At 58.3% G+C, this 112,511-nt stretch carries 111 protein-coding genes and 2 tRNA genes (1 of these 113 running past the window's edge); 55 read left to right on the plus strand and 58 right to left on the minus strand.

The window, feature by feature from the left end; all coding sequences use genetic code 11:
- Positions 1-192: 192 nt before the first annotated feature.
- From AC0TNJ_RS02665 to AC0TNJ_RS02690, 6 genes are all read right to left on the minus strand, one after another.
- Positions 193-996: a YbaY family lipoprotein gene (locus tag AC0TNJ_RS02665; protein ID WP_473770208.1), complete on the minus strand. Its 804-nt coding sequence runs from the start codon at positions 994-996 to the stop codon at positions 193-195.
- A 360-nt stretch (positions 997-1,356) separates the two neighbouring features.
- Entirely contained in the window at positions 1,357-1,836 is a 480-nt protein-coding gene (locus AC0TNJ_RS02670) for a molybdenum cofactor biosynthesis protein MoaE (RefSeq protein ID WP_473770150.1), read from the minus strand.
- A gap of 1 nt (position 1,837) precedes the next feature.
- The gene (gene moaD, locus AC0TNJ_RS02675) at positions 1,838-2,095 is read right to left on the minus strand and encodes a molybdopterin converting factor subunit 1 (protein WP_473770151.1); all 258 of its coding nucleotides are present in this window, start codon (positions 2,093-2,095) and stop codon (positions 1,838-1,840) included.
- Between the two features lie 4 nt (positions 2,096-2,099).
- A complete protein-coding gene (gene pgsA, locus AC0TNJ_RS02680; protein WP_122000053.1) occupies positions 2,100-2,684 on the minus strand; it encodes a CDP-diacylglycerol--glycerol-3-phosphate 3-phosphatidyltransferase in 585 nt (194 codons plus the stop codon).
- Between the two features lie 221 nt (positions 2,685-2,905).
- Positions 2,906-4,981, minus strand: coding sequence for an excinuclease ABC subunit UvrC (gene uvrC / locus AC0TNJ_RS02685; protein WP_473770152.1), 2,076 nt, complete (start codon positions 4,979-4,981; stop codon positions 2,906-2,908).
- On the minus strand, positions 4,978-5,763 hold the full coding sequence (locus AC0TNJ_RS02690) for an SDR family oxidoreductase (protein WP_473770153.1): 786 nt from the start codon (positions 5,761-5,763) through the stop codon (positions 4,978-4,980). The genes uvrC and AC0TNJ_RS02690 overlap by 4 nt, the downstream gene beginning before the upstream one ends.
- Before the next feature lie 379 nt (positions 5,764-6,142).
- On the opposite strand from AC0TNJ_RS02690, the gene omp25 reads away from it, so the two are divergent.
- Positions 6,143-6,787, plus strand: coding sequence for an outer membrane protein Omp25 (omp25, locus tag AC0TNJ_RS02695; protein ID WP_473770154.1), 645 nt, complete (start codon positions 6,143-6,145; stop codon positions 6,785-6,787).
- 69 nt (positions 6,788-6,856) lie between these two features.
- On the opposite strand, the gene AC0TNJ_RS02700 is transcribed toward omp25, so the two are convergent.
- Positions 6,857-7,732: a LysR family transcriptional regulator gene (locus AC0TNJ_RS02700; protein ID WP_473770155.1), complete on the minus strand. Its 876-nt coding sequence runs from the start codon at positions 7,730-7,732 to the stop codon at positions 6,857-6,859.
- 195 nt (positions 7,733-7,927) lie between these two features.
- Here AC0TNJ_RS02700 and blaOCH point away from each other — a divergent pair, with 195 nt between their 5' ends.
- Positions 7,928-9,100, plus strand: a complete 1,173-nt coding sequence (blaOCH, locus tag AC0TNJ_RS02705; RefSeq protein WP_473770156.1) for an OCH family extended-spectrum class C beta-lactamase — start codon at positions 7,928-7,930, stop codon at positions 9,098-9,100.
- Between the two features lie 51 nt (positions 9,101-9,151).
- On the opposite strand, the gene AC0TNJ_RS02710 is transcribed toward blaOCH, so the two are convergent.
- The 4 genes from AC0TNJ_RS02710 to AC0TNJ_RS02725 form a co-directional block, all read right to left on the minus strand.
- The gene (locus AC0TNJ_RS02710) at positions 9,152-9,751 is read right to left on the minus strand and encodes a glutathione S-transferase (protein ID WP_122000058.1); all 600 of its coding nucleotides are present in this window, start codon (positions 9,749-9,751) and stop codon (positions 9,152-9,154) included.
- A 29-nt stretch (positions 9,752-9,780) separates the two neighbouring features.
- Positions 9,781-10,461, minus strand: a complete 681-nt coding sequence (locus AC0TNJ_RS02715; RefSeq protein ID WP_473767631.1) for a ribonuclease T2 family protein — start codon at positions 10,459-10,461, stop codon at positions 9,781-9,783.
- 87 nt (positions 10,462-10,548) lie between these two features.
- Positions 10,549-11,016 carry a phage portal protein gene (locus AC0TNJ_RS02720; RefSeq protein ID WP_473767630.1) on the minus strand — a complete coding sequence of 156 codons (468 nt, stop codon included), beginning with the start codon at positions 11,014-11,016 and terminating at the stop codon, positions 10,549-10,551.
- 95 nt (positions 11,017-11,111) lie between these two features.
- On the minus strand, positions 11,112-11,984 hold the full coding sequence (locus AC0TNJ_RS02725; RefSeq protein WP_473770157.1) for a 23S rRNA (adenine(2030)-N(6))-methyltransferase RlmJ: 873 nt from the start codon (positions 11,982-11,984) through the stop codon (positions 11,112-11,114).
- Positions 11,985-12,135: 151 nt separating this feature from the next.
- Here AC0TNJ_RS02725 and AC0TNJ_RS02730 point away from each other — a divergent pair, with 151 nt between their 5' ends.
- A complete protein-coding gene (locus tag AC0TNJ_RS02730; protein WP_473770158.1) occupies positions 12,136-12,981 on the plus strand; it encodes an EamA family transporter in 846 nt (281 codons plus the stop codon).
- Positions 12,982-13,058: 77 nt separating this feature from the next.
- On the plus strand, positions 13,059-15,179 hold the full coding sequence (locus tag AC0TNJ_RS02735; protein WP_473770159.1) for a molybdopterin oxidoreductase family protein: 2,121 nt from the start codon (positions 13,059-13,061) through the stop codon (positions 15,177-15,179).
- A 74-nt stretch (positions 15,180-15,253) separates the two neighbouring features.
- Here AC0TNJ_RS02735 and AC0TNJ_RS02740 read toward each other — a convergent pair whose 3' ends face one another.
- From AC0TNJ_RS02740 to purM, 3 genes are all read right to left on the minus strand, one after another.
- Positions 15,254-15,778 carry a DUF992 domain-containing protein gene (locus AC0TNJ_RS02740; RefSeq protein WP_473767627.1) on the minus strand — a complete coding sequence of 175 codons (525 nt, stop codon included), beginning with the start codon at positions 15,776-15,778 and terminating at the stop codon, positions 15,254-15,256.
- Positions 15,779-15,937: 159 nt separating this feature from the next.
- Positions 15,938-16,561 carry a phosphoribosylglycinamide formyltransferase gene (gene purN / locus AC0TNJ_RS02745; RefSeq protein WP_473770160.1) on the minus strand — a complete coding sequence of 208 codons (624 nt, stop codon included), beginning with the start codon at positions 16,559-16,561 and terminating at the stop codon, positions 15,938-15,940.
- Entirely contained in the window at positions 16,558-17,661 is a 1,104-nt protein-coding gene (gene purM / locus AC0TNJ_RS02750) for a phosphoribosylformylglycinamidine cyclo-ligase (RefSeq protein WP_473770161.1), read from the minus strand. Before purM ends, purN begins: the two co-directional genes overlap by 4 nt.
- Positions 17,662-17,864: 203 nt before the next feature.
- On the opposite strand from purM, the gene AC0TNJ_RS02755 reads away from it, so the two are divergent.
- The 4 genes from AC0TNJ_RS02755 (at position 17,865) to AC0TNJ_RS02770 (ending at position 21,521) form a co-directional block, all read left to right on the plus strand.
- Entirely contained in the window at positions 17,865-18,311 is a 447-nt protein-coding gene (locus AC0TNJ_RS02755; protein ID WP_473770162.1) for a hypothetical protein, read from the plus strand.
- 352 nt (positions 18,312-18,663) lie between these two features.
- Positions 18,664-19,905, plus strand: a complete 1,242-nt coding sequence (locus AC0TNJ_RS02760; RefSeq protein ID WP_473770163.1) for an AI-2E family transporter — start codon at positions 18,664-18,666, stop codon at positions 19,903-19,905.
- Between the two features lie 51 nt (positions 19,906-19,956).
- Complete coding sequence (gene hdaA, locus AC0TNJ_RS02765) at positions 19,957-20,655, plus strand: DnaA regulatory inactivator HdaA (protein WP_122000066.1); 699 nt, start codon at positions 19,957-19,959, stop codon at positions 20,653-20,655.
- A 2-nt stretch (positions 20,656-20,657) separates the two neighbouring features.
- Positions 20,658-21,521 carry an NAD-dependent epimerase/dehydratase family protein gene (locus AC0TNJ_RS02770; protein ID WP_473770164.1) on the plus strand — a complete coding sequence of 288 codons (864 nt, stop codon included), beginning with the start codon at positions 20,658-20,660 and terminating at the stop codon, positions 21,519-21,521.
- Here the strand turns inward: AC0TNJ_RS02770 and AC0TNJ_RS02775 are convergent.
- The 3 genes from AC0TNJ_RS02775 to AC0TNJ_RS02785 all read right to left on the minus strand — a co-directional run bounded on the left by AC0TNJ_RS02775 (position 21,518) and on the right by AC0TNJ_RS02785 (position 22,916).
- On the minus strand, positions 21,518-22,342 hold the full coding sequence (locus AC0TNJ_RS02775) for a hypothetical protein (protein WP_473770165.1): 825 nt from the start codon (positions 22,340-22,342) through the stop codon (positions 21,518-21,520). The genes AC0TNJ_RS02770 and AC0TNJ_RS02775 overlap by 4 nt on opposite strands.
- 150 nt (positions 22,343-22,492) lie before the next feature.
- Positions 22,493-22,651, minus strand: a complete 159-nt coding sequence (locus AC0TNJ_RS02780) for a hypothetical protein (RefSeq protein WP_006472432.1) — start codon at positions 22,649-22,651, stop codon at positions 22,493-22,495.
- A 118-nt stretch (positions 22,652-22,769) separates the two neighbouring features.
- Positions 22,770-22,916: a hypothetical protein gene (locus tag AC0TNJ_RS02785; RefSeq protein WP_104753803.1), complete on the minus strand. Its 147-nt coding sequence runs from the start codon at positions 22,914-22,916 to the stop codon at positions 22,770-22,772.
- A 417-nt stretch (positions 22,917-23,333) separates the two neighbouring features.
- On the opposite strand from AC0TNJ_RS02785, the gene AC0TNJ_RS02790 reads away from it, so the two are divergent.
- The 6 genes from AC0TNJ_RS02790 (at position 23,334) to ligD (ending at position 32,706) form a co-directional block, all read left to right on the plus strand.
- Entirely contained in the window at positions 23,334-25,016 is a 1,683-nt protein-coding gene (locus AC0TNJ_RS02790) for an Hsp70 family protein (RefSeq protein ID WP_473770166.1), read from the plus strand.
- An 11-nt stretch (positions 25,017-25,027) separates the two neighbouring features.
- Entirely contained in the window at positions 25,028-27,757 is a 2,730-nt protein-coding gene (locus AC0TNJ_RS02795) for a hypothetical protein (protein ID WP_473770167.1), read from the plus strand.
- Between the two features lie 393 nt (positions 27,758-28,150).
- Positions 28,151-28,867, plus strand: coding sequence for a site-2 protease family protein (locus AC0TNJ_RS02800; RefSeq protein WP_473770168.1), 717 nt, complete (start codon positions 28,151-28,153; stop codon positions 28,865-28,867).
- Positions 28,868-29,204: 337 nt separating this feature from the next.
- Positions 29,205-29,327: a hypothetical protein gene (locus AC0TNJ_RS02805; protein WP_473767620.1), complete on the plus strand. Its 123-nt coding sequence runs from the start codon at positions 29,205-29,207 to the stop codon at positions 29,325-29,327.
- 17 nt (positions 29,328-29,344) lie between these two features.
- Positions 29,345-30,199, plus strand: coding sequence for a non-homologous end joining protein Ku (ku, locus tag AC0TNJ_RS02810; RefSeq protein WP_473770169.1), 855 nt, complete (start codon positions 29,345-29,347; stop codon positions 30,197-30,199).
- 2 nt (positions 30,200-30,201) lie between these two features.
- A complete protein-coding gene (gene ligD, locus AC0TNJ_RS02815; protein WP_473770170.1) occupies positions 30,202-32,706 on the plus strand; it encodes a DNA ligase D in 2,505 nt (834 codons plus the stop codon).
- Positions 32,707-32,755: 49 nt separating this feature from the next.
- Here the strand turns inward: ligD and ku (AC0TNJ_RS02820) are convergent, their stop codons facing one another.
- Together ku (AC0TNJ_RS02820) and nhaA are read right to left on the minus strand one after the other, a co-directional pair.
- A complete protein-coding gene (gene ku / locus AC0TNJ_RS02820) occupies positions 32,756-33,556 on the minus strand; it encodes a non-homologous end joining protein Ku (protein ID WP_473770171.1) in 801 nt (266 codons plus the stop codon).
- An 89-nt stretch (positions 33,557-33,645) separates the two neighbouring features.
- The gene (gene nhaA, locus AC0TNJ_RS02825; RefSeq protein ID WP_473767617.1) at positions 33,646-34,827 is read right to left on the minus strand and encodes a Na+/H+ antiporter NhaA; all 1,182 of its coding nucleotides are present in this window, start codon (positions 34,825-34,827) and stop codon (positions 33,646-33,648) included.
- A 173-nt stretch (positions 34,828-35,000) separates the two neighbouring features.
- Between nhaA and AC0TNJ_RS02830 the strand changes: the two genes are divergently transcribed.
- The 3 genes from AC0TNJ_RS02830 (at position 35,001) to AC0TNJ_RS02840 (ending at position 38,548) form a co-directional block, all read left to right on the plus strand.
- On the plus strand, positions 35,001-35,264 hold the full coding sequence (locus tag AC0TNJ_RS02830) for a hypothetical protein (RefSeq protein WP_473770172.1): 264 nt from the start codon (positions 35,001-35,003) through the stop codon (positions 35,262-35,264).
- Positions 35,265-35,335: 71 nt separating this feature from the next.
- Entirely contained in the window at positions 35,336-36,325 is a 990-nt protein-coding gene (locus AC0TNJ_RS02835) for a TAXI family TRAP transporter solute-binding subunit (RefSeq protein ID WP_473767616.1), read from the plus strand.
- A gap of 171 nt (positions 36,326-36,496) precedes the next feature.
- Complete coding sequence (locus AC0TNJ_RS02840) at positions 36,497-38,548, plus strand: TRAP transporter permease (RefSeq protein WP_473767615.1); 2,052 nt, start codon at positions 36,497-36,499, stop codon at positions 38,546-38,548.
- A 28-nt stretch (positions 38,549-38,576) separates the two neighbouring features.
- Here the strand turns inward: AC0TNJ_RS02840 and AC0TNJ_RS02845 are convergent, their stop codons facing one another.
- The 6 genes from AC0TNJ_RS02845 to AC0TNJ_RS02870 all read right to left on the minus strand — a co-directional run bounded on the left by AC0TNJ_RS02845 (position 38,577) and on the right by AC0TNJ_RS02870 (position 44,192).
- Positions 38,577-40,478, minus strand: coding sequence for a nitric oxide reductase activation protein NorD (locus tag AC0TNJ_RS02845; protein ID WP_473770173.1), 1,902 nt, complete (start codon positions 40,476-40,478; stop codon positions 38,577-38,579).
- 11 nt (positions 40,479-40,489) lie between these two features.
- Positions 40,490-41,302 (minus strand): AAA family ATPase, encoded by an 813-nt coding sequence (locus AC0TNJ_RS02850; protein WP_473770174.1) that lies wholly within the window; start codon positions 41,300-41,302, stop codon positions 40,490-40,492.
- Between the two features lie 61 nt (positions 41,303-41,363).
- The gene (locus AC0TNJ_RS02855; RefSeq protein WP_122000094.1) at positions 41,364-42,710 is read right to left on the minus strand and encodes a nitric-oxide reductase large subunit; all 1,347 of its coding nucleotides are present in this window, start codon (positions 42,708-42,710) and stop codon (positions 41,364-41,366) included.
- Between the two features lie 26 nt (positions 42,711-42,736).
- Entirely contained in the window at positions 42,737-43,189 is a 453-nt protein-coding gene (locus AC0TNJ_RS02860; RefSeq protein ID WP_006466562.1) for a c-type cytochrome, read from the minus strand.
- 158 nt (positions 43,190-43,347) lie between these two features.
- Positions 43,348-43,620 carry a cytochrome C oxidase subunit IV family protein gene (locus AC0TNJ_RS02865; RefSeq protein WP_473770175.1) on the minus strand — a complete coding sequence of 91 codons (273 nt, stop codon included), beginning with the start codon at positions 43,618-43,620 and terminating at the stop codon, positions 43,348-43,350.
- A gap of 8 nt (positions 43,621-43,628) precedes the next feature.
- The gene (locus tag AC0TNJ_RS02870; RefSeq protein ID WP_473770176.1) at positions 43,629-44,192 is read right to left on the minus strand and encodes a cytochrome c oxidase subunit 3; all 564 of its coding nucleotides are present in this window, start codon (positions 44,190-44,192) and stop codon (positions 43,629-43,631) included.
- A 103-nt stretch (positions 44,193-44,295) separates the two neighbouring features.
- Here AC0TNJ_RS02870 and AC0TNJ_RS02875 point away from each other — a divergent pair, with 103 nt between their 5' ends.
- The gene (locus AC0TNJ_RS02875) at positions 44,296-44,451 is read left to right on the plus strand and encodes a hypothetical protein (RefSeq protein ID WP_010660610.1); all 156 of its coding nucleotides are present in this window, start codon (positions 44,296-44,298) and stop codon (positions 44,449-44,451) included.
- A 143-nt stretch (positions 44,452-44,594) separates the two neighbouring features.
- On the opposite strand, the gene AC0TNJ_RS02880 is transcribed toward AC0TNJ_RS02875, so the two are convergent.
- From AC0TNJ_RS02880 to AC0TNJ_RS02920, 9 genes are all read right to left on the minus strand, one after another.
- A complete protein-coding gene (locus AC0TNJ_RS02880) occupies positions 44,595-45,290 on the minus strand; it encodes a Crp/Fnr family transcriptional regulator (RefSeq protein WP_473767610.1) in 696 nt (231 codons plus the stop codon).
- A 100-nt stretch (positions 45,291-45,390) separates the two neighbouring features.
- Positions 45,391-46,311: an SUMF1/EgtB/PvdO family nonheme iron enzyme gene (locus AC0TNJ_RS02885; RefSeq protein ID WP_473770177.1), complete on the minus strand. Its 921-nt coding sequence runs from the start codon at positions 46,309-46,311 to the stop codon at positions 45,391-45,393.
- Between the two features lie 129 nt (positions 46,312-46,440).
- Entirely contained in the window at positions 46,441-47,571 is a 1,131-nt protein-coding gene (gene nirK / locus AC0TNJ_RS02890) for a copper-containing nitrite reductase (RefSeq protein ID WP_122000099.1), read from the minus strand.
- Positions 47,572-47,849: 278 nt separating this feature from the next.
- Positions 47,850-48,167, minus strand: coding sequence for a metal-sulfur cluster assembly factor (locus AC0TNJ_RS02895; RefSeq protein ID WP_473770178.1), 318 nt, complete (start codon positions 48,165-48,167; stop codon positions 47,850-47,852).
- A gap of 5 nt (positions 48,168-48,172) precedes the next feature.
- Positions 48,173-48,706, minus strand: coding sequence for a DUF2249 domain-containing protein (locus AC0TNJ_RS02900; protein WP_473770179.1), 534 nt, complete (start codon positions 48,704-48,706; stop codon positions 48,173-48,175).
- Complete coding sequence (locus AC0TNJ_RS02905; protein WP_473770180.1) at positions 48,703-50,070, minus strand: hypothetical protein; 1,368 nt, start codon at positions 50,068-50,070, stop codon at positions 48,703-48,705. Before AC0TNJ_RS02905 ends, AC0TNJ_RS02900 begins: the two co-directional genes overlap by 4 nt.
- Before the next feature lie 34 nt (positions 50,071-50,104).
- The gene (locus tag AC0TNJ_RS02910) at positions 50,105-50,392 is read right to left on the minus strand and encodes a DUF2249 domain-containing protein (RefSeq protein ID WP_122000103.1); all 288 of its coding nucleotides are present in this window, start codon (positions 50,390-50,392) and stop codon (positions 50,105-50,107) included.
- A 200-nt stretch (positions 50,393-50,592) separates the two neighbouring features.
- Positions 50,593-51,036: an SRPBCC family protein gene (locus AC0TNJ_RS02915; protein ID WP_473770181.1), complete on the minus strand. Its 444-nt coding sequence runs from the start codon at positions 51,034-51,036 to the stop codon at positions 50,593-50,595.
- Positions 51,037-51,056: 20 nt separating this feature from the next.
- On the minus strand, positions 51,057-51,668 hold the full coding sequence (locus tag AC0TNJ_RS02920) for a TetR/AcrR family transcriptional regulator (protein WP_473770182.1): 612 nt from the start codon (positions 51,666-51,668) through the stop codon (positions 51,057-51,059).
- Positions 51,669-51,996: 328 nt separating this feature from the next.
- On the opposite strand from AC0TNJ_RS02920, the gene AC0TNJ_RS02925 reads away from it, so the two are divergent.
- The 25 genes from AC0TNJ_RS02925 to AC0TNJ_RS03045 all read left to right on the plus strand — a co-directional run bounded on the left by AC0TNJ_RS02925 (position 51,997) and on the right by AC0TNJ_RS03045 (position 77,519).
- A tRNA-Asp gene (locus tag AC0TNJ_RS02925) sits at positions 51,997-52,073 on the plus strand.
- A 342-nt stretch (positions 52,074-52,415) separates the two neighbouring features.
- A tRNA-Asp gene (locus AC0TNJ_RS02930) sits at positions 52,416-52,492 on the plus strand.
- Between the two features lie 466 nt (positions 52,493-52,958).
- A complete protein-coding gene (locus AC0TNJ_RS02935) occupies positions 52,959-54,143 on the plus strand; it encodes an alpha/beta hydrolase (RefSeq protein ID WP_473770183.1) in 1,185 nt (394 codons plus the stop codon).
- Between the two features lie 397 nt (positions 54,144-54,540).
- Positions 54,541-54,906, plus strand: a complete 366-nt coding sequence (locus tag AC0TNJ_RS02940) for an NADH-quinone oxidoreductase subunit A (RefSeq protein WP_006466588.1) — start codon at positions 54,541-54,543, stop codon at positions 54,904-54,906.
- Positions 54,897-55,478, plus strand: a complete 582-nt coding sequence (locus AC0TNJ_RS02945; protein WP_006466589.1) for a NuoB/complex I 20 kDa subunit family protein — start codon at positions 54,897-54,899, stop codon at positions 55,476-55,478. Before AC0TNJ_RS02940 ends, AC0TNJ_RS02945 begins: the two co-directional genes overlap by 10 nt.
- A gap of 24 nt (positions 55,479-55,502) precedes the next feature.
- Positions 55,503-56,111 (plus strand): NADH-quinone oxidoreductase subunit C, encoded by a 609-nt coding sequence (locus tag AC0TNJ_RS02950; protein ID WP_122000108.1) that lies wholly within the window; start codon positions 55,503-55,505, stop codon positions 56,109-56,111.
- 10 nt (positions 56,112-56,121) lie between these two features.
- On the plus strand, positions 56,122-56,562 hold the full coding sequence (locus AC0TNJ_RS02955) for a GFA family protein (protein ID WP_122000109.1): 441 nt from the start codon (positions 56,122-56,124) through the stop codon (positions 56,560-56,562).
- Positions 56,555-57,745, plus strand: a complete 1,191-nt coding sequence (locus AC0TNJ_RS02960) for an NADH-quinone oxidoreductase subunit D (protein ID WP_122000110.1) — start codon at positions 56,555-56,557, stop codon at positions 57,743-57,745. The genes AC0TNJ_RS02955 and AC0TNJ_RS02960 overlap by 8 nt, the downstream gene beginning before the upstream one ends.
- Entirely contained in the window at positions 57,745-58,884 is a 1,140-nt protein-coding gene (locus AC0TNJ_RS02965) for an NADH-quinone oxidoreductase subunit E (RefSeq protein WP_473770184.1), read from the plus strand. The genes AC0TNJ_RS02960 and AC0TNJ_RS02965 overlap by 1 nt, the downstream gene beginning before the upstream one ends.
- Positions 58,885-58,925: 41 nt before the next feature.
- Positions 58,926-60,233, plus strand: a complete 1,308-nt coding sequence (gene nuoF / locus AC0TNJ_RS02970; RefSeq protein ID WP_122000112.1) for an NADH-quinone oxidoreductase subunit NuoF — start codon at positions 58,926-58,928, stop codon at positions 60,231-60,233.
- A gap of 135 nt (positions 60,234-60,368) precedes the next feature.
- Positions 60,369-62,453 (plus strand): NADH-quinone oxidoreductase subunit NuoG, encoded by a 2,085-nt coding sequence (gene nuoG, locus AC0TNJ_RS02975; protein ID WP_473767602.1) that lies wholly within the window; start codon positions 60,369-60,371, stop codon positions 62,451-62,453.
- 19 nt (positions 62,454-62,472) lie between these two features.
- Positions 62,473-63,516 carry an NADH-quinone oxidoreductase subunit NuoH gene (gene nuoH / locus AC0TNJ_RS02980; RefSeq protein WP_473767601.1) on the plus strand — a complete coding sequence of 348 codons (1,044 nt, stop codon included), beginning with the start codon at positions 62,473-62,475 and terminating at the stop codon, positions 63,514-63,516.
- A gap of 12 nt (positions 63,517-63,528) precedes the next feature.
- Complete coding sequence (gene nuoI, locus AC0TNJ_RS02985) at positions 63,529-64,020, plus strand: NADH-quinone oxidoreductase subunit NuoI (RefSeq protein WP_006466596.1); 492 nt, start codon at positions 63,529-63,531, stop codon at positions 64,018-64,020.
- Between the two features lie 174 nt (positions 64,021-64,194).
- Positions 64,195-64,812 carry an NADH-quinone oxidoreductase subunit J gene (locus AC0TNJ_RS02990; RefSeq protein WP_122000115.1) on the plus strand — a complete coding sequence of 206 codons (618 nt, stop codon included), beginning with the start codon at positions 64,195-64,197 and terminating at the stop codon, positions 64,810-64,812.
- A 10-nt stretch (positions 64,813-64,822) separates the two neighbouring features.
- A complete protein-coding gene (nuoK, locus tag AC0TNJ_RS02995; protein WP_006466598.1) occupies positions 64,823-65,131 on the plus strand; it encodes an NADH-quinone oxidoreductase subunit NuoK in 309 nt (102 codons plus the stop codon).
- Between the two features lie 7 nt (positions 65,132-65,138).
- Complete coding sequence (gene nuoL / locus AC0TNJ_RS03000) at positions 65,139-67,133, plus strand: NADH-quinone oxidoreductase subunit L (RefSeq protein WP_122000116.1); 1,995 nt, start codon at positions 65,139-65,141, stop codon at positions 67,131-67,133.
- Positions 67,133-68,641: an NADH-quinone oxidoreductase subunit M gene (locus tag AC0TNJ_RS03005; RefSeq protein ID WP_122000117.1), complete on the plus strand. Its 1,509-nt coding sequence runs from the start codon at positions 67,133-67,135 to the stop codon at positions 68,639-68,641. Before nuoL ends, AC0TNJ_RS03005 begins: the two co-directional genes overlap by 1 nt.
- Before the next feature lie 18 nt (positions 68,642-68,659).
- Positions 68,660-70,096, plus strand: coding sequence for an NADH-quinone oxidoreductase subunit NuoN (nuoN, locus tag AC0TNJ_RS03010; RefSeq protein WP_122000118.1), 1,437 nt, complete (start codon positions 68,660-68,662; stop codon positions 70,094-70,096).
- A gap of 24 nt (positions 70,097-70,120) precedes the next feature.
- Positions 70,121-70,918, plus strand: a complete 798-nt coding sequence (locus AC0TNJ_RS03015) for a biotin--[acetyl-CoA-carboxylase] ligase (protein WP_473770185.1) — start codon at positions 70,121-70,123, stop codon at positions 70,916-70,918.
- A gap of 91 nt (positions 70,919-71,009) precedes the next feature.
- Entirely contained in the window at positions 71,010-72,686 is a 1,677-nt protein-coding gene (locus AC0TNJ_RS03020; RefSeq protein WP_122000120.1) for a ribonuclease J, read from the plus strand.
- A 31-nt stretch (positions 72,687-72,717) separates the two neighbouring features.
- Complete coding sequence (gene mce, locus AC0TNJ_RS03025; RefSeq protein ID WP_006471802.1) at positions 72,718-73,122, plus strand: methylmalonyl-CoA epimerase; 405 nt, start codon at positions 72,718-72,720, stop codon at positions 73,120-73,122.
- A gap of 2 nt (positions 73,123-73,124) precedes the next feature.
- Positions 73,125-73,394 carry a DUF1467 family protein gene (locus AC0TNJ_RS03030; protein ID WP_473767599.1) on the plus strand — a complete coding sequence of 90 codons (270 nt, stop codon included), beginning with the start codon at positions 73,125-73,127 and terminating at the stop codon, positions 73,392-73,394.
- A gap of 800 nt (positions 73,395-74,194) precedes the next feature.
- Positions 74,195-75,523, plus strand: a complete 1,329-nt coding sequence (gene proS / locus AC0TNJ_RS03035; RefSeq protein WP_473770186.1) for a proline--tRNA ligase — start codon at positions 74,195-74,197, stop codon at positions 75,521-75,523.
- Positions 75,520-76,836 carry a lipoprotein-releasing ABC transporter permease subunit gene (locus AC0TNJ_RS03040; protein ID WP_473770187.1) on the plus strand — a complete coding sequence of 439 codons (1,317 nt, stop codon included), beginning with the start codon at positions 75,520-75,522 and terminating at the stop codon, positions 76,834-76,836. Before proS ends, AC0TNJ_RS03040 begins: the two co-directional genes overlap by 4 nt.
- Positions 76,836-77,519, plus strand: a complete 684-nt coding sequence (locus AC0TNJ_RS03045) for an ABC transporter ATP-binding protein (protein ID WP_006466608.1) — start codon at positions 76,836-76,838, stop codon at positions 77,517-77,519. Before AC0TNJ_RS03040 ends, AC0TNJ_RS03045 begins: the two co-directional genes overlap by 1 nt.
- Before the next feature lie 288 nt (positions 77,520-77,807).
- On the opposite strand, the gene AC0TNJ_RS03050 is transcribed toward AC0TNJ_RS03045, so the two are convergent.
- Positions 77,808-78,218, minus strand: coding sequence for a hypothetical protein (locus AC0TNJ_RS03050; RefSeq protein ID WP_473770188.1), 411 nt, complete (start codon positions 78,216-78,218; stop codon positions 77,808-77,810).
- A 215-nt stretch (positions 78,219-78,433) separates the two neighbouring features.
- Here AC0TNJ_RS03050 and dnaE point away from each other — a divergent pair, with 215 nt between their 5' ends.
- Complete coding sequence (gene dnaE / locus AC0TNJ_RS03055; RefSeq protein ID WP_473767595.1) at positions 78,434-81,925, plus strand: DNA polymerase III subunit alpha; 3,492 nt, start codon at positions 78,434-78,436, stop codon at positions 81,923-81,925.
- Positions 81,926-82,057: 132 nt separating this feature from the next.
- Here dnaE and AC0TNJ_RS03060 read toward each other — a convergent pair whose 3' ends face one another.
- Positions 82,058-82,699, minus strand: a complete 642-nt coding sequence (locus tag AC0TNJ_RS03060) for an NAD(P)-dependent oxidoreductase (RefSeq protein ID WP_473770189.1) — start codon at positions 82,697-82,699, stop codon at positions 82,058-82,060.
- Positions 82,700-82,981: 282 nt separating this feature from the next.
- On the opposite strand from AC0TNJ_RS03060, the gene AC0TNJ_RS03065 reads away from it, so the two are divergent.
- On the plus strand, positions 82,982-83,395 hold the full coding sequence (locus AC0TNJ_RS03065) for a winged helix-turn-helix transcriptional regulator (protein ID WP_473770190.1): 414 nt from the start codon (positions 82,982-82,984) through the stop codon (positions 83,393-83,395).
- A gap of 55 nt (positions 83,396-83,450) precedes the next feature.
- A complete protein-coding gene (locus tag AC0TNJ_RS03070; RefSeq protein WP_122000127.1) occupies positions 83,451-83,648 on the plus strand; it encodes a DUF3008 family protein in 198 nt (65 codons plus the stop codon).
- Between the two features lie 45 nt (positions 83,649-83,693).
- Here the strand turns inward: AC0TNJ_RS03070 and bspC are convergent, their stop codons facing one another.
- Complete coding sequence (gene bspC / locus AC0TNJ_RS03075; protein WP_473770191.1) at positions 83,694-84,119, minus strand: type IV secretion system effector BspC; 426 nt, start codon at positions 84,117-84,119, stop codon at positions 83,694-83,696.
- A gap of 118 nt (positions 84,120-84,237) precedes the next feature.
- Positions 84,238-85,290: an extensin-like domain-containing protein gene (locus AC0TNJ_RS03080; RefSeq protein ID WP_473770192.1), complete on the minus strand. Its 1,053-nt coding sequence runs from the start codon at positions 85,288-85,290 to the stop codon at positions 84,238-84,240.
- A 334-nt stretch (positions 85,291-85,624) separates the two neighbouring features.
- On the opposite strand from AC0TNJ_RS03080, the gene rpsD reads away from it, so the two are divergent.
- The 3 genes from rpsD (at position 85,625) to AC0TNJ_RS03095 (ending at position 88,141) form a co-directional block, all read left to right on the plus strand.
- Positions 85,625-86,242, plus strand: a complete 618-nt coding sequence (gene rpsD, locus AC0TNJ_RS03085) for a 30S ribosomal protein S4 (protein ID WP_122000129.1) — start codon at positions 85,625-85,627, stop codon at positions 86,240-86,242.
- A 209-nt stretch (positions 86,243-86,451) separates the two neighbouring features.
- Entirely contained in the window at positions 86,452-87,324 is an 873-nt protein-coding gene (gene ttcA, locus AC0TNJ_RS03090; protein ID WP_473770193.1) for a tRNA 2-thiocytidine(32) synthetase TtcA, read from the plus strand.
- A complete protein-coding gene (locus AC0TNJ_RS03095) occupies positions 87,314-88,141 on the plus strand; it encodes an inositol monophosphatase family protein (protein WP_473770194.1) in 828 nt (275 codons plus the stop codon). The genes ttcA and AC0TNJ_RS03095 overlap by 11 nt, the downstream gene beginning before the upstream one ends.
- A gap of 146 nt (positions 88,142-88,287) precedes the next feature.
- Here AC0TNJ_RS03095 and AC0TNJ_RS03100 read toward each other — a convergent pair whose 3' ends face one another.
- The 5 genes from AC0TNJ_RS03100 to AC0TNJ_RS03120 all read right to left on the minus strand — a co-directional run bounded on the left by AC0TNJ_RS03100 (position 88,288) and on the right by AC0TNJ_RS03120 (position 94,512).
- Positions 88,288-89,553, minus strand: coding sequence for a multidrug effflux MFS transporter (locus AC0TNJ_RS03100; RefSeq protein WP_122000131.1), 1,266 nt, complete (start codon positions 89,551-89,553; stop codon positions 88,288-88,290).
- Between the two features lie 181 nt (positions 89,554-89,734).
- Positions 89,735-90,067 carry a Grx4 family monothiol glutaredoxin gene (grxD, locus tag AC0TNJ_RS03105; RefSeq protein WP_112587901.1) on the minus strand — a complete coding sequence of 111 codons (333 nt, stop codon included), beginning with the start codon at positions 90,065-90,067 and terminating at the stop codon, positions 89,735-89,737.
- 184 nt (positions 90,068-90,251) lie between these two features.
- Complete coding sequence (locus tag AC0TNJ_RS03110) at positions 90,252-90,485, minus strand: BolA/IbaG family iron-sulfur metabolism protein (RefSeq protein ID WP_006466620.1); 234 nt, start codon at positions 90,483-90,485, stop codon at positions 90,252-90,254.
- Between the two features lie 224 nt (positions 90,486-90,709).
- Positions 90,710-92,932, minus strand: a complete 2,223-nt coding sequence (purL, locus tag AC0TNJ_RS03115; RefSeq protein ID WP_473767588.1) for a phosphoribosylformylglycinamidine synthase subunit PurL — start codon at positions 92,930-92,932, stop codon at positions 90,710-90,712.
- 173 nt (positions 92,933-93,105) lie between these two features.
- Positions 93,106-94,512 carry an aminotransferase-like domain-containing protein gene (locus AC0TNJ_RS03120; protein ID WP_473770195.1) on the minus strand — a complete coding sequence of 469 codons (1,407 nt, stop codon included), beginning with the start codon at positions 94,510-94,512 and terminating at the stop codon, positions 93,106-93,108.
- 157 nt (positions 94,513-94,669) lie between these two features.
- On the opposite strand from AC0TNJ_RS03120, the gene AC0TNJ_RS03125 reads away from it, so the two are divergent.
- A complete protein-coding gene (locus AC0TNJ_RS03125) occupies positions 94,670-94,957 on the plus strand; it encodes a DUF1127 domain-containing protein (protein ID WP_473770196.1) in 288 nt (95 codons plus the stop codon).
- A 49-nt stretch (positions 94,958-95,006) separates the two neighbouring features.
- Here AC0TNJ_RS03125 and AC0TNJ_RS03130 read toward each other — a convergent pair whose 3' ends face one another.
- The 5 genes from AC0TNJ_RS03130 to purC all read right to left on the minus strand — a co-directional run bounded on the left by AC0TNJ_RS03130 (position 95,007) and on the right by purC (position 98,195).
- Positions 95,007-95,408, minus strand: a complete 402-nt coding sequence (locus AC0TNJ_RS03130) for a hypothetical protein (RefSeq protein ID WP_473767585.1) — start codon at positions 95,406-95,408, stop codon at positions 95,007-95,009.
- A gap of 65 nt (positions 95,409-95,473) precedes the next feature.
- Positions 95,474-96,121 (minus strand): glutathione S-transferase family protein, encoded by a 648-nt coding sequence (locus AC0TNJ_RS03135; protein ID WP_122000136.1) that lies wholly within the window; start codon positions 96,119-96,121, stop codon positions 95,474-95,476.
- Positions 96,122-96,374: 253 nt separating this feature from the next.
- A complete protein-coding gene (purQ, locus tag AC0TNJ_RS03140; protein WP_122000137.1) occupies positions 96,375-97,046 on the minus strand; it encodes a phosphoribosylformylglycinamidine synthase subunit PurQ in 672 nt (223 codons plus the stop codon).
- 22 nt (positions 97,047-97,068) lie between these two features.
- Entirely contained in the window at positions 97,069-97,311 is a 243-nt protein-coding gene (gene purS, locus AC0TNJ_RS03145) for a phosphoribosylformylglycinamidine synthase subunit PurS (RefSeq protein ID WP_008935658.1), read from the minus strand.
- A 119-nt stretch (positions 97,312-97,430) separates the two neighbouring features.
- Positions 97,431-98,195 carry a phosphoribosylaminoimidazolesuccinocarboxamide synthase gene (gene purC / locus AC0TNJ_RS03150; protein ID WP_122000138.1) on the minus strand — a complete coding sequence of 255 codons (765 nt, stop codon included), beginning with the start codon at positions 98,193-98,195 and terminating at the stop codon, positions 97,431-97,433.
- A gap of 256 nt (positions 98,196-98,451) precedes the next feature.
- Between purC and AC0TNJ_RS03155 the strand changes: the two genes are divergently transcribed.
- Positions 98,452-98,775, plus strand: a complete 324-nt coding sequence (locus AC0TNJ_RS03155) for a DUF1476 domain-containing protein (RefSeq protein ID WP_121982563.1) — start codon at positions 98,452-98,454, stop codon at positions 98,773-98,775.
- A gap of 61 nt (positions 98,776-98,836) precedes the next feature.
- Positions 98,837-99,604, plus strand: a complete 768-nt coding sequence (locus AC0TNJ_RS03160) for an HpcH/HpaI aldolase family protein (RefSeq protein WP_473767672.1) — start codon at positions 98,837-98,839, stop codon at positions 99,602-99,604.
- Positions 99,605-99,674: 70 nt separating this feature from the next.
- On the opposite strand, the gene AC0TNJ_RS03165 is transcribed toward AC0TNJ_RS03160, so the two are convergent.
- On the minus strand, positions 99,675-100,241 hold the full coding sequence (locus AC0TNJ_RS03165) for an alpha/beta hydrolase (protein WP_473767582.1): 567 nt from the start codon (positions 100,239-100,241) through the stop codon (positions 99,675-99,677).
- A gap of 265 nt (positions 100,242-100,506) precedes the next feature.
- Here AC0TNJ_RS03165 and AC0TNJ_RS03170 point away from each other — a divergent pair, with 265 nt between their 5' ends.
- Positions 100,507-101,463 carry a VOC family protein gene (locus AC0TNJ_RS03170; protein WP_473770197.1) on the plus strand — a complete coding sequence of 319 codons (957 nt, stop codon included), beginning with the start codon at positions 100,507-100,509 and terminating at the stop codon, positions 101,461-101,463.
- 329 nt (positions 101,464-101,792) lie between these two features.
- Here AC0TNJ_RS03170 and purB read toward each other — a convergent pair whose 3' ends face one another.
- The 8 genes from purB to AC0TNJ_RS03210 form a co-directional block, all read right to left on the minus strand.
- The gene (gene purB / locus AC0TNJ_RS03175) at positions 101,793-103,094 is read right to left on the minus strand and encodes an adenylosuccinate lyase (RefSeq protein WP_121982565.1); all 1,302 of its coding nucleotides are present in this window, start codon (positions 103,092-103,094) and stop codon (positions 101,793-101,795) included.
- 25 nt (positions 103,095-103,119) lie between these two features.
- The gene (gene rpe, locus AC0TNJ_RS03180; RefSeq protein WP_112587914.1) at positions 103,120-103,797 is read right to left on the minus strand and encodes a ribulose-phosphate 3-epimerase; all 678 of its coding nucleotides are present in this window, start codon (positions 103,795-103,797) and stop codon (positions 103,120-103,122) included.
- A 51-nt stretch (positions 103,798-103,848) separates the two neighbouring features.
- On the minus strand, positions 103,849-104,775 hold the full coding sequence (locus tag AC0TNJ_RS03185; RefSeq protein ID WP_473770198.1) for a lipid A biosynthesis lauroyl acyltransferase: 927 nt from the start codon (positions 104,773-104,775) through the stop codon (positions 103,849-103,851).
- Between the two features lie 11 nt (positions 104,776-104,786).
- Positions 104,787-105,815: a zinc-binding dehydrogenase gene (locus AC0TNJ_RS03190; RefSeq protein ID WP_122000248.1), complete on the minus strand. Its 1,029-nt coding sequence runs from the start codon at positions 105,813-105,815 to the stop codon at positions 104,787-104,789.
- A gap of 80 nt (positions 105,816-105,895) precedes the next feature.
- Positions 105,896-107,173, minus strand: coding sequence for a beta-ketoacyl-ACP synthase (locus AC0TNJ_RS03195; protein ID WP_122000144.1), 1,278 nt, complete (start codon positions 107,171-107,173; stop codon positions 105,896-105,898).
- A gap of 1 nt (position 107,174) precedes the next feature.
- Entirely contained in the window at positions 107,175-108,356 is a 1,182-nt protein-coding gene (locus tag AC0TNJ_RS03200) for a beta-ketoacyl-ACP synthase (protein WP_473770199.1), read from the minus strand.
- A 97-nt stretch (positions 108,357-108,453) separates the two neighbouring features.
- Entirely contained in the window at positions 108,454-108,735 is a 282-nt protein-coding gene (locus AC0TNJ_RS03205; protein WP_121982570.1) for an acyl carrier protein, read from the minus strand.
- A gap of 213 nt (positions 108,736-108,948) precedes the next feature.
- Positions 108,949-109,707, minus strand: a complete 759-nt coding sequence (locus AC0TNJ_RS03210; protein ID WP_473770200.1) for a glycoside hydrolase family 108 protein — start codon at positions 109,705-109,707, stop codon at positions 108,949-108,951.
- 219 nt (positions 109,708-109,926) lie between these two features.
- On the opposite strand from AC0TNJ_RS03210, the gene AC0TNJ_RS03215 reads away from it, so the two are divergent.
- On the plus strand, positions 109,927-110,949 hold the full coding sequence (locus AC0TNJ_RS03215) for an aldose epimerase family protein (RefSeq protein WP_473770201.1): 1,023 nt from the start codon (positions 109,927-109,929) through the stop codon (positions 110,947-110,949).
- Positions 110,950-111,013: 64 nt separating this feature from the next.
- Here the strand turns inward: AC0TNJ_RS03215 and AC0TNJ_RS03220 are convergent, their stop codons facing one another.
- Positions 111,014-111,931, minus strand: coding sequence for a sugar kinase (locus AC0TNJ_RS03220; RefSeq protein ID WP_473770202.1), 918 nt, complete (start codon positions 111,929-111,931; stop codon positions 111,014-111,016).
- 225 nt (positions 111,932-112,156) lie between these two features.
- Between AC0TNJ_RS03220 and AC0TNJ_RS03225 the strand changes: the two genes are divergently transcribed.
- Positions 112,157-112,511, plus strand: partial view of a DUF1045 domain-containing protein gene (locus tag AC0TNJ_RS03225; RefSeq protein ID WP_473770203.1) — the beginning only. 377 nt of this gene lie beyond the right edge of the window; the window shows 355 of its 732 coding nt (coding positions 1-355); the start codon lies at positions 112,157-112,159; its stop codon lies beyond the right edge, outside the window.

A 112,511-nucleotide genomic window follows, 5' to 3' on the forward strand; every position in this document is an offset into this window, starting at 1 on the left:
GTCCTGACAAAGACGCCAAAGGCAGCCAGCGCATGAGCGGCTGCAGCCGTTTGCAACGCCTCGCCAGTGCAGGCACAAAACGCGACCCCTCCCAAAAACAAAACCCGCCGAAAAATATCGACGGGTTTGTCAGCGGTCTGAGCCCGGTTCGACCGGGCTTTTTTGTTGCTTGGGCATGTGTGGAAACAGGTTTCAAAGGCTCTGCGCGAGCCTTGCTACTTCCTTCCCGTCGTCGTCGAAGAGAACGAGCTTGCCCATGTCGATCTTGTAGGATCTGGTCTTGCCGAGCACGTCGAGGAACTTGCGCTCCTGATTCATGAGGGCAGGCGGGCACTGGACATAGGTCGATCCGATCTCGGCGAAGGAAATATTTTCCCCGGTGACGGTTGCCTTGCTGAAATAGCGGTTGCAGCCGCCGGAGCCGCTGACGGCGCCATCGGTCGAAACCGTCAGGGTCGTCTGGGCATTGTCGATCACGCCGCCGCCCTGAATGTCTTCCGCGAGCCAGTCCTTGCCCTCGATGCCGATGGCTGCACCTTCATCGCCGCTCTTGCGCACCATGACCACCTTGATTTCCGCCGGTTCGCCGGGGTTCTCGGGATCAATGGCGTAGCGCTCGTCATTGACGAACCAGAGCGTGTCGCCAGCGGAAATTCGCGCCTGCAAGGCGTAGGAATGGCCGGACTGAATCTGGTCCGTATCGAAATTGATGGCGAACGGGATCGGCGAACCCTGAACGGATTCGATCCGCGTTTCACCAATGACCTTGGAGGGCGCGTCGGCCAGCGAGACGTCGGAAAGCTGAACCGTCAGGCTTGCTTCCGGCGGCAGCGCGATGCGCTCGCGATACATGACCTTGCCGCTGATGGTTTTTTCCGCCGCCAGGCTGCTTGTCGGCATCGAGGTGGTCAGGAACAAGGCAGCGCCGCCAAGCGCGCCAATGCCGACCGCGAGTGCCGCAGCAATTGAAAGGGTTTTCGCCAGTCCATTTCGCATCGTCAAAGCCCGAAACTTCCGTTCCCGCATGCGTTGTTTGTTACAAGACAGATGGCGCTGATGCGGATTCCAACCTGTCTGTCATCATCGCCTGTCGGTGTCTGAATCATACCGCCGACATTAGCGAAATCTTCATGTGAAAATTATGGCGGCGCAAGAACACGTCACCTGAATTACCCAATATTCTAGGGGGTTAAATAGTTAATTCGTGATTAAAATAAAAAATCGAGATCAATTGTGAAACCTCAAAGCATCGGCCCGAACATCGGAATCGATTTTCGGAAAGCACGATGCGTAGATTCAATAGGTTGGAGCGGCCTTTGTGGGCCTGGAAGGACGCACGGCGCTCTAATCGGAAGATCAGTCCAGTTTCCAGCGTTCGCGTATCTTCTCATCTTCATCCTTGGATGACACCCACCCGCCGACCGAACCGTCCGCGAGATGCTCCCGCTTCCAGAACGGCGCGTTGGTTTTCATGTAATCCATCAGGAATGAGGCGGCCTCGAAAGCCGCATGGCGATGCGATGACGCCGCGGCCACCAGAACGATGTTCTCGCCCGGTTTTATAAGGCCGTAACGGTGAATGATCGTCAGCGCTGTTATCGGCCAGCGCGCGATGGCCTGTTGGGCGATGCGGGTGATTTCCGCCTCCGCCATGCCCGGATAATGCTCCAGTTCCAGTGCGCAAAGCGTGCCGCTTTCATCACGGCAAAGCCCGGTGAAAGTGACGATGGCGCCGATATCCGTGCGCCCCTGTTGAAGCTTGCGCAGTTCCGCCGCCGTGTCGAAATCTTCGCTTCTTATGCCGACGAAAAGTGGGCACGAAGTTTGCCCGCTCATTTCATCCTCCCGTCATGGGCGGAAAGAGCGCAACCTCGTCGCCGTCATTCACCAGTTCAGTGTGTTCGGCATGTTCCTGATTGATCGCCGCCCGAATGACATGCTCATGCTCGAAGGCGGCTTCATATTCGTCGCCACGCGATTTCAGATGGCCGATCAGATCGCCGACGGTCGTTTTGGGTGAGGGGAGTTCAATAGTCTCCTCCCCCTTGCCGATTTTCTCGCGCACCCATGCGAAATAGACGAGTTTTACCGCCACTGGATCAATCCATCACGTGTTTGAGGCCCGCCTTGAAGTAATCCCAGCCCGTATAAAGCGTCAGAAGAGCCGATACCCAAAGCAGGACAATGCCTGTTTCCGTTACATAGGGCATGATTTTGTCACCGGCAGGGCCTGCCAGCAGGAAAGCAAGCGCGATCATCTGCGCGGTCGTCTTCCATTTGGCGAGACGCGAAACGGGAACGCTGACTTTCAGCTCGGCAAGATATTCGCGCAGGCCCGAAACCAGGATTTCGCGGCACAGGATGATGATGGCGGCCCAAAGCGTCCAGCCGGCAATGGTGCCGTCGGCAGCAAGCAGCAGGAGACAGGCGGATACTAGAAGCTTGTCGGCAATCGGATCCAGCATGCGGCCGATGGTCGAAGTCTGCTTCCAGATGCGGGCGAGATAGCCGTCAAAAAAGTCGGTGATGCTGGCGACTGCAAACAATCCGAGGGCTGTCCAGCGGGCAAAATCGCTCGACTCCAGCCGTCCCTCAATAAAGAAACACAATACCACAAGGGGAACGGCGATGATCCGGCCGTAAGTGAGGATATTGGGTAGGGAGAGGGTATGATTCTTCTGCATTGTTCCGCCGCATCGTTCGTTTGGGCACATCATCAGGGATGACACATAAAATCAACACCTGCGGACGTGTTCTGCCGGGACGTAATGACGCTCGCGCCCCGATCCCGGACAAAATTAGCGCATAATCCGACCGGAGTGAAACGAGGATCGACAAGATTATGCTTGAAATAGAAAAGCTTGGAGCGCCGATCTGATTCAATCAGATCGAAACGCGCTCCAGGTCATTTGTCGCGAAAATGGTCGTGAATTGTCTTTGCCATCGCTTCGGAAATGCCGTCAATCTGCATGAGGTCCTCGACCGCGGCGCGTGAAACGGCCTTCGCGGTTCCGAAATGGTGCAGAAGCGCACGCTTGCGCGACGGGCCGATTCCCGCGATTTCATCAAGCGGATTCTTGACCATTTCCTTCCTGCGCCGGGCGCGGTGCGTGCCGATGGCGAATCTGTGGGCTTCGTCGCGCAGGCGCTGGATGAAATAAAGCACGGGATCGCGCGGCGGCAGCGTGAAGGGCTGCTTGCCTTCCACGAAGAAGCGCTCGCGTCCCGCCTCGCGGTCGACGCCCTTCGCGATGCCGATTGCATTGACGAGATGGCTGATGCCAAGCTCGCCAAGAATTTGCCGCACGGCACCCACCTGACCTTGCCCGCCGTCGATCAGGATGACATCGGGCCAGGCGGGAAACGCATCGGTCGCCTCAGCATTGGTCTGTTCTTCCGGCGCGCCGTGTTCCTTCACCAGCCGCGAGAAGCGCCGCTCGATCACCTCGCGCATCATGCCGAAATCGTCGCCCGGCGTAATGTCCGTCGAGCGGATGTTGAACTTGCGGTATTGGTTTTTGACAAAACCTTCCGGCCCGGCGACGATCATGCCGCCGACAGCGTTTGTGCCCATGATATGCGAGTTGTCATAGACCTCGATCCGGCGCGGCGGCTGCGACAGACCGAAGGTTTCGGCCATGCCTTGCAAGAGGCGCGCCTGCGACGAGGTTTCGGCAAGCCGCCGCCCAAGCGCTTCGCGCGCATTGGTGAGCGCGTGATCGACAAGATCCTTCTTCTCGCCGCGTTGCGGCACGTTGACCTGCACTTTATGTCCCGCGCGCGTCGACAGCGCTTCGGCGATCAGCGATTGTTCCTCCACAGTCTCGGACAAGAGAACAAGACGCGGGCACGGCTTGTCGTCGTAGAACTGGGACAGGAAGGCCCCGAGAACCTCTGCCGGCCCGAGCGAACTGTCGGCTTTCGGGAAATAGGCACGGTTGCCCCAGTTCTGGCCCGTGCGGAAGAAGAAGACCTGAATGCAGGTCATGCCGCCTTCCTGATGGATGGCGAAAACGTCTGCCTCTTCCACCGTCTGCGGATTGATGCCCTGATGCGACTGAACATGGGAAAGTGCGGCCAGACGGTCGCGGTAGACCGCCGCATGTTCAAAGTCGAGATCAGCGGATGCGGCCTGCATCGCGGCTGCCAAATGGTCCTTGACCGACTGACTTTTGCCGGACAGGAACGCCTTGGCTTCGCTCACCAGCTCGGCATAGTCCGCGTCGCTGATTTCATGCGTGCAGGGACCGGAACAGCGCTTGATCTGATAGAGAAGACAGGGGCGGGTTCGGGTTTCAAAAACAGAATCCGTGCAGGTTCGCAGCAGGAATGCGCGCTGAAGCGCGTTGATCGTGCGGCCCACGGCGCCAGCCGAGGCGAAGGGGCCGAAATAGTCGCCCTTGCGGGACCGGGCGCCGCGATGCTTGAAGATGCCGGGCGCCCGATGGTCACCGGTCAGCAGAATATAAGGAAACGACTTGTCGTCGCGCATCAGCACGTTGAAGCGCGGGCGCAATCTCTTGATGAGATTGGCTTCCAGCAGCAGGGCTTCGGTTTCCGTGCGGGTAACGACGAATTCCATCATCGCCGTCTCACGGATCATCCGCACGATGCGATTCGAATGGGCTATGCCGCGCGCATAGTTGGAGACGCGCTTCTTGAGATTGCGCGCCTTGCCGACATAAAGCACATCGCCATCACCGTTGAACATGCGATAGACGCCCGGATTGTTGGGCAGACGCTTGACGAAGGCGTTGATGATGTCCTGCCCGCTCAGGCCCTCGATATCCGGCAGGCCATCCGAGGAATCCCATTGAATGGAATCGGCGGCAGACGGCGCTGCCGGAACGTCGATTATGTCGTCGCCCTCATCGTCCTCTTCGGTTTCCGCGTCGCCAATGATGATACCGGCCACGTCCTGCTCGTCATCCGACGGCAGGTTCGCGGCAGCATCATCATTGTTCTTGCGGTTTCCAGTCATTCGGTGATTCCTGCGATATCCGGGGTTTCCCATGCCAGATGCTGGCCGCCGTCAAGCGCGATCATCTGGCCGGTGACGGAGCGGCTTTCCCAGAAATAGCGAACAGTACGCCCAAATTCCGACAATTCCGGTGCGCGCTGCAAAAGAAGTTTCTCGACCTGCTGTTCGAAATCACCCGGCTTCTGCCTTTCGCTCGGCAATGTGGGGCCGGGGGCGATTGCATTGACCCGGATTCGCGGCGCAAGCGCCTGCGCCATGGTGCGGGTGGCATTCCAAAGCGCCGTTTTCGAGAGCGTATAGGAAAAGAAGTTCGGATTGAGCTTCCACACGCGCTGGTCGATCACATTGACCACAAGCCCATCCTCACCATCGGGCAAGGCATTCGCCATTTCTTCGGCCAGCAGGACGGGGGCTTTCAGGTGAATGGCAAAGTGCTTGTCCCAAAGCGCCATGTCCAGTTGCCCGATACGGTCATCTTCGAAAAGTGAGGCATTATTGACCAGAAGCCGGATCGGCCCGATCTGGTTCGACGCATCTTTTACCAGATTGCGCACATCGGCTTCGGACGAAAGGTCTGCGCGTACCACGCAGGCGGTGCCGCCTCGTTCGGTTATGGCGCTCGCAAGGGCCGCGCCTTCATCGATGGAGTGATTATAGTGTATGGCGACCGGGAAGCCATGAGCGGCAAGGTCTTCGACGATTGCCTTTCCAATGCGCCGCGCGCCGCCGGTTACCAGAACCGGACATTTGGCAAGCAGGCGAGGCTCGTGATCATTCAACACGGTAAACACTTTCTTATCGAGATTCTTCAGTCGATTTCATGCCACTTCGATCGGAAAAATGCAGCTAAAAACAGCGCGCCCGATCTTCATAGCTGACAAATTTGTAGGGATTTCAGCGGCTTCGTTCAACCTTGCCGGACGCCGCGTGGCACCGCAACCGGCATCCACCAACTATATAGGCGGGTATATTCGGCGTTGCGATAATGCAACATCGCATTTTTGCCATTTTCTCGACAGTTTCTCTCCACAGAAGCGGGCATTTCGTGCCGCATTTACCGCCGATATACCGATCCGGTCAGCGCGGCATGGACGATTTGCTCCCAAGGCCGTCCGCCCGATAAGGGACCGCGCGAAATGTAATTTGTGTAAGGAGAATGCTATGCGCACTCTTAAGTCTCTCGTAATCGCCTCGGCTGCGCTGCTGCCGTTCTCTGCGACTGCTTTCGCTGCTGATGCCATCCAGGAACAGCCTCCTGTTCCGGCTCCGGTCGAAATGGCTCCGCAGTACAGCTGGGCTGGCGGCTACACCGGTCTGTACCTCGGCTACGGCTGGAACAAGGCCAAGAATTCGAATGGCTATGGCGACGTGAAGCCGGATGACATGAAGGCTGGCGCTTACGCTGGCTGGAACTTCCAGCAGGACCAGTTCGTATACGGTGTTGAAGGCGACGCCGGCTACTCCTGGGCCAAGAAGTCCAAGAACGGCCTGGAAGTCAAGGAAGGCTTCGAAGGCTCGCTGCGTGGCCGTCTCGGCTACGACCTGAACCCGGTCATGCCGTACATCACCGCTGGTGTTGCTGGTAAGCAGGTCAAGCTCGACAACGGCTTCGACGACGAAAGCAAGTTCCGCGTTGGTTGGACTGCTGGCGCCGGTCTGGAAGCCAAGCTCACGGACAACATCCTGGGCCGCGTCGAATACCGTTACACCCAGTTCGGCAACAAGACCTATGATCTTGGCACCGAGTCGGTCCGTAACAAGCTCGACACCCACGACATCCGCGTCGGCGTTGGCTACAAGTTCTAATTATCTGATAATTGAACACGGAAAACCGGGCAGGCGACTGCCCGGTTTTTTGTTGCGTTGTTTTTGGTTTCAGCTGTTTGCTGTCTCCATCAGCCAGCCGCGAAAGGCCGACATCGCCTCGGTTTCCGTCCGCGATTGCAGCCGCGTCAGCCAATAACTGCCCATCGTCACCGTCGTTTCGAAGGGCTGCATGACGGCCTCCGACAGCAGTTGCCGGGAAAACATCAGCGGCGGCGCAAGCGCGACGCCTGCTCCCTGCATGGCGGCTTCCATCATGGCAAGCGACGAATCGAACATGATGCTGCGGGGCAGGGGCATGTCACCCGTAACGCCCGCCGCCAGAAACCACTGCGCCCATTCATCGGCACGATAAGAGCGCAGCAGCGTTTGGCGCGCAAGATCGGCCGGTGTTCGCAATTCGCGCGCGAGCTCCGGAATGCATAGTGGCGACAAGGGCGCTTCCAGCAATCGGGTTGCATCGATGCCGTGCCAGGCGCCGCTGCCGAATCGGATGGCGTAATCGAGCCCCTCCGCCGCAATATCCACCCGGTTATTGTTGGTCGAAAGCCGCAGGTCGATGAACGGATAGCTTTTCTGAAAATCGGGCAGGCGCGGCAGAAGCCAGCCGACCGCAAGCGTCCCGACCGCACCCACCCGCAATATCTCCCGGTAATGCCCAGCTTCGAAACGCTCAAGCGTTCCGGCAATCCTGTCGAATGCGTCCTTCAATGTGGGAAGCAGCGTTTCTCCTTCGCTGGTCAGCATCAGCCCGCGCGGCAGGCGCTCGAAGAGCGTCACATTGAGGCGGGTCTCAAGGCTTTTGACCTGATGGCTGACAGCGGCCTGCGTGACGCAAAGCTCAATCGCGGCCTTGGTGAAACTGAGGTGACGCGCCGACGCTTCAAAGGCGCGCAGCGAATTGAGCGGGAGATGCGGGCGAACCATAGAAACCCAAATTTTTCTAATGCCAAATGCTAGATAACGTCGTTTGTCGTTGCTGCGCAAGCATCGTATATCAGCAGGGCCTGAAAGGCTTGCATCCCGCAGATAACGGGTTTCAGTATAATGGATCGCGCAGCGACGGCTATGTCTTGATTAGGATGCAGCCGAACGCATAATCATGAGGTTTATTCATCTGTCATGAGAAAATCTACGACACTTTTGATTGGTTTCCTTGCTGGTTCGGCTGCCATCCCTGCCAGCGGCGCGCTGGCGGCTGGCAAGCTGAACGATGACGACCTGCGCCGCATTGTCGATGAAACTGTGCGCCCGCTCATGGCCGAGCAGAAAATCCCCGGCATGGGCGTTGCCATTACCATCGACGGCAAAAGCCATTTCTTCGGCTATGGTGTGGCATCGAAGGACAGCGGGCAGAAAGTCGATGAGAATACGCTTTTCGAGATAGGCTCGATCAGCAAGACCTTCACTGCAACGCTTGGCGGTTATGGATTGGCGACCGGCGCATTCTCCCTGTCCGATCCCGCGACCAGATGGGCTCCCGAACTCAAAGACAGCAGTTTCGACAGGATTACCATGCTGGATCTTGGAACCTATACGCCGGGAGGATTGCCCTTGCAGTTTCCCGATGCTGTCACCGACGACAGTTCCATGCTGGCCTATTTCAAGAAGTGGAAGCCGGACTATGCGGCGGGTACGCAGCGCCGTTATTCCAACCCCAGCATCGGCCTGTTCGGCTATCTCGCGGCGCGCAGCATGGGCCAGCCGTTCGACGTGTTGATGGAGCAGAAGCTTCTGCCCGCATTCGGCCTGAAAAACACGTTCGTCCATGTGCCGGAAAGCCGGATGAAGAACTATGCCTACGGCTATACCAAGGCCGATAAGCCGACCCGGGTATCGGCAGGCACGCTGGATGCGGAGGCCTACGGCATCAAGACCACGGCGCCCGATCTCCTTCGTTTCGTCGCGCTGAATATCGACAGCTCGCCGCTTGCTCCCGACTTTCAGAAAGCCGTCGCCGCAACCCATACGGGGTATTACCGTGTCGGCGCGAACAATCAGGGGCTCGGCTGGGAAATCTATGCCTATCCGGTCACGCTCGACACGCTTCTGGCGGGCAATTCGTCCGACATGGCGCGGAAATCCCATAAGGTCGAGAAATTCGATCCCCCGCACGCGCCCTCGGCGGATATGTTCATCAACAAGACAGGCTCCACCAATGGTTTCGGTGCCTATGCGGCCTTTATTCCGGCAAAACAGGCGGGAATTGTTCTGCTCGCCAACCGGAACTATCCGAACGACGAGCGCATAAAGGCTGCTTATCGGATTTTGCAGGCGATCGATAAAATCCAATGATCTGCAAGAGAAAACCCCGGGAAATCCGGGGTTTTATTCGTTCCAGACCAATCAGCCGCGCGGCAGAAGTTCCGTCAGTTCCGGATGCAGTTCCTGAAAACGCTTCATCCAGCGCTTGAGCTTGGAGCGGTTGCGCTCCCACTTGCCTTCAAAACGCAGCGCCAGATAGCCAAGCGCCGCTGCAACGGCGATATGTCCCGCATGCAGCTTGCCCGCCAGACGCGGCGGCGCTTCATTCAGAAGGTCAAGGGCGCGTTCGGCCTTGCGCCATTGCAGGTCGAGCCAAGGCTGGTGAACCTTCTCTTCCGGGCGCATGCGCCGTTCATAGACATGCGCCAGAAGCACGTCGCAAAGACCATCGGCAATGGCTTCAAAACGCTCCGCGTCGGTGCGCTTTTCGGCATTGCGCGGGAAAAGCTTTTTGCCGGAAACCCGGTCCAGATACTGGACGATCGCACGACTGTCGAAAACGGATTTGCCGTCATCCGTCACCAGCGTCGGAATTTTCCCGAGCGGATTGGCATGGATGAGGTTCTCCGGTTCAGCCGCGGTATTGACGACAACGCTTTCAAACGGAATGCCCGCATAGTGCGCGGCCATGCGAACCTTCGCGCTATAGGGCGAAGCAGGTGAATACAGGATCTGTGTCATCATAATTTCCTGAACGGGCTAAGTAGGGTCTATTGCGTGGCGGGCATCATTACGGAGCGGCTTCGGCAGGCATTGGCGTCCACCTCGCCGCAGGAACGGAATTGCAGGTCCTTTGTCATGCAGATGCGGACTTCCTGGAGGTAATTCCGCTTGCAGCTGATCGAAATACCGTCTGGCTTCATGCCGGGATTGGCGGCGACGAAGGCTTTTTCAACAAGCATGGGATCGACGCGCCGCCCGCCAGCCAGCCCACTGCCAAGACTGCGCAGGCTTGGCGGAATATTGACCTGATCGAAAGCGTTGCGCAGCGTGTCGAAATAATCGTTCTGCGAAAGGCCCGAGCAACTGCCGTGCTTGCGCCATTGATAGGCGACGAGACCGGCAGCGGGCATGATGTCCGAGAGGCTGGAAATAATCCGTCGCGGCACATAGCTGCCGCCGCTTCGATTATTGTCAAGCTGGCAGTTCGCCGGGTAACCCCATTCGTTCTGCGGCCACAGGCCATGCACCACGAAACCGAAAGGCCGGTTGGTGCCGCATTGCTGCTTGTTGGCGCGCGGGCCTTCCGATGCGCAGTAGCTTGGCGACCAGGAGAGGGCGAGTACATAAAAGTCGAACTCGCCCGGAATGTCATCGGCGCGTACAGGCAGGACGTTCGCCATCGCCGCTGCAAGCAACGTGATCGCAGCAGCGCCAAACTTCCGCAGCATATGCCCTCCACTCAATGGTTGCCCTGAGGCTTCAGTGCCTGAATCAAAAAGCGGCAGGCCGGCATCACGAAGAATGCAACTGTAGTGTTAGCGAAGAACGCGGCACCGGGCGTCATATACATACCAGCGGTCGAAACCGTCGACGCAGAACTCGACGTTGCGGCCCATGGAGGCAAAGCCCTGGCCTTCCTCAACCATATACCAGACCGAACGATACTGGCCATCGGTCAGAACGGCGGTTGCCTTGCAATAGGTGCGCTCGATCTGGGCCGGATTGGTCTTTGGTTCATAGCGCGTCAGCTGAACGTCGCTCATGGCCGTGATGCCGACTTGCGGCAGGTTCGGGACGTGGCGCACCTGATAGCCGAAATCGGAAACCACCGAGCGCAGGACGCTCTGCTGGCTGCACGCGCCCGCATCGGCAACCCCTGCGGGAGCCGGAGCAAGATAGTCTGCGGCGCTCGCAGGCAGGGAAGCCAGCGTCAGGGGAAGGACTGCTGCGGCGAAAGCGGCTGCGCGTGAAAATCGTCCGATGCGATCCAGGGTTCGTTGCATATCTCTATCCTGTCCGAAATTGCGAGCCAGCTCGCTGAATTCTGTGATGGCCGAAGCCTCGTCAAGTCGCAGTTTCTGCTAGCAATTTCTCCGGGTCAAGTGCGATCCGTCTCGCTGCGCACCCACTTGATGCTGAAATTGCTCCCCTTTTCCTCGGCCAGAAGCTTGGTAAGGCAGGGAAGCAGGATTTGCATCTCACTTTCGAGTGTAAAAGGCGGATTGACCACAATCATGCCCGTGCCATCAAGGCGCGGTTCGGCGGAAGGTGCGCGAATCGCAAGCTCGATCTGCATGATCTTGGGAATGCCGGTTTCACGCAGGCGTTTGGTGAAACGTTCGGTTTCCCTGCGGTCTTTTATCGGATACCAAAGCGCGTAGATGCCGCCGCCGAAACGCTTATGCGCCTTGACGAGGCCGTCGACCAGACGGTCGAATTCGCCTTCCTTTTCAAAAGGCGGATCGACCAGCACCATGCCGCGTTTTTCCTTCGGCGGCAGGTGGGCGCCCAGCGCAAGCCAGCCGTCGAGCTCGGTCACGCGCACCTGATAGTCACCGTCGAAGAGTTTCGCCAGCCTGGCCGAATCCTGCGGGTGCAGTTCCAGCGCGGACAAACGGTCCTGCTTGCGCAGCAAATGCCGCACCAGAAGCGGTGAACCCGGATAATGACGAAGCGCTTCGCCTTCGTTGACGGCGCGGACGGCGCCAAGATAAGGCTCCAGCAATTCCAGCGCGGGCTGCTCGATCTGGCCTTTCTGGATGGCTTCCACGATGCGGTCGATGCCGCCCGTCCATTCGCCGGTCTTGCCGGCTTCCACGCCCTTCAGATCGTAAAGACCAATGCCCGCATGGGTGTCGATGACGCGAAAGGCCTGCTCCTTGCGCTTCAGATATTCGACGAGACGGGCCAGGATGACGTGCTTGACGACATCGGCAAAATTTCCGGCGTGATAGGCATGACGATAATTCATGGCTGCGCTTGTTTCATGTCGGCCTGTTTTCGGCAAGGGGCAGAAATGCTCAAAAGGCATCGGTCTGCGTCGTTCCTGCAATATCTCTTCTGTCACAAATGTGACATACAACTTTCAGCATCCGCTCCTTATCCTTTGAGTCGAGTCCTGAATGTCTGGTGACGTCCTTCTGATCGTCCTCTTTGGCGCGTTCCTCCACGCGAGCTGGAACGCAATCGTCAAGGGCAGCGGAGACAAGTTTTTCGGCGCTGCCAGTGTTACGGGCGCTGCCGGGCTGATCGCTCTTTTCATCCTGCCTTTTCTGCCGCTGCCGAACCCGGCAAGCTGGATTTACATGCTTCTGTCGACGGTCACGCAGACCTTCTACATGTCGCTGGTGGCCGCGGCCTATAAGTCCGGCGATATGAGCGAAGCCTATCCGATCATGCGCGGCACGCCGCCCTTGCTGGTGGCGCTGGTGAGCGCGCCGCTGGTCGGCGAGGTGATGGGCTGGCAAAGCTGGCTTGGCATCATCCTGATCTGTTCCGGCGTTCTGGCGATGGCGCTTGACGCCCGGCGCAGAAATCGCGGTGCTTCAAGCCGCACCGCCTTGCTGGCCCTCACCAATGCCGGTTTCATCGCCAGCTATACGATCATCGATGGCCTTGGCGTCCGCGTTTCGGGAGAGCCATTGTCCTATACGCTTTGGCTGTTCCTGATGAATGCCATTCCGCTTGCCGGTTGGGCATTTTATCGCGAGCCGGACCGATTCATCCAATATCTGCGCAATCACTGGCGACCGGCCATGATCGGCGGGGTGGGCACATTAGGGTCGTATGGCCTGGCGCTCTGGGCGATGACCATGGCTCCAATTGCCGTCGTCGCGGCACTGCGGGAGACGGCAATCCTCTTCGGCGTGCTCATTTCCTTCCTGGTGCTGAAAGAAAAAGTCGGCCTGTCGCGCTTTGTGGCTGCCGGGCTTATTGTCTTCGGCGCGATTTCATTGCGCCTGTCGTGAAAATTTATTTCGTCACTGTGACAATCTTCCGGCAGAAATTCGTTTCTGCGGCAAGTGGCTTGAGCTAATAAAGTAGTATGAACCAGCACGCCCCCATTTCGAATACCAAGATCGGTCATTCGGCCTGTCCGCATGATTGCCCGTCAACCTGCGCACTCGACGTGGAAATTCTCGACGAGCGCACCATCGGGCGCGTGCGCGGCGCGAAGGACAACAGCTACACGGCTGGCGTCATCTGCGCCAAGGTCGCGCGCTATGCCGAACGCGTCCATCATCCCGACCGCCTGAAGCATCCGCTGGTTCGCGCTGGCGCGAAAGGCGAGGGGCAGTGGAAACAGGCATCATGGGAAGCAGCCCTTGATCTTGTTGCCGAGCGCTTTCTGAAAGCCGAGCAGGATTATGGCAGCGAGAGCGTCTGGCCCTATTACTATGCAGGCACGATGGGGCTGGTGCAGCGCGACTCGATCAATCGTCTGCGCTTTGCCAAGCGCTATTCCAATCAGTTCGACAGTTTCTGCACCAACATGGCCTGGACCGGCTATTTTGCCGGAACCGGAAGCCTGACCGGCCCCGATCCGCGTGAAATGGCCAAAGCCGATGTCGTGGTCATCTGGGGCACCAATGCCGCGGCCACGCAGGTTAATGTCATGACCCATGCGGTTCGCGCGCGCAAGGAGCGCGGCGCGAAGATCGTCGTCATCGACGTTTACGCCAATGCGACCGTCCGGCAGGCGGATATGGGCATCGTGCTGAAGCCCGGAACCGATGGCGCCTTTGCTTGTGCGGTCATGCATGTGCTGTTCCGTGACGGTCTGGCCGACTGGGATTATCTGGAGCGCTATACCGACGATCCCAAGGGGCTTGAAAAGCATCTTCAGACCCGCACGCCGGAATGGGCAGCGGCGATTACCGGCTTGTCCGTTGAAGAGATTGAGGCCTTCGCTCATCTCGTCGGCAAGACCAAGCGCACCTATTTCCGGCTGGGCTATGGTTTCACCCGCCAGCGCAATGGCGCGGTGAACATGCATGCCGCTGCTTCGATTGCCTGCGTCACGGGCGCATTCCTCCATGAAGGCGGCGGGGCGTTTCACTCCAATTCCGGCATCTTCAAGATGGACAAGCGCGAGATCGAAGGCCGCGCCATGCAGGATGTCGGCATTCGCTTTCTCGATCAGTCGAAGATCGGTCGCATTCTCACCGGTGACCGGCAAGCGCTTTTTGATGGTCCGCCCGTCATGGCGATGCTGATCCAGAATACCAATCCGGCCAATGTCACCCCAGAACAGCGGCTGGTTCGCAAGGGCTTCGCGCGCGAGGATTTATTCGTCGCCGTGCACGAACAGTTCATGACCGATACGGCGAAGATGGCCGATGTCGTCCTGCCTGCGACCACATTCCTTGAGCACGACGATATTTATCGCGGCGGCGGGCAGCAGCATGTGGTTCTGGGGCCGAAGCTGATCGAGCCTCTCGCCGATGCCCGCCCGAACATCTTCGTCATCAACGAACTGGCCAAACGGCTTGGCGTCGGGCATCTGCCCGGCTTCGACCTCGACGAGCGCACGCTGATCGACAACATGAATGCCAACAGCGATTTGCCGCATTTCGACGAATTGAAGGAAAAGCGGTTTGTCGATCTGCAGCCGCCCTTCGAGGAAGCGCATTACATCAATGGCTTCAAATGGCCTGACGGCAAGTTCCGCTTCCGCCCCGACTGGACCGGAAGCCCTTCGCCGAACAAGCCGCCGGAAGTCATGGGGCTTCAGGGGCCTCATCAGTCGATACCGGAATTTCCAGACCATTGGGAAGTGATCGAAACGGCGGATGCCGAACATCCGTTCCGCATGACGACCTCACCCGCCCATAATTTCCTGAACTCGACCTTTGCCGAAACGCCGACCTCGCTTGCCAAGGAAATTCGGCCCGAACTTCTGATCCATCCCGACGATGCGGCAGAGCTTGGCATCGAGGACGGCGAGCGCATCGAGATCGGCAATCATCGTGGCGAGCTGGTGCTTCATGCCGTTCTACGCGCCGGACAAAAACGCGGGGTCGTCGTGTCGGAGGGCATTTTCCCGAACTCGGCATTCGAGCGCGGCGAGGGGATCAACATCCTGGTTGGCGCTGAACCTGCCGCCCCCTATGGCGGGCTGGCGGTGCATGACACCAAAATCTGGATACGCAAAATAAATGCATAAATATTAATCCAACAACGCCGGGCGCATATATAAACTATATATGCGCCCGGCGTTGTTGCTATTCGCGCCGCTTGTTAGCCAGCGTAACGCAGCTTCAGCTTGGAAACGCCGACAGCCGCATTCAGGCCGCGCTGGCCCTGAAGCGAAATTGGCTGAAGCGAAATCGTCTTCCACGAACCGCCGGTCAGGATATTGGTGCCGAAGCCGACGCCAATGGCAGCATTGGCGGAAGCACCAACGTAACGGCCCTGAAGCGCACCTTCCGGACGAACGCTCGGAGCCCATACCGCCCAGGCGACACGGCCGCCATTGATGAAGCCGACATCAACGCCGAGCTTGGTGATGGTGCCGGTGTAATGCTCAATCGGGCCGCGACCGCGGGCAGGCTGGAATACGCAATCCACATCCTGCTGGCTGCCGATGATCACGCCGATCGCCGGGGAGATGTCGCAGGACAGCATACCGACTTCCGAGCGCGGCTGGGTGCGACCCGAAGCGGGAGGAGCTACGAAGTCGGCTGCGATGGCTGGAGCCGTAACCGCAATGCCGGAAACCACGGCCATTGCGGACAGGAAGGAAGTCGAAAAACGGAGAGACATGTCTTTGTCCTCTTCTAAAAACATATTGAAAGAGACGTTTCTCACGACTCTTAACGGGGTTTGCCGAAGCAAGTTCCGTTAGGAGGGGGAATTAGAGCTTTTTGCGGGAGATTAAAGTTTTGTTAACAAAAAACTTCGTGTGTGATGAATTTGCCGCGGTCAGACGCTAACAACCATGCAGTCTGCCGGTTCATCTGACTGAACCCCTGCCTGTCCGGCGGCAAATTTGCGCAGGGCGGCTGCATAGAGCTGATGTTCGGCTTTCAGGACACGCGCTGCAAGTGTTTCCGCATTATCTCCGGGGCGCACCGGCACCGCCGCCTGCGCCAGGATTGGACCTTCATCCATGCCTTCGGTCACCAGATGAACGGTGCAGCCAGCGACCTTCATACCCGCATCGAGGGCCCGCTGATGGGTGTGCAGTCCGGGGAACAGCGGCAGCAGGGAAGGGTGAATATTGAGAATGCGGCCTTCATAGGGGGCAATGAAGCGGCCCGACAGAAGGCGCATGTATCCGGCAAGGCAGATGATATCCGGCTTCAAGGCGGCAAGCGCCTCGAGAATGGCATCTTCATGCGCATCCTTCGAGGCATAATCCTTGCGCTTGAAAACCTGCGTGCCGATGCCTGCGCCTTGCGCCTTGGCAAGACCGCCAGCTTCTGCCTTGTCGGAAAAAACCGCGACTATTTCGGCTGGAAAATCCGCAGCTTCAGCGGCGCGGATCAGCGCCTCCATATTGGAGCCGCCGCCCGAAATGAAGATGACGACCCGCTTGCGGCTCATAGCGCGAGCTGGCCCTTGTAGACGACGCCATCTTTCTCGCGCTTGACCATCCGGCCAAGCGTGACGACCTTTTCGCCTTCGGCGGCAAGGGCGGCTACGACTTCCTCGACCTTCTCAGGCTTCACGACGGCAATCATGCCGATGCCGCAATTGAAGGTGCGCAGCATTTCGTTCGGCTCGACGCCACCCGTTTTGGCAAGCCAGGAGAAGACCGGCGGAACGGAAATGGAGGCAAGGTCGATTTCGGCGGCAAGACCTTCCGGCAGGACGCGCGGAATATTGTCCGGAAAACCGCCGCCAGTGATGTGCGCCAGCGCCTTGATGCCATCCGAAGCGCGGATCGCGGCGAGAAGCGGCTTCACATAGATGCGTGTGGGGGTAAGCAGCGCTTCACCGAGCGTCGCGCCCGGCTGGAACGGTGCATCGGACTTCCAGCCGAGGCCGGAAAGCTCGACGATGCGGCGCACCAGCGAAAATCCGTTGGAATGAACGCCGGACGAAGCAAGTCCCAGAATGACGTCGCCTTCGGCAATGTCGCCGCGCGGCAGCAGGCGGTCGCGCTCAGCCGCGCCAACCGCGAAACCGGCAAGATCATAATCGCCGTCGCGGTACATGCCCGGCATTTCAGCGGTTTCGCCGCCGATCAGCGCGCAACCGGCCTGACGGCATCCTTCGGCAATGCCCTCAACGATATCGACACCCTGATCCGGCGAAAGCTTGCCGGTGGCAAAATAGTCGAGAAAGAAGAGCGGTTCGGCACCCTGCACGACCAGATCGTTGACGCACATGGCAACAAGGTCAATGCCCACCGTGTCGTGCTTGTCGGCATCAATGGCGATCTTCAGCTTGGTGCCGACACCGTCATTGGCGGCAACGAGCACCGGGTCCTTGAAGCCTGCAGCCTTGAGGTCGAACAGGCCGCCAAAGCCGCCGATCTCTCCGTCCGCACCGGGGCGGCGCGTGGAACGCACGAGCGGCTTGATCTTCTCGACCATCAGGTTGCCAGCATCGATGTCGACGCCAGCCTGCGCATAGGTCAGGCCATTCTGGGCAGCAGACTTGTCGGCGGGCTTATTGGCGGGCTTGTTTTCCATGGTCATGGCCTGCTCCTGAAAGGGGGTGCTTATCCACGCAGTTGTCTAATGCATTTTCGGCAAAAGCGTATAACGGTTTTGCTTGAGAAAATGCGATAAACAGAGAATGTGCGCGCAATGACACGAGACGGCGCTGCCCGCAAGGCCACAAGGCCCGAAAAGAGTGAAATAGTGCGGGAATCCGCCTGAAATCGTGAAGATGGTATGATATGAATATCAAAGATAGCGAGACAGAACGGTTAGGATTCTCCGACTGCATGGGGCCGAAACTTCGGCAATTCGTAGAGAGTCAACTCCTTCTTGATTTGAGCAGATATGCATCTCCGAAACTCACGTTTCATTCAGATAACATTCGCTTCAATTGGTCAGAAAGCTGCTTAGAAGGGCACAGAACATACTGGTTAGACGGAGAAATTGAGAATTTTTCCGGCGTTGCAATATTTGACCTTAACGAAAGGCTGATTGCTGAAGGTTGGATGGAGTTTATTGAAACCGAGACCGGCCTAGAGGTGTTCTGGTGGTTTTTAGAGGGAGGCACCGATTACGACATTAAAAGGAAGCGTACGAACCAAGTGCCCAAGCACATTTGGAATAGGCTTAGCGATGAATTGCGCTCAGCGTGGCGTCAGTATGCCCCAGACACCATGCAGTTATAGGCTTTGCAGTCAAAAACAGCGCTTGTCGCGGAAATCCCAAAACCTGCAACACATTCGCCGTGCACGGAATTCAGGAGGGGTGTGTCGCCTATCGTCGCCTTGATAATGGGTATGTTGCAACCCTGCCTTTTGCACAGGCGTTGCAATCTGGATCGACCGTCCAGACCCGTTCCCAGCCATAGAGCGGGACGCGCTCATATTCCTTCGCATTTTCGCTTCAACTGTTTGCTTTGGCCGCGGTTGTGCGATGCTGGGTGATTCCACCAAGCTGCAAAATGTTCTAAGACATCCGTAACGCCATCCTGCTATCAGGACAGGCTTATCAAGCTTATTTCCTGGAAAATGGACGCCCATGGTCAAGAAACCGACACCAACGCGCACGACCGCCAGCCGAACGATCCGTCAATCGGAAGCGACGGTTCGCGATGGCGACATTCACGTCAATGTGGAAGTCGGTGCGCTGACCGGCTCTTCGGTGCGCCGTCAGGCAATGTTCTGGATCGGCGCCGTCGCGGTCTTCGTCCTGTTCCTTGTCGTGTTCAGTTCCGTCCTGCTGCCTTTCGTGGCCGGGATGGCGCTGGCCTACTTCCTTGATCCCGTTGCGGACAGGCTGGAACGGCTCGGCCTTTCGCGGCTTGCGGCCACGGTCGTCATCCTGCTCATCTTCCTGATGGCGCTGATCCTCGGCCTGATGATCGTCGTGCCGATCCTCGCAACGCAGCTTGCGGATTTCATTTCCAAAATCCCCGAATATATCACCCAGTTGCAGTCCCTGCTGGCGAATGAGGATTCGCACTGGCTGAAGAAATATATCGGCATCGACAGTTCCGTCATTCAGCAGAATCTGAGTTCGCTGCTCCAGCAGGGCGCCGGTTTCCTCTCGACCTTGCTTCAGTCCCTGTGGAATTCGGGGAAATCCCTGATTGATATTGCGGGGCTTTTTGTCGTTACGCCGGTGGTCGCGTTCTACATGCTTCTGGACTGGGACCGCATGGTCTCAAGCATCGATTCATGGGTGCCGCGCCGCCAGCTTCACACCGTGCGCGGCATTGCGCGCGAGATGAATGCCGCCGTCGCCGGTTTCATTCGCGGACAGGGCACACTCTGCCTCATTCTGGGAACCTATTACGCCATCGGCCTTACGCTGACGGGGCTCAATTTCGGCCTGCTGATCGGCTTTTTCGCCGGTCTCATCAGCTTTATTCCCTATATCGGTTCCTTTGTCGGCCTGGCGCTCGCCATCGGCGTGGCGCTGGTCCAGTTCTGGCCTGACTGGATCATGATCTGTGCCGTTGCGTGCGTGTTTTTCCTTGGCCAGTTCGTGGAAGGCAACATCCTCCAGCCGAAGCTCGTCGGCTCGTCCGTGGGGCTGCATCCGGTCTGGCTCATGTTCGCGCTTTTCGCCTTCGGCTCGCTGTTCGGCTTCACCGGAATGCTGGTGGCTGTGCCTGCCGCAGCCGCGGTCGGGGTGCTTGTGCGCTTCGCATTGAATAGCTATCTCCAATCACCGATGTATGATCCTGCCTATCATCACCCGGACCCGGATGCGGGGCCGCTGATCGAGGCAGGCGAGAATGCGGGCAGAGAGAAATGAGATTGGGTCGTAACCGGCCAGGCGTTACAACAGGATGTGCAGGAGGCCGCGATGCGTGAGGCACCGCGCCAGATTCCGTTGAACCTTGAGCATCAGCCCGGTTATCACCGGGAGGACCTGATCGTCACGGGCTCCAACCGCGCTGCCGTCGATCTCATTGATCGCTGGCCGAACTGGCTGTCGCCGGTCACCATTCTTGCCGGGCCGACTGGCTCGGGCAAGACGCATCTGGCGGAAATCTGGCGTGCCGGAACGGGCGCGCTTCTGGTTGATCCATCCAACATCACCGAAGAAGCCGTGAATGGCGCTGCCGAATATCCGGTACTGATCGACGATATCGGCGGCACGCCTTTCGACGAAACCGGGCTTTTCCATCTCATCAACAGCGTCCGGCAGAATGCGGCTCAAGGGCTTGGGCCTTCGCTGCTGATGACGTCCCGCCTGTGGCCTGCGAACTGGAACGTCAAGCTTCCCGATCTTGCCTCGCGCCTCAAGGCCGCGACCGTTGTGGAAATTGCCGAACCCGACGACCTCTTGCTTTCCGGCGTCATTCACAAGCTTTTCGCGGACCGGCAGGTGAGCGTGGAACCCCATGTCGTCGCCTATCTGGTCAGCCGGATCGAGCGCTCGCTTCTGTCTGCAATCCGCATTGTCGACAAGCTCGACCGGGCGGCGCTGGAACAGAAAAGCCGCATCACGCGCACGCTTGCCGCACAGGTTCTGGCCGACAGCGAACAGCCGGAACGCTGAGGATGAGAATAGCGGTCACCGGGGCAGGCGGTTTTATCGGAAGCGCATTGACGCAAATGCTGGCCGGGGAGGGGCACGAAGTGCTGCCTTTGTCCCGCAATGACCTGTCTGATCCAAACTTTTCAGGCGTGGAAACAGTTGTCCATTGTGCAGCGCTCGCGCATCGCACCGGCGCGGAACGCCCGGATGCCGCAACGTTCGATGCGGTCAATCATCGGTTGGCGGTGGAGCTTGCCGTCAGGGCAAAAGCTGCTGGTGTCAGGCGCTTCGTCTTTGTGTCGACGATTTATACGATTGCCGGAAACCCGTCGCCGCTGACGCCGGACATGCGGCTGAAGCCTCGCGATGACTATGGTCGCGCCAAGGCCAAGGCGGAAGCTGATCTGCGGGAATTAAGCGGGATCGAGATTGTCATCGCACGCCCGGTTCTCGTTTACGGTCCCGGAGCGCGGGCGAACCTGAAAGCGTTGATAAAGCTTTGCGATAGCGGATTGCCGTTGCCTTTCGGTCTGGCAAACAACAGGCGCAGTTTCGTGTCTCTTGAGAATGTCGCGCGTGCGCTGGCGTTTTTAAGCGTTGCGCCTGCGGACAAGGTCGCCGGGCGTGTGTTCCATCTTGCCGAGCCGCAACCGCGCTCCACAAAGGAACTCGTGACGAAGCTTCGGGCTGCCTTGGGAAAGCCTTCGCGGCTTTTGCCTGTTCCGCCGGTCTTCATGCGGCTCCTGCTTTCGGCTGCGGGCAAAAGCGGCCTTTACGACCAGCTTTATGGCGATCTGGTCGCGGACACTTCATCGCTGATCGAAGCAGGGTTCGACTATCTGCCGGGCGACCGGCAGCTGGAAGCAATGGCACGTCGTCCAGATTAGTTCTTCTGGCCGACAGCCTTGGGCGGCTCCATGCGCGAATGCGCTGGTCGGGGAGCCTGTTTGGGCGCGGCTGCGGTTGCAGTTTGCTGCTTCTTCGCAACGGAGCCGGTGATCAGGCTCGCGCTGTCCGGCTTGTTGCGTCCGCCGATAAGCTGGTCCTCATGCACCCAGCCAATCATGTTGGTCTTCGGGACGATCACGCGATGCCAGCGCCCCGTCTTTCCATAGGAACGCATCTCGCGGCCTTTTTCCACGACGCCGATGGATGGCGACTTGTCCCAGGCATTCTTGTGAATGGTGAGGCGCGCCTTGGCATAGATCACCGATGGCGAGCTTGCCGGCGTGTTGATGCCGCGCGGCGGCATTGAGCGTAGCGCAGCCGCAGGCGGCGGGGGCGGAGGCGCAACGACCTGACTTGCGGGGCGCGGCGGGGTGGCGGTCTGGATTGCAGCCTGCTGGACAGGCTTTTGCGGCGTGGGTGCCGCAACGGGCGCGGACGGACGCGGCACAGGGCCGACGGCAGCGCCATAATCCTTCGCCGGTGCTTTGCTTTCAGGCGCTTTGCTGGTGACGGTCGCCTTCGGTTCCGTTCTCGCGGCGGGCTGAGCAACCGGTTTGGAGGCAGGGCGCTGGAACAGCGCTGTTAACGCGGCTTGCGGGCTCTTGTGCTGGGTGGTTGCCCACAGGCTGAAAGCACCGAGGCCCAGAATGGCGGCTAGCGCGAGCAAGGGAGTGGACGAGCCGGAAGATTTGCCCGACGACTTGCTTGAACGCTTGGTGGAGCGCTTGGGCGAGCGGGTGGTGCGTTTGCGTGCAGCCATCGTCTGTCTCCTGTTCGAATCGCGATGGGGAGACGCTACCAATTGTTCCTTCGCATTTGGTTACCGGAGCTTCGGGCGGGTGCGGCCCGACGGATGCAACGCAAACAAAAAACGCCGCTTTCGCGGCGTTTCGAGGCAGGTTGGTAAGACTTACTGGTGGCCAGACGTCTTGTGATCGCAGGAAGTCTGGCCTGATGCCTTTTCCTGCTGCCGTTGGTTGGCTTCGCTTGCTTCAACCGCGTTGCGCAGCTCTGCCCATTCGCGTTCATGACGACGATAAAGCTCATCGGAAACAGTCTGGATACCCATTTGGTCCTCCGTTTTATCTGGTGCCCCAAATAACATGGCGAGGGCGAAAACGTTTCATCACAAAGCGTAAGCGCTTGAAATCTTAATCGGTTTATATGTTTATAACTTCGTTTCGATCCTAATTTTCCTGAATGGAAACGCCGTCTTCTCCGATTTTCATCTCGATCCCGGCGGGTTTGGTCTCTTCGCGATAGACATAGACCGCCAAGCCGGCGGCCACGACGATCAGCGCGCCAATAATCAGATAAAGCCCGTTTCTATTCACACTCAGTCTCCAACAGGTTGGTCGTGAAGTGTGAACGCGCGCGTGTGGGATTTGGTTCCGCCTGCGCATCGGCGCGCAATAAGCGCAAAGTGATCGCGTGCAGATCAGCCTTGTTAAATCCTGTCCGGGAGGCTTCCATTTGCAATTGGGACGCCTTATGAAGCGTTCCCATTCGGGTATTTCTCGATCAGTATATTCAATTCTTCTTTTTAATAGACGCCTTCTTCGAGGCGTCAGCGGAATTCTGGAATCCGGAGTGTTTTTGCATGAATATTTGTTTGTCCGGGAAGGTGTGAATTTTTGACATTCCCCCATGGGGAACGTTTTTCTGAAGCCGACACAAGAGTGTCCTGAAATCACAAATTTAGCGGTATCTGCCGGCGTTTGCACCAAAAACGCGAACTGGATGATTGTAGAATGGCGATTGTTGGAATTGATCTGGGTACATCGAATTCACTGGTTTCGGTTTGGGAGGAGGGTGGTCCAAGGGCATTGGAAAATGCCCTCGGCGAAACCCTGACACCATCAGCCGTCAGCATCGGCGATGCGGGCGAAGTGCTGGTGGGGCGCGCTGCGATAGATCGGCTGATCACGCATCCGGACCGGACCGCAGCGTCATTCAAGCGTGCGATGGGAAGTGCCGTACAGTTCACCCTCGGCAATTACCGCTGGCGTGCCGAGGAGCTTTCCGCGCTGGTGCTGAAATCCTTGCGTCAGGATGCGGAGCTTGCGCTCGGCGAGCCGATCACTGAGGCCGTCATTTCAGTCCCTGCCTATTTCAATGACATCCAGCGCAAAGCCACGCTCGACGCGGCCCGACTGGCAGGACTTCACGTCGAGCGCCTGATCAACGAGCCTACGGCTGCGGCCCTTGCCCACGGTCTCGAACATCAAGATGAAGGCACATTCCTTGTTCTTGATCTTGGCGGTGGCACGTTCGACGTTTCGCTGCTGCATAAATATGATGATGTCATGGAAATCCGGGCATCGGCGGGAGATGCGCTCCTTGGCGGTGACGATTTCAGGACGGTGATTGTCACGGAACTGCTCAAACGTCATCAGCTTGTCGAAAATGACCTCGACGGAGGAGACAAGGCACGCTTGTTTGCCGAGGCGGAGCGGCTGAAACGGGCTCTTACCGAGCAATCGCAGTTGGAATACAGCTTTGGCGTTACAGGCGAGCGCTTCAGCGGTCTATTCGAGCGCCTGGAGTTCGAAGAGTTGGCGCAGCCGCTTCTGCGGCGCATGCGTGCTCCGATGGAGCGGGCCTTGCGGGATGCGCGTGTCGATGCGGGGAAAATAGATCAGGTGGTGCTGGTTGGCGGTGCGGCGCGCATGCCAATGGTGCGTAGCCTGGCGGCCCGGCTTTTTGGTCGTTTTCCGCTCCTTCACCCGCAGCCGGATCATATTGTCGGGCTTGGGGCAGCCGTGCAGGCGGGCCTCAGGAAGCGGGAAGGGGCGCTTGAAGAAATCATAATGACGGACGTATGCCCGTTCACGCTGGGCACATCCGTTCTTGATCCCCGCGCACCCGAAGGCGCGGTCCTTTCTCCGATCATCGAACGCAATGCCGTCGTCCCGATCAGCCGCGAAAGCCGTTACTGGACTGCCTCGGACGGCCAGACCGTGGTCCGTATTGATGTTCTTCAGGGGGAGAATATGCGCCCGTCACAAAACATCGCCCTCGGAATGATTGAGGTTCCCGTATCTTCGGGACCTGCGGGCAAGGAATGCGTGGACGTTCGCTATACCTATGATGTTAACGGCGCTCTCGAAGTCGAAGTCAAGGTCGTTTCCACAGGGCAGGTTCATCGAAGGATTTTCAGGAATCAAGCAAATCTCACCGACGCCGAACTCGAAGCACGTTTCAGCGCACTGACATCGATCAAGATGCTGCCGCGTGACCAGCAGGAAAATCGCGCACTGATCGCTCGTGCGGAGCGGCTATATGCGGAGACGCTGGGGGACGCACGAGACCAGATCCGGGAAATGCTGTTCTGGTTCGAGAAAAGCCTTGAGGATCAATCCATTCGCGACACGCAGGCAATCCGGCAACAATTCTCCGACATGCTGCAACAGTTCGAAAAGTCAGTTCTTTAAAGGGGCCGCGCATGTCTGATGATTGCTGGAGTGTCCTTGATATTGCCGCGACCCGGGACGAACGTGAAATTCGCCGGGCTTATGCGCGTCAGTTGAAGCGGTTTCGCCCGGATGAAGATCCCGTTGGGTTTCAGCGCTTGGTCGAAGCCCGGGATGAGGCGTTTTTGTTGGCGACGCTGCCCGATGACGACGTGGATTTTTCGGAAGAAGTGACAGCCTCACTCCCGGAAACGGACTTCGATGACATCGTTGTGGTGTCAAAGGCCGTTCAAGGGAACAGCGCTGCCGCAGATACTGATGCAGTCCCGCTGACCCAAAGTGATGCCCAGCACCGCGCGGTGCTTAAAGCGGTCTATGAGAGGCTGAATGGGCTAATCGAAAATATCAAGACGAATAATTATTATTCGATGAAAGCGTGGAAAGCAGAAAGCTGGTCGGCGTTTTTCAATCAGGCTGCCCTGCTTGGGTTGGATGAACACCGGACACTTCAGGAGACGATAGCGCGTAGACTGGTAGAATTTTTACCGGATCCTGACGAATACCACCCTGATGATCTTGCTAACTTCGAAACTGGAAGCGGCCCAGCTGCCGTGGTCGAGCAGATCGAAAATGAATGCCAGTTCACATGGTTTGGATTGGGTTTTGCGCAAATTGCGGGTCAAAGGACAGCGGATCGATATTTCTCCTGGTTGGCACGGGCCCAAACGGCAAGAGCGCTGATTGAACGGCGGCAGAATCCCGACACGGCCTACAGCAACCCAGTGAACGGACTGCCCCTTTTCCTTCCTGAGGACAGGATCGTTCTTTTCCAAGATGCCCCCCTGAACAACTTCTTCGAGAAGGCCGAAGAACAGGGACGTTGGCCGTTTCAATTCGATATCAAAAGCTTGTTCACCCCTGGTTCCCGTCTTGCCGACGCCGGTTTCAGGAAAACGGGCTTTGCAGTAGCAGCCGTGATCTGTGCGCTTAGCGCCTCATTGAACACGTTGCATGTGGACTGGGTTTTGATAGCGCTGCTTTGTTTATGTGTGTCTGTTGCATGCAGGGTTTGTTTCGCCGCGACGCATTATAGGCGAACCGTCCAGCGCTATACTCGCTATGTTGAAGACGTTGACAGGCGAGGGGTCATATTCCCCGGGGAGAGACGGAATTATCTCGCGGAACGTCGCAAGCGACCTGCTTTGAGCGGGCATTTATGGGTGCTGGAAGCCGCCGCGACCATTATGCTGGTATTTCCATTGATGACGTTTGCCACAAGCTGGCGTTACAGCGATCTTATGGATCAGCCTGTCGCGACGGTGCTGGCAGATCAATTTGCATCCCTTTTCGAGATTGCCGCTGGAAACGATGCCGTAGAAACAACCAGTTTTGTGTCGCTTGCTGCCAGGATGAACAAGGCGGCTCCGTTGCTTGAGAACGATCGTTCGGCAACAAGCGCGCGGTTGCGAGATGTCAGCCGTCCTCTGGATATTGTTGGTTTTCGCTCTCAGCTCTCGAAGTTGTCGGACCAGACGACGAAATCTGTCAAGCCGCTGACGCCGTTGATTGCCCGCCAACGCAAGCTGGAAAAGCTGGCTGAACTTTATCGCCAGGCATCGGTTGAAGAACGCCAGAACATTCAAAAGACTTTGGTGCAGTGGGGGCCGCTGCTCGAAGTAGCATCCTTGCTGGATCCGCTTTACGAGGCCGCTCTGTGGGAGCTTCTGCCGCCCCGCACCAGCGAGGCACGTTCGATAGTGTCCCCGGAGCAGGAATTGCATCAGGTGCTGATCAAGCGGTTCCTGAACAACAACCTCGGCTCGATCGCGAATTTTGAGGAGCAAAACATCGCTCAAGTGGCTGCACAACTGGAGTTATTGTTAAACGCCAGCGACAGCTTGTTGCTCTCCTTGGTGAATGCTTCAGTCGTATCCAACGAAAATGCAGCCAGCCCTTTGGATCTACTTCCAGGCCAGAAACCGGATGACGAAACCGGATTAGCAGCCCGGTTTCTCCCTAGCATGATAGATAATGTAATCGGCAGCACTTATCGCTCCGACAATGCGCTGCGTCTGGCTGTATTTGATGAGGCACTTCCTGTCTGGAGTGAAGAGATCATCGGCTGGGGCGGCTTTCTGAAACAGGCTGTTCGTTGCCTGAATACAGTTGCTCCCGATGACCGGAAGGTCGTTCGGACGATGATATCAGAGGTCCTGAAGGCCGCTCAAAACGTTGCTGAGCAAGAAAAGTCACGATATTGGACCCGTGCTTCGAGCCAGATGTTCGATATCCCAGCCTGCCGCGCGCCCTATGGGGCTGTCGCCGTTACGGTTACAACCCGTGAGGGGCTCCAAGCGCAGATTGCAAATCTCAGCGCGGAAAAAAACTCAGGCGAAGCCAGAAAAGCGGCGCAGTACGCAGTGGCAATCGCTGACGAAGAATATTGGAGCAGTGAGTTGAGAAGTTTCGCTAACAACTATCTTGCATATGATAGTCTGCAGGAGGGTTTACCGCGGCAGGCGCTGTATTATCTCGACGGTGCCACTAACCGGTATAGTTTATGCGGCCAGACAAGGGCTTTGCGCGGAGCGGCGTTGCAAGCTCTCGGCGAGAACGGACGCGCATTGCAGGAGTTCCGGGCTTCCAGGCGGACATATACATGTTCGTTCGCGGACAGTGCCTTCTCATACGATGATGCCGATATCGATCGCGCGATTGAAAAACTGCAGGGTGCGGAAGTTTCGGGGGGTGTCGGCGGCTGAACCTATCACTCGCCGGACGTGCAAGCGCTCCGGCGGGCGATAAAAATACGTGCAAAATGGTCGCCGACAGATTTACTTCCCGGGTAAAATATCGTCTTCCAGATTTCCGGTTCGAGTTCTCATCCTGTCTGAGGGGGGGGCGGCTTCCGGATAAGATGTACGTAAATACAAAAGATTAAAGCGCCGATCAGATTTAGTCGGATCGAAATGCGCTCGAATATAATGCTTTCTCCCGAGAGAAAGATGTCGCCAAGGGGGGTATTGGAGTTCATTCTGATATTTTTCTTGGCGAGCGTTGTGTTTTACATGGTTTTCCGTGCGGTGGTTTGTTGAATGAATAGTGTTTATAAAAATACGGCCTCTTATAAAGGTATAAGTCTGAACTTCATCTTCATGTGCGTTCTCTTCATTGGGTCGGGTGTCGCGCTTTTTCGCGAAGCCACTCAGTCGCTTGTGGCTGTCTTCGTTTTTGTTGCTTCAGGCTGGATAATTTCGCTCTGCATGCATGAGGGTGCGCACGCCTTGGCTGCCTATATGGGGGGTGACCGGTCCGTCGTTTCAAAAGGATATCTAAGCCTCGATCCGTTTGCTTATGCTCACCCGTTGACGAGCTTCGGTCTGCCGCTTGTTTATCTGATGCTCGGCGGCATAGGCTTGCCCGGCGGCGCGGTTTCGATCGACAGGAGCGCGGTGCGCAGCAAGCATTGGGGGGCGCTGATATCAGCGGCGGGCCCGCTGGCAAATCTGGTCGTTCTTCTGGCCCTGGGTCTGCCCTTTGTGAGTGGCTGGGCCTATGCGATGGACAATGACGATTTCTGGTCGGCCGTGGCGTTTCTGGCCGCGCTTCAGGCTTCGGCGGTGGTTCTCAATCTTCTGCCGATACCGGGGCTGGATGGGTTCGGGATTTTGTCGCCTTACCTGCCGGAGGAAATGCAGAAACAGGCCTATGCTTTCACACCGCTTCTGGGGCCATTCCTGATCATGATTTTTCTCAATAAATCTGTCGGCCTTGCGATCTGGAACGCGGTTTCTACGCTCACGACAAAGCTCGATATCGCACCTTCCTACATTTTTACGGGCCTCTCACTGTTCAGGTTCTGGGCTGAATAGTTGCCAGCGCAGGTCGAGTGCGAGCCCGATCCGACAATTGAGATGCGGACAATAACGGCACGGTGTTGTCCAATTCCATCAGCGGCTCGGCTGGCAGACGCGCGCAACAGACCCAGAAGAACAGACCGATAGATTTAGCCCGCATCCCGAAAAGTGAGAAACGCCTGCGTACGGAAATCAGTCCACTGGACGGATTTCTGATCCTGCTTCGATCGGATGCCCGCGTTTTGGTCGCGATGTCGGAACAATAGTGTCCCTTCATGAGTTTGTCCCGCGTGGCGGTTCCAGTGTCCTGTTTTGACCTGAGCCGCTCCAGCCGACAGCGATGGAGGGCAAAATGGGTGAGTTCTTGTTCTGGATCGTACTGATCGGATTGCCTGTGCTTCTCGTCGGCGGTTTCGGATATGCGCACTATCTGAAACGCACCGGGGGAACCACCCGGCATGAAGATGGCGCTTGAAAAGAGCGAGGCAATCCATGGCACCCCGTGCAAACTGGAAAGGCCAGTTGAAAATCGAACAGCTTCTGTGTCCTGTCGCGCTGTTCACCGCCGCATCGACCTCCGAACGCGTTTCGTTTCATCTGGTCAATCGCAAGACCGGAAATCGTCTCAGCCGGGAATTCGTGGACAGCGATACGGGCAAGCCCGTGCCGCGCGAGAAACAGGTCAAGGGATACGAGGTTTCATCCGGCTCTTATTTGAGCTTTGACGAAGAGGAGATCGCGTCCGCTATTCCAGAAAGCGACAAGACGCTGAATGTCACCCGTTTCGTCAAATGCGATGAGATCGACGATGTCTATCTCGACCGGCCATATTATCTGGCTCCGGTTGGCGATGACGAGAGTTTCGTACTCGTGCGCGAGGGCATGAAGGCCGAAAAGGTAGCCGCAATTGCGGAAACTGTTCTCTTTCGTCGTGCGCGACAGGTCCTCATTCGCCCATATGACGACGGCCTGATCGCGACTACGCTCAATTTCGAGTATGAGGTGCGCGCCGCATCAGACGCATTTGCCGATCTGGGCGCGTTCAGCTTCGATCAGGAAATGCTCGATCTGGCAAAACACATCATCGACACCAAGATGGGCAGTTTTGACCCTGCCGGTTTCGACGATCGCTACGATACGGCGCTGGCTGACTTGATCAAGGCAAAGATTGAAGGAAAGCCGCTCAGGAAGCCGGCTGCGCCGAAAACTGCCGAGGTCATCGATCTCAAGGAGGCTCTCCGCAAGAGCGCCGGTCTGGGTGGGGGGCGAGCATCGGCCAAAACTGCAAAAGGCAGAACGAAATCCCGGGCTAAACCCGATGCGAAGTCTGCCAAAAGGGCTGGCTGATCATGGGACAGCCGCTCGAAACCTATCGCAAGAAACGCGATTTTACCCTGACCAGAGAGCCGCGCGGCAAGTCCTCCCGCGCGAAAGGTGATCTTTTTGTCGTGCAGAAGCATGATGCCCGGAGATTGCATTATGATTTTCGGCTGGAGATGGACGGCGTGCTGAAAAGCTGGGCCGTAACGCGGGGTCCGAGCCTCGTTCCCGGCGAAAAGCGCCTTGCCGTACATGTAGAGGATCATCCTCTTGAATATGCAGGCTTCGAAGGCACAATACCCAAGGGCGAATATGGCGGCGGCACGGTCATCGTTTGGGATACGGGGCGTTGGAAATCCACCGGCGATGCGCACAAGCAATACAAGAAAGGGCATCTTGAGTTTGAGCTTGCCGGAGAAAAACTCAAAGGGCGCTGGCATCTGGTCCGTATGCACGGAAAGCCGGGCGAGAAGCGGGAAAACTGGCTTCTCATCAAGGGAGAGGACGAGTTTGCCAGAGACGAGAACGAGCCTGACATTCTTGAAGAACAGCCCCAATCCGTAAAGACCGGCCGCGGCATCGCCGATGTTGAGGACGAGGCGCCGGGCTGGTCATCGAAAACCGGGGCAATCAGGAAGAAGGCCGCCGCTCCAAAGAAGCCTGTGGGGCCGGTTCCTAAAAATGCGCATCCGGGGCCGATGCCGGGTTTCGTCAAGCCTGAGCTTGCCACGCTTGTACCGGCTGCGCCGGAGGGAAGCCGCTGGCTTCACGAGATAAAATTCGATGGCTATCGCATCCAGGCCCACGTTGCGCGGGGCAAGGCTACGCTTTATTCGCGCAGCGGGCTGGATTGGACGGGCAAGTTTGGCCAGTCGATCATTGACGATCTCGTTGGGACTGGAGTGGACGAAGCCATATTTGACGGTGAGATCGTTGTAGAAAACCGGTCGGGACTGTCCGATTTTTCAGCTTTGCAGGAAGATTTGAGCGAGGGGCGTTCGGATCGGTTCGCTTATTATCTCTTCGATCTTCTTTATGTCGATGGGCAGGACCTTCGCCGGTCTCCCTTGGTCGAGCGCAAGAAGCTGCTTGAAAAACTGGTCCCTGCCAAATCATCGACCTTGCGCTTCAGCGAGGCCTTTGATGCCGATGGGGCTGCGGTGCTGAAGAACGCCTGCGGGCTAGGGCTTGAAGGCATTGTGTCGAAGCTGGAGAACGCATCCTATAAAAGCGGGCGCAGCGGCGACTGGCGGAAATCGAAATGCATCGGACGGCAGGAATTCGTCATTGCGGGTTATGTTCCCTCAACGGCAATGCGAGGGGCAATCGGCTCGTTGCTGCTGGGGGTGCACGATAAAAAGGGGCTGGTCCCGGTGGGCCGGGTGGGAACGGGCTTTTCTGTCAATATTGCGAAGGAACTTTACAAGCGGCTGCATGCCATGCGGCTCGAGGAAAGCCCCTTTGCTGTGCCTCTGACAGCGGATGAAAGGCGGGGCGCCAGCTTCGTCAAGCCGAAGCTGGTAGCGGAAATCGAATTTCGCGCATGGACTGCCGACAAGCGATTGCGTCACGCTTCCTTCAGGGGGCTGCGCGAGGATAAGGCCGCCAGCGATGTAATATGGGAGGAGCAAGCCGTGTCAGCTCGTGTTTCCGACAAAGGCACTGGGGAAATCGACGTGAAACTCACACATCCCGACCGCGTTTACTGGCCGGAGGAGGGCGTTACAAAACAAGGGCTTGCGGATTACTATGCCGAAGTCTGGCCCCGTATCGAACCTTTTATCGTCAACCGTCCTCTGGCGCTGGTGCGCTGTCCGACCGGCATCGAAGGGGAGCACTTCTTCCAGAAGCACGCATGGAAAGGGTTGAACGAACATATTGTCGAGGTTCAGGACCCAAAGGACAAGGCGGAGGAACCCTATATCAGCATCCGGGATTTCAACGGGCTGATTGGTCTGGTGCAGGCCGGAACGCTGGAAATTCATCCATGGGGATCGACGCTCAAGAACTGGGAATTGCCGGATATACTGACGATGGATCTTGATCCGGGCGAGGGCGTTCCCTGGTCACGCGTGATTGAAGCAGCTTTGGAAGTCAGGGAGCGTCTGGAGAAAACCGGATTGGCGGCGTTTGCCAAAACATCCGGCGGCAAGGGGCTGCATGTGGTGGCGCCGCTCAAGCCCAAGGCTGACTGGGACACGCTGAAGAGTTTTACCAAGGCTATTGCCGACCAGATGGCTGCGGACAGCCCCGAGCGCTACGTATCGACGATCTCCAAGGCCAAGCGCAAAGGCAGGATTCTGATCGATTATCTGCGCAATCAGCGTGGCATGACTGCGGTAGCGCCTTACTCGCCGCGGGCGCGCCCCGGCGCTGCGGTTTCCATGCCGCTTGCTTGGGATGAAGTCACGCAGGCGATAGGTCCAGCCCATTTTACCATTCCCAACACGCCGACCCGGCTGGCCGCGCTGGAAAGCGACCCCTGGCAGGATTTCCGCGGCGCGGAAACGCCATTGCCGAAAATGAAAAAATAAGAAGTGGCAACACCTACAGGAAGCGCTCCAACGCCCGGAGCCGGTGGCTTTACGATTTCTTGCCTTCCCTGCTGAGACTTTTGCGCAATGCGTCCATGATATTGATGACATTGCCCTCCGTGGCCGGTGCTGCCTTGCGGGGCTTCGATCCGGCTGCCGGTTTCTTTTTCTTTTTGGCGGAAATCATGGACTGGAGGTTCTTCTGCACGGGGTCCTGAAGGAAGTCGGGATTCCAGTCTTCCGTCTTGTCCTTGATAAGCTTGCGGACCATGGAAAACAGCTTCGTGTCCGGTTTGCTTTCCTCAATGGTGGAAAAATAATCGGCGGCTTTCCGCACCTCATCGCCGAAGCGCAGCGTCCACAGGACAATCCCGCGCCCGCAAGGTTCCAGAAGCACCGCTCTTTCACGCCTGTACATGACGAGGCGGGCCAGGCCGAAGACCGAACTTTTCTCCATCGCCTCCCGGATGACGGCAAAGGCCTCCTGACCGACCTTGTCGGAAGGGGCAAGATAATGCGGCTTGTCATACCAGATCCAGCCGATGCTGTCGCGCGGCACGAACTTGTCGATGTCTATCGTTCTCGTGCTCTCAAGCGCTACGGCTTCCAGTTCGTCCTCTTCAAGAAGGATATAGCTGCCATCGTCTTTCTCGAAGCCTTTCGCCTCGTCATCATCGCGCACGGGCTTGCGCGTAACCGAATCCACATATCGGCTGATCACCCGGTTTCCGGTCTCGGCATTCAGGGTGTGAAAGCGCACCTTTTCACTGTCGCTGGTCGCAGGCGTCAGTTCCACCGCGCATGTGACGAGCGAGAGTTTGAGATAGCCTTTCCAGAAACTGTGGGGCACGGCCTGATCCTCCGGGAAGAACAGGATAACCCGCCGGGAGCCGGATGGTTCCCGTTCGGATTTGTGCAACCCCAGGAACCTGTCGAGCTTTAACCGCCGAAATTTCGCCCGTCTGCTCGCCTTGCAAAGCGCAGGACGATGAAACCGGCAAGTCCGGCGACAAGCGAGCCAATCAGGATTCCGATCTTCGCTTCATTTTGCAGCATGGTGTCATTGAAGGCGAGAAGCGAGATAAACAGGCTCATGGTGAAGCCGATGCCGCATAGAAGCGTCGTGCCCAGCATTTGCGTCCAGCTTGCGCCGGCTGGCAGGTCCACAATTCCACTTCTTACCAGCAGCGACACTGCGCCGAAAATACCCACGAGCTTGCCGACCGCCAGACCGGCGGCGACGCCCACGGTCACCGGCGCGAAAAACGCTTCCGTGCCGAGGCCCGCAAAGCTGACGCCTGCATTGGCGAAGCCGAATATGGGCACGATGATAAACGAAACCGGCTTGATCAGGCTATGCTCGAGCAGATGCAACGGGCTTTCGGCAATCGTCGCTTCGGGTTTCGCGGGCGTGCGCTTGATTGGAATGGTCAGCGCCAGCAGGACGCCCGCAATGGTCGCGTGAACGCCGGAACGGTAGGTGAAGAACCACAGCGCGAGACCCAACAGCAGATAGGGTGTCAAACGTTTTACGCCGCTCAGGTTCAAGACCAGCAGCGCGGCTACGACAGCCGCAGCCAGTCCCAGATCGATCAGAGAAACGCCGGTTGTGTAGAACAGCCCGATGACAATTACCGCGCCGAGATCGTCGATGATGGCAAGGGCGGCGAGAAACACCTTCAGCGACGTGGGAACTCTCGGTCCCAGCAAGGAAATGACACCGAGCGCAAATGCAATGTCGGTCGCAGCCGGGATCGCCCAGCCGTGAGATGCGCCGCTATCGAGGTTGAACGACAGATAGACCAGAGCAGGCACCGCCATGCCTGCCGCAGCAGCTACGCCCGGCAAAATGCGGCGCGGCCAGGAGGAAAGATGGCCGTCGACCATCTCGCGCTTGATCTCCAGTCCGACCATCAGGAAGAACACCGCCATCAGCGCGTCATTGACCCAATGCTGCACCGAAAGCGGGCCGAGATAGGCATGGAGAGCGCTGAAATAGGTTTCCGAAAGCGGCGAGTTCGCCACCAGCAGCGCCGCTATGGCCGCAGCTATGAGCAACAGGCCGCCTGACGACTCACTATCGAGAAAATTGCGTATAGTATTTTGAATGCGACCAGCCATGGCAGCTCCCTGACAGAAACGGTTAAAAACAGTCTCCGTATTCAGGGTTTTCCCTGGGCGCACGCAGCACACGCCATGAAAGTAAGATAGCGAGAAAATCTGTAAATTCAAGTCATATGATCAATCCGTGACGGGATTATCGATGGGCGACGTATTGTAGGATTATAAGTTGATTGAATAGAGAAAATCTATTTTATGGTCATGGATTATTATTTGATGAATATTATGTGTTAGTCTCATTATTATTTGAGATTTGTACTTTTCCACAATTGTTGATTTGCCATTCTCGGAATGAAATGAATAAGGTAAGCAAGGCTTGGCATGCCCCTGAGAGCCTGAATCAAAAAGCGGCAGGCCGGCATGGCGACTTTTGGAAAGGCTCTGAAAGAAGCGCGAGGGAGCGTTGGCAGATTAGCGATCCCGGAAGTGGTGCTTGACAAGCCGCGTCGGTCTTTCCATGTTCGGCGACACAATTTGAACAAAATTATCCAGGGAACGGAGAACAGTTATGACATTGGGAAAAATCACCCGGCGCGGTGTGGTTGCCGCCTTTGCAGGCATTTTTGCTGTCGGGGCCAGCATTGCCGTCGCGCAGTCTCCAGCCTTCTTCCGCATCGGCACCGGCGGCACGGCTGGCACCTATTATCCGATAGGCGGGTTGATCGCCAATGCGATTTCCGGGGCAGGGGACAAGGGCGTACCCGGTCTGGTGGCCACGGCGGTTTCATCGAATGGTTCGGTCGCGAACATCAACGCTATCCAGTCCGGCTCGCTCGAATCGGGCTTCACCCAGTCCGACGTCGCCTATTGGGCGCATACGGGCACCGGCCTTTATGAGGGCAAGGGCAAGGTCGAGGATCTGCGCCTGATTGCTACGCTCTATCCCGAGACGATCCATCTGGTCGCCCGCAAGGATGCGGGAATCAAATCCGTTGCCGATCTCAAGGGAAAGCGCGTTTCCATCGATGAGCCGGGCTCAGGCACGATTGTCGATGCCCGCATCGTTCTGGAAGCATATGGCTTGAGCGAAAGCGACATCAAGGCCGAGCATCTGAAGCCCGGTCCGGCTGGCGAGCGTCTGAAGGACGGCGCGCTCGACGCCTATTTCTTCGTTGGCGGCTATCCGACCGGCGCAATCTCGGAACTGGCGACGTCGAACGGCATTTCGCTGGTCCCGATCTCTGGTCCGGAAGCGCAGAAGATTCTTGAAAAATATTCGTTCTTCTCCAAGGATACGGTGCCGACCGACACCTACAAGGATGTCGGCGAAACCGAAACGCTGGCGGTCGCGGCACAGTGGGTCACGAACGCCAAGCAGCCGGATGAACTGGTCTACAACATCACCAAGACCCTGTTTAACGACGACAGCAGAAAGGCTTTTGATGCCGGACATGCGAAAGGCAAGCTGATCAAGCTCGATACGGCGACGACGAGCCTCGGCATTCCGCTGCATCCCGGTGCGGAGCGTTTCTACAAGGAAGCAGGCGTACTGAAATAAGTCGCCCATTCCGGTTCGGATGAACAAGATGCACGGAGTTTCACCCGAACTCCGTGCATTTTCTTCCAGTTCGAAAAAGCATCTTTCATATCGATAATTTTGTTAAAACAAGCGGTTAGAGCGATTTCCCGATTCAGTTGAATCGGCTGCGCTCTGAATGGAGAGGACAGTATGGCGAGCGAGCAAGAGACGAAACTGTCGCCCATGGAACTGGATGAGGCCAAGGCGCGCGAGCTGGAAGAAAAGTTCGACTCCGAGATACGCTTTCGCCCGCTGGCACCGCTGGCAGCGCGCATCGTCGGCGGGCTGCTCATCATACTTTCCCTCTTCCACTATTACACGGCGGGCTTTGGCCTTTTGTCGGAAATGGTGCATCGCGGCATCCATCTTTCCTTCGTGCTTGGTCTGGTCTTCCTCGTCTTTCCGTTTTCCCGCAAGGGTTACGACCAGCCCACGACGTCGTCATGGCTGAGGCCGCTTGGCATTTCCATCATCGACTGGGCGCTGGCGATCATCGCGGTCGTGTCCGTTGCCCATGTTCCGATGATTCCGCTTGACGATCTGGCGTTCCGTGTCGGCAATCCGACGACGACAGACGTTGTGCTTGGCGGTCTTCTCATTCTGGTTCTGCTGGAAGCGACACGGCGCTCGGTCGGGTGGCCGCTGCCGATCATATCGGTCCTGTTCATGCTCTATGCCATTTACGGGCAGCATATGCCGGGCATTCTCGTCCATCCCGGCGCGACCGTCAGCCAGCTTGTCGATCATCTTTATCTGACGACGCAGGGCATCTACGGCATCGCGCTTGGCGTGGTCGCAACCTATGTCTTCCATTTTGTGCTGTTCGGGGTGTTTGCCACCCGCATCGGCCTCGGCCAGCTATTTCTGGATTGCGCGGCATGGGTGGCGGGCCGTTTCGCGGGCGGCCCGGCAAAAGTCTCCATTTTCGGGTCGGCCCTTTTCGGCATGATTTCCGGTTCGTCGGTCGCCAATACGGTGACGGTCGGTTCGCTCACCATCCCGGCGATGATCCGGCTTGGCTACAAGCGCCATTTCGCCGCCGCCGTTGAGTCCGCATCGTCGACAGGCGGGCAGATCACGCCGCCGATCATGGGTGCCGCCGCATTCCTGATGATCGAATTCCTGAACCTGCCTTACACGACGATCATTCTGGCGGCCATCGTGCCGGCCTTCATGCACTTCTTCGGCGTCTTGATGCAGGTCCATTTCGAAGCAAAGCGCAACGGCTTGCGCGGCATGACCAAGGAAGAGCTGCCCGACCTCAAGGAAGCTTTCAAGCGCGACTGGCCGACCGTCATTCCGCTGGTCGTGCTGATCGGGGTGCTTCTGTCGGGCTACACGCCTTATCTGGCTGCATTCTGGGGCATTACGCTGTGTATCGCGGTGGGTTTGCTCAATCCGCGCAAGCGCATGTCGATAGGCGAGATTTTTGACGGATTGCGCGATGGCGCCAAATATGCGCTCGCCGTGGGCGCGGCGGCGGCGACTGTCGGCATTATCGTCGGTGTGGTCACGCTTACCGGCGTCGGCTTCAAGATTTCCTATATCGTGACGTCGACGGCGGCGCAGCTCGCCACCTATTTCGGCACCATTCTGCCTGCCGCCTGGTTTGGTCCGCAGACCCTGACGCTGCTTTTCACGCTCATCATGACGGGGATCGTCTGCATTCTGATGGGTTGCGGCATCCCGACGACGGCCAATTATATCATCATGGCGACCATCGCCGCGCCTGCGCTGGGGCTGCTGGGTGTCGAGCCAATCGTGGCCCATTTCTTCGTGTTCTATTATGGCGTGCTGGCGGACATCACCCCGCCCGTCGCGCTCGCCGCTTATGCGGCGGCGGGGATGGCGGGCGCTGATCCGTTCAAGACCGGCAATACAGCCTTCCGGCTCGGTCTCGGCAAGGTGCTTGTGCCATTCGTGTTTGTGTTCTCTCCGTCGCTGCTGCTGGTCACGTCGGGTTTCAACTGGCTGGATTTCTCCGTGGCCTTCCTCGGTTGCGCCATCGGCATCACCGCGCTTGGCGCCGCACTGTCGGGCTTTTTCCTGGTGCGCACCAAGGCATGGGAAAATGTCCTGTTGATCGTGGCCGCGATCCTGCTGGTTGCGCCGGAGATTTACTCCTCGCTCGTGGGGCTGGCGCTTCTGGTGCCGGTTGTGGTTCGCCACCTCTCGTCGGTGCGACAGCCTCAAGCTGCTTGAGGCACATCGCGAAAATTGCCTGTCCGGCTCAGCCAGTCATCATCCGATAGATCGCTGGCAGAGCGAATGGCAGTTTCGACAATTTGGCGACGAGTGCATAGTTTCTCCGGCCGAAAAGTGCGGGGAGATAGCTGCTCGCCTCGCGGTCGACCGTCACGGCAAAGACGTTGACGCCTCTGGCGCGCGCTTCTTGGACCGCCCTGCGGCTGTCTTCAAGCGCGAACCGGCCTTCATAGTGATCGACATCGTTCGGTTTACCGTCGGTCAGCACCAGCAGAAGCTTCTTTCGGTTGGGCTGTTCGGCAAGCTTTGCCGTCGAATGGCGGATGGCTGCTCCCATGCGCGTGTAGAAACCGGGTTTCAGCGCGGCAATGCGGTGCTCGACCGCTGGCCCGAAAGCTTCGTCAAAGTCCTTCACCGTCTCGACCCGCACCCATGAGCGGCGGCGCGAGGTAAAGGTCTGGATGGAGCAGCGGTCGCCACAGGCAGCAATGCCATTGGCCAGAACCAGAAGCGCCTCCTTTTCCACATCCAGCACACGCCGGTTGTCGATCCACGCATCGGTGGATAGCGACACATCGACCAGAATGGTAACGGCAAGGTCGTTCGCCATGGGGCGGCTCATCAGATGCACGCGGTCGCTGCCCTGACCGCCAGCGGCAAAGTCGCACCGCGAACGGACCACGGCATCAAGGTCGAGATCGTTGCCATCGAGCTGTGCCCGCATCAATTCGCGGCCCGGACGCAGGATCTCGAACTGGCGGCGCACGCGGCGCACGAGGCTTCGCGCTTCGTCATCCAGTTCCAGAGCGTCTTCGCGGGCCTGCGCCGGTGCCGCCAGAACGCTGCAATGATCCTGAAGATAGGTCGCCTTGCGGTAATCCCATTCCGGATAGGTCAGTTTGGCGGAAAGAGCCGCCCCGTCGACGGCTTCGGGCGGCAGATCGAGGTCGAACCGGAAACGCGCAGCCGGTCTGCCCTTGCGCTCGCCCAATGTGAGATCGTCAAGCTCGTCGGCGGATTTGGCGTTCTGTTCATCGCTATCATCGGTTGGCCGGTCGACGCTTACCATTTCGGCCATGGCCAGGATTTTCTCGAAACGGTTGAGAATGAACGGGCTACGGTCGGCCAGTCTCGGGTCCTGCTTTTCGCGGTTGGCGATCTGCCGCCCGGTTTCCACACCTTCCACCTTGCTGCCGGGCACCGGCTGGTCGTCGCTGTCACGCGGCGCGGTTTCCTCCCGCCTTATCAATTCCGGCCAGAGCGGAACGGGCAGGGCAGGCAGATAGCCCGCTGGCGCGCAATGCGGAAAGATCGTGGGGAGACTGTCATCCGGCAATCCGGCCCCCTGCTTCAGAAGCGCCAGAATGCGCTCTTCCACCTGTCGCTCCAGCCCATGGAGCGAACGTTTCGGACGTACAGCGAGCAACGCTTCGCACAGGCGCGCATAGCGGTTCTGCAAACCGGGAAAAACCCCGCAAGTCTTCGCAACCGTCTCCGACGCCAACGCAAGCGACGCAAGATTGCGGCGCAGCGGATCGGTGGAAGGCTCCTTCACCTCAACCGGCATGACCGCCATGTAACCGGCAAGCCAGACATAAAGATCGTAATTGAGCGCGCGGTCGGGAAAGAGCGCGATCTCCGGCGGCAGCATCAATGTCGCTTCGTCCCGCAATGGCTGGCTGAGTTTTTCCTCGCCCAGAGCCATGCGCTGCCGCAACCCCAGCCTGTGCCCGGAAGTTCGGGCACGGGCAGGGGCAATCTGCACGGCAACATCGCCGCCAAAACCACGAAAGCAGATGGCGAGCTTCTGGCGAATATCGCCAAGCTGTACGGCGTGCTCCGGATAATGCGGCCACGATCCCGTCTTGCCGATCAGGCGATGCCACGCCCGACCGACTGTTTCCTCCAGTTCCAGAAAATCCAGCATTGCGGCCCCGCCTATTTCAGCATTGCATCAGCGACTTCAATCAGGGCGGCTTTCACGTCCGGCTCATCGGTCAGCGGCTCGATCATCGCGGCGCGCGCCGCTTCGCGTTGCGACATGCCTGCCTCGATCAGCGTCGCGCAGTAGACCAGCAGGCGTGTGGAAACGCCTTCTTCCAGATCATGCCCTTTCAAGCCGCGTAAGCGATGAGCCAGTGCCACCAGTGGCGCGACCTTTTGTGCAGCGAGGCCGCTTTCCTCGCTCACCACCGCGATTTCCTGTTCCTTGGGCAGAAAGTCGAACTCGATGGCGACGAAGCGCTGGCGTGTGCTTGGCTTGAGGGACTTCAGCAGGTTCTGATAACCCGGATTATAGGACACGACGAGCATGAAGCCATCCGGCGCTTCAAGCAGTTCGCCGGTGCGTTCCAATGGCAGAAGGCGGCGGTCGTCAGTCAGCGGATGCAGAACCACGGCCACGTCCTTGCGCGCTTCGACAATCTCGTCGAGATAGCAGATGCCGCCCTCGCGCACGGCGCGGGTCAGCGGGCCGTCGACCCATATTGTATCGCCGCCCTTTAGCAGATAGCGCCCGGTCAGATCGGCAGCAGCCAGATCATCATGGCAGGAAACCGTCGAAAGCGGCAGGCCGAGCTTTGCGGCCATATGGCTTACAAACCGCGTCTTGCCGCAGCCGGTCGGGCCTTTCAGCAGCAGTGGCAGCTTGCGCGTCCAGGCCATTTCAAAGAGCGCACATTCATTGCCGGACGGGCTGTATGGCGGGATCGAGACATTGGCATTTTCTACATTTCTGAGAATGGGGTTCATGGCCGTTTTCCTTTGTGTCAGACAATGAAGCCCCGCCAATGGCGGGGCTTGTTGGCAGCGATCATTCGGCGGGCTGTATCAAGGGGCTTGCGTTTTCGCGGCGTTCCTTGCCCGGAACCAGCACGGCCCAGATGAACATGAAGGCCGAGATCACCACCACGACGCCGGAGCCGAGGCGTATCCAGTAGAATACGGCCAGCTGGTCCTGCACATTCATGAATCCTTCTCCCAACACACGCTGGAGATGGGTCTGGACGACGCCTGCGAAGGTCAGCGCGAAGGTCATCACGGACATGGCGGTGCACATGGCCCAGAAGCTCACCATGGAAAGCATCTGGTTATAGGGCGCCCGCCCGCGCAGTTCGGGGATCGCATAGGCCATGACTGCGAGGTTGAGCATGACATAGGCGCCGAAGAAGGCGAGGTGCCCGTGGGCGGCAGTAAGCTGCGTGCCGTGGGTGTAGTAGTTGACCGACGACAGCGTATGCAGGAAGCCCCATACGCCTGCCCCGAAGAAGGCCATGACCGAACAGCCGATGGACCACAGAAGGGCCGCGCGGTTCGGGTGTTTGCGACCGGCCTTCCATGTCATCACGAAGGTGAAGATGACCATGGTGAAGAACGGCGCGACTTCCAGCGTGGAGAACAGCGAGCCGATCCACTGCCAGTAACCGGGTGCGCCGATCCAGTAATAATGGTGGCCGGTGCCGAGAATGCCGGAAAACAGGGCGAGGCCGACAATGACATAGAGCCATTTTTCCACGACTTCGCGGTCGATGCCGTTGAGCTTGATCATCAGGAAGGCGAGGATCGACGCCATGATCAGTTCCCACACGCCTTCAACCCACAGATGGATGACATACCACCAGTAAAGCTTGTCGAGCGCGAGATTGATCGGATTGTAGAAGGCGAAGAGGAAGAACAGCGCCAGCCCCCACAGACCGAACAGAAGAATGTTGGTCACAGTGGTCTTGCGGCCCTTGAGCGCCGTCAGCGTGATGTTGAACAGGAATATCAGGCAGACAACGACGATGCCGACCTTGATGATGAATGGCTGTTCGAGAAATTCGCGCCCCTCGTGAATATGGAACAGGTAACCGACAACGGCGATACCCGCCGCCACGAAGAACAGCCAGAACTGGATGACAGCAAGCTTGGTGCTGTAAAGTTCGGTTTCGGTTTCTTCCGGCAGCAGATAATAAGTCGAACCCATGAACCCCATCAAAAGCCACACGACCAGCGCGTTGGTGTGGATCATGCGGACGATGTTGAAGGGCAGAAGCTCGGAGAGCGTATTGGGCAGAACATAGATCGTACCGGCGAGAACGCCGAATGCGACCTGCGCGATGAACAGCACGAGTGCTCCATAAAAATAGAGCATCGCGACCTTTTGGCTTTCATATTTCATAATGTGTAACTCCGTTCATCCCGCGCTCAGCCTGCCTCGTTGGGCGGCCAGTCCTGCGTCTTGATGCGGCTGGTCCATTCAAGGAAATCAGCCAGATCGTTGAGTTCCTGTTCGCTCAGGTTGAACTGGGGCATCTGGCGACGCCCTTCGATCCCCGTGGGTTGTGCCTGCATCCACGCTTTCATCGTCTCGCGTGCGCCTTCCGGGTCTTCTTCGCCGCCCCAGCGCTTCCAGACATTGCCAAGCTCAGGCGCGAAATAGGCGCCTTCGCCGAGCAGCGTGTGGCAGTTGATGCAGGAGTTTTTCTCCCAGATGTGCTTGCCGCGGGCGACCGAGGCCGTCAGCGTGGATTCATCCGTGGATGTCGTTTTCATGTAATAGTGGCTGTGCGCCGTCAGCCCCACGAAGATCGCGAAAAAGAAAATAGACCCGCCATAGAAGACGTTTCGGGCGCCGGTCTTGGTTAGGCGTTCTGCCATCCCTTCGTCCTTTCATATGCCGGGGGACAAGGCCCCGGCAACAAATCCCCCCGTCGATAATGCGGCTGGTCAACCCCTCGCCAGCATCACGGGACAGGACTGTTCTATCGGTCGGAGGAAAGCCTTCTTTGCGATTTGGCAAAGACCAATACAGATGTTCAGAAGAGAGCACGGACAATGATGGAGCGCACCAGCGCAAGCGCCAGCAAAATGGCGGGCCAGGCCAGAAGGGCGGGCTTCAATGTGCCGCGGGTTCCGCGCATTTCCATGAAATCGAGGATGACGAACCAGCCTTTCGCAAAAGCCAGAATCAACACCACGACGATGGCGGCGAGCGTTCCGCCGCTGGTGGCTGCGATGAATGCGCCGCTCACCGCAAGGAGAACGAGAAAAACGAATGTTCGGGTCAGGGAAGGATCACGGTCGGACACTGCGGGCCTCAGGCAAGATAAAGGACAGGAAACATCACCAGCCATACGAGGTCGATGGCGTGCCAGAGCGTCGTGATCAGCAGGACATTGGAGCGTGTCGGTCGCCAAGCGACGAGCGCCAGAATGAGCGAGCCGAACAGCACATGCATCAGGTGAAAGCCGGTCAGCAGAAAATAAAGCTCGAAGAAGGAACCGGCCGCCTCATCGCCCGCGAACCGGATTTCATGCGAATATTCAACGAGCTTGATCGCCACGAAACCCAGGCCGAAAAAGGCGGCAAATAAAAGCGGACGGCGAGCCTGGCTCAAATTATTGCGCCTGCGCACGGCAATTGCCGCCTGCCAGCCGCTCATCAGGAGCACGACGGTGTTGGTCGCCGCGAGGGCAGGGCTCAGATGCGAACGCAACCGCGCCACCCCTTCCACGTCGATGATCGACATCACCATGAAAGCGACCAGCAGGATCGCGAAGGCGACGAGCTCGCTCCACACGAGAATCCACAGCAGAAGATCGTCTTCCAGGCGATCCTCTGAACCCATCGCAACTATGCTCAAATCTTCGGTTCCAGACATGGAACATGCCTAGCGCCCGCAATTGGGAGCTTCTTTGCGTTTTGGCAAAGAACAAGCGCACTGATGGCGACATTGTATCGCCACCATAGCAAAGGGAATTTCAATGACGGACGCACAGATCGGACTCATGGTCGCGACACCGGCGATCATCGGCTTTTCACTGGTTCTCTATCGCATGGGAGCCTTGCAAGGCGCTGGCACCCTGTCCGCCGTTGCGGCTTCCATCGTGATTGCCGCCGTCCTTTTCCTCGGTCAGTAGGCGAGGGAGACGGGCGCCATGAATGCGCTGCCCGTCATCCCGAATCTCTTTGAAAAGAACTATCTTTAAATATTTGTTTTAGTTGGATTTCAGTTCGTTGTCGGCGGCTGTTTTCGCCGAAATTTCCGTGTCTTCCCGCCGCTCTATCGCTCGCCGTCGGCAAGCCGCCTGATGCCCGACATATTGAGAACGGTCAGTTTCTGGCGTCCGCCGCGAACGAATCCCTGTGCTTCCCAGCCGGTGAGAATGCGCGATACCGTATGCAGCGTCGTCCCGGTCATTTCGGCGATATCCTGCTTGGTGATCGGGAAATCGATGCGGATACCGTCTTCTTCTTTCCGTCCGGCCTGACGCGCAAGGCGCAGAACCGTGTGCGCGACGCGCCGTTCCACTTCTTCAGTCGACATTTCGCGGATGCGCGTATGGGCTTCTTCCAGCCGCTTGCCGATGGTCTGGATTGCATTCATCGCCAGACCGGGATTCTGCTCGACGAAATAGTCCCAAAGCTCGGTCGGCCAGGCGAGAACGATGCTTTCCGCCACGGCGACCGCCGTGCCGGGATAATCGCTTCTCTGCAAGGCTTTGGCAAATCCGAAAAGATCGCCCGGATGCACCATGCGGACGATGATCTGCTGTCCGTCCGGCGTCACCTGATTGACCTTCAACCGCCCATGCAGGAGGAGATAGAAAAGAACCGCATCGTCACCTTGTTCAAAGATCGCTTCTCCAGGAGGAACACGCTTTGTAGTTGCATAGGAAACAAGCTTGTCGAGTTCACCGTCACTCATTTTGGCGAACAGGGACAGTTTCCTGACGAGTCCGCGATCTATCATGGACATTGCGTTTCTCACACTCCAAAATCCTGCGTCTACCTTAGCACAGCAGAGCGGGCTTGGAATTGTTTTCGGAGCCGGGGACCGGGCATTCACAGCTAATCCCTCATGCGCCGATGTTCTGGATACGCTTCCACACCACCGCATACCAGCGGTTGTCGCGCACCAGCCTGAAACCGAGATTGTCGGGCGGGACGCCGACGCTGCATCCTCCGGTTTTCGGGTTGCGGATGAACGAGCTCATCGCTGCGCGGTGCTTGCCGTTGACCACATAAACACCGCATGAGGGCACTTCCGCAACCTGCTTGCCATAGGCATCGATATTGACACGGCGGTGGCAGGTCTGCGTCCATTCCCACACATTGCCTGCAATGTCGGCTACTCCGAGTTCATTGACGCCGAATGCTCCGGCAGGGCGTCGCGCCGGGCTTCTGTCCAGCTTGCGGGCGCTTTGCTTTTCATAGTCCCTCAGCCAGCGGACTGCCGGATTGCTGGCGGAATCATCCTCGATGCCCAGCGCATCATCGGGAAAGCGCGAGCCTGCGGCGAAAGCCCATTGCTCGTCTGTCGGCAGGTGCCAGTTTTCGCCGGTCTTGCGCGACAGCCAGTCGGCATAGGCCTGTGCATCATCGTAGCTGACGCCGACGACAGGTGCCTCGGCACCCGGTGCATCGTGATTGTGCGGCAAGGCCTCGGCAGGCTGGCATGCGCCGTCCTCTACGCAAAGCTCGTAGTCAGCCGTGCCGACCTGATATTTCATGATCTCGAATGGCCGTGACAGCCTGCGCGTCGTCAACGGGGCGTCCACCGGATAATTGTTCTTCTGGAAGTCGCCATCGGCCCGATAAGTCATGGTGCGGGGCGTGATGACAACCGTTTCGGGACGCAGCGCGGACGCACCCGGCAGCGATTGGCCCGGACGTCCCACGGCGTCAACGACGAACAGTCCCGCGACAACCGCCAGCAGAACCGCCGGAACGGCCACCGCAAGCTCACGCAGGCACTTCTTTCCTTTGCACTTGTTCATCGGATAACAGAGGGCCGCATCCATCCGGGAGGCAGACGGATGCAGCCCCGAGCCTTTCATCCTAAAGCATCATTGGGGAAGATTTGGCCAAAGGCGCCCCGGGAGGCGAAGCGCCTTCATGCATTTGCCTTATGTGCCCGACGGCGCGAGAACCGAGGTCATCAGGTCGTCGTTCCATTCGCCAGTGACCTTGAAATGGGCTGCCGCGCCAAGTTCAAAAGCCTCGATCAGATTGTGGTTCACATAGGCATAGATGCCCGGCTGCTGGAACGTATAGAAAGCTGCTCCGGCTGCGCCGCCCGGGATGAACCAGGTTTCCTGATCGACGTCCGGCGGCGTGTTGAACTTGCCGGTCGACCAGACATAATCCCCGTGACCTCCGATCAGATGCGGCCTGGTATCGCGATTGGCCTGCGAATGGACGATCAGGACCTTCTCGCCAACCGCCGCCGTCATCGCCTTGTCGCCGGTGAGGGCACCGACAGCACCGTTGAACACAACATGGGTCGGGGTGAGGGTGCGCATGACCTTGACGGTGTCTTCATATGCGTCGCCCGGCGCATCGTATTTCTTGAATTTCCCGTTCTCGTCACGCGGCACATAGAAATCCTGCTCGCCGACATAATAGATCTTGTCATAGGTCAGGGCTTTGCCCTTGCCGTCATGCAGTCCCTCGCGCGGCAGCACCATGATCGCGCCGTTCATGCCCGAGACGACATGCCAGGGAACCATTCCGGGAGGTGCGCAGTGGTAGACGAAGACGCCGGGCTTGGTCGCCTTGAAGCGCAGGATGGTCTTTTCACCCGGATTGATTTCGGTCAGCCCGCCGCCGCCAAGCGCACCCGTTGCCGCGTGGAAATCGATATTGTGCATCAGCGTGTTGGTTTCGGGGTTGATGAGCGTCAGCTCGACATAATCGTCCTGATGCACAACCATCAGCGGTCCCGGAACCGTGCCGTTGAACGCCATGGCGTGAACTTCGGTTCCCGCGTCATCGATGACGATCTTCTTTTCCTCGATCACCATGGTGAATTCGATCACCTTGGGGCCGCCCTCGGCAACCTGACTGTGGGCGTGCACGAAGGGAGGGTCCACCAACTCCACCTTCTGGCGCGGCAGGGCCGCTATCTCCGCAGCACTTGCCTTCCGCACCGCGCCCTGTCCCCAGGCCGATGTGGTTGCCAGCACCGGCGCGAGCGCCCCAGCCAGGGCGGCTCCCGCCAATATGCTGCGGCGGCTGATTTGCATCTGGTCGACCATCGATACTCTCCTTTACGATAGGACCGAGCATTTCCTGCTCTGTCATGACGACTATAGAAAAGGCTGTGTGGATGGTCCTTGACTGCGATCAAGGTGACGCAGAAAATCGGGTAATATTAATATTGCAATATCAATGGCTTATCTTGATCGATTGATTTATGTTTCGTCTTGTTTGCGCTGGCGCAAAGGCTTGACGGCAAAAGGTTCTGCCCAAACAGAAACCAGCGAACAGTCTGGCACCGTTCGCTGGTTGCGATGATAGTTCGCGTGGCTTTGGATTATTCTCCAAATCGGGCCTGTACTTCAGGCGCTGCCATCTCCGGAATCCACTCCGGTTCATAGGTCAGTTCGACATTCACCGCGCAAACGCCTTCGACGGATTCGACGCTGGCGCGCACGGCATCGGTCAGAAAACCGGCTGCGGGGCAACCGGGTGTCGTGGTCGTCATGCTGATATCGACAACGCCGCCGTTCTGTATGTCGATGCTGTAGATCATGCCAAGGTCGATCAGGTTGAACCCGAGTTCTGGATCGAGCACCAGACGGAGATTATCGATGATTTGCTGTTCCATCGGGGCATCGGCTGCGGGATGCATGGCAACTACCTCGGCTGTCCGATGCGTATCATGATGCGATAGGCGTTGCCGGTCTCGTCGAAATTGCCGACCCATGCATGGCCGCGATTTTCAAGCTCGGGGAACAGGAACAAAGGCTCCCGGTGCAGGAGGGCAAACAGAACCGCACCAGCGGGCATGTCCTCCACTTCGGCAAGAATGCGCACCATGGGTTCCGGCGGCTGCATGTCGGAACAGTCGAGATAGCGCGACGGTTCGGGCCAGACATCCGGCGAAACGACATTCTCCGAAAACTGCAATTCCGGCGCAGTATCCGCCGCCGGGCTGAAAAGCACCTGCCAGTCGCCGTTTTCCAGCGGCTCGGCCTTTGCGGAAAAGCCTTTCCGTTCCATGACGCTGAAAAGCGGTGCCGGTTTGAACGGCGCGATCAGCAGGAGGCCTTGCCCCGGCGCAAGGCCGTCGACTGCTTCCATGATGGCATTGAACGGTTCCACGCCGCCCTTGATCAGCGGGCGCACATCCAGCACATGGTGTGCGATGTCCTGAACTGAGGGTGTCATTTCGATCTCCTGAAAATTGGTTCACCGGCATAGATCAGATGCGGCAGGGTTGCCCCTTTTGGCAGACGCAGGCCGTTGGGTACATCAAGAAGCCGCCGGGCGCGAAAGAAGTGCACGGTCAATCCGAGTATGGCGACGAGATTCAAACCTGCGGCCAGACGAAACACGGTCGGATAACTGGCGATGAGGGCCAGCGTCCCGACTGCAACGCCGCTATAATAAAGAGCGAACCATTGCCGCGCGCGGCGTTCGCTGACCATATCCTGCACGCGCGGCGTCGGCGCGCGTCCCATGACGGGGCCATAGCATTCCAGCCAGGTCAGGAACGGTACGATCTTGTAGAGTTGGGCGAGGCTCAGGCCGCTCAGCCAGCCGAAGGTGAAGAGATAGACGAGACCGGCAATCATCTGATCGGAGGTGCCTGTCCAGAACAGGGCAATCGCCAGCAGCAGTGACAGCCCCAGCGCGATGAAGGCCGGAATACTGGCGGCGCTGTTCAATTCAATCGTCTTGCGCTTGCGTTGCCGGTAGATCGCCTGAATATCGATCATATAAAGAGCGACGCAGGCGATGCCGGGAACGAGAGCCGCTGTGACGGCAACCTCGGTCGATCCCATTTCCATCGCTGCAATGACGATCCCGGCTGCAAGGATGGTGAGAGCGGCAGCGCCTTCCCACCATATGATTCTGGTTGTCTGCCGCACGGCGTCGGGCGACAGCATGAACATGGTCAGAAGCCTGTAGCTGACGCCCATGGCGGTAAACGTCATCCAGCCGCCAAGGCCAAGCGCGGCGTGAACCGGCAAGGCTGATCCCGCAATATCGAGCAGGACGGCCTGTTCCGCCAATCCGGAAAGCGTGAATGTGAAAACGCTGCCGAGCAGGGCGGTTATCACAAGGCAGCATATGCCGGCCGCGACGAACCGCGCGGGCAGGGCGATCGGGCGGGCAAGCCAGAGCGTCATGCCCAATATTGCGAAAATGATGGAGAAACCGCAGGTCAGCAGGATGCCGGATACCGGCAGCAGCCATGCCGGACTTTCCGCCAGCCCCGCCATGCCCGCAAAGCCGGTGAGCAGGCCGCAAAGGCCCGTCACCAGCAGAAGCAAGGCGGGAAGGCTCGCACGGCTTCCCCATAAGCGCCCGTTCACCAGAACCGGCACGAATTGCATGAGTGCGCCGCTCATCAGCAGGGCCAGCCATCCGATGGAAACGGCGTGCACGACAATGAGCGTCTCGGCGGCGCGAATCCCATGAACCGGAAAGCCGAAACCACCCGCCAGCAATCCAAGCCCAAAGACGAGGAAAGCCAGCGAAGCGGTAAAATAGGACAGGGTCCAACGGGAAAGCGTCGCGCCGATCATCTCAATTCGTCCGGGTCAGGGTGCCTATGAGACTTCAGTGATTGCCGCAGGTGCATTCATGGCCCGCGCCATGATGGACTTTTCGGCGGCCGATCTCGACCCGCCACAGCGGGCCTGTTTCCTTGTAGACCCAGGAGAAAGTGGCCGGATTGCGGGTTTCAAGCTGGTGGCGCAGCGGCACTGGATCGTGATCGTTGACGATTTCCAGCGCTTCGCCGGGTTCAAGCGCATCGATCATGGAGAAGATCGTCGCGTGCCGCGAAATGGGCGGTATGGTGCGAACATCAATTACCGGGGTTGGGGAGACAGGTTCTGCCGACATTTTATTGTTCCGTGGCTGTCAGGCTTCGAAGCATGATGACGACAGCCGCATCATCATTGGAGCCATTCTAGAGTGACAGGCGCAAACCGGATTTGTTGTATCTCAAAGAAGACGGGAAATTCTGTCCGATATTCCATTCAATCGATGATGCGGGGCGGCAATCTTTATTGCCACCCCCGCACCTCATTCGTGAAACGGCGTTACTGGTTGATTTCAGGCTCGACCAGCTTCTTCAGCTTTTCGAGGGATTCCTGCCAGCCGAGATAGCAGGCCTCAGCGGGAATGATATCCGGCACGCCCTGCTGTTCGATATTGATTTCCGTCCCGACCGATACGGCTTTCAGCGTGATCGTGACTTTCATTTCGCCCGGCAGGTTGGGATCGTCGAAACTGTCCGTATAGACGAGCCTTTCTCCCGGAACGAGTTCGATATATGTGCCGCCGAATGAGTGGCCTTGGCCCGTCGTAAAGTTCCGGAAAGACATTCTGTGCTTGCCGCCCACCTTTGCCTCCAGCTCATGGACGGTGCAGACAAAGCCATAAGGCGGCAGCCAACTGGCGATGGCGTCCGGCTCGATAAAAGCGCGATAGACCTTTTCCGGCTTGGTGGCGAATACGCGGTGCAGGCGAATTGTGCGGGGCATGGTTTCCTCCCATGTGGTTGTCAGTTGGCGGGGTGCTTGAAAAGCAGGCTTATGTATCGCTTGAGATGGTCGATGCTTTCGACTGCGCGCTGCGGATCGCCGCTTGCCTTGGCGATGATGAAGGCACCCTGGATAACCGCCTGCGTATGAAGAGCGAGGCTTTCGGCGGTGAAATCACCGGCGACCGCATAGCGTTCCATCGCGGCTGCGATATCGGGGACAAGCGTGTCCGCATGGCTTGAAATGCTGGCCCAGCAGGCATCCCGGATAACGGAATTGGTCTCGTAGACCTCCTGCGTCATGGTGCCGACGAGACAGGTGAAATCCGGCAGTTCGCCTTCAATGAGCTGCTTGCGCAACTCGACATAGGCCAGCACGCGCTCAAGCGGGTCTTCCAGAGCGTGATAGGCGGCATCCGCAAAAAGCGCTCCCGTTGTTTCCGACCAGTAGTTCGCGGCGGCAACGGCCAGATCTTCCTTGCTGGAGAAATGATGAAAGAAAGCGCCTTTCGACAGCGATGCCTTGGCACATATGTCGTCCACCGTGGTCGCGGCGTAGCCCTTGGTGCGAATAACGCCAAGCGCTGCATCAAGCAGATTGGGCCGGGTTGATGGATTCTGTTTGCGTGCCATGAACGTGCTCCTCAATAAACAATACCAACCAGTCGGTTTGAAATCAAGCGGGCAATTGCAGCCTGCCTGTTGCCGCGAGGAAGTGCGTGCTGGCGGAGGCGACCCGGATGATTCTGAAAACCGGGCTCGATTTGAGGCCGGAGCGGACTTGTGGATAAGTTCGATCCTATTGAAAAAGCCCGGAAATCGGGTGTTTTGCCGCAAAAGCGAAAATTCTTATCCTTTCTTCGCGACCCTTGCTTGACACTTGTTCGAGAACCCCTTAAACGACCGCTCACACCGGACGGAAACGCCGGTGCGACGCAGCCGCAGGGCTGCCGAGAAATGCGCGGGTGTAGCTCAGTTGGTTAGAGTGCCGGCCTGTCACGCCGGAGGTCGCGGGTTCGAGCCCCGTCACTCGCGCCACTTTCCTCTCAACATATCGATAGATTGAAGTTGACACGAAAGTGGCGCCCACCGCCTTTTTCACTTCTTTTCCAGCCAGAACATTTTCAGCAAAAGCGCGAAGCGGTTTTGCGCAGGATAGTGCGTGGAAGAGGAGAGAGCTTTTCCAGTGATTCAGTTTAACTGGAATGCTGGAGAATTGCTCACACCGGGAGGGCGTCGAAACGTCCTGTGAATGATTTTCACAATATCGCGATTCTTCTCCAAACACGCGCTTGACACTTGTTCGAGAACCCCTTAAACGACCGCTCACACCGGACGGAAACGCCGGTGCGACGCAGCCTCAGGGCTGCCGAGAAATGCGCGGGTGTAGCTCAGTTGGTTAGAGTGCCGGCCTGTCACGCCGGAGGTCGCGGGTTCGAGCCCCGTCACTCGCGCCACTTTCCTCTCAACATATCGATAGATTGAAGTTGATGCGAAAGTGGCGCCCACCGCCTCGTTTTCAAAGAATCTCCAGGAAATTACCGGGCCGCGGCTGTTATTTGGAAAACTGCTTCCACGACAGATAAGCGACTGACAGTATGATCGCCGCGATGGCGAGAAGATCGCCGCTGGCGAGCAGGTAATGGCTCATGCGTGACCTCCTTGTAGTCGACAATAGGCTCCATGATAGCCGGTGCGACTGCGATCTGAAGGCATGGCTTCGCAAGGCTTTCGGCATTTGATGCGCTTCCATTCCAAGTTTGACCGCAAAGGCGAACGGAATTTTCCATCCTCGGGGCAGGCGCCCTTTCGCCTTGAAAAGCCGCCACGGAAAACCGGCCACCTTGCCCGTGCATTGCCAAGGGCCTGATTTCCTGTTTTCAATCGCGTGGAACCGGATCACAGGAACGGATCGCTGCGACGATGACCCGACACGCTTTTCTTGGTGTGCTTGCAACGTTTTTGATTCTTTCCGGCTGTGACACGCCGCGCGCCGTGTTGTGGCACGGGCCGAATTCAAGCCCGCAATCGGTGGCAGCGGCTGAAGCCGCCATCGTCAAGCCGGCGAAGCCCGCGGCGGTGGTGCCCATCTATGTCGCGACGAGCCGCCAGCGCTCGGCCGATTTCTCGCAGCCCTACAATTCAAATCGCTCGAAGACGCTGAATTTCGCGCAGGTCGATGTCGGCATTCCCGCAGCCCATGTCAAAGGACAGGTCGAGTCGACCGGCTACAAGCCGGACCCGGCCAGGAATTTCGCGGCGACCGCATTCCAGCCATACGACAATGCGGAACAATTTCTCGCACAATTGAATGCAGCCCTGGCGAAGCAGGGGCCGAAGGACAGGGAAATCCTGATCTTCGTGCATGGCTACAACAATAATTTTGCCGACAGCACATTCCGCACCGCGCAGTTCGTCCATGATTACAAGATGAAGTCGGTGGCGGTCGAATATGCCTGGCCATCGGGCGGCGATCTCGGCCTTTATGTCTATGATCGCGACAGCGCCGACTTTGCGCGGGACGGTCTGGCGCGGCTGCTTGAGCTTGTCGCACGCAGCAAGGCCGAACGCATTGTTCTGGTCGGCCATTCCATGGGCGGCTTCGTCACCATGGAGGCTCTGAGAACCTTGTCGCTGCGGGGCGAGAAGGATGTGCTGCGTCGCATCACGGCGCTGCTGCTCGCCGCGCCCGATATCGATCTCGACGTCTTTGAAAAGCAGATAAAGGATATCGACCCCATGCCGCATCCGACGGCGGTGATGACATCGCGCAGCGATCGGGCGCTCGGCGTCTCTTCCTTCATTACCGGCGGTCATGCGCGGGTAGGGGACGGCACCAGTATCCCGACGCTCCAGAAATACGGAATCGCTGTGATAGACGCGACCGATCTGGATGGTGGCGCGCACAATGTCTTTGCATCTTCGCCGTCACTCATGGCTCTGGTCAGCGATGGCACTCTTTCGCTAGGGGCATTGAACGCGCGGGCAAGCCAAGCGACGGGGCAGGCGGTGCTGGCGGACGGCGCTTCCGCAATCAGGGGCGCGGCATCGCTTGTGCTTTATCTGCCTGGCAGGCTGGTCGGCGCGGGGGCTTCCGCCGCTCCTTGAGTGTATTTTCAGGCGGGTTGGGCCTCGCCGTTTTTTATTCCCAAGTTGCTGGCAATTGATTCTCCCGGCGATTGCCGAGTGAGGCAGGCCGTGCGACTTTTCCTCACGAAATTATGATCTTTTCATGTTATAGGGGTTTTAAGGGCGATAAGCGGGCCGGATGCATAGCTTGTTAAGCATCTTGGCGCGACTTTGCCCAACAGAACGTGCCGGAGGGGTTGCGCTTGCGCGTGCGCTGCGATAACCGTCCGGGCGAAAAGCGCTTAGTTCGCACGGTATGCCTTTTGAAGCTGCTTGGGCGACGAGGTTGCAACAGATGCAATGTGTCGCATGGCCGTGAGCTTCAAAAAGCTTATGACAGGCGGCGCAGCCTCGTATTCAAGCCGGATAAAGGACCATGAACGAGCTTTTAAGTTCCTACCTGCCGATCGTCATCTTTCTCGGCATTGCGATGGTAATTGGTGTAGCCCTTCTGGTTGCGCCGTTTCTTGTCGCTTACAGACAGCCCGACCCGGAAAAGCTTTCCGCTTACGAGTGCGGCTTCAATGCCTTCGATGACGCCCGTATGAAGTTCGACATCCGTTTCTATCTGGTGTCGATTCTCTTCATCATCTTCGATCTGGAAGTCGCCTTCCTTTTCCCATGGGCCGTGTCCTTTGGTGAAATCGGCTGGTTCGGCTTTGCGTCGATGATGGTGTTCCTTGGCGTTCTGACCATCGGCTTCATTTATGAATGGAAGAAGGGAGCGCTGGAATGGGATTGACCTCAGCCAACACGACGCTCGTGGCTCCGCAGCCGAAGGGCATTCTTGACCCGCGCACGGGCAAGCCTGTCGGTTCCGACGATGCATTCTTCAACGATCTGAACAGCGAGCTTTCCGACAAGGGATTCATCGTCACCTCCGCTGACGCTCTGATTACCTGGGCGCGTACCGGCTCGCTGATGTGGATGACCTTCGGCCTCGCATGCTGCGCCGTGGAAATGATGCACATTTCCATGCCGCGTTACGATGCCGAGCGTTTCGGTATCGCTCCGCGCGCCTCGCCGCGTCAGTCTGACGTGATGATCGTCGCCGGCACGCTGACCAACAAGATGGCGCCCGCTCTGCGCAAGGTCTACGACCAGATGCCGGAGCCGCGTTACGTTATCTCGATGGGTTCCTGCGCCAATGGCGGCGGCTACTACCACTATTCCTATTCGGTGGTGCGTGGCTGCGATCGCGTGGTTCCGGTCGATATTTACGTTCCGGGTTGCCCGCCGACCGCTGAGGCGCTGCTCTACGGCATTCTCATGCTGCAGAAAAAGATCCGCCGCACCGGCACCATTGAACGCTAAGGCCGAAGAAAAGGACATTTGATCATGAGCGAAGAAGCTCTCGGTGAACTTTCCGGCTACATCAAGGAACGTCTCGGCGATGCGATCGAAGAGGCGAAGCTGGCCTATGGCGAGCTGACCCTGTCGGTTCCGGCCGCCAGCATCATCAGCGTTCTGACCTTCCTGCGTGATGATGTTCAGTGCCAGTTCGTCAACCTGACGGATATTTCGGGCGTCGACTATCCGCAGCGCGCCAAGCGCTTCGATGTCGTCTACCAGCTTATGTCTCCGCGCCAGAACCAGCGCATCCGCGTCAAGGTTCAAGCTGACGAAGATACGCTGGTGCCGTCTGCCGTTCCGGTCTTCGTTGGCGCTGAATGGTTCGAGCGCGAAACCTACGACATGTACGGCGTCCTGTTCTCCGGCCATCCGGACCTGCGCCGCATCCTGACCGACTACGGTTTCGAAGGCCATCCGCTGCGCAAGGACTTCCCGCTCACCGGCTTCGTCGAGGTTCGTTATAACAACGAGCTGAAGCGCGTCGCCTACGAGCCGGTACAGCTGCGTCAGGAGTTCCGCAACTTCGACTTCCTCTCGCCATGGGAAGGAACGGACTACGTTCTGCCGGGCGACGAGAAAGCCAAGGCGAACTGAGGACATACTCATGGGCGCAGGCGAGAGATTGAACGGTCAATGTCTTTGCGGAGCGGTGAAATTCACCGCTGCTCCGGCAAAGATGGAAATGGATGTCTGCCATTGCAGCATGTGCCGGCGCTGGTCCGGCGGCACGTTCATGGCTGTGATGTGCGACACGTCGGTCCAGATCGAGAACGAAGCCGCGCTCAGCGTCTATCGTTCCTCGGAATGGGGCGAGCGCCTGTTCTGCTCGACATGCGGTTCGTCGCTGTTCTGGCGCGGCGCGCATGACGGCAAGATGGCCGTTTCCATGCAAGCCTTCGCCGAGCCGGAGCGTTTCCATTTCGCCGAAGAAATCTTCATCGATAACAAGCCTGCGAATTACGATTTTGCCAATGACACCCACCGGATGACCGGCGAGGAGTTCTTGGCGGCTCTTGCAGCCAAACAGGAAGCTGAACATGGCTGAGACTCAGGTCCGCAATTTCAATATCAACTTCGGTCCGCAGCACCCTGCCGCGCACGGCGTGCTGCGTCTGGTGCTTGAGCTCGACGGCGAAGTGGTCGAGCGCGTCGATCCGCATATCGGTCTGCTGCATCGCGGCACCGAAAAGCTGATGGAAGCCAAGACCTATCTTCAGGCCCTGCCTTATCTCGACCGCCTCGATTACGTGGCGCCGATGAATCAGGAACATGCCTATGCGCTCGCCGTCGAACGCCTGCTGGGCATCGACGTGCCGAAGCGCGGCCAGCTCATCCGCGTTCTCTATTCGGAAATCGGCCGTATCCTGAACCACCTGCTGAACGTCACCACGCAGGCCATGGACGTTGGCGCGCTGACGCCGCCGCTCTGGGGCTTCGAGGAGCGCGAAAAGCTGATGGTGTTCTATGAACGCGCCTGCGGCGCGCGCATGCACGCAGCCTATTTCCGTCCGGGCGGCGTCCATCAGGACCTGCCGGATCAGCTCGTTGAAGACATCGGCAAATGGATCGATCCGTTCTTCAAGACGCTCAACAATCTTGACGACCTCATCACGCCGAACCGTATTTTCAAGCAGCGTAACGTCGATATCGGCGTCGTGTCGCTGGAAGATGCATGGGCATGGGGCTTCTCGGGCGTCATGGTGCGCGGTTCGGGCGCTGCATGGGATCTGCGCAAGTCGCAGCCTTATGAGTGCTACAACGAGATGGAATTCGACATTCCGGTCGGCAAGAACGGCGACTGCTATGATCGTTACCTGATCCGCATGGAAGAAATGCGCCAGTCGGCGAAGATCATGCGCCAGTGCGTCGACCTGCTTCTCGGCAAGGAACGCGTCGGTCCGGTTTCCAACGCCGACAACAAGATCGTGCCGCCGAAGCGCGGCGAGATGAAGCGCTCGATGGAAGCGCTCATCCATCACTTCAAGCTTTACACGGAAGGCTACCATGTGCCTGCCGGTGAAGTTTACGCAGCAGTTGAAGCGCCGAAGGGTGAATTTGGCGTCTTCCTCGTATCGGATGGCTCCAACAAGCCTTATCGCTGCAAGCTGCGCGCTCCGGGCTTTGCCCATCTTCAAGCCATGGATTTCCTGTGCCGCGGCCATATGCTGGCCGACGTGTCGGCAATTCTTGGCTCGCTCGATATCGTGTTTGGTGAGGTTGACCGCTGATGTCCGTTCGCCGTCTCGCAGATGATGCCGTCCAGCCAGCCGCTTTCGCGTTCAACGCGGAAAATCAGGCATGGGCGCACAAGACGATCGCAAAATTCCCTGAAGGCCGTCAGCAGTCGGCTGTCATTCCGTTGCTCATGCGCGCGCAGGAGCAGGATGGCTGGGTCACGAAAGCCGCCATTGAACACGTAGCAGGCATGCTCGACATGCCGCTGATCCGCGTTCTGGAAGTGGCAACCTTCTATACGCAGTTCCAACTGAAGCCGGTTGGCACGCGCGCCCACATTCAGGTTTGCGGCACCACGCCGTGCATGTTGCGCGGTTCGGAAGCGCTGATGGATGTCTGCCGCCACAAGATCAACCACGACCCGTTCGAGCTCAATGCCGACGGCACGCTGTCGTGGGAAGAGGTGGAATGCCAGGGCGCTTGCGCCAATGCGCCGATGGTCATGATCTTCAAGGACGCCTATGAAGACCTGACGCCGGAACGCCTTGCCGAAATCATCGACGCTTTCGAAGCTGGCAAGGGCGATACCGTCAAGCCGGGCCCGCAGATCGGTCGTGAAACGTCCAATCCGGTCAATGGCCTGACGTCGCTGACGGAAGATCTGGACTACAAGAAGATCGGCCTCGAAACCCGCAAGGCGTCGGACGCTGCCGCAGCCAAGGCGAAGGCCGAAGCGGAAGCAAAGGCAAAGGCGGAAGCCGAAGTTGCAGCGGCCACGCCGTCGAATACGGCCAAGCCCGTAACCAACGCGCCAGAAACGGCTCCGGCGCTCAAGACGCCTTCCGAGGTCAAGGTTTCGAATGCAGCCGAAAAGGCCGCTTCGGTCGAAGCCAAGCAGGAATACAAGCTTGACGACAAGAACCGTCCGGTTGCCATGGAGCGCCCGGAAGCGGTTGACGATCTCAAGCTGATTTCCGGCGTCGGTCCGAAGATCGAGGCGACCCTGCACGAGCTTGGCATCTTCACCTACAAGCAGGTTGCTTCCTGGAAGAAGGCCGAGCGCGAATGGGTCGACGGTTATCTCAGCTTCCACGGTCGCATCGAGCGCGAGGACTGGGTAAAGCAGGCCAAGGCTTTGGCCAAGGGCGGCGTCGAGGAATACATCAAGGTATTCGGAAAGAAGCCGGTATGATGACTTCGATATTGGCAAACACGAACGGAAACAGGTGAGACATGCTGGCTGATAAAGATCGCATCTTCACCAATATTTACGGCTTCAAGGATCGCTCCCTGAAGGGTGCAATGGCGCGCGGCCATTGGGACAACACCAGCGGGCTGATCGAAAAAGGCCGTGACTGGATCATCGAGGAGATGAAGGCGTCGGGCCTGCGTGGCCGCGGCGGTGCTGGCTTCCCGACGGGTCTCAAGTGGTCGTTCATGCCCAAGCAGAGCGACGGTCGCCCGCATTATCTGGTCGTCAACGCCGACGAATCCGAGCCCGGCACCTGCAAGGACCGCGAAATCCTGCGCCACGATCCGCATACGCTGATCGAAGGCTGCGTGATCGCCGGCTGCGCCATGGGCGCACACACCGCCTATATCTACATGCGCGGCGAATTCATGCGCGAGCGTGAAGCCCTCCAGGCGGCAATCGACGAATGCTACGAAGCCGGTCTGTTGGGCAAGGGCAACAAGTGCGGCTGGGATATGGACATTTATGTCACCCACGGCGCTGGCGCTTATATCTGCGGCGAGGAAACGGCTCTGCTCGAAAGCCTTGAAGGCAAGAAGGGCCAGCCGCGCCTCAAGCCTCCGTTCCCGGCCAATATGGGCCTTTACGGTTGCCCGACCACCGTCAACAACGTGGAATCGATTGCCGTTGCGCCGACGATCCTGCGTCGTGGCGCGGCCTGGTTCTCGTCCATCGGACGCCCGAACAATGTCGGCACCAAGCTGTTCCAGATTTCCGGTCACGTGAACACGCCTTGCGTCATCGAAGAAGGCCTCGGCATTCCGTTCCGCGAGCTGATCGAAAAGCATGGCGGCGGCATTCGCGGCGGCTGGGACAATCTGCTGGCGGTCATTCCCGGCGGCGCGTCGTGCCCGGTCATCAAGGGCGAAGACATGATGGACGCCATCATGGATTTCGACGGCATGCGCGACAAGAAATCGTCGTTCGGCACCGGCGGCCTGATCGTCATGGACAAGTCCACCGACATCATCAAGGCGATTGCCCGTCTGGCAGCGTTCTTCAAGCACGAAAGCTGCGGCCAGTGCACGCCGTGCCGCGAAGGCACCGGCTGGATGTGGCGCGTGATGGAACGCATGGTCAAGGGTAACGCGCAGAAGCGCGAGATCGACATGCTGTTCGACGTGACCAAGCAGATTGAAGGTCACACGATCTGCGCGCTCGGCGACGCGGCTGCATGGCCTATTCAGGGCCTGATCCGCAATTTCCGTCCGGAAATTGAAAAGCGCATTGACGATTATACCCGCAACGCCGTTCAGAGCCGCAATATCCGTCTGGAAGCGGCTGAATAAGTTGTGTGAGCCTGCCCGGCAGGGCATGGCCCCGAAAAGTGCCTGGCGGTTTTCGGAAAAGGCCATGCCAATACAAAGGCAGGCACGAGTTTGAGATCTGGAAAATGCGGCTTAAGCCGCAGGTTTGGATAAACGATGGCAAAGATCAAGGTTGACGGCACAGAGATCGAAGTACCCGATCACTATACGCTCCTTCAGGCTGCCGAAGCCGCGGGCGCGGAAGTGCCGCGTTTCTGTTTCCACGAACGGCTTTCCATCGCCGGAAACTGCCGTATGTGCCTGGTTGAAGTGAAGGGCGGACCGCCGAAGCCGGCGGCATCCTGCGCCATGGGCGTGCGCGATCTGCGTCCCGGCCCGAATGGCGAAGCGCCTGAAATCTTCACCAACACGCCGATGGTCAAGAAGGCCCGCGAAGGCGTGATGGAATTCCTGCTCATCAACCACCCGCTGGATTGCCCGATCTGCGATCAGGGCGGCGAGTGCGATCTGCAGGATCAGGCAATGGCTTTCGGCACCGACGGTTCGCGCTATCGCGAGAACAAGCGTGCGGTCGAAAACAAATATATCGGCCCGCTCGTCAAGACGGTGATGACGCGCTGCATTCACTGCACGCGCTGCGTCCGCTTCACGACGGAAGTTGCAGGCATTTCCGAACTCGGCCTCATTGGCCGCGGTGAAGACGCCGAGATCACCACCTATCTCGAACGCGCCATGACCTCGGAATTGCAGGGCAACGTCATCGATCTTTGCCCGGTCGGTGCACTGACCTCGCGTCCTTACGCTTTCCAGGCCCGTCCGTGGGAGCTGAACAAGACCGAAACCATCGACGTGATGGATGCGGTCGGCTCGAACATCCGCGTCGACACCCGTGGCCGCGAAGTGATGCGCGTCATGCCGCGCGTCAATGAAGCGGTGAACGAAGAGTGGATTTCCGACAAGACCCGCTTCATCTGGGACGGCCTGCGCACCCAGCGCCTCGACCGCCCATATGTGCGCAAGGATGGCCGTCTGGTCGCCGCAAGCTGGCCGGAAGCTTTCGCTGCTATCGCCGCCAAGGTTTCCGCTACCTCCGCCGATAAGATCGGTGCTGTTGCCGGCGATCTGGCTTCGGTCGAGGAAATCTATGCGCTGAAGGGCCTGATGGCTTCGCTCGGCACTGCCAATATCGACAGCCGCCAGGATGGCGCAGCTCTCGATCCGGCTCTGGGCCGCGCAACCTATCTCTTCAACTCGACCATTGAAGGCATTGAAAACGCTGATGCTTTGCTCATCATCGGTTCCAATCCCCGCGTTGAAGCCGCTGTTCTGAACGCCCGTATCCGCAAGCGTCAGCGCATGGGCCATTTCCCGGTCGCCCTGATCGGCGAACAGGCTGAACTGCGTTACAACTACGAATATCTAGGTGCTGGCGCCGAGACGCTCGCAGCCGTAGCTTCCGGCAAGAACGCTTTCCGCGACGTGCTGGCCAAGGCTGAGCGTCCGCTGATCATCATCGGTCAGGGCGCGCTCACCGGCGAAAACGGTCGTGCCGTTCTGTCGGCTGCTGCCAAGCTCGCCCAGGACGTCGGCGCGATCAAGGATGAGTGGAACGGCTTCTCCGTTCTGCACACCGCCGCTTCGCGCGTTGGCGCTCTGGACCTCGGCTTCGTGCCGGGTGAGGGCGGCAAGGCCGCAGGCGACATGCTGGGCAATCTCGATGTTGTGTTCCTGCTCGGCGCAGACGAACTCGACATGACGAAGAAGGGCTCGAGCTTCGTCGTTTACATCGGCACGCATGGCGATGCCGGTGCGCACGCCGCCGATGTTATCCTGCCGGGCGCAGCCTATACGGAAAAGTCGGGCACCTGGCTCAACACCGAAGGTCGCGTGCAGCTTGGCAACCGCGCCGGTTTCGCACCGGGCGAGGCAAAGGAAGACTGGGCGATTTTGCGCGCTCTTTCCGACAGCCTTGGCAAGCGCCTGCCATTCGACAGCCTGCAGCAGCTTCGCGCCAAGCTTTATGCGGACTATCCGCATATGGCGGCCATCGACACCATCACGCCTGCTTCCGCCGACGATCTCGTCGCGCTGGCGGCGAAAGCATCCAATCCAGGCAACGGCGCTGCGTTCGTTTCCCCGGTCAAGGACTTCTACCTGACGAACCCAATCGCGCGCGCTTCCGCCGTCATGGCCGAATGCTCGGCGCTCGCGGCCGGCGGCTTCCAACAGGCAGCTGAGTAAGCGAGAGAGAGACGGAACAATGGAAGGAATTTTTGCAGCTTACGTCTTGCCCGCGCTTATCATAGCGCTGAAGTCGGTCGTTCTGCTCGTCGTATTGCTGATCGTCGTCGCTTACCTGCTTTACGCGGATCGCAAGATCTGGGCAGCGGTACAGCTTCGTCGCGGCCCGAACGTTGTCGGTCCTTGGGGTCTGTTCCAGGCCTTCGCCGACTTGTTGAAGTTCGTCTTCAAGGAACCGATCATCCCGTCTGGCGCAAACAAGGGTGTCTTCCTCCTTGCGCCTTTCGTTTCCGCCGTTCTGGCAATGGCGACCTGGGCGGTCATTCCGGTCAATGAAGGCTGGGCGGTTGCCAATATCAATGTCGGCATGCTCTATATCTTCGCCATTTCTTCGCTCGAAGTTTACGGCGTGATCATGGGCGGCTGGGCGTCGAACTCGAAATATCCGTTCCTCGGCGCGCTGCGTTCTGCCGCGCAGATGGTGTCTTACGAAGTCTCCATCGGCTTTGTGATCGTGACGGTGCTTCTGACGGCCGGTTCGCTGAACCTGACCGATATCGTTCTGTCGCAGAACACCGGCCTTGGCACGATGCTTGGCCTGCCGGGTTCGTTCCTCGACTGGAACTGGCTCTGCCTGTTCCCGATGTTCGTGATCTTCTTCATCTCGGCTCTGGCTGAAACCAACCGTCCGCCATTCGACCTTGTTGAAGCGGAATCGGAACTCGTGGCCGGTCACATGATCGAATATTCGTCCACGCCGTTCCTTCTGTTCTTCCTCGGCGAATATGTGGCGATCACGCTGATGTGCGCCCTGATGACGATCCTGTTCCTTGGCGGCTGGCTGCCTCCGGTGGATATCGCGGTCCTCAACTGGGTTCCGGGCATCATCTGGTTCATGCTGAAGCTCTGCTTCTGCTTCTTCCTCTTCGCAATGGTGAAGGCTTTCGTTCCGCGTTATCGCTACGACCAGCTGATGCGCCTTGGCTGGAAAGTGTTCCTGCCGATCTCGCTCTTCATGGTTGTCGCAACCGCGACCTTCCTCAAAGTCTTCGGTCTGGCGTAAGGAGTAAAACTCATGGCTTCATTCGCTCAAGCGGCCAAATCGCTCCTGCTCAAGGAATTCGTCGGCGCGTTCTTTCTCTCCATGCGCCAGTTCTTCGCGCCCAAGGCGACGTTGAACTACCCGCATGAAAAAGGCCCTGTTTCCCCGCGTTTTCGCGGTGAACATGCGCTGCGCCGTTATCCCAACGGCGAAGAACGCTGCATCGCCTGCAAGCTTTGCGAAGCGATCTGCCCGGCGCAGGCCATCACCATCGAGGCCGGTCCGCGCCGCAACGACGGCACCCGCCGCACGGTGCGTTACGACATCGACATGGTGAAGTGCATCTATTGCGGTTTCTGCCAGGAAGCATGTCCGGTGGATGCCATCGTGGAAGGTCCGAATTTCGAATTCGCGACCGAAACCCGCGAAGAACTCTACTATGACAAGGAAAAGCTCCTTGCCAATGGCGACCGCTGGGAACGCGAAATCGCGCGCAATATCGCGATGGATGCGCCTTATCGCTGATTGGTTTGGAGCATTTCCGGCAAAAGCGCGAAGCGGTTTTGCTTGGGACAATGCGATAAAGGGTTTAGGCATCGGTTTTTGGAAATCTTTTGAAAACCGATGCTTGAACATGATTTTGAATAAAGCGGGCGAAGCAATAGGGCTTTGCTCACGGAAAGGTGTTGGGGGAACCCCATGCTGACAGGTATTGCGGCAGCGTTTTTCTATCTGTTCGCCTTCATCATGATCGCATCCGCGTTCATGGTGATCGCGGCACGCAACCCCGTGCATTCGGTGCTGTTTCTGATCCTCACATTCTTCAACGCGGCGGCGCTGTTCCTGCTGACGGGGGCCGAGTTCCTCGCCATGATCCTGCTCGTCGTTTATGTCGGTGCTGTGGCGGTTCTCTTCCTCTTCGTCGTCATGATGCTGGATGTGGATTTCTCCGAACTGAAGCGCGGCGCGCTGCAATATGCGCCGGTCGGCGCTCTGGTCGGGCTGATCCTGCTGGGCGAGCTGATCTTCGTGTTCGCAAGCCGCATGTTCACGCCGAAGCTGGGGCAGGGCGCTGTGCCGATCCCGAATGTAGCCGAGCGGACCAACACCGCTGCTCTGGGCGACATTCTCTACACCGACTTCGTTTTCTACTTCCAGGTTGCTGGTCTCGTCCTTCTGGTCGCGATGATCGGCGCCATCGTTCTGACGCTGCGGCACAAGCCGAATGTCAAGCGCCAGTCCATTCCGACCCAGGTTGCTCGCACGCCCGAAACGGCGATCGAGATCAAGAAGGTCGAAACGGGCAAAGGCATCTGAGGATAAGCATATGGAAATCGGTATCGCCCACTATCTGACCGTTTCGGCCATCCTGTTCACGCTTGGCGTCTTCGGCATCTTCCTGAACCGCAAGAACGTCATCGTCATCCTGATGTCGATCGAATTGATCCTTCTTTCGGTCAATCTCAACTTCGTGGCGTTCTCCAGCCAGCTCGGCGACATGGTCGGGCAGGTCTTCGCCCTTTTCGTTCTGACCGTCGCGGCTGCTGAAGCGGCCATCGGTCTGGCAATTCTCGTTGTTTTCTTCCGTAATCGCGGCTCCATCGCGGTGGAAGACGTCAATGTTATGAAAGGTTGACGGGCAAATGCTCTACTACGCGATCGTCTTCCTTCCGCTTCTCGGCTTCCTGATTGCCGGTCTCTTCGGCAATCAGATCGGAGCCAAGGCGAGCGAATACATCACTTCCGGTTTCATGGTCATCGTCGCGATCCTGTCATGGGTCGTGTTCTTCCAGATACCGCTCGGCCACGACGCGGAAACCGTCCGCATCCCGGTCCTGCACTGGGTAAGCTCGGGCGCGCTTTCGTTCGATTGGGCGTTGCGCATCGATACGCTCACCGGCGTCATGCTGGTGGTGGTGAACTCGGTGTCGGCTCTCGTGCATATCTACTCCATTGGATATATGCACCACGATCCGCATCGTCCGCGCTTCTTTGCCTATCTGTCGCTCTTCACCTTCGCCATGCTCATGCTGGTCACGTCGGACAATCTGGTCCAGATGTTCTTCGGCTGGGAAGGCGTGGGTCTGGCTTCGTACCTCCTGATCGGTTTCTGGTTCCAGAAGCCTTCGGCCAATGCTGCCGCCATGAAGGCTTTCGTCGTCAACCGCGTTGGTGACTTCGGCTTCCTGCTCGGCATCTTCGGCGTGTTCGCGCTGTTCCAGTCGGTCGACTACAACACGATCTTCGCAGCAGCCGCCAACTATCTGCCGGCTGAAGGCGCTGCCGATGCCAACCAGGTCGTTTTGAACTTCCTGGGCTATCAGCTCGACAAGCAGGGCGCGATCACGATCACCTGCCTGCTGCTCTTCATGGGCGCGATGGGCAAGTCGGCGCAGTTCCTGCTGCACACCTGGCTGCCGGACGCCATGGAAGGCCCGACCCCGGTTTCGGCTCTCATTCACGCCGCCACCATGGTTACCGCGGGCGTGTTCATGGTCGCCCGCATGTCGCCGATCTTCGAACTGTCGCAGACCGCACTTCTGGTCGTGACCATCATCGGCGCGACGACCGCCTTCTTCGCGGCAACGGTCGCCCTCGTGCAGAACGACATCAAGCGCGTCATCGCCTATTCGACCTGTTCGCAGCTCGGCTACATGTTTGCGGCACTCGGCGTCGGCGCTTATGGCGCGGCTGTGTTCCACCTGTTCACGCACGCTTTCTTCAAGGCGCTTCTGTTCCTTTGCGCCGGTTCGGTCATCCATGCCGTATCGGAAGAGCAGGACATGCGCCGCATGGGCGGCCTGCGCAAGCTGATCCCCATCACCTACTGGATGATGGTCATCGGTACGGTCGCCATTACCGGCCTCGGCATTCCGGGCACGGTTATCGGCACCGCCGGTTTCTTCTCCAAGGATGCGATCATCGAATCCGTCTTCGCTTCGCACAGTGCTGCCAGCGGCTACGCTTCGACGCTTCTCATCATCGCCGCGCTCTTCACGAGCTTCTATTCATGGCGCCTGATTTTCATGACCTTCCACGGCAAGCCGCGCGCTTCGGCGGAAGTCATGCATCACGTCCATGAATCGCCTGCCGTCATGTTCGTTCCGCTGCTGATCCTCGGCGTCGGCGCGCTCTTTGCCGGTGTGCTGTTCAAGGAACTCTTCTTCGGCCACGAATATGCCGAGTTCTGGAAGGGCGCGCTGTTCACCTCGGCTGCCAACCAGATCCTTGAGGAATATCACCACGTTCCTCTGTGGGTTAAGCTGTCGCCGTTCATCTCGATGGTTCTCGGCTTCATCGTCGCCTGGATCTTCTACATCCGTTCGCCGGAAACGCCGAAGGAGCTGGCCGCCCGTCATCGTGGTCTCTACCAGTTCCTCCTCAACAAGTGGTACTTCGACGAGCTGTACGATTTCCTCTTCGTGCGTCCGGCTCGCTGGCTTGGCCGCGTGTTCTGGAAGGGTGGCGACGGCTGGCTTATTGACGGCTTCGGCCCGGATGGCGTCTCGGCCCGCGTGCTCGACGTTACCAACCGCGTCGTCAAGATGCAGTCCGGATACCTTTATCACTACGCATTCGCGATGCTGATCGGCGTCGCCGCGCTCGTCACTTGGATGATGCTCGGGAGCTCTTTCTGATGACCGACTGGCCAATTCTCTCAACGGTCACGTTTCTGCCGCTCGTCGGCGCGTTACTGATCCTTCTGATCAAGGACGACAGCGAGGCTTCGCGTCGCAATATCCGCAACGTCGCGCTGCTGACGACGATATTCGTCTTCATCCTGTCGCTCGTCGTCTGGGCAGGGTTCGATAATTCGAACGCCGGCTTCCAGATGGTCGAGCAGGTCGACTGGATGGGCGGCGGCATCAGCTACCACATGGGCGTGGACGGTATTTCCGTCCTGTTCGTGGTGCTGTCGGCTTTCCTCATGCCCTTCTGCATTCTGGCAAGCTGGGTGTCGGTGGAAAAGCGCGTCAAGGAATACATGATCGCGTTCCTCATTCTGGAAACGCTGATGATCGGCGTGTTCTGCGCGCTCGACCTGTTCCTGTTCTACGTGTTCTTCGAAGCAAGCCTTATCCCGATGTTCATCATCATCGGCGTGTGGGGCGGCAAGCGTCGCGTCTATGCAAGCCTGAAGTTCTTCCTCTACACGCTTCTGGGCTCGGTGCTGATGCTCATCGCCATCATGGCCATGTACTGGCAGGCTGGCACGATGAACATCGTCGAGCTTTTGAAGTACGACTTCCCGGCCGGTATGCAGACATGGCTATGGCTTGCCTTCTTCGCGTCCTTCGCGGTGAAGATGCCGATGTGGCCGGTCCACACCTGGTTGCCGGATGCGCACGTTGAAGCACCGACGGCGGGCTCGGTCATTCTGGCCGGTATCCTCCTGAAGCTCGGCGGCTATGGTTTCATCCGCTTCTCGCTGCCGATGTTCCCGCTGGCTTCCGCTGATTTCGCGCCGTTCATCTTCGCGCTGTCGGTCATCGCCATCATCTACACCTCGCTCGTCGCGATGGTGCAGGAAGACATGAAGAAGCTGATCGCCTATTCGTCGGTTGCGCACATGGCCTATGTGACCATGGGTATTTTCGCAGCCAATGAGCAGGGTATCCAGGGCGCCATCTTCCAGATGCTGTCGCATGGTATCGTGTCAGGCGCGCTCTTCCTTTGCGTCGGCGTGATCTATGACCGCATGCATACCCGTGAAATCGCGGCCTTTGGCGGTCTGGTGAACAACATGCCGAAATATGCGGTGGCCTTCCTCATCTTCACGATGGCGAATGTCGGCCTGCCGGGTACTTCGGGCTTCATCGGCGAGTTCCTGACGCTGTTCGGCGTGTTCCGGGTCAATACCTGGGTGGCGCTGTTCGCAACCACGGGCGTCATCCTCTCGGCGGCCTATGCGCTCTGGCTCTATCGTCAGGTGATCTTCGGCGCGCTGACCAAGGAAAGCCTGAAGGCGCTCCTCGACCTCAGCCCGCGTGAGAAGCTCATTCTCTATCCGCTTGTGGCGCTTACCATCTTCTTCGGCGTCTATCCGACCCCGGTCTTCGATGTGACCGCCGGTGCCGTGAACGCCCTGGTCCAACATTACGACGCAGCACTCGCGAGCACCGCGAGCGCCGTGCCGGCACAGTAAGAAATAAAGGCGTAGGTCATGCAGACTGATCTGATAGCTCATCTGACCCTTGCAGCACCGGAGGTTCTCCTTGCTGTGGGCGCCTTGGCACTGCTCATGATTGGCGTGTTCTCCGGCGAACGGGCGACCACGCTCGTCAACGGATTATCCGTCGCGGTGCTTATTGCGGCGCTGGCACTGGTCATCCTTTTCCCGACGAACGGCGCCGCATTCGGCGGAGCCATCGTCAATGACGGTTTCAGCCGCTTCATGAAAGTGCTGACGCTGATCGGCTCCATCGTGACGCTGATCATGTCGGTCGGTTTCGCCAAGGCGGAAAAGTTCGACAAGTTCGAATTCCCGGTCCTGATCGTGATTTCCACGCTCGGCATGCTGCTGATGGTTTCCGCCTCCAACATGCTGTCGCTCTATCTCGGCCTCGAACTGCAATCGCTGGCGCTCTATGTTCTGGCAGCGTTCAACCGCGATAGCGTCCGCTCGACGGAAGCCGGCCTGAAATATTTCGTCCTTGGCTCGCTGTCCTCGGGCATGCTGCTTTACGGCATTTCGCTCGTCTATGGTTACACCGGCCATATCGGCTTTGCCGAAATCGCGCAGGCCGTCTCCGGCGGACAGCGCGAACTGGGCCTGGTGTTCGGTCTGGTCTTCATTCTGGCCGGTCTGGCATTCAAGATTTCCGCCGTTCCGTTCCATATGTGGACGCCGGACGTCTATGAAGGCGCACCGACCCCGGTAACGGCATTCTTCGCCGCCGCGCCGAAGATGGCCGCCATGGCGCTCATCATCCGCGTCGTCTCGGAAGCCTTTGCCCCGGTCACCCATGACTGGCAACAGGTCGTGATCTTCATCGCGCTTGCCTCGATGATCCTCGGTGCCTTTGCCGCTATCGGCCAGCGCAACATCAAGCGCCTGATGGCTTATTCCTCGATCAGCCATATGGGCTACGCGCTCGTTGGTCTGGCCGCTGGAACGGTGATCGGCGTGAAGGGCGTGATGATCTACATGGCGATCTACCTTGCCATGACGCTCGGCACTTTCGCGTTCATCCTCGCAATGCGCACCAAGGACGGCAATGTCGAGAACATCGACGATCTGGCCGGTCTGTCCCGCACCAATCCGGTGCTGGCAACGATCATGACCATCTTCCTGTTCTCGCTCGCTGGCATCCCGCCGCTCGCTGGCTTCTTCGGCAAGTGGTACACCTTCCTTGCCGCTGTGCAGGCTGGTCTCCTGCCGCTCGCCATCATCGGTATCGTGGCTTCGGTCGTGGGCGCGTTCTACTACCTGCGCATGATCAAGATCATGTGGTTCGATGAGCCGACGGGCGGTTTCGTGCCGGTCGCGGGCGAGCTTCGCCTCGTCCTCGGCGTAACGGGTGCCTTCGTGCTGTTCTACGTCTTTATTGCTGGCCCGATCGGCGGTTTTGCCGAAGCCGCAGCCAAGACGTTCTTCTGACCAATGCACAAGGCGGAAGCATAGATGAGTTTTACGCTTTCGCCTGTTGCGAAAAATGAGGGCTACCGTCTCGAAAGCTTCGAGACGGTAGGTTCCACCAATGCGGTTGCTCTGGAACGGGCAGCCGCGGGTGATCCGGGCAAGCTGTGGCTTGTTTCGAAGAGGCAGGAAAGCGGCCGCGGAAGAAGGGGCCGTGCCTGGTCCACGCCGGAAGGCAATCTTGCCTCCACGCTTCTCCTTGTTGAATCCTATGAAATGAAGACGGCGGCAACGCTCGGGTTTGTCGCGGGCCTGTCGCTCGCCGATGCGCTTGACGCGGTATTCGCGGCAACCGGGCCCGCCGTGCCGCCGACAATCGGCCTCAAATGGCCGAATGACGTTTTGGTCAACGGCGCCAAACTGTCGGGCATCCTGCTCGAATCCTCCATTCTGGCGACGAACCTGTTCGCCGTTGCCATCGGCATCGGGACCAATGTGGTCGCGTTTCCGGATGACTTGCCTTATCCGGCAACCTCCCTGCGTGCGCTTGGCAGCAGATGCGATGCAGAGACCTTGTTCGCTGCCCTGTCGGATGCATGGTCCGTCAATTATCGCGTCTGGAACGAGGGGCGCGGCCTTGATGATATTCGCAAGCGCTGGCTGCAGCGCGCCCATGGCCTGGGCCAGGATGTCACCATGCAGGTTGAAGGGCGCATCATCGAAGGGCGTTTTGATACGATCGACGAGGCATGCCGTTTTGTTATTCGCGAAGATGATGGCTCGCGGGTTGCGGTAACGGCTGGCGATGTCTATTTCGGGACTGCTGCTACAATACGCAAATAATTGCTTTGTTTTGTCTTGCCAGGGTTGCAACAGGACAACTTTAGGTCCAGTTGATGCGGCAAGACCGCTCGATAGTCATAGAGGAAATTTCATGGCCCGATCCAATACTACGGAACTCGTCTTTCTGCCGCTTGGCGGCGTGGGCGAAATCGGCATGAATTTGGCCATGTACGGCTTCGGCCCCGCGGATAATCGCGAGTGGCTGGTCGTGGATATGGGGGTCAGCTTCGCCGGGCCGGAACAGCCGGGCGCCGATCTCATCCTTCCGGATATCCGCTATCTCGAAGCTGAAAAGCACAATCTGCGCGGCATCGTCATCACCCATGCGCATGAAGACCATTTTGGCGCGCTGCTCGACCTGTGGCCGCGCCTCAAGGTTCCGGTCTATGCGACGCCGTTTACGGCTGGCCTGCTGGAAGCCAAGCGCCAGTCCGAATTTGGCGCGCCTGATATTCCGATCACGATCTACAAGGCTGGCGAAAAGTTTGAAGTCGGGCCTTTCAAAGTCGAAGCGGTTGCCGTCACGCACTCGATCCCAGAGCCGGTTTCGCTCGCCATTACGACGCCGCTCGGTACGGTCGTGCACACGGGCGACTGGAAGATGGACCCGGAACCGTCGCTGGGGCCGGTTATCGATGAGGCGCGTTTCCGCGCCATTGGCGATGCGGGCGTGCTGGCGCTGATCTGCGACTCCACAAATGCGCTGCGCGAAGGGGAATCGCCTTCGGAGCGTCAGGTGGGTGATAGCCTGCGTGAACTGATTGAAAATGCGCGTGGCCGTGTCGCGATTACGACCTTCTCTTCCAATGTCGGTCGTATCCGCTCGATTACCGAGGCGGCGCGTGACGCTGGCCGTCAGGTGCTGGTGGTCGGGCGTTCAATGAAGCGTGCCATCTCCGTTGCGACCGAGCTTGGCTATATGGAAGGCCTGCCGGAATATCTCAGCGAAGAGGATTACGGCTATATTCCGCGCGAAAATGTGGTGATGATCCTGACCGGCAGCCAGGGCGAGCCGCGAGCCGCACTCGCCAAGCTGGCGCGTGATGAAATGCGCAGCCTTGCTCTTACGGCAGGCGACACGGTCATCTACTCATCGCGTGCCATTCCGGGCAATGAGAAGGCCATTCTCGACATCAAGAACCGCCTGATCGATCGCGGCATCAAGATCATCGGCGATGAGGATGCACTGGTGCATGTGTCCGGCCATCCGCGCCGCAGCGAATTGCGCCGCATGTATTCGTGGGTTCGCCCGCAGATTCTGGTGCCGGTGCATGGCGAGGCTGCTCACCTTGTTGCGCAAGGATCGCTTGGCGCGATGGAAGGCATCGAGCAGGTCGCGCAGGTGCGTGACGGCGACATGCTGCGTCTGGCGCCCGGCAAGGCCGAAATCATCGATGAAGCGCCGGTAGGCCGCATCTACAAGGACGGCAAGCTGATCGGCGACGAGGAAGAAATCGGCATGGTCGAGCGCCGCAAGCTTGCCTATGTCGGCCACGTGGCCGTTTCGGTGCTGCTGGACCGTGAACACAAGATCATCGATGAGCCTGACCTCGTGACTTTCGGCGTGCCGGAAGAAAACGCCGTGGGCGACCTGATGGAAGACATTCTGCTGGATGCGGCCATTGAGGCAATCGACAGCATTCCGCGCGTTCGCCGCAAGGATATCGAGCTGGTGCGCGAGTCCGTGCGCCGTGCCGTTCGCGCTGCGGCAAATGACGCATGGGGCAAAAAGCCGGTGGTGACCGTGTTCGTGAATAGGATACGCTGAGCCGCAGCGGATAACAGCAAGGGAGGTGCTGATGCTCGAACGCTTGAACCATGTGGCGATTGCCGTTCCGGATATTGATGCCGCAGCCGCGCTTTATCGCGGCAAGCTCGGTGCCAAGGTTACCGAGCCGCAGGCGCTGCCTGAACATGGCGTGACCGTGGTTTTCATCGACGTCGGCAACACCAAGATCGAATTGCTGGAGCCGTTGGGCGAGGGGTCGCCCATTGCGGCCTTTCTGGAAAAGAACCCGTCCGGCGGCATGCATCATCTGTGCTACGAGGTTGCCGACATCATCGCCGCGCGCGACAGGCTTAAGGCGGAGGGCGCGCGCATCCTCGGTGACGGAGAACCGAAGACCGGCGCGCATGGCAAGCCGGTCCTGTTCCTTCATCCCAAGGATTTCAATGGTACGCTGATCGAGCTTGAAGAGGTGTAATCATGTCTCTGATTTCTGGCATCGCGATCTACTTCATCATCTGGTGGACAACGCTTTTCGCGCTGCTGCCGGTTGGCCTGCGCACGCAGGCCGAAGAAAATGAAGTGACTTTGGGCACGGTGGCAAGCGCTCCCGCCAAGCCACGCATCGGACGCGCCTTCCTGCGGACGACGGCGGTCGCAACGCTCATTTTCGGGCTCTATTATTATCTGACGCAGGTCAGCGGTTTCGGCCTCGACGATATCCCGCATTTCTTCCCCGACCTGACGTGACCTGACCCGCTATCGCGACACGCATTTGGAGGCTGCTTAAAAATTAGGCAGCCTCTTTTTTGTATAAAGAAAAGTGGACTGCTCTACCAAAAGTTGTGCCCAATAAGAGGCATGGAGCGTAACCTATTGAATCTGCGGGAGGCTGCAACCTGCCGTCATTTGTGACGTCGAGGCAGTTTTCCAAGGAGTTTTGGGTGAATAAATCGATTTATACTTAAGTGAAATTTAATACTTGGATGCGCAGAGGGCGCTGCGATAAATCCCACAAAATCAATGTGTTATTCGAGCATAAAAAACAGCGGAACTGCGGAGAGGAGGGCCATTCTGCAAGTGCAAAAAAAAAGCAAGGCTTTCGCCTTGCTAATCAAATACGCGTTCGATCCGTTTCCATTTGACTGGCGGCTGCGAAAGTCGCGCCTGGATCCATCCTCCCAAGACTTTGACCGCGTGAAACCAACGGTTTTATTCCGTTGTTGCTCTTATGCTGAAAAAAATAGCGAACTGCACAGCTTTTGTCACGAAAAATCTTCTATGGCGTCATAATTCTTTCGCAAATTTTCGCGAAGGACCGTGATATATCTGTAATATATTGAATTTGAATGTGAATCTGGATGCCCTGTTTCGCGCGGACCGTTCATTCGGCAGGCGATCATGGCTGTGGATGGGGAAATCCGCTGCCGCGAAAGCTTTTCCAGGCGGGTTTCCAACCGATCTAGAACCCGGTAAGAAACCGACGAATATGCTTAATTTTTGCCTGATTCTTGAAGCATTCAGGCAGTCCCTCTTGATTGGTGGTTACGATGCGTCTGTCGCGGTATTTTTTGCCTATTCTGAAGGAAAACCCCAAGGAGGCGGAAATCGTCTCCCACAGGCTGATGCTGCGTTCGGGCATGATCCGTCAACAGTCGGCCGGCATTTACGCCTGGCTGCCGATCGGCCTGAAGGTGCTGAACAAGGTCTGCGACATCATTCGTGAAGAGCAGAACCGCGCCGGCGCCAATGAAATCCTGATGCCGACCATCCAGTCTGCCGACCTGTGGCGCGAAAGCGGCCGCTATGACGCCTATGGCAAGGAAATGCTGCGCATCCAGGACCGCCAGGAGCGTGAAATGCTCTTTGGCCCGACCAACGAGGAAATGGTCACGGATATTTTCCGCTCCTATGTGCGCTCCTACAAGGACCTGCCGCTCAATCTCTACCACATCCAGTGGAAGTTCCGCGATGAAGTGCGCCCGCGTTTCGGCGTCATGCGCTCGCGCGAATTTCTGATGAAGGACGCCTATTCGTTCGACCTAGATTATGAGGGCGCGAAAATGGCGTACTACCGCATGTTCGTGTCTTATCTGCGCACCTTTGCCCGCGTCGGCTTGCAGGCGATCCCGATGCGCGCCGATACCGGCCCGATTGGCGGCGATCTTTCCCACGAATTCATCATTCTGGCGGAAACCGGCGAAAGCCAGGTTTTCTGCGACAAGGCCTATCTCGATCTGGCCGTGCCGGGCGCGGACACCGATTTCCGCAACGATGCGCAGCTGACCGACATCGTCCAGCGCTGGACGACGCCTTATGCGGCGACAGACGAAATGCACGACGAGGCCGACTGGGCCAAGGTGAAGCCTGAAAATCAGGTTTCCGCGCGCGGCATCGAAGTCGGCCACATCTTCCATTTCGGCACCAAATATTCCGAACCGATGGGCGCGAAAGTGCAGGGCCCGGACGGCAAGGAACATCTGGTATCCATGGGTTCCTACGGCATCGGCCCGTCGCGCCTTGTCGCGGCCGCCATTGAAGCCTTCCACGACGATGCAGGCATTATCTGGCCGAAGGCCATCGCGCCGTTCGGTGCCGGTATCGTCAACATGAAGCCGGGCGATGAAGGTTGTGACGCCGTGAGCGAAAAGCTCTACGAGGCGCTGACCAATGCAGGCGTCGATCCGCTGCTCGACGACACCGATGACCGTCCGGGCGCGAAGTTCGCCACGATGGACCTGATCGGCCTGCCGACGCAGGTGATCGTCGGCCCGCGCGGCGTTGCCGCCGGTGAAGTCGAAATCAAGGATCGCAAGACCGGCGAACGCCAGAACCTGAGCGTTGAAGCCGCAATCAATCTCTTGACGGCAGAAGCATGAGCAACGCGGCGGCAGCAAAATCCGGGGACAAGGCAAAGGTGGCCCAAAAGGCTCCGAAGTCGGGTCCATTCTCGGCCTATGAGCGGATGATCGCCTGGCGATATCTGCGTGCGCGCCGCCGCGAGACTTTCATCTCGGTCATTGCCGGGTTTTCCTTCACCGGCATCATGCTGGGCGTGGCGACCCTCATCATCGTCATGGCGGTGATGAACGGCTTCCGCGCCGAGCTTCTTTCGCGCATTCTCGGCATCAACGGCCATCTCATCATGCAGCCGATTGACCGTCCGCTGGACGATTATGCCGATCTCATCAAGCGGATCGACGGCATTTCCGGCATCAAGTTCGCCATTCCCGTGGTGGAAGGGCAGGCGCTTGTGCAGGGCAATATCGGCGCTGGCAACGGCGCGCTGATCCGGGGCTTGCGTGAGGAAGATCTCGAAAAGCTCAAGCTCGTTTCCAGCAATATTCGCCAGGGCACGCTCCAGGGCTTCGATCAGGCGGGCGGGGTCGCCATCGGCACCCGCATGGCGGAAAATCTCGGCCTTTCCATCGGCGATACGCTGCGCGTGATCTCGCCCGATGGCGATGTGACCCCCTTCGGCGTCAATCCGCGCGTGAAGGCCTATCCGATTGTCGCCATCTTCGAGATCGGCATGTCGGAATATGACGCGTCGATTGTCATGATGCCGCTTTCCGAGGCGCAGCTTTTCTTCAATCAGGAAGGCAAGGTGCAATCGCTTGAAATCTTTGTCGATAATCCCGACAAGGTGGATGCGATGCGCGCGCCTGTGGAAGAGGCGGCAGGACGCCAGCTCTCGCTCGTCGACTGGCGCCAGCGCAACCAGACTTTCTTCTCGGCGCTGGAAGTCGAGCGCAATGTCATGTTCATGATCCTGACGCTGATCGTGCTCGTGGCGGCGCTCAACATCATTTCCGGCCTCATCATGCTGGTGAAGGACAAGGGGCATGACATTGCGATCCTGCGCACCATGGGGGCAACCCGCGGCGCGGTGATGCGCATATTCCTGATGACGGGCGCTGCCATCGGCGTCACCGGCACGGTGGCGGGTGTGGTTCTGGGCGTCGTCGTGTGCCTCAATGTCGAGCGCATCCGCGAGTTTTTCTCGTGGCTCTCCGGCACCACGCTTTTCAATCCGGAACTCTATTTCCTGAGCCAACTGCCTGCGAAAATGGACCCGGGCGAGACGATTTCCGTCATCGTCATGGCTCTGGTGCTTTCGTTCATCGCCACCATTTTCCCGGCCTGGCGCGCTGCCAAGCTCGATCCTGTCGAAGCATTGAGGTACGAATAATGGCGGCTGAAATCATCATGCGGCTGCAACGGGTCGGCCGCGCCTATAAGGAAGCCGACCGTGAACTGGTGATCCTCAAGGATGCCGATTTCACGCTTCGTCGCGGCGAGATGGTTGCGCTTGTCGCGCCATCGGGCGCGGGCAAGTCAACCTTGCTGCACACCGCTGGCCTTCTGGAACGTCCCGATGAGGGAGAGGTTTTCCTTGACGGGCGCTCCTGCAGCAAGCTTTCCGACGATGAGCGGACGGCGGTGCGCCGCAACGACATCGGCTTCGTCTATCAGTTCCATCACCTCCTGCCGGAATTTTCCGCGCTGGAAAACGTGATGATGCCGCAAATGATCCGCGGATTGTCGAAGAAGCAGGCAGCGGAGCGCGCACAGCAGCTTCTTGAATATATGAAGATCGGCAAGCGTGCCTCGCATCGCCCGTCGGAACTTTCCGGCGGCGAGCAGCAGCGTGTCGCCATTGCCCGTGCCGTCGCCAATGCGCCGCTCGTTCTTCTGGCGGACGAACCGACCGGCAACCTCGACCCGACGACATCCTCTTATGTCTTCGGTGCCCTGGAAGCGCTCGTGCGCCAGTCGGGACTTGCTGCCCTCATCGCCACCCACAATCACGAACTGGCTGGCCGCATGGACCGGCGCGTGACGCTGAAGGACGGCAAGGTCGTCGACCTCTAATATTTCCAGATTACCTTAGCACCTCATCCTGAGAAGCCGCCGCAGGCGGCGTCACGAAGGGCGAGGTGCGGTTTCCGCTATCAGCGCGTTCCGGCCTGATCGACGCTCCGGCCATTTGCTCTAGTTGCTCTGGGTTGAATGTACTCAGGGCAGATGCGGTCCGCTGAATTGCATTTCTATATTGGGGCATCGCGTTGCGCCCGAGCGCGGCCCAGCGCCTCATCCTGAGAAGCCGCCGCAGGCGGCGTCTCGAAGGGCGAGGTGCCGCTCCGCCTGAACAGGCCTCGTTCAAAGCCCGGCAGCACCACCATCCCCCTGTTCTTCCGTGGCCCGGCCTGCGGTTGTGTATTCACTATTCGTAAACCCTAAAATGAATGCCGTTGCTAAACGGGTGTTGACTTTGGAACAAAAATAGAACAAAAAATAAACATACGTGAACACAGAGGAGTTTCTCACATGACCGATCTCGTCCACGACGTTCTGTCTTTCATTTCGGTAAGCCTGTTCATTGCAACCTTCGCCATCTGGGTGAGCGCGATTTGAAGGAAATAGAGCATGTCTCCCAAAGGCGGGAACCGGTTTTGGGGAAAAGGACATGCGTAAAAAGATAGGGCATTTCCGGTGATTTCGGAAAAACTGGAAGTGCTTTGGCGGGTTCCTGTGAACCCGCGCCAGGGCGGCGATAGTCTTACTGGACATCGCCACATCATTCCCCGAAACTGATGCTTTCAGGCGACAGAGTCGCCAGCCGTGATGAATCACAAATGTGGTTCATGCTTGAAGCAATGTGCTATCACGCGGCTACTGTATCGGCTCGAAGATCGAAATCGATTTTCGGAAAGTCCGTTGCATGGATTTGGAGCGCCGGATGTATGTCCATCCGGGCGGCTCGGCAGATGATCGGGGTCGATGGAATGAGTGATGCAGCAGCAGCCAGCGCAGCAAATGACGGTGCTTTGACGCCACGTTTCGTGCATCTGCGTGTACACTCGGCCTATTCCTTGCTGGAGGGCGCATTGCCGCTCGGCAAGATCATCAAACAGGCGATTGCCGATGAGGCACCGGCTATCGCAGTCACCGACACCAACAATCTGTTCGGTGCGCTTGAATTTGCGCAGAAGGCATCGAAGGACGGGCTGCAACCCATCATCGGTTGTCAGGTCGATGTTGCCTTCGGCGACCACAATGATAATGGCCGCAGCGTCAATCGCCGGGTTGCGCTGGACCTTGCCCCGATCGTGCTGCTCGCGGCAACGGAAGAGGGCTATGCGAACATCGTGCGGCTCGTCAGTCGCGCGTTTCTGGAAACACCGGCAGGTGATCCGGTGCATATTGAGGCCAGCTGGCTGCCGCCATTGGCGAAAGATGTCATCGTGCTTTCCGGCGGCGCACTGGGACCGATCGGCCGGGCTTTTGCCGCCGACCGTCCCGACAGGGCGGAGGCGCGGCTGGCTTTCCTGCGGGAAGCCTTCGGCGACAGGCTCTATGTCGAATTGCAGCGTCAGGCAGGCTACGACCGTGCGCTGGAAGCAAAGACGGTGGCGCTTGCCTATGAGATGGACCTGCCTCTGGTGGCCACCAATGAGGCGTTCTTTCTCAAGGCGGAAGATTTCGAGGCCCATGATGCGCTTCTCGCCATTGCGGAAGGCCAGATTCTCTCAAATGATGATCGCCGCCGCCTGACGCCGGATCATCATCTGAAAAGCCGTGCGGAAATGGCGGCGCTCTTTGCCGATCTGCCGGAAGCGCTCGAAAACACGGTGGAGATTGCCCAGCGCTGCAGCTGGTACACGCAGACGCGCAAGCCGATCCTGCCGCGCTTCACGGGCGAATCGGACGATCCGGAAGCGGCCGTTCAGGCCGAGGCTGACGAACTGGCGCGGCAGGCGCGCGAAGGCTTGAAGATGCGCCTCGAAACGGCGGGCCTCGCGGAAGGCTATACGGCGGAGCAATATGCCGAGCGTCTCGAATACGAGATCGGCATCATCACCCGCATGAAGTTCCCCGGCTACTTCCTGATCGTTGCCGACTTCATCAAATGGGCCAAGGCCCATGGCATTCCGGTCGGACCGGGCCGTGGTTCGGGTGCCGGTTCGCTCGTCGCCTATGCGCTGACGATTACCGACGTCGATCCGCTGCGTTTCTCCCTGCTTTTCGAACGCTTCCTGAACCCGGACCGCGTTTCGATGCCCGACTTCGATATCGATTTCTGTCAGGATCGCCGCGAAGAGGTGATCCGCTATGTGCAGGAAAAATACGGGCGCGATCAGGTTGCGCAGATCATCACTTTCGGAACCTTGCAGGCCCGCGCCGTGCTGCGCGATGTGGGGCGCGTTCTGGAAATGCCTTACGGTCAGGTCGACCGTCTCTGCAAGCTGGTGCCGCAGAACCCGGCCAATCCTGTGTCGCTGGCGCAGGCAATCGACACCGAACCGAAGATCAACGAGGAGCGCGAGAAGGAGCCGGTCGTCGGGCGGCTTCTCGATATGGCGCTCAAGCTTGAGGGGCTTTACCGCCACGCCTCGACCCACGCCGCCGGTATCGTGATCGGTGACCGTCCGTTGTCGGAACTGGTACCCATGTATCGCGATCCGCGATCCGACATGCCGGTCACCCAGTTCAACATGAAATGGGTCGAGCAGGCGGGACTGGTCAAGTTCGACTTTCTCGGCCTCAAGACGCTGACCGTTCTGGAAACGGCGGTCAAGCTGGTGGCGCGCAAGGGCATCGAGATCGACCTGTCCCATGTGCCGCTCGATGATCCGCTCACTTATGAAATGCTGTCGCGCGGCGAAACGGTCGGCGTGTTCCAGGTTGAAAGTGCTGGTATGCGCAAGGCGCTGCTCGGCATGCGCCCGGACCGGATTGAGGACATTATTGCGCTTGTCGCACTTTATCGTCCCGGCCCGATGGAGAATATCCCGACCTATAATGCGCGCAAGAACGGCGAGGAGGAGATTGCCTCCATTCACCCGAAGATCGATCACCTGATCAAGGAAACGCAAGGCGTTATCGTCTATCAGGAACAGGTGATGCAGATCGCGCAGGTGCTGTCCGGCTATTCGCTCGGTGAAGCTGACCTTCTGCGCCGCGCCATGGGCAAGAAGATCCGCGAGGAGATGGACAAGCAGCGCGTCCGTTTTGTGGATGGCGCGATTGAAGGCGGCGTCGACAAGGCGCAGGCCAACATGATCTTCGACCTGCTGGCCAAGTTCGCCGACTACGGCTTCAACAAGTCGCACGCCGCCGCTTATGCCATCGTCTCTTACCAGACAGCCTATATGAAGGCGCATTATCCGGTCGAGTTCCTCGCTGCGTCGATGACCTACGATATGTCGAACACTGACAAGCTCAACGATTTCCGCCGCGAGGCGAACCGTCTGGGCATTGAGGTCGTGCCGCCATCGGTGATGACTTCCTTCCGTCCGTTCGAGGTTGGCGAGAAAAAGATTTTCTACTCGCTCGCCGCCATCAAGGGCGTCGGCGAAGCGGCTGTCGATCATATTGTCGAGGTGCGGGCCGAAAAGCCTTTCGAAAGCCTTGAGGATTTCTGCGAGCGGGTCGATCCGCGCATCGTCAACCGGCGGGTGCTGGAAAGCCTCATCAATGCCGGCGCGATGGATTGCTTCGGTCGCGAGCGCCCGGCCATGAGTGCGGGCATGGACCGCATCATGGGCTTTGCCCAGCGCACGCAGGAAAATGCCGCAAGCGGCCAGTCCGATATTTTCGGCCTGTCCGGCGCGCCCAAGGAAAAGCTTATCCTGCCGCAGGCAGCACCCTGGCTGCCATCGGAAATGCTGCATCGCGAGTTTCAGGCGGTCGGCTTCTATCTGTCGGCGCATCCGCTTGATGAATATCGCGACGTGCTGAACCGTATGCGCGTTCAAAGCTGGGCGGATTTCTCCGCCGCCGTCAAGCGCGGCGCCAATGCCGGGCGTCTGGCAGGCACCGTGACAGCGCGGCAGGAACGCAAGACCCGCACCGGCAACAAGATGGGTATTGTGTCATTGTCGGACGCCAGCGGCCAGTTCGAGGCGGTGCTGTTTTCAGAAGGCCTGGCGCAATATCGCGATCTGCTGGAAAGCGGCAAGTCGGTGGTGATCACGGTTCAGGCGGAAAACCGTCCCGAAGGCATTGGCTTGCGCATCCAGACGGTGCAGTCGCTCGAAGATGAGGCCTGCCGGATGCAAAAGGCGATGCGGCTTTATCTGCGCTCGGCCGATGCGGTCCGCCATATCGCGCCGCATTTCAACACGCGCGGCGACGGGCAGGTGAGTCTCATCGTCATCAAGGATAACGGCCAGCGGGAAGTCGAGATCGAGCTGCCGCATCGCTATCGCGTCAGTCCGCAGATCGCCAGCGCCATGAAATCCATTCAGGGCGTCGTGGACGTGGAGTTGGTTTGAAATAATTAAGGCAAAACGGGGGCGGGCCCGTTTTGCGGTCTGCTTGCGCGAAAAACCGGTGGCGATGGAGCTTTTTCACCACCGATTTTGCGGCGAACGCCTGTCAAAAACATGGCGTTTTTGTGATTGCCGTCAATAGGCGGCTGTGAAGCGCTTGCGGATATGCTGGCCTTTTTCTGCCTCGTCGAGAATGGCGACGGCCAGATCAGCGACCGAAATCTTGCTTTCGCCCTTGTCGTCGAACACTGGTTCGTCTCCGCCGAGACGATATTTTCCAGTGCGTTCACCCGGCTGGAGAATGATCGCTGGCGACACCAATGTCCATTCCAGCCCATCCTCGCCGCGCAGGTCTTCAAGTGCCTGACGCGCCCCGAGCGCACCTTCCTTCCATTCAGCAGGGAATTCGGGCGAGTCGACCAATTGCTTGCCGTTGATCGAAAGGCTGCCAGCGCCGCCAACCGCTATCAGGCGCTTGATGCCGGCTTTCTTGGTGGCTTCGGTGATGGAGCGGCTGCCATTGATGTGCTTTTCGCGGATATCCTTGTCGCCCCAGCCCGGATTGTAGGCCGAAATCACGATGTCGTGGCCTGCAAGCTGGCTTGCAAGCGCATCGGTGTCGAACACGTCAGCCTTCACTGCGGTAACATTGGCAAGCTTTTCAACTTTCTCGGGATGGCGAACCAGAGCGGTCACCTGATTGCCGCGTGCTGCGGCTTCCTTGAGAATTGCAGCGCCCACAAATCCCGTTGCGCCGATGAGTGCGATCTTGACCATGATATTCTCCTTCTCGCATTGAACGAATTAAGGTATGTTTCATAAGCAGGTTATTTCTGATAACCACATAAGTCATGCCGCAATGCTTGTGAAGAACGCACTTTTACATGGTCAGGATACATGGAAGTAACCGTGCCAAAGGCAAGGGCTCAGAGGAGGGAAGGAGCTTCCCAGTCTGTTTATAGCATTGTTTTAAAACGTATTTTCCGTATGCTGCCGCGCTTCTGGAAGGACGCCAGCGTCGACGGTGAAATGGAGGGCCGGTTTTTCCGGAGAAACAAGATGACCATACCGACACGTCCTGATGGCAAGACGCCTTTGCTCTCTGCGACGCCTGCCTTTGAAACCGGTGATGACGGTTCCTGCCCGATCCGCGAAGTGCTGGACCGGGTTGGCGACACCTGGAGCATCCTCGTCATTTTCAACCTTCAGGGTGGTTCCATGCGTTTCAATGCGCTGCGGCGCGCCATTGAAGGAATCTCGCAGCGCATGCTGACGGTCACGCTGCGGTCGCTGGAGCGGGATGGCCTTGTGTCGCGGCATGTGCGTCCGACATCCCCGCCGGAAGTGGAATATTCGCTGACCGAACTGGGGCATTCTCTGGCTGTTCCCATCGACGTGCTGGGTCAGTGGGCCGTCAGAAACCGCGCAGCCCTTCGCGTTGCGCGTTCACGTTTTGACGGAAACGGCGATTAATCCGGAACCGGCCCCCTCCATATGCGTTCATCCTGTCGAAACAGGGAGAAGGCCAATGCCCGCAAAATCACAGGCCCAACAGAAAGCAGCTGGCGCAGCCCTTGCCGCCAAGCGCGGTGAAATGAAGAAGAGCGAACTCTTTGGTGCGTCGAAACAAATGTATGAATCGATGACCGAAAAGGAACTGGAAGAATTCGCGGAGACCAGACGCAAAGGCTTGCCGCAGCACAAGGAAAGCGGAAAGAAGCATTGAATGAAATGGCGAGCGCCATCAGGCATTCGCCGCAATTGTTGTGTCTTACTTGCCCGCCGCGCTTGGAGCGAGTTCGATCGCCTTCAGCTTGCCGTCGGTAATGCCGCAGCGCAGCGTGATGCTGTCCCATTTCGCCGAAACGCCCTTGTTGCGCGCTCCGCCGGGAACCGAAATCACAGCGGAAACCTTACGCGGGTCGCTGGAACTGAATTTTGAAGACTTGTCATTGGTTTGAGCAGCAGAAATGTCGTCCTTGGTAAAGCCGAGGCGGTCATATTTCTTGCTTTTCTTCACATAATCATAGGCGCTCGCAATGCAGTCCGCGATCTGTGGGGCTGCCTGTTGATCCTTCACCAGAGTCTGGTAATTCGCCGTAAAATCCTTCGTTCTCTTCGGAACGGCGTCCGCATGAGCGGCGGCGGAAAAGCCAAGTGCGAAAATGACGGAAAATATGAGTTTGGTCGATTTCATGCCCATGTCCTTCTGGAAACCCGCCATTCACCGCGATTGGCAGGATTGAACCGATAATGGAAAGCAGCTTACAGGCGCAATTCTGATTTTTTTATGAAATTCCGATGCTTACGATAGCTCATTGGCAAATGCGTGCAAGACAGGATTTGCCATGGCACCCCTGATCGAGATGCATGTTGGTGCGATGGGCGGCATCGCCGTCTGGACCGATGACGGTCATGAAAAGCTTGCAACTTGCGCTGTGCACCGCACGCCAGAAAGCCTTTTCCTTGTCCGCGCCATTCCAGCCGCTTTCCAGCCGGGTTTTGCTGCCGTCTGAAAACGTAAACGACATGATGTCGAGCGCATTGGCGAAGGCGTGCTCGGAAACCCGCCCCGACGAAGCGCCGTTTACCTTCCGGCATTGATAATCCGAGCCGACGCCGATTTCGGTGATTTTTGAACCCGGACCGTAAACATCCTGCGCGGCCTTTGCGACCGCGGCGCTCCACTGCGCCAGCGTCACCGCCATCGCGCAATTCGTGGTCACCGCATTGGCGAATTTCAAAGGCTCCTCCTTGCCGATGGCGGTCAGGGACAAAGGGGAATGAACGCCGCATTGCTCGCCGTCCTTGATCGGAGGCAGGAGCTTGCCCTCGACTTCTCCGGAAATGAGCGCCGGGCAGGACACCTGATAGATTCGCTCGTCGCTTTCCGGCTTGGCTTCCTGCCGCTTTTCGTCTGTCTGCTTCGGATTGCCGGCCGGTTCTGAAGGTTTCGCCGGAAGATCCGGAGATGGAGGAGGAGCGGTGTGCGGTTGTTCCTGCGGTTTCGTATCCGGCTTTTCCTCGGGAACGGGTGTGGTTTCCGGTTCCGGTTTATTCTTTCCCGGTTCCTCCGGGCGCGGCGCGGGGATTGGCACGGGCAGGGCGATGCCGGGTTCCGCTTCAGCCTTTGGTGTGGGTCTTGCTGTTTGTTGCTTTGCGGCGGATTTCCTTTGTGTGTGCCTCGCCGCCGGGCGTTTGCGATGTGGCTTTGCCTTCTGTGCGTCCTGTTTGAGAATGCGTTCGATGAAGGTCTGCGCCTGCGCCTCGCCGGTAAAAGTGCCGGATAAAGACGGTATCGTAACGAGCCCAAGCGCGATCAGAGCGGTAAATGCATCCTTGCCGGACGGAAGCAAAAACAGAGCCATTGAAGCCTCATGAGTAGAAGTTCAGTCAGGGCTAATGATGAAACAGGGAATGGCGTTCCTTCACGCTTGATGGCAGGGCGTAGCAAATGGTAGGAAACACGTGCCGAACACCGGTTTTTCCGGCTTTTTCAACCCTGCGTGCTTGACAAGACAATAGCTGCATGACTAAAAGCCGCCCATCGCTGGCGCGTATTCGCACCGGCGTTTCATTTGACGTGTCCCGTGGATGAAGATTGCGCTCGCGCGCTTCATCCTGTCAGTTCTCCGAAAGGAGGGCAGAGGAGGGCGCGTTTCCTCCAGCGCCTCCGGCGCTATAACCTTTGAAGGAAATGCGATGAGCAAGCGCGAATCCGCTAAGTACAAAATTGATCGCCGTCTTGGCGAAAACATCTGGGGCCGTCCGAAGTCCCCGGTAAACCGTCGTGAATATGGCCCGGGCCAGCACGGCCAGCGCCGCAAGGGCAAGCTGTCGGACTTTGGTGTGCAGCTGCGCGCAAAGCAGAAGCTCAAGGGCTTCTACGGCGACATTTCCGAAAAGCAGTTCCGCAAGACCTATGAAGAAGCCGCTCGCCGCAAGGGCGACACCGGCGAAAACCTGATCGGTCTGCTGGAATCGCGTCTCGACGCAGTCGTATACCGCGCCAAGTTCGTTCCGACGATCTTCGCTGCCCGCCAGTTCATCAACCACGGCCACGTGAATGTGAACGGTCGCCGCGTCAACATCCAGTCCTACCGCCTGAAGGCCGGTGACGTTGTTGAAGTCCGCGAAAAGTCGAAGCAGCTGGTTATCGTTCTCGAAGCTATTCAGCTCGCAGAACGTGATGTTCCGGAATATATCGAAGTCGATCACAACAAGCTGGTTGCGACCTACTCCCGCGTTCCGACCCTTTCGGATGTGCCTTACGCCGTCCAGATGGAACCGAACCTGGTCGTCGAATTCTATTCGCGTTAATCCTGTGCGCGCTCAGGCGCGCCGGATATATGCCGAAATCGAAAAGCCGCGCTGTGCATGCAGCGCGGCTTTTTCCTTTTCAGCAAAAGTGCGACGCAGTTTTGCGTAGGATCGGGCACTTCACGGCAAAGAATTGCGGTTTCCCGGTTTTCCCTGCGCCAGCTTTTCGGTATGAAGCCTGCAACATCCTCAATTTTTCGGGAAGCCCGATGAACGCTTTCGATCCTGATATTGCCGAAGACGCCGACGGCAGCGGCTGTCATCCCCTGTTCCGCGATGTGCCGGCCACGGTGGAATTCAACAAGTTGCGCAAGCGCCTCCTGCGTCTGACGCGACAGGCCATCGAGGATTTCTCGATGGTGAAGCCCGGCGAGCGCTGGATGGTCTGCCTTTCAGGTGGCAAGGATTCCTACGGTCTGCTGGCGCTGCTGCTTGATCTCAAATGGCGCGGCCTGCTGCCGGTGGAACTGCTGGCGGTCAATCTCGATCAGGGTCAGCCGAATTTTCCCAAGCATATTCTGCCGGATTTTCTCAATCGTTACGGGATCGAACACCGGATCGAATATCAGGATACCTATTCCATCGTCACCGACAAGCTGCCGGAAACGAGCACCTATTGCTCGCTCTGCTCGCGCCTGCGTCGTGGCAATCTCTATAGGGTTGCGCGTGAGGAAGGCTGTTCGGCGGTTGTTCTCGGTCATCACCGGGAAGACATTCTCGAAACCTTTTTCATGAACCTGTTCCACGGCGGACGGCTGGCTGCGATGCCGCCGAAGCTGGTCAATGACGAGGGCGACCTGATGGTGTTCCGCCCGCTGGCTTATGCGGCGGAAGACGATCTCGAAAAATTTGCGACTGCGATGCAGTTTCCGATCATTCCATGCGATCTGTGCGGCAGTCAGGACGGGTTGCAGCGCAACGCGATGAAAGCCATGCTGACCGACATCGAAAAGCGCATGCCGGGGCGCAAGGACACGATGATCCGCGCCATGACGAATGTGCGCCCGAGCCATCTGCTGGATCGCAAGCTGTTCGATTTCGCAGGACTGGTGTTGAACGGCGAGGGCGATCATGCGGTTTGATGAAGGGCAGATGGAATGGCTGGCGGATTTGCTGGCCGATGCGGCGCGACAGGAAATCATGCCGCGATTCCGCAGGCTGGATGCTGGCGATATAAGGCAGAAGACCTCAGCCGCCGATCTGGTCACGGAAGCGGATGTGAATGCTGAACGGTACATCACCGCAAGGCTCAAGGAACGCTTTGCCGACGCGGTGATTGTCGGTGAGGAAGCGTGTTCCGACGATCCCGCTTTGCTTGGCGGTCTCGATGATGCGGAGCTTGCCTTCACAATTGACCCCGTCGACGGCACTTTCAACTTTGCCTCCGGCGTTCCGCTTTTTGGCGTGATGCTTGCGGTTGTGTCGAAAGGCGAAACCGTTGCCGGTATCATTCACGATCCTGTCGGTAATGACTGGATCATGGCTTCGAAGGGCGGCGGGAGCTACATTCGCCGCGCCAGCGGCGACTTGAGCCGGGTTAGCGTTGCCGAACCGGCTCCGATCGATCAGATGACCGGCTCGATTTCGTGGCAGTATACGGCGGAGCCGATGCGGTCGCGCCTGGCGCGCAATCATACGAAATTCCTGTCGCAGATTGGCTATCGCTGCGCGGCGCACGAATATCGGATTATCGCAACAGGCGGCGCGCATTTCGCGGTCTATAACAAGTTGATGCCCTGGGATCATCTTCCCGGAGCCTTGATCCATCAGGAAGCGGGCGGCTATCTGGCGCGGTGGGATGGAAGCGCATATCTGCCGTCCCACACCGGCGGCGGGCTTCTGGTGGCGCCGAGCAAGGAGAGCTGGCAATCCATTCAGGCCGCACTTTGGGAAGAATAGCAGGCCATAGCCTCTATTTTGCGTTTTCGGCGCTTGCAGCGGAGTGGATTGGAAGCGCCAACTCCCAACCCATTTCGCTTAGATGAAGAGTATATCCCGCACGTAGCATTGCCAGCCCGTGCGGGTTTTCTTTATCGTCAGCATGATCAGATCACGTGTTCCGCGCGCGGGTTCTGCGCCCGGAACAACCGTCCGCGTTCGGCAATCAGTACGCAGCCCAGAGCCACAAATCCGAGCACGCAATAGCCGGTCGCAACTGGTGTCGTGGTGCCGTCGAAGGACTGGCCGATGACTGCGCCCAATGCCGCGCCTATTACGGTCTGAGCGAAGCCCAGAACGGAGGAGGCCGTCCCGGCAACCTCGCCGAGCGGCTCCATTGCCAGCGCGTTGAAATTGGCGGTCACGAGGCTGAACGAGAACATGATGGTCATGTAGATCGCCATCAGGATCGGAAAGGGAACCGGCCCTTCCATCATGACCGACAGCACCATCCACAAAAGACTGAACCCGGTGAAGACAAGCAGCATCGTCTGGGAAATCCGCCGCATGCCGAAGCGGCCAACCAGGCGCGAGTTCAGGAACGAAGCAAGCGCCAGCGTCATGGCGACGGCGGCAAAAGCGACCGGGAACAACGCGCCGAGCTTGTAAATTTCGACGAAAATCTGCTGTGCGGAATTGATATAGCCGAACAGTGCGCCGAGGATGAACGAGGTGCCGAGCGTGTAGAACAGGGCGACGCGGTTCGACAGAACGATTCCGAAGCCGCCAATCACGCTCTTGATCGTGAGCGGGCGCCGATTGGATACAGGCAGCGTTTCGGGCAGGCGAAGGAAGGCCCAGATGCCGACAATGAGCGCCATCACGGCCATCGACAGAAAAATCAGGTGCCATTCGCCGAAAAGCATGATGAGCTGGCCCGTCGCCGGTGCAACCACAGGCAGGATCATGAATACCATCGTGACAAGCGACATGACTTCGGCCATCTGGCGTCCGGCGAACTTGTCGCGGACGACCGAGACGGCGATCACGCGCGTACCGGCTGCGCCGAGGCCCTGCAATACGCGCAGGACGATAAGCGTCGTAAAATCGGTCACGACCGCCGCTGCAAGGGCTGCCGCGATATAGATGGCCAGTCCGCCGAACAGCGGCAGCCTGCGGCCGAAGCGGTCGCTCAACGGTCCATAGAACAGCTGTGAAACGCCGAAACCGAGCAGATAGGCGGTAATGACGAACTGGACGTGGTTTTCCGACTGAATGCCAAGGCTTGCGCCGATCTGCGGGAGGCCGGGCAGCATGACGTCCACCGCCAGCGCGTTGATGGCCATGATGGCTGCGATAAGCGCGATGAATTCGCCACGCCCATGCATGGAGGTTTTCTGGTCCGGCGAACCGTTCTTGATGTCGAGCGGCATGACTGGCATTCCCTGGCAAGGTGACGCATCGCGTCGGGAGACACGATACGAAAGACAAAATTTTGAAAGCAGAAGCCGACAGATCGAATCCGTCGTTGAGCATCTAGCAAAACGCGAAAGGCGCCGTTGAACGGCGCCTTTGAAAAAGTGAGACTAAAGCCGTATAACCGGCAATTAATCCTCAAGCAGCCTTGGTTGCAATACCTTTATCGGTAAAAAGTGCCTGCAACTCGTTTGACTGGAACATTTCGCGCACGATATCGCAGCCGCCGACGAATTCGCCCTTCACATAAAGCTGGGGGATGGTTGGCCAGCTGGAATATTCCTTGATGCCCTGACGCAGTTCGTCAGAGGACAGGACGTTGACGCCCTTATATTCCACGCCGAGATAGTCGAGGATCTGGACGACCTGACCGGAGAAACCGCACTGCGGGAAACCCGGCGTGCCCTTCATGAAAAGCACGACGTCGTTGGTCTTCACTTCATTGTCGATGAAATCGTTGATGCCGGTCATTTGCGGTCCTTTCAAAATGCCGGCCCAAATTCCGGCACAGGATGGGAGGATATCTCCCATATAGTCGCTTTGAATGCTGGTAACCACCCGGATCGGGTGAAAGCAAGTCAAATGCGCGAGAAATTTGCTTTCGCGGGAGCAACATCTTGCCGCAGCGGACGCTGTTCCCGCGAAAGAACCCGTATTACTCCGGTACGCTCGTCTGCAATGCGAGCGCGTGCAGCACGCCGCCCATATTGCCCTTCAGCGCATCATAGACCATCTGGTGCTGCTGCACGCGGGACTTGCCACGAAAACTTTCCGCGACAACCTCGGCGGCATAATGGTCTCCGTCACCGGCAAGGTCGCGGATCGTCACCTTTGCGTCGGGAATCCCCTCGCGTATCAGCTTTTCGATCTCATGTGCGTCCATAGCCATGCAAAATCTCCTGCCGTTTCCGGCCTTTTCTTATCGTTCTGTCGAATCGTAACGCACCATCGTGGAACGTCAACAACCATCTGTCTAACGCTTAAATCAAAGACAAGCAAACCGCCCGGACAGGCTTTCCATCCGGGCGGCAATTAAAGCATTTCCAGCAAAAGTGCGAAGCGGTTTTGCGTAGGATAATGCGTAAAATAAAGAGTTCAGGCGTGCGGGGCAGGTCAGTTATCGCTGACCGGCTCGCCACTCATGAAGCCGGGGAACCAGCCTTCAAAGGCACCAGCCAGATCGGCGACGCTGACATCGACTAGGCTGCCAATCTTCAGGCGGTCGCCGCCAACCGTGCCGAGCACGCGGAACGGAACGCCTGCGCCTTCGGCATTCAGCGCAACGAGCTTTGCCATTTCCGCCGTGGCCGCGACGACATAGCGCGCCTGATCTTCACCGAAAAGAACGGCATGCGGCAGGCCGTCGCCGGCATCGAGTTCAGCGCCCTTGCCGGACTTGATCGCCATTTCGGCAACCGCAATCGCCAGACCGCCGTCGGAAAGGTCATGGCAGGCCGTAACCTGACCGTTGCGGATGGCGGAGCGGACAAATTCGCCGTTGCGCTTTTCAAGCGCGAGATCGACGAAAGGCGCGGGGCCATCGGCGCGGTCGAACAGATCGCGCAGATAGACCGACTGGCCAAGATGCGTGCCGTCACCGCCAAGCAGGATGAGCGTATCGCCGTCCTGCATGCCGCCGATCTTCGCCATCTGCGACCAGTCGGGGATGAGGCCCACGCCCGCAATGGTCGGGGTCGGCAGAATGGCCTGGCCGTTGGTCTCGTTATAAAGCGAGACATTGCCGGAAACGATCGGGAAATCCAGCGCGCGGCAGGCTTCGCCAATGCCTTCGATGGCCTTGACGAGCTGGCCCATGATTTCCGGCTTTTCAGGGTTGCCGAAGTTCAGATTGTCGGTCGCAGCCAGCGGTTCCGCGCCGGTCGCGGTGATGTTGCGCCAGCATTCGGCAACGGCCTGCTTGCCGCCTTCAAACGGGTCCGCTTCGCAATAGCGCGGCGTCACGTCCGACGAGAAGGCGAGCGCCTTGGTTTCATGGCCTTCGACGCGGATCACACCGGCGTCGCCGCCCGGCACCTGCAAGGAATTGCCCTGAATGAGCGTATCATACTGCTCATAGACCCAGCGGCGCGACGAAAGATCGGGCGAGCCGATCAGCTTGAGCAGGGCAGCGGAATAGTCTTCCACCTGCGGCACATTGCTGGCAGGCAGCGGCGCGTGCTTGCCCGGCTCCATCCACGGACGATCATATTCCGGCGCTTCATCGCCCAGGTCCTTGATCGGCAGATTGGCGACTTCCTCGCCCTGATGGATGACGCGGAAGCGCAGATCGTCGGTCGTCTTGCCGACGATGGCGAAGTCGAGGCCCCATTTGCGGAAAATGGCCTGCGCTTCTGCTTCCTTTTCCGGCTTCAGAACCATGAGCATGCGCTCCTGGCTTTCCGAAAGCATCATTTCATAGGCCGTCATGCTCTCTTCGCGGACCGGAACATGATCGAGGATCAGTTCGATTCCGAGATCGCCTTTGGCGCCCATTTCGACCGCCGAGCAGGTGAGGCCCGCCGCGCCCATGTCCTGAATGGCGATGACCGCGCCGGAAGCCATCAGTTCGAGGCAGGCTTCAAGCAGGCATTTTTCGGTAAATGGATCGCCCACCTGAACGGTCGGGCGCTTTTCCTCGATCGACTCGTCGAATTCAGCCGATGCCATCGTTGCGCCGCCGACGCCATCGCGGCCAGTCTTCGCGCCGAGATAAACGACCGGCAGGCCGACGCCCTTGGCTTCCGACAGGAAGATGCCGTCATGCTTGGCCAGACCGGCAGCAAAGGCATTGACGAGGATGTTGCCGTTATAACGCTTGTCGAAATTCACCTCGCCGCCAACGGTTGGCACGCCAAAAGCATTGCCATAGCCGCCGACGCCGGAAACGACGCCCGAGACGAGGTGACGGGTTTTGGGATGGTCCGGTTCGCCGAAGCGCAGCGCATTCATGGCTGCTACAGGGCGCGCGCCCATGGTGAAGACGTCGCGCAGGATGCCGCCAACGCCGGTCGCCGCACCCTGATAGGGCTCGATATAGGAGGGGTGGTTGTGGCTTTCCATCTTGAAGACGACGCAATCGCCATCGCCAATATCCACCACGCCCGCATTTTCGCCGGGGCCCTGAATAACGCGCGGCCCGGTTGTCGGAAGCGTGCGCAGCCATTTCTTGGAGGACTTGTAGGAGCAATGCTCGTTCCACATGGCCGAGAAAATCCCCAGCTCCGTGAAGGTGGGTTCGCGCCCGATCAGTTCAAGAATGCGCTGATACTCGTCCGGCTTAAGACCATGCGCTTCGATCAATTCCGGCGTGATGTCTCGCGTATTGGAAATAGTCATGGAAATGGGGAACCCCGTCACAGGCTGCGGCACCCGAAAACCCTCTGCCGAAGGCTGGATACCTAAGGTTTCAAGGCGCCTCTTTAACCTATGTTTTCACGAAGTGCGACAGGAAAATACCGCTTTCCCGGCCTCAATCGCATATCAGTAACGATAAAACGGAGTAAAGCCTGTCAGACGCTTCCCTCATATCCGGCCTGTTCGTTTTCAAGCAGGCGACGCAGCGTCAGAAAACCATTTTCGACCACCTCGCGATCGGCAGGCGAGGAGAAGGCAACGCGGACCCGGTGATAAATCTGGTCTACGCGTCCGGCCTTGAACTCGTCCTCATCATCAATCAGGATTCCGCTTTCATAGGCTGCGGCCTTGAAGGTTCCCGAAAGCCACGGTTCGGGCAGGCTCATCCACAGAAACGGGATCGTGGGCCGGGAGACAAAATCGAACCCGCTGAAAATTTTGCGGGCTATTTCCTCGCGCGCGATGGTTTCTTCACGGCATTTGGCGTGAATAGCATCGGCCTCGCCGGACAATACAAGCTGTGCGCCGGTTTCAGCGAGCAGGAATGCTGCGCCGCCCGTAACCATCTTGTGCGTCACCTTCACCCGCTGCGCGCAATGCGCAGGGCAGGCGACCCATCCGCTGCGTATGCCTGCGGCCACGGCCTTGGACAGGCCGGAAACGACGAATGTGCGTTCCGGCGCAAGGCTTGCCAGGGGCGGCATCGGGCTCTGGCACATAACGCCGTAAATATCGTCCTCAATCAGCCAGACATTGTAACGCCGGGCAATGTCGGCAATGGCGCGACGCCGTTCTTCCGGCATGACGGACAAAGTCGGATTGTGCAAGGTCGGCATCAGGAAGGCGAGGGTCGGGTGCTGCTGGCGGCAGGCGCGTTCGAATTCTTCCGGGATCAGGCCATATTCATCCAGCCCCGCCTGAATGGTGCGCCGCCCGAGCAGGCGTACCGAGCGGCTGATCTGGGCATAGGTCAGATTTTCGAAAAGGATGCGATCGCCGGGATTCGTGAAGGCCGTGATAATGGCAATGCTTGCCGCCTGCGCGCCATTGGTGACGACAATGTTGTCGAGGTCCGGCTGCCAACCCGCTCGCGAAAGCCATTTTTGCCCGGCTTCCAGCCAGTGCTGCGGAAAGTAGCGCGAATAGCTTGCTATATCCTGCGGAAAATCCCGGTGAACATCCGCATTGATACTGGCCAGAATTTCGTGCTGGCCGACATCCGGCGCCGCCGTGGTGTCGAAGCGAATTTTCCCCGCGGGAACATCGGCAGGCTTTGTCCCGGCAATGCCAGAGGCGGACAGCGCATTGTCTGCCGGTTCTTCGCCCAGAACATAGGTTCCCCGGCCAACTTCGCCGGTGACAAGGCCGCGCTCGTGGGCGAGGGCGTAGGCGCGCCCGATTGTGCCGATTGTCACCTTCAGGTCGAAGGCCAGATTGCGTTGCGGCGGCAGCTTCGTGCCCGCAGGCAATCCGCCATTTCCGATTGCCTCTTCGATGGCGTCGGCAAGTTGCAGGTAAAAAGGGCCGGACTTGCCGGAAAGATCTGGAAGCCAATTTGTCATGGTGACAACTTATAAATTGTACCTATTGCCAAGTCAATTATAGAGTCAATTCGTCGCTATTTAGAGCGTATCCCGAAAAGCGTGAAACGGTTTCAGGCGCACAAACGCCTGGCTATCTGCTTTCCAGCTCCCAACTGGCAAAGAATGGACCGAGACAATGTTCTACTTCAGACCGCAGACCGAGACAATAGATACAATTCTTCCCATGCCCGTGGCTGATACGGCCGCGGATCTGCCGAAAGGATTGCAGGTGCATCTGGCAACAGCCGCACAGCCGCGAGGCGGATATCTACGGTGGGTCTTGAATTGGCTGTCTTATCGCATGATGCTGCGGCGCAGCCGGATCGCCCTGGGTGAACTGACCGATGATCAGTTGCGCGACATCGGCCTCCAGCGTTGTGAAGCAGAGCGCGAGGCGCGCAAGGTGTGCTTTCATCTACGTTGAAATCTGTCGCGGAAAGCCAATTCCGGCGTTTCCGCGACGTATCTTGTGATTACTGGCAGCCGCTCTGGCCCGACGCCCAGCGGTTGACATCGGCGGCGATGCGTCCGCCGTGGCTTTCTCCCATCATGGGGCCGAAGGTCTCGACGCGAGCCGGATTTCCCTGCGCCTGCACGACAAGTAGCGGACGCGATGCCGGGTTGCGGGCTGGCACGACGAGAATGCGCGGACGTCCGGTAAAGGAGTTCAGTTCCGGCGCAAGCGTATAACCACGGAAATCCTTGTCCTTGGATTTGAACCAGCAGCTATTTGCTGCCAGCGCGATGCGCTCCATGGTTGGAAGCGCCGCCTTTTTGACATCGACGGCAGTGGGCGCCGTGGGTTTGCTGGAGGTGCAGGCCGCAAGCATTGCAATGGCCGGGAGGGCCAGAAGAGCGAAAGTCTTGGTCTTCAAGGAGGGGCTCCGATAGTGCGTGCCTTCAAAGAGGCACGCATGAGATGTGGGCGGGGGTAAATATGTCAGGCGAGTTGCGGCATGAAGGCCTTCAGTCCGTCGCTCATCTCGTTCCAGATGCGCTCGAAAGCCGGATGCTGTTTCGCCTTGGCTTCATATGCATCGAATTTCGGGAATTCGTCCAGCAAATCCGCTTTGCCGGAAAGCTTCTTCAACGGTTCCATGAGAAAACGCACCGGCAAGAGCCAGCAGTCGGCAAGGGTCGGCTCGTCTCCGGCGGCGAAAGCCTTGTCCGAGAGGCGGCTTTCAACCACTTTCAGCCCCGTATGCATCTTGTCGAACAGGCGCTCGATGCTTGCGCTGTCACGCTCCGGCTTGCTCAACAGGATGAACAGTTTCATTGCGGGGCCTAGAACTTCAAGCTCCGTCACGCGCGCCAGGAGCCGGATCAGGGCGCGTTCGCGCGGGGTGCCGGGCAAAACCGGCGTTTCGGGAAAATGATCTTCGAGATATTCGGCGATGACCGCGGCTTCGAACAGCGTTTCCCCGGAACTGGTGATCAGCACCGGAATGCGGCGCAGCGGCGTGATATTGGCGAAATCGGCCGGAAACGGGTAGGGCAGGTTCATCGGCTTGAACGGCAGGTCCTTGAGATAGAGAACGCCGCGCACGAAAGATGAGTAGGGGGAGAGAGGCCTGGAATATAGCTGCATGATTGAAGATCCCCTGATTCTTTATCGCTAAAATCTGTGAGGCATTTCCAGCAAAAATGTGGACGATTTGTGCCGGGAAAACGCACGAAACAAGTATGAAGGCGACCCCGACGGTGTGTCCTTTGTCAAAGGCCTCCTGAAGCCAAGCTGCCACGAAACACGGTGCTTTGCCAGTGCAGTTTTGAGGCGCAGCAGGCGCAACAAAAAAGGCGGCTCGATGGGAGCCGCCTTTTCCGTTCATATGTCAGCCAGCTTACGCCGCGACGCCGAGTGCGCCCGCAAAAAGCGCCCGGCCATCAATGCCGCCATGGGCCGCTTCGATCAGGTTTTCCGGGTGCGGCATCATGCCGAGCACATTGCCGCGTGCATTGACGATGCCTGCAATATCGTTGACCGATCCGTTCGGATTGGTGCCTTCGGCATAGCGGAACACGACCTGGCCTTCGCCTTCGATGCGCTTCAGCGTTTCGGCATCGGCGAAATAATTGCCGTCATGATGTGCAACCGGGCAGCGGATGATCTGGCCCGGCTGGTAGCCGCGCGTGAACGACGTGTTGGCGTTGGTCACTTCGAGCTTCACTTCGCGGCAGACGAATTTCAGCGAGGCGTTGCGCATCAGCGCGCCCGGCAGAAGTCCAGCTTCGACGAGGATCTGGAAGCCGTTGCAGACGCCCATGACCATGACGCCCTTATCGGCCTTCTCGCGGACGGCCTGCATGACAGGCATCCGGGCTGCAATGGCGCCGCAACGCAGATAGTCGCCATAGGAGAAGCCACCGGGAATGAGGATCAGGTCCACATCGTCGGGAATGCTGGTGTCAGTCTGCCAGACGGTCACCGGAGCCTGTCCGGTGATCTTGGTCAGCGCCGCGATCATGTCGCGATCGCGATTGAGACCGGGAAGGAGAATGACTGCGGATTTCATGGCGACTGCTTCCTTATTGGGCTCAGGCGATGGCGATAGAATAATCTTCAATCACGGTGTTGGCGAGCAGCTTCTCGCACATGGCTTTCAGGTCTGCTTCGGCCTTGGCCTTGTCCGAGCCTTCCAGTTCCAGATCGAACACCTTGCCCTGACGTGCGGAGCTGACGCCGTCGAAACCGAGGCTGCCGAGCGCGCCGACGATTGCCTTGCCCTGCGGGTCGAGAACGCCGTTTTTCAGTGTAACGGTGACGCGTGCCTTGATCACTCTGTAGTTCCTGCAATTTTAGAACGAATGAAACAGCCCGGAAGGGTTGTTTTGGCATGATCTGGTCCGAAAAACCGTGTCGACCTTTCGGGATCATGCCCTTCCGGGCTGGGCGGATATTATTTCACGAGCGTTGGGCCGGATGGGCGCGGCGTGTCGTTCTCGTTCATGATGCCGAGACGGCGCGCAACTTCCTGATAGGCCTCGACCAGCCCGCCCATATCGCGGCGGAAACGGTCCTTGTCGAGCTTGTCATTGGTGGTGATATCCCAAAGACGAGCTGAATCCGGCGAAATTTCGTCGGCGACGACGATGCGCATCATGTCGCCTTCCCACAGGCGACCGCATTCCATCTTGAAGTCGACAAGCTGGATGCCGATGCCGAGGAACAGGCCGGTGAGGAAGTCGTTGACGCGAATGGCGAGCGCCATGATGTCATCGATTTCCGGCGGGCTTGCCCAGCCGAAAGCCGTGATATGCTCTTCGGTGACCATCGGGTCATCGAGCGCGTCGGCCTTGTAATAGAACTCGATGATCGAGCGCGGCAGGATGGTGCCTTCTTCCAGGCCAAGGCGCTTGGCCAGCGAACCGGCGGCCACATTGCGCACAACCACTTCAAGCGGAATGATTTCCACTTCCTTGATCAGCTGCTCACGCATGTTGAGGCGGCGGATGAAGTGCGTCGGAATGCCGATGCGGTTGAGCTGGGTGAAGATATGTTCGGAAATGCGGTTGTTCAGCACGCCTTTTCCGTCGATGACTTCATGCTTCTTTGCATTGAAGGCAGTTGCATCATCTTTGAAGAATTGGACTAACGTACCGGGTTCAGGGCCTTCGTAAAGAATCTTGGCCTTGCCCTCGTAAATACGGCGGCGACGGTTCATGGCTTTTCTCGGATTTCCATATTTATGGTGATCGGCTCTCAGCCGCTATTCTCGCGGGCTACCTATAGCAATTGTGGGCTTTTAACAATCCTGCTTTGTGCCCGTTCCCCCGTTTTCGGCGTTTCTGACGCAAGTTTACGTATGAGTCGCAAGAAAGTAGTCTTTAAGCCCTTGTATAATCTTGCGCCCCTTGCCAGCTTTAGGCAAGAGAACGGATGACGATCTCTTCTAACTTGTAAGTCTGGGAGCTTTAGGAATGACCACTGGCATGGATGATCGCCGCGACGCTTTTGAAAAGAAATTCGCGCTTGATGCGGAACTGCGCTTCAAGGCGGAGGCACGCCGCAATAAGCTTCTGGGACTCTGGGCCGCAGACCAGCTTGGCAAGAAGGATGCGGAGGCGGAAGCCTATGCCAAGGAAGTCGTTGCCGCCGACTTCGAGGAAGCCGGTGACGAGGATGTTTTCCGCAAGATCCGCGCCGACTTCGATGCTGCCAATGTCAGCGTAGCCGATGAAGCAATCCGCGAGAAGATGTTCGCTTTCCTTGAGGAAGCCATTCGTCAGGTGAAGCAGGATTGATGAATAATTCAGGGCGGATGTGCCGGTGGCATTTCCGCCCTGAGCTTATGAAATGAAGGAAATTCGAATGTCGTTGTCGTCGCGCCTTCGCGCCGGGGAAACAGTGCTTTCCGCATGGTCCTCCCTTCCTGAACCCCTGACGGTCGAAATTCTCGCCCATAGCGCTTTCGACGCCGTAACGCTCGACATGCAGCATGGCGGCCACGATGAGGCGAGCGTGCTTCGCTCGCTGGGCCTTATCCTGAATGCGGGCAAGCCGCCCGTCGTGCGCATTCCCGTCGGCCGTTTCGACATGGCAAGCCGCGCGCTGGATTTCGGCGCGCAGGCGGTCATCGCCCCGATGATCAATTCGGTCGAGGATGCGCGCCGGTTTGCAGCCGCCATGAAATATCCGCCGGTGGGCGAGCGTTCATGGGGCGTGTTCCGGGCCAATGCGGATTACGGCACGCCGGGTTCCAACGATTATCTGACGACCGCAAATCACGACACACTTGCTTTCGCGATGATCGAAACGCGAGACGCCTATGATGCGCTGGATGCCATTCTGGACGTGCGCGGCATCGATGGCGTTTTCGTAGGACCGGCGGATTTCTCCATCGCCTGGAGCAATGGACGCGAGGCCAATCCACATTCGGATGCGATTGTGGAGCCGATCGGCAATATTGCGCGCAAGGCAATTGCGGCTGGCAAGTTTGCAGGCATCTATTCGCCGACTGCGGAATTTGCGCGCCGCTACATTCCGCTTGGCTTCCGCTTCCTGACGCTCAGCAATGATGGCGGCTATATCCGCCTCGCAGCCGAAACGCTGACAAAAGCGGTTCGCGATTAAGTTCGTCGTAATAGACAAGAAGGAAAAGGCGGGCTTCTGACCCGCCTTTTTTATGCAATTTGCACAAAGATCAGTGGTGCTTGGGCGGCTGTAGCTGCGTCATGAACTCGGCGAATACCATTGAGCCTTCCGGCCATGGGCCATGACCGGATTCCGAATTGATATGTCCGGATTCGCCAGCATCGATCAGCATCGCGCCCCAATCCTTCACGACATCTTCTGCGGCTTCGAAGCTGGAGAAGGGATCGTTGCGGCTGACAACGGTGATCGTCGGGAACGGCAGGGGGTCACGCGGGTAGGGACCGAACGTCATCAGGTGTTTGGGCCTGATCTTGTCGTTGGAAACATCCGGCGGCGCAACAAAAAACGCGCCCGCAATCTTGTGCTGGATATGCGGCAGCGCATGAACGGCAGTGGCGACACCCAGCGAATGCGCAACCAGAACAATCGGCCTGGTGGCGGCATTGGCGGCCTTTACCACTTCACCGATCCAGTCTTCACGAACTGGCTTGGTCCATTCGGCCTGCTGTACGCGCCGCGCCGTCGAGAGTTTACTCTCCCAGCGGGTCTGCCAGTGATCGGGACCGGAATTGGTATAGCCGGGGATGATGAGGATATCTGCGTCTTTGACTTTCATGGCTCCCCATTTAGAGAGGCTTTGTGACTTCTTCAAGCGGCGCGTATCGCGTGCAACGCATAGAAGGCATGTGAATGATGAACAGCCTGTTCGCTGATCGCGATCTTGTGAAACACGCTCCAAATGGTGATGTTTAGGGCGCATCCCGAAAAGTGTGAAACGGTTTTCGGAACAAGATGCGCGCCAACAGTTAGAGTGCAGACCTGATCCCAACCAGATCGAAATGCACTCCGGCCAAGATTTGAAACGCGACGGAGTTAATGGCATGGCAATCAGCAGACGTAAGGTCCTCGGCGCTGCCGGGACTGCTGTCATGGCCCACATTCTTCCTGTTCGCGCAGAAATGCCGTCGAAGGAGGGCGACATGACACAGCAACTGAGAGCAACGGCAGTCGAAACCGAACGCCCGGTCGCTCCGCTTCCTTTCGCAATGACCACGCCAATGCGTGTGGCGCGCGTCGGCCTCAAGGCGCGCGATGCCGAAACGCTGGCTGAATATTATCGCGACGTCGTCGGCTTACGAGAAATGACCCGCCGCGGCGCATCGATTGTACTTGGTGCGGGCGACCGCGAACTGATGGAAATTGAGCAGTTTTCAGCCGCCAAGCCGGATGATCCGCGCAGCGCCGGTCTTTATCACACCGCGTTTTTGCTACCCACGCGAGGAGACCTTGCGCGCTGGTCGCGCCGCGCCATCGATAAGCAACTGCCGGTCAGCGGCGCGTCGGATCACAAGGTGAGCGAAGCCATCTATCTGACCGACCCCGAAGGCAACGGCATCGAAATCTATACCGACCGTCCGCACGACCAATGGCAATGGAATGGCGATCGCGTGGCCATGAGCACCGATCCGCTTGATGTCGGCAATTTGCTGGATGTCATCAAGCAGGAAGGCGGAGAATGGACCTTTGCCCCGCAAAATACGGTCGTGGGCCATGTGCATCTGCGCGTTGGCAATGCGCAGGAGGCCGAAACCTTCTGGCACAATGAACTCGGCCTCGAAACCGTTCAGACCTATGGCGACCGGGCGGTTTTCATGTCCACCGGGCGCTATCACCACCATATTGCAGCCAATGCCTGGCAGAGTGCCGGTGCGGGAAAACGCGATATGGATCGCACTGGCCTTGCGTGGGTCGAGCTGGAGGATACGCGCGGCGGCGACAACAGCACATTCGTCGATCCGTGGGGCAATGTGGTCAATACGATCAAGACCAAAGCATAAAAGCTACGCCATTATGGATAATAAAAAGCCCCATGTTTTCAAAAACATGGGGCTTTTTTCGGATTCAATTTATGAGGCCCTCAAAGGGCGCGGTCCAGATTTTGGTTATGGCGTGGCCAAAATGGTGGGTTTCGAGAACCGGAGCGGAGCGTACTCCCAAGCATAGCCCCGAAAAGTTGTAGACTTTTCGGATAAGGCTATGCGTCAGAGAAAACGACGTGAGCACCGGAAGCTTCGCATAATCTCGAAAAGTTGCAGACTTTTCGGATCAGATTATGCGACTGCAAAACTCAAGACGCCATTTCCAGCCCGCCAGAGCCGAAATCTTCTTAACCGAAGACGCGTTTGAAAATCGTATCCACATGCTTGGTGTGGTAGCCGAGATCGAATTTTTCGCGGATCTGTTCTTCGGAAAGCGCTGCACGCACTTCCGTGTCGGCCAGCAGTTCTTCGAGGAAGTCGGCGCCCTGTTCCCAGACCTTCATGGCGTTGCGCTGCACGAGACGATAAGCGTCTTCACGCGAAACGCCTGCCTGCGTCAGCGCCAGAAGCACGCGCTGCGAATGCACAAGACCACGGAACTTGTTCATGTTTTTCAGCATGTTGTCCGGGTAGATGACCAGCTTTTCGATCACGCCAGCAAGACGGTTGAGCGCGAAGTCGAGCGTGATGGTGGTGTCCGGGCCAATGGCGCGTTCGACGCTCGAATGGGAGATATCGCGTTCGTGCCAGAGGGCCACGTTTTCCATGGCAGGCGTTACCGACATGCGCACCAGACGGGCAAGGCCGGTCAGGTTTTCGGTCAGGACCGGATTGCGCTTGTGCGGCATGGCGGACGAACCCTTCTGGCCCGGCGAGAAGAATTCTTCTGCTTCCAGAACTTCCGTGCGCTGCATGTGGCGGATTTCGATGGCGATGTTTTCCATCGAGGAGGCGATGACGCCGAGCGTTGCGAAGAACATGGCGTGGCGGTCGCGCGGGATGACCTGTGTCGAGACAGGTTCGGCCTCAAGGCCAAGCTTGGCGCAGACATATTCTTCCACACGCGGGTCGATATTGGCGAAAGTGCCGACAGCGCCGGAAATAGCGCCGGTTGCGATTTCCGCGCGGGCCGCAACGAGGCGAGCGCGGCCACGCGCCATTTCGGCATAGAAACGCGCAAAGGTAAGGCCCATCGTCGTGGGTTCCGCATGGATGCCATGGCTGCGGCCAATGCGCACCGTGTCCTTATGCTCGAAGGCGCGCTTCTTCAGGGCTTCCAGCACGCGGTCCATGTCGGCGAGCAGCAGATCGGCAGCGCGTACGAGCTGGACGTTGAGCGTGGTGTCGAGCACATCCGATGAGGTCATGCCCTGATGCACGAAACGGCTGTCCGGGCCGATGAATTCGGCCAGATGCGTCAGGAAGGCGATGACGTCATGCTTGGTGACAGCTTCGATCTCATCGATGCGGGCGACGTCGAATTTCGCCACGCTGCCCTTTTCCCAGATGGTCTTTGCCGCATCCTTTGGAATGACGCCCAGTTGCGCCAGCGCCTCGCAGGCATAGGCTTCGATCTCGAACCAGATGCGAAATTTCGTTTCTGGCGACCAGATGGCGACCATTTCAGGCCGGGAATAGCGCGGGATCATGGGCGTATCCTGTAGACGTGTGAGTTTAACGGTTGCGCGCAGCTTCGGCTGCGGCACGAATGGCATCGATATTGGCGCGGTAGCTCTCGACCGAATTGCCCTTGTAGACAGCCGAACCGGCCACAAGAATGTTGGCGCCAGCGGCAACGACCGAGCCTGCGGTTTCAGGCGTGATACCGCCATCGACTTCAATGTCGATAGGGCGGTCGCCGACCATTTCGCGGACGCGCTTGATCTTGTCGAGCATCGGGGCAATGAATTTCTGGCCGCCAAAGCCGGGATTGACCGTCATGACGAGGACGAGATCGACATCTTCGATGACGTTGGTCAGTGCTTCGGCAGGCGTTGCGGGGTTCAAAGCCAGACCGGCCTTCTTGCCGAGGGCGCGGATCGATTGCAGCGAGCGGTGCGTGTGCGGACCGGCTTCCGCATGAATTGTGATGAGATCGCAACCGGCATCGGCAAACGGCGCCAGATAGGGATCGCAAGGCGCAATCATCAGATGCGCATCGAAGAATGCCTTGGTGCGCGGACGGATCGCCTTCACCACTTGCGGGCCGAAAGTGATGTTCGGCACAAAATGCCCGTCCATGACGTCGATATGCACCCAGTCGGCACCGGCTTCCAGCACGGCGTCGACTTCTTCACCAAGGCGGGCGAAATCGGCGGAAAGGATGGACGGGGCGATGGCGATGGGGCGCATATGTGATCTCCGTAACTTTGGCCAGCCCCTAGCACATGAGGGGCGAGAATCCTATCCCCAGCGCTTGTGGAACCACATCCACTGGCCGGGATATTCGCGCACCCATGTTTCCACGGTATCGTTCAGAAGCTGCGCGGTTGCGGCTACATCGATCTCGCCCTTGTCGTCGCGCGGCAATTCCATGCGCTCGTAGAGTTCGAGGCGATAACGCCCGCCGGGAAGGCGGATGCAGCGCGCCGGATAGACGTCGCAATCATATTGCCGCGCAAGCTTGGCCAATAGCGGATTGGTCTTCACCGGACGATTGAAGAAAGTGGAAGGCACGCCGCGACGGAACTTCTGGTCCACCAGCATGCCGACATTGCCGCCTTCATCGAGAATATGCGCAAGCGACCATGCCGCACCGGCTTTCGACGGCACCAGATGGCCCATATTGGTGCGGCGCGCCTTCAGCACCTTGTCGGCGATATAGGGATTGTTCGGCGGACGAAAGAGGGCCGTGACATTGAGGCCAAAGGTGGCGGCACAGATCGGCAGAAGCTCGAAATTGCCGGTATGGGCGGTAAAGAAGATATGCGGCTTCTTCTCGTCGCGCAGGCGCTCGAAAATCGGAATGCCTTCCACTTCGACCAGCCCCGGCGTGGTTGCATGGGGATCGAAATCGAAGACCGCATCGAGGAAGATATATTCCGCGAAGAGGCGCGCCATCGAATCCCACATTTCGCGGGCGATATCCTCGATTTCAGCGTCGCTTTTCTCTGGATAGGCCTGACGCAGATTATCGGCCGCCACCTTGTGGCGCGGCGTCAGCGGCCCGACCAGACGGGCCACCTTTGCCGAAAAGCTGATCGCTGCCTTCGCCGGGAACAGGCGCAGCAGGCCAAGCAGCAGAAATACGGCCTGTGCCCAGAGCCAGTAGTTGAACTGCTTCAGCTTGCGGGTCCAGCGGAAGAGCAAAAGTTTCAGCTTGAACATCATGGAATTGCGGCTCAGTCGATCTCAAGAATGATCTTGCCGAAGACGTCGCGGCCTTCCATGCGCTTCAGCGCCGTGTCGATATCGTTGAAGCCGACCACAGTGTCGATGACCGGATGCACGATGCCGCGCGCCATTTTCTGCATGGCGTCGGCCATGTTTTCCATGCGGCAGCCGAAGGAGCCGAAAATCTTGAGCTGCTGCTGGAAGAGCTGCATCAGGTTCATGTTGGTGGAAACGCCGGAGGTCGAGCCGCAGGTGACGAGACGCGCGCCGCGCTTCATGCACAGCATCGAACCCGCCCAGGTGTCCGCGCCCACATGCTCGAACACCACATCCACGCCCTTTTTCTTGGTGAGCTTGCGCACCACACCTTCAAAGCGGTCTTCGCGGTAATTGATGACGTGATCGGCACCGAGCGCCTTGGCTTTCTCGATCTTGTCGTCGGAGCCGACAGTGGTGATGACCGTGCAGCCCATCTTCTTGGCAAGCTGGATCGCCGCCGTGCCGATGCCGGAGCCGCCAGCCTGAACGAGCACGGTTTCGCCGGGCTCAAGCTTGGCATTGTCGAACAGCATATGCTCGACCGTGCCGAAGGTGACAGGCGCGACAGCAGCGCCGATGGCGTCCACGCCGGGAGGGGCGGGAACGAGCAGGCGGGCAGGCAGGTTCACCGCTTCGCAGGCAAAGCCGTCGAGATGGAAACCATGCACGCCGCCGACATGCTCGCACAGATTGTCACGGCCTTCGCGGCAGGCGCGGCAAAGGCCGCAGGTGCGCGCACCATAGATCGAAACAAGCTGGCCGGGCAGGAGGTTGGAAACGCCGGGGCCGACAGCATCGACGATACCGGAGGCTTCCGCACCGATGACGAGCGGCATCTTGCGCTTGGCAAATGCCATGCCGCGCCAGCCCCACACGTCGATGTGGTTGAGCGCGACGGCCTTGATCCGCACGGTCACCTCGCCGATGCCGGGGGCGGGCGGCGGTGTGATATCGGTGATTTCAAGGCGGCGGTCATCGAGAAGCTGCAAGGCGCGCATGAAGTAATCCTTTTCAAGACATAATCCCGGAAACGGCGAACCGTCCGGGATCATGGGAAAATTCGTATTTGCCGGACCGATTAATTCGGATTTGCCGCCAAAACAAGGCTCGTATTCTGTCCGCCGAAACCAAACGAGTTGGAAAGCACGGCAGAAACCTCCGCCTGACGCTTCACATTCGGCACGACATCAAGCGGAATAGCGGGGTCCGGATTGTCGTAATTGATGGTTGGCGGCAGCGTGCCGGTCTGGATCGTCAGAAGCGAGAAGACGGCTTCGATGGCGCCCGCTGCGGTCAGCGTATGGCCGATCATCGACTTGTTGGAGGAAACCGGAATGGAGGCCAGCTTGTCGCCGAATACGGACGAAAGCGCCAGATATTCCATCTTGTCGTTTTCCGGCGTCGAGGTGCCGTGGGCATTGATGTAGGAAATCTGGTCTTCGGTGAGACCGGCATCCGCAAGGGCGGCGCGCACCGTGCCGATGGCGGGTGACGCATCCGGCTTGGAGCGGGTGCGGTGGAAATCATCGGCCTTTTCGCCGCAACCGGCCAGAATGCCCAGAACCTTGGCGCCACGCGCAACCGCGCTTTCCAGCGATTCCATTACCAGAGCGCCAGAACCCTCCGACATGGCAAAGCCGTCGCGATCCTTGGAGAAGGGCTTGGAAGCCTTTTCCGGCTTGTCGTTCTGGGTGGAAAGGGCCGACAGCAGCGAGAAGCGGATCAGCGCTTCGGCAGAGACGGAACCGTCGGTTCCGATAGAGAGAACCCGGTCGCTTTCGCCGCGACGGATGGCTTCCACGCCGAGCTGGATCGCGGTTGCGCCCGAGGCACACGCCGTCGACAGCGTGATCGGCAGGCCGCGCGTGCCGAAAGCTTCCGACAGGCGTTCGGCGATATAGCCAAACTGGGTGGTGTTGAAGAGCTCGTCCTGACGCGCGCGACGGCAGGCTTCCAGCAGAAGCTGATAGCTTGCCGGGCCTTCATTCTTCACGGTTGCATCAAGCGCAAAGCGGCTTTTCCAATCGAGTTCGACCGGGGGAGCTGCCAGAAACAGCGGGCCGCCGAAATCGGTCGATGAAAGGCCGGACTGGGCGAGGGCTTCCTCACCGGCGAGTCGGGCCAGCGCTTCGGAAAGCGCCGATGCGCCCACATCGCTTTCAGGCAGGAAATCCACCGTGCCGGAAAAGCGCGTATTGAGATTGTCGGTCGGAAAGCGGGTGATGGTGTGAATGCCCGATTTCCCGCTGGTCAATGCAGCCCAGTTGTCTTCCTTGCCCTGACCGAGCGAGGAAACCACGCCAGCGCCGGTGATGGCGACAATGGGACGGCCGAGATGGTCTGTATATTTCGTCATCTTACACTCTCACCAGCTTTGCTGCGCCTTCGGCACGCGTGGCGCCGACGATGGTGACAATTGCTTCGCTGATTGGGCCACTGGCGTCCTTTTCGGAAGCATCCAGCGGCGCGAAAGCCTCGCCCTTCCAGACGGAAATGGCTGCAAGCGCCAGCGCCAGCGGGAACTGCGCCTCGCGCATGTGGCCGGTCAAGCCGGAAATGCCGCGATAGGCTGCCGACAGGGCGTCCAGTGCGGTTTTCTCCGCGCCGGTCGCTTCATGCGCGCCGGAAGCGCCGGAAACAACATAGGACGGTTCCTTGCCGTCATTGGCAGCAAGCACAAGTTCGCGGATCGTGTTGGCAAGGTCGGCATTGTCGCGGCGGATCTGCGCGCTTTCAATCCCGGCCACTTCCGCATAGGCGCGGGCGCCACGCTTTGCGGCATGATCGGCGCTTTCCAGAACGAGGAACACGCCGCCGGAACCGGAAACCATGCCGCCGCCTGCCGAACCGTCGCGGCTCCACAGCGGAGCCCAGCCGTCATGCTTGAGCAGGCCGCCAAGCTCATGGCCGAGAATCATGTCGAAATGTTCGGCATTGTAGGAGCCGCCAACCAGTGCATGGGTGCTCTGGCCGGTGCGGATGCGTGCGGCTGCGGTCTCGATGGCCGAAAGGCCGGAACCTTCTTCGCCCATGAAGGTGCGCGAGGAACCCGTAACCTTGTGCACGATGGAAATATTGCCTGCGAGCAGGTTGGAAAGCTGCGCCAGAAACAGGGTCGGGCGCAGTTCGGTCGAGAGTTTCTCGTTCAGCATGACGCCGCGATCATTGCGGGTGCGGCCTTCATCCAGAATCTGCATGTCGACGGTAATATCGCGCTCGCCGCCACCGGCTCCGACGACCATATCCATGGTCGCGCAGAGCGCCTCGTCATCCTTCATGCCCGCATCCTGAAGCGCCAGCCCGGCAGCGTAAGTGCCGAGGCGCTGCCAGGTTTCCATCTGGCGCTGGTCGCCGCGCTTTGGAATTTGCAGGCTCCAGTCCACTTCGCCGAGCGGATGAACCGTATAGGGCGCAAAGGCTTGCTTTTCGAGACGCGGTTCACTGCCAGCCTTCGAGAAAGCGTTCCAATGCACGTCTATCCCTTCGCCGAGCGAAGAAAGAATGCCGATGCCTGTGATGACGACTTTATTGTTCTGCATGAGTTGCGTTCTGCCCGTGCTGCTGAAACTGCTCCAGAAACGGAATCAGGGCGAACATTTCTGCCCACCCTTGAATACCGTCATATTATGCTCTGGCTCAGGCCTTCTTGGCTGCAACCAGCTCGTCGATTTTTGCGCAGAGGTTCTTGAGAACGAAATATTCCTCGGTAGGAACCTTGCCTTCGTTCACTTCCTGGGTCCACTGCTCAAGCGGAATCTTGATGCCGAAAGCCTTGTCGATAGCGAAGACGATGTCGAGGAAGTCGAGGCTGTCGATGCCCAGATCGTCGATGGTGTGGCTATCAGGCGTGATGGTGTCACGGTCGATTTCACTGGTTTCGGCGATGATGTCGGCGACTTTGTCAAAAGTAGAGGACAAGTTTCGATTCCTTTATTCATGGCGGTGCCAGAGATGGCACGCATCTGACTGTTTGCGCGTGTCTAGCGTTTTTCCGGTGATAGGGAAAGTCATATTACTTTCACAAGCACCGGGCTTTCGAATGCGCATATAAGGCGCGCAACATGCGAAGCGCAACATAAAGGCAAACTCTTGTTTTGGAAATATTCTCAAAGCCCGGTTGTTGCGATGCCGTCAGGGTTCGCTTCGGACCCGCCTGATAAAGTACCATAGACCTACGGCAGCGCAAGCGATCATGATGATCGCAAGCGCATATTGCACCGGGCCATTCCCGGATACAATCGCCGCGAGGCCCGATGCGACGCTGCCCATTGTGCCCAGGGCTTCCGGATGCATCAAGGCAGATGTGAAGGCCGTATCGCCCTGACGGGCTTTCGGTGCGACCTCGCTCATGACGGCGACCGGGCGAGGAACCGGTGATTTGTCGGCGAGCGCCAGCGCGCGCGAGCGTACCCGCTCGACACGGGCGAGCCAGCCTTTTCCGAAGGTCGATGCCGTCGACAGGCCTTTCAGCCAGGTTGCGCGGGCGTCGCACAGGGCATTGATGATATCGCCGGCGGGCCGCATGTTCGCAGCCGCAACCGTCTTTGCGCCAATCACGCCATCCTCCGGTACGCCCAGAACGCCTTGCAGCATCTTTGCCGCGCGTCCGGGACCTGAATTGACGGCAAAGTCGAACACTGCGTAGTCGAGGCCGGAAGGCAGGCTGTCGCCGTCGATCTTGTTCCAGAATTGTGCCTGATAGATTTTCGTGGCGGTCGCCTCTGTCAGGTTCTTTACGTCTTCAGGCGATACGCGATGCCCCTCCCACGCAGACAGGGTTGCGATGGTGATGCCCATATTGGTTGCGCCGCCGGGGTCGGCGGGGTTGTCGACATAGCCGCCTTCTTCACTAAAAACATAAGGCATGACTTTCTGGAAATTCGACTTCATCTGAAAAGCCTCTAAATTAGTCTTTAGCCATAATAATCAATAGTTTGAGTGTCATCATAACATCAGTTTGCAGCGGGAAAACAGCCCGAAATGCATCGGTTATTCTGTTCGATCAAGTTTTGTTCAAAATCATTATTTGATCATCTCGCATCTTGCGCCTCGCGCATGGATGCGGATTCATGGGCATCTCAACGCTGCATCATTTACAGGCGGGCAAACGTGAATTCGGAAATCTTTGGATATGCACCGGACGGGCAGGCGGTTCACCGGCTCACTATCTCCAACGGCCCGCTGACGGCCAAGATCATAAGCTGGGGCGCGGCCATTCAGGATTTGCGCATGGAAGGCCACGCAGCCCCGCTTGTGATCGGTTATCGCGACTTTGCCGATTATCCGGCGCATTCGCCGCATCTTGGGGCGATTGCAGGCCGTTCGGCCAACCGCATCCGCAATGCCCGGTTTGAACTGGACGGAACGACCTATGAGGTGGAGCCGAATTTTCAGGATCGCCATAACCTGCATGGCGGCAGCAAGGGATTGGGCAATCGCGTCTGGACAATAACCGCGACAGGCCCGGATTTCGTGACGCTTGCGACGGTGGCCACGGATGGCGAAATGGGCTTTCCCGGCAATCTGAATGTAAGCTGCACCTACATGCTCAATGAGGAGGGAGCGCTGATCGTGCGGCTGGAGGCTGTGACCGACAAGCCGACTGTCTGCAACCTGCTGCATCACAGCTACTTCAATCTCGATGACGGCGGCGAGGGCGATATTCTTGATCACCAGCTTAAAATCGAGGCAGATGCCTATATGCCGGTCGACGAGGCTCTCATTCCGGACGGACGCGTTCTGCCGGTCAAAGGGACGCCATATGATTTCAGGGAGTTTCGCCCGATTCGCTTCGAGGAGAACGGCCATCAGGTCCAATATGACAGCAATTTCTGCCTCGCGGCGGCGCGGGGGCCATTGCGTCCATGTGCGTCGGTGAAGGGCGCGCGTTCCGGCATTCGCCTCGATATTTCAACGACAGAGCCGGGCGTTCAGTTCTATGCGGGCAATACGATGGCCAATGATTGCATAGGCCTCACGGGCAAACCCTACGGAAAACATGCAGGATTCTGCCTGGAGCCGCAGATATGGCCCGGATCGCTGGAATATCCGTATTTCCCGCAGGCAATATTGCGTCCGGGCGAGATTTACGCCCAGACCAGCCATTTCAGCTTCTCACGCGACACGCTTTAAGTTTTTGTTTTCACGCATGTCTTTATCCCCAAGCCGGGTCCCACTTTGGGGAGACATGCTTTGATCAATCAGCAAAGGCGGCGCGTGCGGTTTCCATTGGAGCAAGCGCGCCGCGTATCTCGACCACGCGGGCTGCAACCAGATGCGCCTTGCGGGCTGCTTCCACGGGAGAAAGCCCGTTCAGGCGCGCAGCGAGATAGGCGCCGTTGAAACTGTCGCCTGCGCCCGTCGTGTCGACAGCTTGCGCAACGACGGATGGCACCAGCACTCTTTCACCGTCGGCGACAAGCAGGGCCGGTTCGGTGCCATCCTTGACGACGATTTCCTTTACGCCAAGCGCGGCAAGGCGGTCAGCGCAGGCGCTGGCATCCTTGTCGCCAAACAGCGCCTGTTCGTCCGGGAAGGTGGGCAGGGCAATATCGGCGATGCGCATTGCTTCGCTGATGATATCCTGTGCGGCCTTGCGGTCCGGCCATAGCTGGTGCCGGAAATTCGGGTCGAAGGCAATGCGCGAACCGGCGGCGCGGCATTGGCGCAGGACATCGAAAAACGTGTCGCGATGCTCGGGCAGGATGATGGCGACCGAAATACCGGAAAAATAGATGATGTCGCGGCGGGTCAGGCTCTTTTCCAGCGCTTCGCGGTCACTGGCCAGACGCCTTGCGGCGGCGTCGCTGCGCCAATAGGTGAAGGAGCGCTCGGCACCGTTGAGCGTGATGGCGTAAAGGCCGGGATGCAGCCCATCGATGATCGGGCTATGGGCTATACCGATACCGTTGGAGGTCAGGAACACACGTTGTTTCTGGGAAAAATTGTCCTGGCCGAACGCGGTTACATATTCGACGGGATAGGATTTTTCCATCAGCGCCCGCATGTACCACGCAGTGTTGAGCGTATCGCCCGCAAACCCCATGCGCCACTGGTCGCCTTCGTTGCCCGAAAGCTCGATCATGCATTCGCCGATAGATGCAAATCCGCCCATGTCAGTCTCCTCGCTTGAAACGGGGCTAACGCCTATACTAATTTTCGCCCATGTAAAATTGGTTTGTCGGCATTTCGTCAGCAGTGTCATGTGACCTTTATCGACTTGCCACATTCATTGTGTAAGCATCCGCCGACCGCATCGCCCTTAGAATCGGGAAATGCTCTCGTTGATGTTTTGGAGTTCCGCTGACGCCGTGTCGCGAACCTCGCCTAAGGATTTGACATGCGTTATGCGATTTATTTCACGCCGCCATCCAATGATGCGCTTTTGAAGGTTGCCGCGAACTGGCTCGGGCGCAATGCGTTCAGCGGCGAGCCGGTCAAGATGCCTGCGATTCGCTCGCTTGCGACCGATGAAATCGTCCGGCTGACCGAAGAGCCGCGCCGCTACGGTTTTCATGCGACGATGAAGGCTCCGTTTCGTCTGGATGAGCAACACACCGAAAACGACCTGCTTTCGGCCTTGATGCATTTCGCATCGTCGGCGTCACCCGTCATCATTCCGCGTCTCAAGCTTCACGCAATCGGGCCGTTCTTCGCGCTTGTGCCGGAAGAGCCGGTGGCCGAATTGAACCAGC

The organism is Ochrobactrum sp. PL_is483 (genome assembly GCF_055816855.1).

Bases quoted from the DNA above. Each gene is read 5' to 3' on its own strand.
- AC0TNJ_RS02665 (WP_473770208.1), bottom strand. From the start codon at position 996: ATGCGAAATGGACTGGCGAAAACCCTTTCAATTGCTGCGGCACTCGCG.
- AC0TNJ_RS02670 (WP_473770150.1), bottom strand. From the start codon at position 1,836: ATGAGCGGGCAAACTTCGTGCCCACTTTTCGTCGGCATAAGAAGCGAA.
- pgsA (WP_122000053.1), bottom strand. From the start codon at position 2,684: ATGCAGAAGAATCATACCCTCTCCCTACCCAATATCCTCACTTACGGC.
- uvrC (WP_473770152.1), bottom strand. From the start codon at position 4,981: ATGACTGGAAACCGCAAGAACAATGATGATGCTGCCGCGAACCTGCCG.
- omp25 (WP_473770154.1), top strand. From the start codon at position 6,143: ATGCGCACTCTTAAGTCTCTCGTAATCGCCTCGGCTGCGCTGCTGCCG.
- AC0TNJ_RS02700 (WP_473770155.1), bottom strand. From the start codon at position 7,732: ATGGTTCGCCCGCATCTCCCGCTCAATTCGCTGCGCGCCTTTGAAGCG.
- blaOCH (WP_473770156.1), top strand. From the start codon at position 7,928: ATGAGAAAATCTACGACACTTTTGATTGGTTTCCTTGCTGGTTCGGCT.
- AC0TNJ_RS02710 (WP_122000058.1), bottom strand. From the start codon at position 9,751: ATGACACAGATCCTGTATTCACCTGCTTCGCCCTATAGCGCGAAGGTT.
- AC0TNJ_RS02715 (WP_473767631.1), bottom strand. From the start codon at position 10,461: ATGCTGCGGAAGTTTGGCGCTGCTGCGATCACGTTGCTTGCAGCGGCG.
- AC0TNJ_RS02720 (WP_473767630.1), bottom strand. From the start codon at position 11,016: ATGCAACGAACCCTGGATCGCATCGGACGATTTTCACGCGCAGCCGCT.
- AC0TNJ_RS02725 (WP_473770157.1), bottom strand. From the start codon at position 11,984: ATGAATTATCGTCATGCCTATCACGCCGGAAATTTTGCCGATGTCGTC.
- AC0TNJ_RS02730 (WP_473770158.1), top strand. From the start codon at position 12,136: ATGTCTGGTGACGTCCTTCTGATCGTCCTCTTTGGCGCGTTCCTCCAC.
- AC0TNJ_RS02735 (WP_473770159.1), top strand. From the start codon at position 13,059: ATGAACCAGCACGCCCCCATTTCGAATACCAAGATCGGTCATTCGGCC.
- AC0TNJ_RS02740 (WP_473767627.1), bottom strand. From the start codon at position 15,778: ATGTCTCTCCGTTTTTCGACTTCCTTCCTGTCCGCAATGGCCGTGGTT.
- purN (WP_473770160.1), bottom strand. From the start codon at position 16,561: ATGAGCCGCAAGCGGGTCGTCATCTTCATTTCGGGCGGCGGCTCCAAT.
- purM (WP_473770161.1), bottom strand. From the start codon at position 17,661: ATGACCATGGAAAACAAGCCCGCCAATAAGCCCGCCGACAAGTCTGCT.
- AC0TNJ_RS02755 (WP_473770162.1), top strand. From the start codon at position 17,865: ATGAATATCAAAGATAGCGAGACAGAACGGTTAGGATTCTCCGACTGC.
- AC0TNJ_RS02760 (WP_473770163.1), top strand. From the start codon at position 18,664: ATGGTCAAGAAACCGACACCAACGCGCACGACCGCCAGCCGAACGATC.
- hdaA (WP_122000066.1), top strand. From the start codon at position 19,957: ATGCGTGAGGCACCGCGCCAGATTCCGTTGAACCTTGAGCATCAGCCC.
- AC0TNJ_RS02770 (WP_473770164.1), top strand. From the start codon at position 20,658: ATGAGAATAGCGGTCACCGGGGCAGGCGGTTTTATCGGAAGCGCATTG.
- AC0TNJ_RS02775 (WP_473770165.1), bottom strand. From the start codon at position 22,342: ATGGCTGCACGCAAACGCACCACCCGCTCGCCCAAGCGCTCCACCAAG.
- AC0TNJ_RS02780 (WP_006472432.1), bottom strand. From the start codon at position 22,651: ATGGGTATCCAGACTGTTTCCGATGAGCTTTATCGTCGTCATGAACGC.
- AC0TNJ_RS02790 (WP_473770166.1), top strand. From the start codon at position 23,334: ATGGCGATTGTTGGAATTGATCTGGGTACATCGAATTCACTGGTTTCG.
- AC0TNJ_RS02795 (WP_473770167.1), top strand. From the start codon at position 25,028: ATGTCTGATGATTGCTGGAGTGTCCTTGATATTGCCGCGACCCGGGAC.
- AC0TNJ_RS02800 (WP_473770168.1), top strand. From the start codon at position 28,151: ATGTGCGTTCTCTTCATTGGGTCGGGTGTCGCGCTTTTTCGCGAAGCC.
- AC0TNJ_RS02805 (WP_473767620.1), top strand. From the start codon at position 29,205: ATGGGTGAGTTCTTGTTCTGGATCGTACTGATCGGATTGCCTGTGCTT.
- ku (WP_473770169.1), top strand. From the start codon at position 29,345: ATGGCACCCCGTGCAAACTGGAAAGGCCAGTTGAAAATCGAACAGCTT.
- ligD (WP_473770170.1), top strand. From the start codon at position 30,202: ATGGGACAGCCGCTCGAAACCTATCGCAAGAAACGCGATTTTACCCTG.
- nhaA (WP_473767617.1), bottom strand. From the start codon at position 34,827: ATGGCTGGTCGCATTCAAAATACTATACGCAATTTTCTCGATAGTGAG.
- AC0TNJ_RS02835 (WP_473767616.1), top strand. From the start codon at position 35,336: ATGACATTGGGAAAAATCACCCGGCGCGGTGTGGTTGCCGCCTTTGCA.
- AC0TNJ_RS02840 (WP_473767615.1), top strand. From the start codon at position 36,497: ATGGCGAGCGAGCAAGAGACGAAACTGTCGCCCATGGAACTGGATGAG.
- AC0TNJ_RS02845 (WP_473770173.1), bottom strand. From the start codon at position 40,478: ATGCTGGATTTTCTGGAACTGGAGGAAACAGTCGGTCGGGCGTGGCAT.
- AC0TNJ_RS02850 (WP_473770174.1), bottom strand. From the start codon at position 41,302: ATGAACCCCATTCTCAGAAATGTAGAAAATGCCAATGTCTCGATCCCG.
- AC0TNJ_RS02855 (WP_122000094.1), bottom strand. From the start codon at position 42,710: ATGAAATATGAAAGCCAAAAGGTCGCGATGCTCTATTTTTATGGAGCA.
- AC0TNJ_RS02860 (WP_006466562.1), bottom strand. From the start codon at position 43,189: ATGGCAGAACGCCTAACCAAGACCGGCGCCCGAAACGTCTTCTATGGC.
- AC0TNJ_RS02870 (WP_473770176.1), bottom strand. From the start codon at position 44,192: ATGTCTGGAACCGAAGATTTGAGCATAGTTGCGATGGGTTCAGAGGAT.
- AC0TNJ_RS02875 (WP_010660610.1), top strand. From the start codon at position 44,296: ATGACGGACGCACAGATCGGACTCATGGTCGCGACACCGGCGATCATC.
- AC0TNJ_RS02880 (WP_473767610.1), bottom strand. From the start codon at position 45,290: ATGTCCATGATAGATCGCGGACTCGTCAGGAAACTGTCCCTGTTCGCC.
- AC0TNJ_RS02885 (WP_473770177.1), bottom strand. From the start codon at position 46,311: ATGAACAAGTGCAAAGGAAAGAAGTGCCTGCGTGAGCTTGCGGTGGCC.
- nirK (WP_122000099.1), bottom strand. From the start codon at position 47,571: ATGGTCGACCAGATGCAAATCAGCCGCCGCAGCATATTGGCGGGAGCC.
- AC0TNJ_RS02895 (WP_473770178.1), bottom strand. From the start codon at position 48,167: ATGCATCCCGCAGCCGATGCCCCGATGGAACAGCAAATCATCGATAAT.
- AC0TNJ_RS02900 (WP_473770179.1), bottom strand. From the start codon at position 48,706: ATGACACCCTCAGTTCAGGACATCGCACACCATGTGCTGGATGTGCGC.
- AC0TNJ_RS02905 (WP_473770180.1), bottom strand. From the start codon at position 50,070: ATGATCGGCGCGACGCTTTCCCGTTGGACCCTGTCCTATTTTACCGCT.
- AC0TNJ_RS02910 (WP_122000103.1), bottom strand. From the start codon at position 50,392: ATGTCGGCAGAACCTGTCTCCCCAACCCCGGTAATTGATGTTCGCACC.
- AC0TNJ_RS02915 (WP_473770181.1), bottom strand. From the start codon at position 51,036: ATGCCCCGCACAATTCGCCTGCACCGCGTATTCGCCACCAAGCCGGAA.
- AC0TNJ_RS02920 (WP_473770182.1), bottom strand. From the start codon at position 51,668: ATGGCACGCAAACAGAATCCATCAACCCGGCCCAATCTGCTTGATGCA.
- AC0TNJ_RS02935 (WP_473770183.1), top strand. From the start codon at position 52,959: ATGACCCGACACGCTTTTCTTGGTGTGCTTGCAACGTTTTTGATTCTT.
- AC0TNJ_RS02940 (WP_006466588.1), top strand. From the start codon at position 54,541: ATGAACGAGCTTTTAAGTTCCTACCTGCCGATCGTCATCTTTCTCGGC.
- AC0TNJ_RS02945 (WP_006466589.1), top strand. From the start codon at position 54,897: ATGGGATTGACCTCAGCCAACACGACGCTCGTGGCTCCGCAGCCGAAG.
- AC0TNJ_RS02950 (WP_122000108.1), top strand. From the start codon at position 55,503: ATGAGCGAAGAAGCTCTCGGTGAACTTTCCGGCTACATCAAGGAACGT.
- AC0TNJ_RS02955 (WP_122000109.1), top strand. From the start codon at position 56,122: ATGGGCGCAGGCGAGAGATTGAACGGTCAATGTCTTTGCGGAGCGGTG.
- AC0TNJ_RS02960 (WP_122000110.1), top strand. From the start codon at position 56,555: ATGGCTGAGACTCAGGTCCGCAATTTCAATATCAACTTCGGTCCGCAG.
- AC0TNJ_RS02965 (WP_473770184.1), top strand. From the start codon at position 57,745: ATGTCCGTTCGCCGTCTCGCAGATGATGCCGTCCAGCCAGCCGCTTTC.
- nuoF (WP_122000112.1), top strand. From the start codon at position 58,926: ATGCTGGCTGATAAAGATCGCATCTTCACCAATATTTACGGCTTCAAG.
- nuoG (WP_473767602.1), top strand. From the start codon at position 60,369: ATGGCAAAGATCAAGGTTGACGGCACAGAGATCGAAGTACCCGATCAC.
- nuoH (WP_473767601.1), top strand. From the start codon at position 62,473: ATGGAAGGAATTTTTGCAGCTTACGTCTTGCCCGCGCTTATCATAGCG.
- nuoI (WP_006466596.1), top strand. From the start codon at position 63,529: ATGGCTTCATTCGCTCAAGCGGCCAAATCGCTCCTGCTCAAGGAATTC.
- AC0TNJ_RS02990 (WP_122000115.1), top strand. From the start codon at position 64,195: ATGCTGACAGGTATTGCGGCAGCGTTTTTCTATCTGTTCGCCTTCATC.
- nuoK (WP_006466598.1), top strand. From the start codon at position 64,823: ATGGAAATCGGTATCGCCCACTATCTGACCGTTTCGGCCATCCTGTTC.
- nuoL (WP_122000116.1), top strand. From the start codon at position 65,139: ATGCTCTACTACGCGATCGTCTTCCTTCCGCTTCTCGGCTTCCTGATT.
- AC0TNJ_RS03005 (WP_122000117.1), top strand. From the start codon at position 67,133: ATGACCGACTGGCCAATTCTCTCAACGGTCACGTTTCTGCCGCTCGTC.
- nuoN (WP_122000118.1), top strand. From the start codon at position 68,660: ATGCAGACTGATCTGATAGCTCATCTGACCCTTGCAGCACCGGAGGTT.
- AC0TNJ_RS03015 (WP_473770185.1), top strand. From the start codon at position 70,121: ATGAGTTTTACGCTTTCGCCTGTTGCGAAAAATGAGGGCTACCGTCTC.
- AC0TNJ_RS03020 (WP_122000120.1), top strand. From the start codon at position 71,010: ATGGCCCGATCCAATACTACGGAACTCGTCTTTCTGCCGCTTGGCGGC.
- mce (WP_006471802.1), top strand. From the start codon at position 72,718: ATGCTCGAACGCTTGAACCATGTGGCGATTGCCGTTCCGGATATTGAT.
- AC0TNJ_RS03030 (WP_473767599.1), top strand. From the start codon at position 73,125: ATGTCTCTGATTTCTGGCATCGCGATCTACTTCATCATCTGGTGGACA.
- proS (WP_473770186.1), top strand. From the start codon at position 74,195: ATGCGTCTGTCGCGGTATTTTTTGCCTATTCTGAAGGAAAACCCCAAG.
- AC0TNJ_RS03040 (WP_473770187.1), top strand. From the start codon at position 75,520: ATGAGCAACGCGGCGGCAGCAAAATCCGGGGACAAGGCAAAGGTGGCC.
- AC0TNJ_RS03045 (WP_006466608.1), top strand. From the start codon at position 76,836: ATGGCGGCTGAAATCATCATGCGGCTGCAACGGGTCGGCCGCGCCTAT.
- AC0TNJ_RS03050 (WP_473770188.1), bottom strand. From the start codon at position 78,218: ATGTCCAGTAAGACTATCGCCGCCCTGGCGCGGGTTCACAGGAACCCG.
- dnaE (WP_473767595.1), top strand. From the start codon at position 78,434: ATGAGTGATGCAGCAGCAGCCAGCGCAGCAAATGACGGTGCTTTGACG.
- AC0TNJ_RS03060 (WP_473770189.1), bottom strand. From the start codon at position 82,699: ATGGTCAAGATCGCACTCATCGGCGCAACGGGATTTGTGGGCGCTGCA.
- AC0TNJ_RS03065 (WP_473770190.1), top strand. From the start codon at position 82,982: ATGACCATACCGACACGTCCTGATGGCAAGACGCCTTTGCTCTCTGCG.
- AC0TNJ_RS03070 (WP_122000127.1), top strand. From the start codon at position 83,451: ATGCCCGCAAAATCACAGGCCCAACAGAAAGCAGCTGGCGCAGCCCTT.
- bspC (WP_473770191.1), bottom strand. From the start codon at position 84,119: ATGAAATCGACCAAACTCATATTTTCCGTCATTTTCGCACTTGGCTTT.
- AC0TNJ_RS03080 (WP_473770192.1), bottom strand. From the start codon at position 85,290: ATGGCTCTGTTTTTGCTTCCGTCCGGCAAGGATGCATTTACCGCTCTG.
- rpsD (WP_122000129.1), top strand. From the start codon at position 85,625: ATGAGCAAGCGCGAATCCGCTAAGTACAAAATTGATCGCCGTCTTGGC.
- ttcA (WP_473770193.1), top strand. From the start codon at position 86,452: ATGAACGCTTTCGATCCTGATATTGCCGAAGACGCCGACGGCAGCGGC.
- AC0TNJ_RS03095 (WP_473770194.1), top strand. From the start codon at position 87,314: ATGCGGTTTGATGAAGGGCAGATGGAATGGCTGGCGGATTTGCTGGCC.
- AC0TNJ_RS03100 (WP_122000131.1), bottom strand. From the start codon at position 89,553: ATGCCGCTCGACATCAAGAACGGTTCGCCGGACCAGAAAACCTCCATG.
- grxD (WP_112587901.1), bottom strand. From the start codon at position 90,067: ATGACCGGCATCAACGATTTCATCGACAATGAAGTGAAGACCAACGAC.
- AC0TNJ_RS03110 (WP_006466620.1), bottom strand. From the start codon at position 90,485: ATGGCTATGGACGCACATGAGATCGAAAAGCTGATACGCGAGGGGATT.
- purL (WP_473767588.1), bottom strand. From the start codon at position 92,932: ATGACTATTTCCAATACGCGAGACATCACGCCGGAATTGATCGAAGCG.
- AC0TNJ_RS03120 (WP_473770195.1), bottom strand. From the start codon at position 94,512: ATGACAAATTGGCTTCCAGATCTTTCCGGCAAGTCCGGCCCTTTTTAC.
- AC0TNJ_RS03125 (WP_473770196.1), top strand. From the start codon at position 94,670: ATGTTCTACTTCAGACCGCAGACCGAGACAATAGATACAATTCTTCCC.
- AC0TNJ_RS03135 (WP_122000136.1), bottom strand. From the start codon at position 96,121: ATGCAGCTATATTCCAGGCCTCTCTCCCCCTACTCATCTTTCGTGCGC.
- purQ (WP_122000137.1), bottom strand. From the start codon at position 97,046: ATGAAATCCGCAGTCATTCTCCTTCCCGGTCTCAATCGCGATCGCGAC.
- purC (WP_122000138.1), bottom strand. From the start codon at position 98,195: ATGAACCGTCGCCGCCGTATTTACGAGGGCAAGGCCAAGATTCTTTAC.
- AC0TNJ_RS03155 (WP_121982563.1), top strand. From the start codon at position 98,452: ATGACCACTGGCATGGATGATCGCCGCGACGCTTTTGAAAAGAAATTC.
- AC0TNJ_RS03165 (WP_473767582.1), bottom strand. From the start codon at position 100,241: ATGAAAGTCAAAGACGCAGATATCCTCATCATCCCCGGCTATACCAAT.
- AC0TNJ_RS03170 (WP_473770197.1), top strand. From the start codon at position 100,507: ATGGCAATCAGCAGACGTAAGGTCCTCGGCGCTGCCGGGACTGCTGTC.
- purB (WP_121982565.1), bottom strand. From the start codon at position 103,094: ATGATCCCGCGCTATTCCCGGCCTGAAATGGTCGCCATCTGGTCGCCA.
- rpe (WP_112587914.1), bottom strand. From the start codon at position 103,797: ATGCGCCCCATCGCCATCGCCCCGTCCATCCTTTCCGCCGATTTCGCC.
- AC0TNJ_RS03185 (WP_473770198.1), bottom strand. From the start codon at position 104,775: ATGATGTTCAAGCTGAAACTTTTGCTCTTCCGCTGGACCCGCAAGCTG.
- AC0TNJ_RS03190 (WP_122000248.1), bottom strand. From the start codon at position 105,815: ATGCGCGCCTTGCAGCTTCTCGATGACCGCCGCCTTGAAATCACCGAT.
- AC0TNJ_RS03195 (WP_122000144.1), bottom strand. From the start codon at position 107,173: ATGACGAAATATACAGACCATCTCGGCCGTCCCATTGTCGCCATCACC.
- AC0TNJ_RS03200 (WP_473770199.1), bottom strand. From the start codon at position 108,356: ATGCAGAACAATAAAGTCGTCATCACAGGCATCGGCATTCTTTCTTCG.
- AC0TNJ_RS03210 (WP_473770200.1), bottom strand. From the start codon at position 109,707: ATGAAGTCGAATTTCCAGAAAGTCATGCCTTATGTTTTTAGTGAAGAA.
- AC0TNJ_RS03220 (WP_473770202.1), bottom strand. From the start codon at position 111,931: ATGGGCGGATTTGCATCTATCGGCGAATGCATGATCGAGCTTTCGGGC.